This is a genomic window from Microbispora amethystogenes (genome assembly GCF_016863015.1).
In the GTDB taxonomy this organism is placed as follows: domain Bacteria; phylum Actinomycetota; class Actinomycetes; order Streptosporangiales; family Streptosporangiaceae; genus Microbispora; species Microbispora amethystogenes.
In genome coordinates this window covers 56,487-170,415 of sequence record NZ_BOOB01000027.1, presented here as the reverse complement: position 1 = coordinate 170,415, position 113,929 = coordinate 56,487, and the positions used below count along the sequence as shown (strand labels likewise).

Annotated in this window: 108 protein-coding genes and 3 pseudogenes (1 of these 111 running past the window's edge); 64 read left to right on the top strand and 47 right to left on the bottom strand. The window is 71.2% G+C overall.

Features of this window, described 5'->3' with window-relative positions; all coding sequences use genetic code 11:
- The 6 genes from speB to Mam01_RS19470 all read right to left on the bottom strand — a co-directional run.
- Positions 1–133, bottom strand: partial view of an agmatinase gene (speB, locus tag Mam01_RS19495; protein WP_239101438.1) — the start only. It extends 881 nt beyond the left edge of the window; the window shows 133 of its 1,014 coding nt (coding positions 1–133); the start codon lies at positions 131–133; its stop codon lies off the left edge, out of view.
- A 61-nt stretch (positions 134–194) separates the two neighbouring features.
- On the bottom strand, positions 195–1,865 hold the full coding sequence (locus tag Mam01_RS19490; protein ID WP_204286690.1) for a PH domain-containing protein: 1,671 nt from the start codon (positions 1,863–1,865) through the stop codon (positions 195–197).
- Positions 1,862–2,323, bottom strand: a complete 462-nt coding sequence (locus Mam01_RS19485) for a PH domain-containing protein (protein WP_239101437.1) — start codon at positions 2,321–2,323, stop codon at positions 1,862–1,864. The genes Mam01_RS19490 and Mam01_RS19485 overlap by 4 nt, the downstream gene beginning before the upstream one ends.
- Positions 2,324–2,414: 91 nt before the next feature.
- Positions 2,415–3,254: an LLM class flavin-dependent oxidoreductase gene (locus Mam01_RS19480; RefSeq protein ID WP_204286688.1), complete on the bottom strand. Its 840-nt coding sequence runs from the start codon at positions 3,252–3,254 to the stop codon at positions 2,415–2,417.
- 166 nt (positions 3,255–3,420) lie between these two features.
- Positions 3,421–4,860 carry an MFS transporter gene (locus Mam01_RS19475; RefSeq protein WP_204286687.1) on the bottom strand — a complete coding sequence of 480 codons (1,440 nt, stop codon included), beginning with the start codon at positions 4,858–4,860 and terminating at the stop codon, positions 3,421–3,423.
- Between the two features lie 61 nt (positions 4,861–4,921).
- Positions 4,922–5,365, bottom strand: coding sequence for an ATP-binding protein (locus Mam01_RS19470; RefSeq protein ID WP_150940213.1), 444 nt, complete (start codon positions 5,363–5,365; stop codon positions 4,922–4,924).
- 112 nt (positions 5,366–5,477) lie between these two features.
- Here Mam01_RS19470 and Mam01_RS37700 point away from each other — a divergent pair.
- The 7 genes and pseudogenes from Mam01_RS37700 to Mam01_RS19440 form a co-directional block, all read left to right on the top strand.
- Positions 5,478–5,573, top strand: a pseudogene (locus tag Mam01_RS37700) (Scr1 family TA system antitoxin-like transcriptional regulator); the annotation flags it as partial.
- Between the two features lie 44 nt (positions 5,574–5,617).
- Positions 5,618–5,719: a hypothetical protein gene (locus Mam01_RS37695; RefSeq protein WP_373868708.1), complete on the top strand. Its 102-nt coding sequence runs from the start codon at positions 5,618–5,620 to the stop codon at positions 5,717–5,719.
- Positions 5,719–6,039 carry a Scr1 family TA system antitoxin-like transcriptional regulator gene (locus Mam01_RS19460; protein ID WP_204286685.1) on the top strand — a complete coding sequence of 107 codons (321 nt, stop codon included), beginning with the start codon at positions 5,719–5,721 and terminating at the stop codon, positions 6,037–6,039. The genes Mam01_RS37695 and Mam01_RS19460 overlap by 1 nt, the downstream gene beginning before the upstream one ends.
- Positions 6,040–6,112: 73 nt before the next feature.
- Entirely contained in the window at positions 6,113–6,250 is a 138-nt protein-coding gene (locus Mam01_RS37545) for a DUF397 domain-containing protein (RefSeq protein WP_373868707.1), read from the top strand.
- A 64-nt stretch (positions 6,251–6,314) separates the two neighbouring features.
- The gene (locus Mam01_RS19450; RefSeq protein WP_204286684.1) at positions 6,315–6,464 is read left to right on the top strand and encodes a hypothetical protein; all 150 of its coding nucleotides are present in this window, start codon (positions 6,315–6,317) and stop codon (positions 6,462–6,464) included.
- An 11-nt stretch (positions 6,465–6,475) separates the two neighbouring features.
- Positions 6,476–6,703: a DUF6158 family protein gene (locus Mam01_RS19445; RefSeq protein WP_117408774.1), complete on the top strand. Its 228-nt coding sequence runs from the start codon at positions 6,476–6,478 to the stop codon at positions 6,701–6,703.
- Complete coding sequence (locus Mam01_RS19440) at positions 6,696–6,944, top strand: hypothetical protein (RefSeq protein ID WP_204286683.1); 249 nt, start codon at positions 6,696–6,698, stop codon at positions 6,942–6,944. Before Mam01_RS19445 ends, Mam01_RS19440 begins: the two co-directional genes overlap by 8 nt.
- A 917-nt stretch (positions 6,945–7,861) precedes the next feature.
- Here Mam01_RS19440 and Mam01_RS19435 read toward each other — a convergent pair.
- Both Mam01_RS19435 and Mam01_RS19430 read right to left on the bottom strand, forming a co-directional pair.
- Positions 7,862–8,211 (bottom strand): annotated as a pseudogene (locus Mam01_RS19435) (transposase family protein); the annotation flags it as partial.
- A gap of 328 nt (positions 8,212–8,539) precedes the next feature.
- Positions 8,540–8,869, bottom strand: coding sequence for a hypothetical protein (locus Mam01_RS19430; protein WP_204286682.1), 330 nt, complete (start codon positions 8,867–8,869; stop codon positions 8,540–8,542).
- A gap of 297 nt (positions 8,870–9,166) precedes the next feature.
- On the opposite strand from Mam01_RS19430, the gene Mam01_RS19425 reads away from it, so the two are divergent.
- The gene (locus Mam01_RS19425) at positions 9,167–9,745 is read left to right on the top strand and encodes an alpha-amylase family glycosyl hydrolase (protein ID WP_204286681.1); all 579 of its coding nucleotides are present in this window, start codon (positions 9,167–9,169) and stop codon (positions 9,743–9,745) included.
- On the opposite strand, the gene Mam01_RS19420 is transcribed toward Mam01_RS19425, so the two are convergent.
- The 8 genes from Mam01_RS19420 to Mam01_RS19385 all read right to left on the bottom strand — a co-directional run bounded on the left by Mam01_RS19420 (position 9,697) and on the right by Mam01_RS19385 (position 18,107).
- Complete coding sequence (locus Mam01_RS19420; RefSeq protein ID WP_239101436.1) at positions 9,697–10,941, bottom strand: alpha/beta hydrolase family protein; 1,245 nt, start codon at positions 10,939–10,941, stop codon at positions 9,697–9,699. The genes Mam01_RS19425 and Mam01_RS19420 overlap by 49 nt on opposite strands.
- 41 nt (positions 10,942–10,982) lie before the next feature.
- Positions 10,983–12,419, bottom strand: a complete 1,437-nt coding sequence (locus tag Mam01_RS19415; RefSeq protein ID WP_239101435.1) for a S41 family peptidase — start codon at positions 12,417–12,419, stop codon at positions 10,983–10,985.
- Entirely contained in the window at positions 12,416–13,474 is a 1,059-nt protein-coding gene (locus tag Mam01_RS19410) for an ABC-2 membrane transporter-related protein (protein ID WP_204286680.1), read from the bottom strand. Before Mam01_RS19410 ends, Mam01_RS19415 begins: the two co-directional genes overlap by 4 nt.
- Entirely contained in the window at positions 13,471–14,361 is an 891-nt protein-coding gene (locus tag Mam01_RS19405; protein ID WP_204286726.1) for an ABC transporter ATP-binding protein, read from the bottom strand. Before Mam01_RS19405 ends, Mam01_RS19410 begins: the two co-directional genes overlap by 4 nt.
- Positions 14,362–14,396: 35 nt before the next feature.
- Positions 14,397–14,792, bottom strand: a complete 396-nt coding sequence (locus Mam01_RS19400; protein ID WP_150940239.1) for a GntR family transcriptional regulator — start codon at positions 14,790–14,792, stop codon at positions 14,397–14,399.
- Between the two features lie 142 nt (positions 14,793–14,934).
- Complete coding sequence (gene mscL / locus Mam01_RS19395; protein WP_150940240.1) at positions 14,935–15,363, bottom strand: large conductance mechanosensitive channel protein MscL; 429 nt, start codon at positions 15,361–15,363, stop codon at positions 14,935–14,937.
- Positions 15,364–15,607: 244 nt separating this feature from the next.
- The gene (locus Mam01_RS19390) at positions 15,608–17,116 is read right to left on the bottom strand and encodes a serine/threonine-protein kinase (RefSeq protein ID WP_204286679.1); all 1,509 of its coding nucleotides are present in this window, start codon (positions 17,114–17,116) and stop codon (positions 15,608–15,610) included.
- Positions 17,103–18,107, bottom strand: coding sequence for a LacI family DNA-binding transcriptional regulator (locus Mam01_RS19385; protein WP_150940244.1), 1,005 nt, complete (start codon positions 18,105–18,107; stop codon positions 17,103–17,105). The genes Mam01_RS19390 and Mam01_RS19385 overlap by 14 nt, the downstream gene beginning before the upstream one ends.
- Positions 18,108–18,523: 416 nt before the next feature.
- Here Mam01_RS19385 and Mam01_RS19380 point away from each other — a divergent pair, with 416 nt between their 5' ends.
- Positions 18,524–19,192: a DUF305 domain-containing protein gene (locus Mam01_RS19380; RefSeq protein ID WP_204286678.1), complete on the top strand. Its 669-nt coding sequence runs from the start codon at positions 18,524–18,526 to the stop codon at positions 19,190–19,192.
- Positions 19,193–19,220: 28 nt separating this feature from the next.
- Here Mam01_RS19380 and Mam01_RS19375 read toward each other — a convergent pair whose 3' ends face one another.
- On the bottom strand, positions 19,221–19,847 hold the full coding sequence (locus tag Mam01_RS19375) for a hypothetical protein (RefSeq protein ID WP_204286677.1): 627 nt from the start codon (positions 19,845–19,847) through the stop codon (positions 19,221–19,223).
- A 157-nt stretch (positions 19,848–20,004) separates the two neighbouring features.
- On the opposite strand from Mam01_RS19375, the gene Mam01_RS19370 reads away from it, so the two are divergent.
- The 5 genes from Mam01_RS19370 to treZ all read left to right on the top strand — a co-directional run bounded on the left by Mam01_RS19370 (position 20,005) and on the right by treZ (position 28,767).
- Positions 20,005–20,688, top strand: coding sequence for a response regulator transcription factor (locus Mam01_RS19370; RefSeq protein ID WP_150940250.1), 684 nt, complete (start codon positions 20,005–20,007; stop codon positions 20,686–20,688).
- 39 nt (positions 20,689–20,727) lie between these two features.
- Positions 20,728–22,068, top strand: a complete 1,341-nt coding sequence (locus Mam01_RS19365; RefSeq protein ID WP_204286676.1) for a sensor histidine kinase — start codon at positions 20,728–20,730, stop codon at positions 22,066–22,068.
- A gap of 450 nt (positions 22,069–22,518) precedes the next feature.
- Positions 22,519–24,678, top strand: a complete 2,160-nt coding sequence (glgX, locus tag Mam01_RS19360) for a glycogen debranching protein GlgX (RefSeq protein ID WP_150940253.1) — start codon at positions 22,519–22,521, stop codon at positions 24,676–24,678.
- A gap of 114 nt (positions 24,679–24,792) precedes the next feature.
- Entirely contained in the window at positions 24,793–27,003 is a 2,211-nt protein-coding gene (gene treY, locus Mam01_RS19355; protein ID WP_239101434.1) for a malto-oligosyltrehalose synthase, read from the top strand.
- 66 nt (positions 27,004–27,069) lie between these two features.
- A complete protein-coding gene (gene treZ, locus Mam01_RS19350; RefSeq protein WP_204286675.1) occupies positions 27,070–28,767 on the top strand; it encodes a malto-oligosyltrehalose trehalohydrolase in 1,698 nt (565 codons plus the stop codon).
- 36 nt (positions 28,768–28,803) lie between these two features.
- Here treZ and Mam01_RS19345 read toward each other — a convergent pair whose 3' ends face one another.
- The 4 genes from Mam01_RS19345 to Mam01_RS19330 all read right to left on the bottom strand — a co-directional run bounded on the left by Mam01_RS19345 (position 28,804) and on the right by Mam01_RS19330 (position 32,477).
- On the bottom strand, positions 28,804–29,487 hold the full coding sequence (locus Mam01_RS19345; RefSeq protein WP_204286674.1) for an FkbM family methyltransferase: 684 nt from the start codon (positions 29,485–29,487) through the stop codon (positions 28,804–28,806).
- A 22-nt stretch (positions 29,488–29,509) separates the two neighbouring features.
- Entirely contained in the window at positions 29,510–30,778 is a 1,269-nt protein-coding gene (locus tag Mam01_RS19340) for a phytanoyl-CoA dioxygenase family protein (protein ID WP_204286673.1), read from the bottom strand.
- Complete coding sequence (locus tag Mam01_RS19335; RefSeq protein ID WP_204286672.1) at positions 30,775–31,827, bottom strand: hypothetical protein; 1,053 nt, start codon at positions 31,825–31,827, stop codon at positions 30,775–30,777. Before Mam01_RS19335 ends, Mam01_RS19340 begins: the two co-directional genes overlap by 4 nt.
- Before the next feature lie 158 nt (positions 31,828–31,985).
- Entirely contained in the window at positions 31,986–32,477 is a 492-nt protein-coding gene (locus tag Mam01_RS19330) for a hypothetical protein (protein WP_204286671.1), read from the bottom strand.
- Between the two features lie 147 nt (positions 32,478–32,624).
- Here Mam01_RS19330 and Mam01_RS19325 point away from each other — a divergent pair, with 147 nt between their 5' ends.
- On the top strand, positions 32,625–34,637 hold the full coding sequence (locus Mam01_RS19325) for an N-6 DNA methylase (RefSeq protein WP_239101433.1): 2,013 nt from the start codon (positions 32,625–32,627) through the stop codon (positions 34,635–34,637).
- An 88-nt stretch (positions 34,638–34,725) separates the two neighbouring features.
- Here Mam01_RS19325 and Mam01_RS19320 read toward each other — a convergent pair whose 3' ends face one another.
- Positions 34,726–35,151 (bottom strand): hypothetical protein, encoded by a 426-nt coding sequence (locus tag Mam01_RS19320; RefSeq protein ID WP_204286670.1) that lies wholly within the window; start codon positions 35,149–35,151, stop codon positions 34,726–34,728.
- A gap of 73 nt (positions 35,152–35,224) precedes the next feature.
- Between Mam01_RS19320 and Mam01_RS19315 the strand changes: the two genes are divergently transcribed.
- A complete protein-coding gene (locus tag Mam01_RS19315) occupies positions 35,225–35,374 on the top strand; it encodes a hypothetical protein (protein ID WP_204286669.1) in 150 nt (49 codons plus the stop codon).
- Positions 35,365–35,592, top strand: coding sequence for a DUF397 domain-containing protein (locus Mam01_RS19310; protein WP_204286668.1), 228 nt, complete (start codon positions 35,365–35,367; stop codon positions 35,590–35,592). Before Mam01_RS19315 ends, Mam01_RS19310 begins: the two co-directional genes overlap by 10 nt.
- A gap of 133 nt (positions 35,593–35,725) precedes the next feature.
- Here Mam01_RS19310 and katG read toward each other — a convergent pair whose 3' ends face one another.
- The gene (gene katG, locus Mam01_RS19305; RefSeq protein WP_373868710.1) at positions 35,726–37,966 is read right to left on the bottom strand and encodes a catalase/peroxidase HPI; all 2,241 of its coding nucleotides are present in this window, start codon (positions 37,964–37,966) and stop codon (positions 35,726–35,728) included.
- A 26-nt stretch (positions 37,967–37,992) separates the two neighbouring features.
- Positions 37,993–38,430: a Fur family transcriptional regulator gene (locus Mam01_RS19300; protein WP_204286666.1), complete on the bottom strand. Its 438-nt coding sequence runs from the start codon at positions 38,428–38,430 to the stop codon at positions 37,993–37,995.
- Positions 38,431–38,762: 332 nt separating this feature from the next.
- Between Mam01_RS19300 and erm the strand changes: the two genes are divergently transcribed.
- Both erm and Mam01_RS19290 read left to right on the top strand, forming a co-directional pair.
- Positions 38,763–39,554, top strand: coding sequence for a 23S ribosomal RNA methyltransferase Erm (erm, locus tag Mam01_RS19295; RefSeq protein ID WP_204286665.1), 792 nt, complete (start codon positions 38,763–38,765; stop codon positions 39,552–39,554).
- Positions 39,555–39,733: 179 nt separating this feature from the next.
- The gene (locus tag Mam01_RS19290; RefSeq protein WP_204286664.1) at positions 39,734–40,924 is read left to right on the top strand and encodes a hypothetical protein; all 1,191 of its coding nucleotides are present in this window, start codon (positions 39,734–39,736) and stop codon (positions 40,922–40,924) included.
- Positions 40,925–40,978: 54 nt separating this feature from the next.
- Here Mam01_RS19290 and Mam01_RS19285 read toward each other — a convergent pair whose 3' ends face one another.
- The gene (locus Mam01_RS19285; RefSeq protein ID WP_204286663.1) at positions 40,979–41,386 is read right to left on the bottom strand and encodes a winged helix-turn-helix transcriptional regulator; all 408 of its coding nucleotides are present in this window, start codon (positions 41,384–41,386) and stop codon (positions 40,979–40,981) included.
- 140 nt (positions 41,387–41,526) lie between these two features.
- Between Mam01_RS19285 and Mam01_RS19280 the strand changes: the two genes are divergently transcribed.
- The 3 genes from Mam01_RS19280 (at position 41,527) to Mam01_RS19270 (ending at position 44,158) form a co-directional block, all read left to right on the top strand.
- Complete coding sequence (locus Mam01_RS19280) at positions 41,527–42,459, top strand: NADP-dependent oxidoreductase (RefSeq protein ID WP_204286662.1); 933 nt, start codon at positions 41,527–41,529, stop codon at positions 42,457–42,459.
- A 137-nt stretch (positions 42,460–42,596) separates the two neighbouring features.
- Positions 42,597–43,466 (top strand): hypothetical protein, encoded by an 870-nt coding sequence (locus tag Mam01_RS19275; protein WP_204286661.1) that lies wholly within the window; start codon positions 42,597–42,599, stop codon positions 43,464–43,466.
- Positions 43,467–43,615: 149 nt separating this feature from the next.
- The gene (locus Mam01_RS19270) at positions 43,616–44,158 is read left to right on the top strand and encodes an MOSC domain-containing protein (protein ID WP_204286660.1); all 543 of its coding nucleotides are present in this window, start codon (positions 43,616–43,618) and stop codon (positions 44,156–44,158) included.
- Positions 44,159–44,247: 89 nt separating this feature from the next.
- On the opposite strand, the pseudogene Mam01_RS19265 reads toward Mam01_RS19270, so the two are convergent.
- The 7 genes and pseudogenes from Mam01_RS19265 to Mam01_RS19235 all read right to left on the bottom strand — a co-directional run.
- Positions 44,248–45,114: pseudogene (locus Mam01_RS19265) on the bottom strand (LLM class flavin-dependent oxidoreductase); the annotation flags it as partial.
- 139 nt (positions 45,115–45,253) lie between these two features.
- The gene (locus Mam01_RS19260) at positions 45,254–45,604 is read right to left on the bottom strand and encodes a hypothetical protein (protein ID WP_204286658.1); all 351 of its coding nucleotides are present in this window, start codon (positions 45,602–45,604) and stop codon (positions 45,254–45,256) included.
- A gap of 24 nt (positions 45,605–45,628) precedes the next feature.
- Positions 45,629–46,306 (bottom strand): uracil-DNA glycosylase, encoded by a 678-nt coding sequence (locus tag Mam01_RS19255; RefSeq protein WP_204286657.1) that lies wholly within the window; start codon positions 46,304–46,306, stop codon positions 45,629–45,631.
- Between the two features lie 188 nt (positions 46,307–46,494).
- Positions 46,495–47,394 (bottom strand): carbohydrate ABC transporter permease, encoded by a 900-nt coding sequence (locus Mam01_RS19250; protein ID WP_150939501.1) that lies wholly within the window; start codon positions 47,392–47,394, stop codon positions 46,495–46,497.
- The gene (locus tag Mam01_RS19245; RefSeq protein ID WP_204286722.1) at positions 47,391–48,641 is read right to left on the bottom strand and encodes an ABC transporter permease; all 1,251 of its coding nucleotides are present in this window, start codon (positions 48,639–48,641) and stop codon (positions 47,391–47,393) included. The genes Mam01_RS19250 and Mam01_RS19245 overlap by 4 nt, the downstream gene beginning before the upstream one ends.
- A gap of 259 nt (positions 48,642–48,900) precedes the next feature.
- Positions 48,901–50,241, bottom strand: coding sequence for an ABC transporter substrate-binding protein (locus tag Mam01_RS19240; protein WP_150939499.1), 1,341 nt, complete (start codon positions 50,239–50,241; stop codon positions 48,901–48,903).
- A 6-nt stretch (positions 50,242–50,247) separates the two neighbouring features.
- Entirely contained in the window at positions 50,248–51,510 is a 1,263-nt protein-coding gene (locus Mam01_RS19235) for an ABC transporter substrate-binding protein (protein ID WP_204286656.1), read from the bottom strand.
- Positions 51,511–51,644: 134 nt separating this feature from the next.
- Between Mam01_RS19235 and Mam01_RS19230 the strand changes: the two genes are divergently transcribed.
- From Mam01_RS19230 to Mam01_RS19220, 3 genes are read left to right on the top strand one after another with little or no spacing between them, the layout of a single operon-like run.
- Positions 51,645–52,160, top strand: a complete 516-nt coding sequence (locus Mam01_RS19230) for a PadR family transcriptional regulator (RefSeq protein ID WP_204286655.1) — start codon at positions 51,645–51,647, stop codon at positions 52,158–52,160.
- Between the two features lie 54 nt (positions 52,161–52,214).
- Positions 52,215–52,961: an ABC transporter ATP-binding protein gene (locus Mam01_RS19225; RefSeq protein WP_204286654.1), complete on the top strand. Its 747-nt coding sequence runs from the start codon at positions 52,215–52,217 to the stop codon at positions 52,959–52,961.
- Positions 52,962–53,012: 51 nt separating this feature from the next.
- Positions 53,013–55,280 carry an FtsX-like permease family protein gene (locus Mam01_RS19220; RefSeq protein ID WP_239101431.1) on the top strand — a complete coding sequence of 756 codons (2,268 nt, stop codon included), beginning with the start codon at positions 53,013–53,015 and terminating at the stop codon, positions 55,278–55,280.
- A 9-nt stretch (positions 55,281–55,289) separates the two neighbouring features.
- On the opposite strand, the gene treS is transcribed toward Mam01_RS19220, so the two are convergent.
- Both treS and Mam01_RS19210 read right to left on the bottom strand, forming a co-directional pair.
- Positions 55,290–57,032, bottom strand: a complete 1,743-nt coding sequence (gene treS, locus Mam01_RS19215) for a maltose alpha-D-glucosyltransferase (RefSeq protein ID WP_204286653.1) — start codon at positions 57,030–57,032, stop codon at positions 55,290–55,292.
- A gap of 256 nt (positions 57,033–57,288) precedes the next feature.
- Positions 57,289–58,986: an asparagine synthetase B family protein gene (locus tag Mam01_RS19210; protein WP_204286652.1), complete on the bottom strand. Its 1,698-nt coding sequence runs from the start codon at positions 58,984–58,986 to the stop codon at positions 57,289–57,291.
- Positions 58,987–59,201: 215 nt separating this feature from the next.
- Between Mam01_RS19210 and Mam01_RS19205 the strand changes: the two genes are divergently transcribed.
- Both Mam01_RS19205 and Mam01_RS19200 read left to right on the top strand, forming a co-directional pair.
- Complete coding sequence (locus Mam01_RS19205; protein WP_204286651.1) at positions 59,202–59,789, top strand: hypothetical protein; 588 nt, start codon at positions 59,202–59,204, stop codon at positions 59,787–59,789.
- Positions 59,790–59,869: 80 nt separating this feature from the next.
- Positions 59,870–60,340, top strand: coding sequence for a hypothetical protein (locus Mam01_RS19200; RefSeq protein WP_204286650.1), 471 nt, complete (start codon positions 59,870–59,872; stop codon positions 60,338–60,340).
- 196 nt (positions 60,341–60,536) lie between these two features.
- Here the strand turns inward: Mam01_RS19200 and Mam01_RS19195 are convergent, their stop codons facing one another.
- Together Mam01_RS19195 and Mam01_RS19190 are read right to left on the bottom strand one after the other, a co-directional pair.
- Positions 60,537–60,836, bottom strand: coding sequence for a helix-turn-helix domain-containing protein (locus Mam01_RS19195; RefSeq protein ID WP_204286649.1), 300 nt, complete (start codon positions 60,834–60,836; stop codon positions 60,537–60,539).
- 5 nt (positions 60,837–60,841) lie between these two features.
- The gene (locus Mam01_RS19190) at positions 60,842–61,186 is read right to left on the bottom strand and encodes a type II toxin-antitoxin system RelE/ParE family toxin (RefSeq protein WP_204286648.1); all 345 of its coding nucleotides are present in this window, start codon (positions 61,184–61,186) and stop codon (positions 60,842–60,844) included.
- Between the two features lie 208 nt (positions 61,187–61,394).
- Between Mam01_RS19190 and Mam01_RS19185 the strand changes: the two genes are divergently transcribed.
- From Mam01_RS19185 to Mam01_RS19170, 4 genes are all read left to right on the top strand, one after another.
- Positions 61,395–63,422, top strand: a complete 2,028-nt coding sequence (locus Mam01_RS19185; protein ID WP_204286647.1) for a glycosyltransferase family A protein — start codon at positions 61,395–61,397, stop codon at positions 63,420–63,422.
- A 97-nt stretch (positions 63,423–63,519) separates the two neighbouring features.
- Positions 63,520–64,236 carry a DALR anticodon-binding domain-containing protein gene (locus tag Mam01_RS19180; protein ID WP_204286646.1) on the top strand — a complete coding sequence of 239 codons (717 nt, stop codon included), beginning with the start codon at positions 63,520–63,522 and terminating at the stop codon, positions 64,234–64,236.
- A gap of 126 nt (positions 64,237–64,362) precedes the next feature.
- Positions 64,363–65,769 (top strand): diaminopimelate decarboxylase, encoded by a 1,407-nt coding sequence (gene lysA, locus Mam01_RS19175; RefSeq protein WP_373868706.1) that lies wholly within the window; start codon positions 64,363–64,365, stop codon positions 65,767–65,769.
- Between the two features lie 42 nt (positions 65,770–65,811).
- Positions 65,812–67,119, top strand: a complete 1,308-nt coding sequence (locus Mam01_RS19170) for a homoserine dehydrogenase (protein WP_150939475.1) — start codon at positions 65,812–65,814, stop codon at positions 67,117–67,119.
- A gap of 67 nt (positions 67,120–67,186) precedes the next feature.
- Here the strand turns inward: Mam01_RS19170 and Mam01_RS19165 are convergent, their stop codons facing one another.
- Together Mam01_RS19165 and Mam01_RS19160 are read right to left on the bottom strand one after the other, a co-directional pair.
- Positions 67,187–68,272, bottom strand: a complete 1,086-nt coding sequence (locus Mam01_RS19165; protein ID WP_204286644.1) for a Vgb family protein — start codon at positions 68,270–68,272, stop codon at positions 67,187–67,189.
- A gap of 176 nt (positions 68,273–68,448) precedes the next feature.
- Positions 68,449–69,063: a hypothetical protein gene (locus Mam01_RS19160; protein ID WP_204286643.1), complete on the bottom strand. Its 615-nt coding sequence runs from the start codon at positions 69,061–69,063 to the stop codon at positions 68,449–68,451.
- 282 nt (positions 69,064–69,345) lie between these two features.
- Between Mam01_RS19160 and Mam01_RS19155 the strand changes: the two genes are divergently transcribed.
- The 6 genes from Mam01_RS19155 (at position 69,346) to Mam01_RS19130 (ending at position 76,535) form a co-directional block, all read left to right on the top strand.
- Entirely contained in the window at positions 69,346–69,942 is a 597-nt protein-coding gene (locus Mam01_RS19155) for a hypothetical protein (RefSeq protein WP_239101430.1), read from the top strand.
- Positions 69,935–70,954 (top strand): peptidase, encoded by a 1,020-nt coding sequence (locus Mam01_RS19150; protein ID WP_204286642.1) that lies wholly within the window; start codon positions 69,935–69,937, stop codon positions 70,952–70,954. Before Mam01_RS19155 ends, Mam01_RS19150 begins: the two co-directional genes overlap by 8 nt.
- Before the next feature lie 164 nt (positions 70,955–71,118).
- On the top strand, positions 71,119–72,699 hold the full coding sequence (locus Mam01_RS19145; RefSeq protein ID WP_239101429.1) for a glycosyltransferase family 39 protein: 1,581 nt from the start codon (positions 71,119–71,121) through the stop codon (positions 72,697–72,699).
- 82 nt (positions 72,700–72,781) lie between these two features.
- Positions 72,782–73,672, top strand: a complete 891-nt coding sequence (locus Mam01_RS19140) for a polysaccharide deacetylase family protein (protein ID WP_204286641.1) — start codon at positions 72,782–72,784, stop codon at positions 73,670–73,672.
- A gap of 92 nt (positions 73,673–73,764) precedes the next feature.
- On the top strand, positions 73,765–74,880 hold the full coding sequence (locus Mam01_RS19135) for a glycosyltransferase family 2 protein (protein WP_239101428.1): 1,116 nt from the start codon (positions 73,765–73,767) through the stop codon (positions 74,878–74,880).
- Entirely contained in the window at positions 74,877–76,535 is a 1,659-nt protein-coding gene (locus Mam01_RS19130; RefSeq protein WP_204286640.1) for a glycosyltransferase family 2 protein, read from the top strand. Before Mam01_RS19135 ends, Mam01_RS19130 begins: the two co-directional genes overlap by 4 nt.
- 80 nt (positions 76,536–76,615) lie before the next feature.
- Here the strand turns inward: Mam01_RS19130 and Mam01_RS19125 are convergent, their stop codons facing one another.
- On the bottom strand, positions 76,616–78,205 hold the full coding sequence (locus tag Mam01_RS19125) for a glycosyltransferase family 2 protein (protein WP_239101427.1): 1,590 nt from the start codon (positions 78,203–78,205) through the stop codon (positions 76,616–76,618).
- A 186-nt stretch (positions 78,206–78,391) separates the two neighbouring features.
- On the opposite strand from Mam01_RS19125, the gene thrC reads away from it, so the two are divergent.
- The 3 genes from thrC (at position 78,392) to rho (ending at position 82,814) form a co-directional block, all read left to right on the top strand.
- Complete coding sequence (thrC, locus tag Mam01_RS19120; protein ID WP_150939469.1) at positions 78,392–79,450, top strand: threonine synthase; 1,059 nt, start codon at positions 78,392–78,394, stop codon at positions 79,448–79,450.
- Between the two features lie 38 nt (positions 79,451–79,488).
- On the top strand, positions 79,489–80,415 hold the full coding sequence (gene thrB, locus Mam01_RS19115; RefSeq protein WP_204286639.1) for a homoserine kinase: 927 nt from the start codon (positions 79,489–79,491) through the stop codon (positions 80,413–80,415).
- Positions 80,416–80,828: 413 nt separating this feature from the next.
- The gene (gene rho, locus Mam01_RS19110) at positions 80,829–82,814 is read left to right on the top strand and encodes a transcription termination factor Rho (RefSeq protein ID WP_204286638.1); all 1,986 of its coding nucleotides are present in this window, start codon (positions 80,829–80,831) and stop codon (positions 82,812–82,814) included.
- Between the two features lie 213 nt (positions 82,815–83,027).
- Here the strand turns inward: rho and Mam01_RS19105 are convergent, their stop codons facing one another.
- On the bottom strand, positions 83,028–83,996 hold the full coding sequence (locus tag Mam01_RS19105; protein WP_204286637.1) for a hypothetical protein: 969 nt from the start codon (positions 83,994–83,996) through the stop codon (positions 83,028–83,030).
- Between Mam01_RS19105 and Mam01_RS19100 the strand changes: the two genes are divergently transcribed.
- The 19 genes from Mam01_RS19100 (at position 83,986) to Mam01_RS19010 (ending at position 101,415) form a co-directional block, all read left to right on the top strand.
- A complete protein-coding gene (locus Mam01_RS19100; protein WP_204286636.1) occupies positions 83,986–84,294 on the top strand; it encodes a hypothetical protein in 309 nt (102 codons plus the stop codon). The genes Mam01_RS19105 and Mam01_RS19100 overlap by 11 nt on opposite strands.
- 150 nt (positions 84,295–84,444) lie before the next feature.
- On the top strand, positions 84,445–84,663 hold the full coding sequence (gene rpmE / locus Mam01_RS19095) for a 50S ribosomal protein L31 (protein WP_117409077.1): 219 nt from the start codon (positions 84,445–84,447) through the stop codon (positions 84,661–84,663).
- Positions 84,664–84,767: 104 nt separating this feature from the next.
- Positions 84,768–85,814, top strand: a complete 1,047-nt coding sequence (gene prfA / locus Mam01_RS19090; RefSeq protein ID WP_204286635.1) for a peptide chain release factor 1 — start codon at positions 84,768–84,770, stop codon at positions 85,812–85,814.
- A 172-nt stretch (positions 85,815–85,986) separates the two neighbouring features.
- Positions 85,987–86,841 carry a peptide chain release factor N(5)-glutamine methyltransferase gene (gene prmC, locus Mam01_RS19085; RefSeq protein WP_150939461.1) on the top strand — a complete coding sequence of 285 codons (855 nt, stop codon included), beginning with the start codon at positions 85,987–85,989 and terminating at the stop codon, positions 86,839–86,841.
- Between the two features lie 120 nt (positions 86,842–86,961).
- Positions 86,962–87,609, top strand: a complete 648-nt coding sequence (locus Mam01_RS19080; RefSeq protein WP_204286634.1) for an L-threonylcarbamoyladenylate synthase — start codon at positions 86,962–86,964, stop codon at positions 87,607–87,609.
- Between the two features lie 144 nt (positions 87,610–87,753).
- Positions 87,754–90,561 (top strand): hypothetical protein, encoded by a 2,808-nt coding sequence (locus tag Mam01_RS19075; protein ID WP_204286633.1) that lies wholly within the window; start codon positions 87,754–87,756, stop codon positions 90,559–90,561.
- A gap of 142 nt (positions 90,562–90,703) precedes the next feature.
- Positions 90,704–91,093 (top strand): hypothetical protein, encoded by a 390-nt coding sequence (locus tag Mam01_RS19070; protein WP_204286632.1) that lies wholly within the window; start codon positions 90,704–90,706, stop codon positions 91,091–91,093.
- Between the two features lie 378 nt (positions 91,094–91,471).
- On the top strand, positions 91,472–92,983 hold the full coding sequence (locus Mam01_RS19065; RefSeq protein ID WP_204286631.1) for an MraY family glycosyltransferase: 1,512 nt from the start codon (positions 91,472–91,474) through the stop codon (positions 92,981–92,983).
- Between the two features lie 146 nt (positions 92,984–93,129).
- On the top strand, positions 93,130–93,552 hold the full coding sequence (locus Mam01_RS19060) for a Cg1360 family ATP-synthase-associated protein (RefSeq protein WP_204286630.1): 423 nt from the start codon (positions 93,130–93,132) through the stop codon (positions 93,550–93,552).
- Positions 93,553–93,614: 62 nt separating this feature from the next.
- The gene (locus tag Mam01_RS19055) at positions 93,615–93,830 is read left to right on the top strand and encodes a hypothetical protein (protein ID WP_204286629.1); all 216 of its coding nucleotides are present in this window, start codon (positions 93,615–93,617) and stop codon (positions 93,828–93,830) included.
- 133 nt (positions 93,831–93,963) lie between these two features.
- The gene (gene atpB / locus Mam01_RS19050; protein WP_204286628.1) at positions 93,964–94,755 is read left to right on the top strand and encodes a F0F1 ATP synthase subunit A; all 792 of its coding nucleotides are present in this window, start codon (positions 93,964–93,966) and stop codon (positions 94,753–94,755) included.
- A 112-nt stretch (positions 94,756–94,867) separates the two neighbouring features.
- Positions 94,868–95,101, top strand: coding sequence for an ATP synthase F0 subunit C (atpE, locus tag Mam01_RS19045; RefSeq protein ID WP_036327412.1), 234 nt, complete (start codon positions 94,868–94,870; stop codon positions 95,099–95,101).
- A gap of 26 nt (positions 95,102–95,127) precedes the next feature.
- A complete protein-coding gene (locus Mam01_RS19040; protein WP_204286627.1) occupies positions 95,128–95,676 on the top strand; it encodes a F0F1 ATP synthase subunit B in 549 nt (182 codons plus the stop codon).
- A complete protein-coding gene (locus Mam01_RS19035; RefSeq protein ID WP_204286626.1) occupies positions 95,676–96,485 on the top strand; it encodes a F0F1 ATP synthase subunit delta in 810 nt (269 codons plus the stop codon). The genes Mam01_RS19040 and Mam01_RS19035 overlap by 1 nt, the downstream gene beginning before the upstream one ends.
- A gap of 24 nt (positions 96,486–96,509) precedes the next feature.
- Entirely contained in the window at positions 96,510–98,159 is a 1,650-nt protein-coding gene (gene atpA, locus Mam01_RS19030) for a F0F1 ATP synthase subunit alpha (RefSeq protein WP_204286625.1), read from the top strand.
- Positions 98,160–98,162: 3 nt separating this feature from the next.
- The gene (locus Mam01_RS19025; RefSeq protein WP_204286624.1) at positions 98,163–99,062 is read left to right on the top strand and encodes a F0F1 ATP synthase subunit gamma; all 900 of its coding nucleotides are present in this window, start codon (positions 98,163–98,165) and stop codon (positions 99,060–99,062) included.
- A 1-nt stretch (position 99,063) separates the two neighbouring features.
- Positions 99,064–100,491 (top strand): F0F1 ATP synthase subunit beta, encoded by a 1,428-nt coding sequence (gene atpD, locus Mam01_RS19020; protein WP_204286623.1) that lies wholly within the window; start codon positions 99,064–99,066, stop codon positions 100,489–100,491.
- A gap of 71 nt (positions 100,492–100,562) precedes the next feature.
- Positions 100,563–100,964: a F0F1 ATP synthase subunit epsilon gene (locus Mam01_RS19015; RefSeq protein ID WP_150939435.1), complete on the top strand. Its 402-nt coding sequence runs from the start codon at positions 100,563–100,565 to the stop codon at positions 100,962–100,964.
- Between the two features lie 19 nt (positions 100,965–100,983).
- Entirely contained in the window at positions 100,984–101,415 is a 432-nt protein-coding gene (locus Mam01_RS19010) for a DUF2550 family protein (protein WP_204286622.1), read from the top strand.
- Positions 101,416–101,567: 152 nt separating this feature from the next.
- On the opposite strand, the gene Mam01_RS19005 is transcribed toward Mam01_RS19010, so the two are convergent.
- From Mam01_RS19005 to nucS, 3 genes are all read right to left on the bottom strand, one after another.
- Positions 101,568–102,167 (bottom strand): cob(I)yrinic acid a,c-diamide adenosyltransferase, encoded by a 600-nt coding sequence (locus Mam01_RS19005; protein WP_204286621.1) that lies wholly within the window; start codon positions 102,165–102,167, stop codon positions 101,568–101,570.
- Between the two features lie 29 nt (positions 102,168–102,196).
- Positions 102,197–102,805 carry a TetR/AcrR family transcriptional regulator gene (locus tag Mam01_RS19000; protein ID WP_204286620.1) on the bottom strand — a complete coding sequence of 203 codons (609 nt, stop codon included), beginning with the start codon at positions 102,803–102,805 and terminating at the stop codon, positions 102,197–102,199.
- Positions 102,806–103,244: 439 nt separating this feature from the next.
- Entirely contained in the window at positions 103,245–103,919 is a 675-nt protein-coding gene (gene nucS, locus Mam01_RS18995; protein ID WP_204286619.1) for an endonuclease NucS, read from the bottom strand.
- Between the two features lie 205 nt (positions 103,920–104,124).
- On the opposite strand from nucS, the gene Mam01_RS18990 reads away from it, so the two are divergent.
- The 3 genes from Mam01_RS18990 (at position 104,125) to Mam01_RS18980 (ending at position 106,036) form a co-directional block, all read left to right on the top strand.
- The gene (locus tag Mam01_RS18990) at positions 104,125–104,442 is read left to right on the top strand and encodes an Rv1322 family protein (protein ID WP_191910433.1); all 318 of its coding nucleotides are present in this window, start codon (positions 104,125–104,127) and stop codon (positions 104,440–104,442) included.
- A gap of 21 nt (positions 104,443–104,463) precedes the next feature.
- The gene (locus tag Mam01_RS18985) at positions 104,464–105,168 is read left to right on the top strand and encodes an alpha/beta hydrolase (protein ID WP_150939427.1); all 705 of its coding nucleotides are present in this window, start codon (positions 104,464–104,466) and stop codon (positions 105,166–105,168) included.
- A 97-nt stretch (positions 105,169–105,265) separates the two neighbouring features.
- The gene (locus tag Mam01_RS18980) at positions 105,266–106,036 is read left to right on the top strand and encodes an alpha/beta fold hydrolase (protein WP_204286618.1); all 771 of its coding nucleotides are present in this window, start codon (positions 105,266–105,268) and stop codon (positions 106,034–106,036) included.
- 165 nt (positions 106,037–106,201) lie between these two features.
- Here the strand turns inward: Mam01_RS18980 and Mam01_RS18975 are convergent, their stop codons facing one another.
- Both Mam01_RS18975 and mce read right to left on the bottom strand, forming a co-directional pair.
- The gene (locus Mam01_RS18975) at positions 106,202–107,503 is read right to left on the bottom strand and encodes a DivIVA domain-containing protein (RefSeq protein ID WP_204286617.1); all 1,302 of its coding nucleotides are present in this window, start codon (positions 107,501–107,503) and stop codon (positions 106,202–106,204) included.
- Positions 107,504–107,687: 184 nt separating this feature from the next.
- Complete coding sequence (mce, locus tag Mam01_RS18970) at positions 107,688–108,110, bottom strand: methylmalonyl-CoA epimerase (RefSeq protein WP_150939422.1); 423 nt, start codon at positions 108,108–108,110, stop codon at positions 107,688–107,690.
- Between the two features lie 94 nt (positions 108,111–108,204).
- Between mce and Mam01_RS18965 the strand changes: the two genes are divergently transcribed.
- Positions 108,205–109,398, top strand: a complete 1,194-nt coding sequence (locus Mam01_RS18965) for an acetyl-CoA C-acetyltransferase (RefSeq protein ID WP_204286616.1) — start codon at positions 108,205–108,207, stop codon at positions 109,396–109,398.
- Between the two features lie 18 nt (positions 109,399–109,416).
- Entirely contained in the window at positions 109,417–110,448 is a 1,032-nt protein-coding gene (gene meaB / locus Mam01_RS18960) for a methylmalonyl Co-A mutase-associated GTPase MeaB (protein WP_204286615.1), read from the top strand.
- 17 nt (positions 110,449–110,465) lie between these two features.
- On the opposite strand, the gene Mam01_RS18955 is transcribed toward meaB, so the two are convergent.
- Both Mam01_RS18955 and Mam01_RS18950 read right to left on the bottom strand, forming a co-directional pair.
- Entirely contained in the window at positions 110,466–111,197 is a 732-nt protein-coding gene (locus Mam01_RS18955) for a DUF4230 domain-containing protein (RefSeq protein ID WP_239101426.1), read from the bottom strand.
- Positions 111,198–111,525: 328 nt separating this feature from the next.
- Complete coding sequence (locus tag Mam01_RS18950; RefSeq protein ID WP_204286614.1) at positions 111,526–113,490, bottom strand: hypothetical protein; 1,965 nt, start codon at positions 113,488–113,490, stop codon at positions 111,526–111,528.
- Between the last annotated feature and the right edge of the window lie 439 nt (positions 113,491–113,929).

The following is a 113,929-nucleotide window of genomic DNA, read 5'->3' as shown; positions in this document are numbered from 1 at the left end:
AGGTGCCGCCGTCGAACGGCGCGCCCAGGATCACGACGTCGGCGCCCGCGTAGCCGGCCGGGTCGTCGAGGTCGCACCGCTCGACCCCGAGGAAGGTGATGTCGGGGCCGAACATCTGGCCGTAGCGGCTCATCCCACTCCTGACGTCTTACCGGTCTTATCGGGTCATATCGGTCTTATTGCGACATCACATGCTATTGGCTGGCAGAACCGGCAGGTTCGAGGAACGGGTCGAGCAGGCCGGGGGTGCCCGCGGCGGCCAGGCGCAGCGCCTCGGCGAGGTCGACGTCGCGCACCTGGTAGCTCTGCGCGCCCGCCGCGGTGGTCGCCGTCAGCGTGGCGAGGCCCGCCCGCCGCTGGAAGAACGACCGCTCGACGGTCCAGCCGATCACGCCGTCGCACCGCAGCACGACCCGGCGGCGGACGAGCGAGCCCCATCGGGTCACCAGGTATCCCGAGGTCAGGGCGTGCCCGAGGGACCGGTAGCGGTCGGCGGCGAGCAGCGCCGTCACCGGCAACAGGGCGGCGGCCGTGAGCCAGGGCCACAAGGGCGGCTCGCCCAGCACCCACAACAGGAGCAGCGCGAGCAGGATCGGCGCGTGCACGCCGAACGCGCGGGTGAAGCGGCGGCGCAGCGCGGCCGGCCCGTGCGGGATGAGGGGCACGGTGAGAGGCGAGGTGAGAGGCGAGGTGAGAGGCCCAGTGTCAGGCCCAGTGACCGGCGAGGGGCCGCCGGTGGCGCCGGGCGTGTGGGACAGCACGAGCCCGGCCACCGCGACGGCCTCTGTGCGGGGAGCGGGCGGCAGCAGCGTCGAACCGCCGCGCTGGCCGCCCTCCTTCGAGCGCAGGCCGGTCGTCACGGCGGACAGCCGGGCGCCGCGTACGGCCCGCAGCAGCAGCGGCTCGTCGATCTCGACCCCCCGCAGCCGCCGTTCCTCGATGGTGGTGGCCCGCCTGGTCAGCAGGCCCCGGGTCACGTGGAGGGTGCCCTCGGCGTGCCGGGTCAGCCGGAAGTTCCCGTACGCCAGGACGTAACCGAGCGTGGACGCGACGCCCACGAACACCATGAGCGCGAGCAGCACCGTCGCGATCTCCAGCGCCAGCGACATCGCGCTGAACCACCGCCAGGTCTCCCGGACCGGCCCCACCCGGTCGAGGTCGATGTTCCCCTCCGAGACCAGGCGGGACACGAAACCGCCGATGACGCCCACGGTGACCAGCCCGGACATGGTAAACGGCCCGAACCTGACCCACCCGGGCCGCATCCGCGCGAGTTCGGTCTCCGCGGCCGGCGACACCGGAGACGTCGCGGGAGACTGTGCGGTAGGGGACTGTGCGGTGGGGGACTGGCCGGCGGGGGCTTGGGTGCCGGGGAACTGGCCGGCGGGGGAGCGGTGCAGCAGTTCCACGCGCAGGCGGGCGGCCTCGTCGGCGCTGAGCGCGTCGAGCTTGAGCCGGCTGTCGTGCCTGCGGTCGGAGGTGCCCGTCCCCACCTCCACCCGGGCGAGGCCGAGCACGCGGTGCAGCACGTGGGAGGTGACGTCGACCGTGCGGACCCGGTCGCGGGGCACGGTCAGCACCTTCCGGTTCAGCAGCCCGCGCCTGACCTGCACCTGCTCGGGGGAGATCCGGTACGTCGTGGTGAACCAGCGGAGCATGCCGAACAGGACCGTCAGGCCGACGCCCGCGGCGCTCCACAGGTGGCCCTTCCCGCCGCTGCTCGTTCCCGCGACCAGCAGGCCGAGCAGGGCCGGGGCGGCCCGTACGACCTCCTGGACGGGGTGGACCAGCAGCATCCGCGGGCTGAGCCGCCGCCAGCCGGTCTCGGCCGGGCCGCTCAGGGGACCGCCCCCGGGACCGCTCACGTCGCGTCGCCCGCCGTCGCCTGGGCGTTGGCGGTGAGTTCGGCGACCAGGCGCTGGGCCGTGTCCCGGTCGAGGCCGCCGACCTTGATGGGACCGGCGGCCGAGGCCGTGGTGACGGTGACGTTGGCGAGGCGGAAAAGCTGCTCCAGCGGGCCGCGCTCGCTGTCCACCGTCTGGATCCGCGAGACCGGGGCGATGCGCCACTCCTGCCGGAACCAGCCCGACTGCGTGAAGACCGCCGCCGGCGTGGCCTCCCAGCGGTGCACCCGGTAACGCCACTGCGGCATGACCGTGACGTGTGCCGCCGCGACGACGGCGGTCGCCACGAGGCCGGTCACGTGTACGGAGAGCGGCACGCCTGCCGTGTCGGCCACCAGCCAGATCACCTGGGCCGCGAGGAGGATGAGCCAGCCGAAGGCGGCCCGCGCGGCCCAGTACCAGATGGCGGTGCGGCTCACGCGGTGCCGAGGGGGTCGGAGGGTCGGGACGTCCACGCCTCAACTCTGCCCGATCGCCCGCGTCCCGGCGCAGCGCCCCCCGGCTCGCGGATCAGAGGGCGGACAGAAGCCTGTGAACGTGGAAGAGCGGGTCGGCGCCCACGGGACGGACGGCGACCGTGGTCACGCCCGCCTGCCACAATGCCCTGACGTGCGCGGACGCCTCCTGCGGGGAACCCACCGCCATCGCGACCTCCTCCGGCGCCACCCGCAGGAACGCCGCCTGCTGCTCCGCCGCGGGACGCATGATCTCGCGGGCGTCGTCGCCGACGCAGAGGTAGACGAACGCCACGACCTCGTGATCACCGGTCGCGCCGATGCGCTCGATGACCGGCGGCAGACGTTCCGGGCCGAGCCCCTCGGGGAGGATCGTGCCCTGGGCCACCCGCCCCGACAGGGCCAGCGAGCGGGGACTCACCACTCCGGCGAGGACGGGCGGCGGCTCGGCCGGCGGGTGGACGAGGCGCACGCCGTCCAGGCTCACCTCGCGCCCGTGCACGGTGACGGTCTCGCCGCGCAGCAGCGCCCGTACGGACGTGATCGTCTCCTCCAGCAGCGACAGCGGTGACGAGGCGGCGGCGCCCGCCTGACGCATCCACTCCTGCACTCCGTGCCCGATCCCGGCGGCCAGCCGCCCGGGATGGAGGCGGGCCAGGTTGGCCAGCTCCATCGCCAGCAGCATCGGATTGCGCAGGGGCGCCGGGGTGATGCCGATGCCCACGCGCAGGCGTGCGGTCGCGGCCAGCGCCGTCGCCGCCGAGGAGATCGCGCCCGTCCAGCCGAGGTCCTCCACCACCCACAGGTCGGAGACCGCGGTGCCGTCGAGTTCCCGGGCGAACCGGGGAAGCGACTCCGGCGGAAGGTCGCGGTCGAAGACGACTCCAAGCCTCACGGGCGGCCCTCCAGTGCGTGATATCGGCTCCACGGCCTCCCAAGTATCCAGGACGGAGGCGGCGTGAACGGAAACAGGCACCTGCCGTGAGACAGGTGCCTGTGCCGAAGAGCCGGAGCGTGCCTCCGGCGGACTCGAACCCGACGCCTCCGCGCCGGTCGGGCGGTCAGGCCATCTGGTGCTGCTCCGAGCTGAGGGGAGCGGCGATGTCCTCCAGCGAGCGCCGCGCGGCCTCCACGCCCATGAACCACTGCACCAGCCCCGCCGCGATCATCAGTACGGCGCCGATGACGTAGCCGACGACGACGTTGCCCACGCTCTCGCTCTCCACCAGGCGGCCGAACAGCACCGGCCCGATGATGCCGCCGAGCCCGGTGCCGACCGCGTAGAACAGCGCGATGGCGAGGGCCCTGGTCTCCATCGGGAAGATCTCCGAGACCGTCAGGTAGGCGCTGCTCGCCCCGGCCGAGGCGAAGAAGAACACCACCATCCAGCAGATCGTGAGGGTCACCGGAGAGAGCACCTGCGCGTCGAACAGCGCGGCGGTGCCGAGCAGGAGCAGGCCGGACAGCACGTAGCTGCCCGCGATCATCGTGCGGCGGCCGATGGTGTCGAAGAACCGGCCGAGCAGGACCGGGCCGAGGAAGTTCCCGATCGCGATCGGGATGAGATACCACGGCGTGCTGCCGTCCGGCACCTTGAAGAAGGTCGACAGCACCAGCGCGTACGTGAAGAAGATCGAGTTGTAGAGGAACGCCTGGCCGATGAACAGCGACAGGCCGACCGTCGTCCGCTTGGGGTAGCGCCGCAGCAGCGTCGCCGCGACCTCCGTCAGCGGGGTGCGCTCCCGCTGGGTGATCCTGATCTCCCCGTGCGCGGGTTCGAGCGTCTTCCCGCTCTCGTCGCGGACCTTCGTCTCGATCTCGCCGACGATCTCCTCGGCCTCCCGTTCCCGGCCGTGGATGAACAGCCAGCGTGGACTCTCCGGCACCGTACGGCGGACCAGCAGGATGGCCACGCCGAGGACGGCGCCCAGCCCGAACAGCAGACGCCAGCCGAGCCCCGCCGACAGCAGGCTCGTGTCGAGCGCCGGGATCGCGATGAGGGCGCCGAGCGCCGTGCCCAGCCAGAAGGAGCCGTTCACCACCAGGTCGACCGTGCCGCGCACGCGGGCCGGGATGAGTTCGTCGATCGCCGAGTTGATCGCGGCGTACTCGCCTCCGATGCCGGCGCCGGTGAAGAACCGGCACAGGTAGAAGTACCAGGCGTCGTGGGCGAACGCGGTGGCCACGGTGGCGGCGAGGTAGAGGGCGAGCGTCACCAGGAAGAGCTTCTTGCGCCCGAACCGGTCCGTCAGGTGGCCGAAGAAGAGTGCGCCCAGGCAGGCTCCCGCGACGTACACGCCGGCGGCGACGCCGACCTCGCTGTCGCTGAGCCCCAGCCCGCTGCTCGGGTCGGTGATGCGCGGGCCGATGACCCCGACGATCGTCACTTCGAGCCCGTCGAGAATCCAGACGGTGCCGAGGCCGATGAGCACGAGCCAGTGCCAGCGAGCCCAGGGGAGCCGATCCAGTCGCGCGGGAATGTCGGTGCTTATCTGCGCCATATCGTCCCCTTCTTCGGAAGATATGGCGCCCGACTACCCGATATCGGGCGGGAAATTCACCTCAGACCGTCCAGGCGCCTTCGTTTCCCACACCTCCGGGCGGGGGAACCACGCCGTCGTGCCCGAGCTCGAACCACACGCAGACTCCGGCGCGGCTGGCGGACACGCCCCAGTGCCGGGTGAACAGGTCCACCAGGTGGACGCCACGCCCGGGCGTGAGGTTGGGAGACGTCCAGCAGCCGCAGCCCTGAGTGGACAGCGTGACCCGGGCCGCTCCGGGAGTGGCCAGGACCGACACGCCGTAGCCCGGCGGCCGGCCGCAGGAGTCGGCGTGCCGCAGGGACTCGGCGATCAGCTCGCCGATCAGCTGCACCGCGTCGTCCCGGCAGGGGTGGCCGTCGCCGAGGCGGGCGGCCACGAACCTCCGGGCGGCCCGCACCCGGGAGGGGTCTCCCGAGAAGGGGCGTGAGATCGCGATTCTCCCCGAGAGGTTGAGAATTGTCATCCCGTGATAACTCCCTGTGCACCCGCCTGCCGTCGGGGAATCGAGGCCGATGTAAGACTGCGTTCATCCTGCACTTTGCAATTCGGCTCCGCAATATGGCGAATGCGATTGCATGGTCTCCTTTCGCGAGATAAGGGGGAGCGCGACGCTGCTGGTGCCCGGTCTGCTGCAGACCGAGGACTACGCCCGTGCGGTCATCGGCGCCGCCCTGGTCACGGACCGGCGGAGATCACGCGGCGGGCCGCCGCCCGCATGGAACGCCAGCAGCGCCTATCGGGTCCGGACGCCCTTGAGCTGTGGGGCGTGATCGACGAGCCGGCGCTGCACCGGCAGGTGAGTGGCACTCCCCGGTGATGGCCGAGCAGGTGCGGGGGCTGCGGGAGGCTGCGCGCCAGCCGAACGTCACCGTGCAGGGCCTGCACTTCGACGCTGGCGCCTGTCTCGGCGTGGGCAACGCGTCGGCGATCCTGGCCTTCCCCGACCCCGGCGACGCCGACGTGGTGCTGCTGTCAATCGGCCTGCCTACCAATTGGGGCGGCGAGCTCTACCTGGAGGACCCGGCGGAGATCTGCGGGTACGTCCGGGTCTTCGACCATCTTCGTGCCGCCGCGCTCGGCCCGGAGAAGTCCATGGAGATCATCATCTCGGTCGAGAAGGAGCTGGCAGGACGATGAGCGGACTTGTACCGGCGGACGACCCGGCGGTCTGGCGTAAGGCAGCGCGCTCGAACACCGTCGGCACCAGTGTGTGGAGGTGGCACGGCTGCGTGACGGCCTCGCCGTGCGCGACTCGAAGGAGCCAAGAGGGCCGCGGCTGATGTTCACCCCCCTGGAGTGTGAGGCGTTCGCCGAGGGGGTCAAGGGCGGGGAGTTCGACCTGTCCTGAGCCCGCCTGCGGCCTTTCCGGACGGGCCGGTATGGGAGTCGTCTCACTGGGCAGGAGACCTGGCATGCGAAGAGAAGATGGTCGCTATATCGATATCGACGCGGACGAGCCGGACGTCGCAGGCGAATGGATGCCGTCGGAGACGGATCCGCCGAACGCCGAGCCGGACGACGAGAAGCCGGATGAGCGCTGGGACAAGCCGACAGAGGTGTGAGGAGAACGGTGATGACGATGGGTGTCGACCCCCGGGACCTGGGCGACGAGGATCTGCTCCGCGAGCTGCGCCATCTGCACGAGACCCGGAGCGAGACGTTCTTCCACGGGTCGGACGATGCACTGGAGCGCCACACCTCCCGGACACAAGAGCTGGAGGGCGAGTACCTCGAACGCTACCCGGACCGGCAGGTCGATCCGGAGCGGTTGCGGGAGGGGGCGAGGCAGCGCAGTGCGTGAGGACGAGGAGAGCCTGGGCGACGCCCAGGAGATGTCGGGGACCGAGCTGACGGTCTACGAGGCCGTCGCCGCGCTGAACGTGGACGAGCGTTCCGCGACCGTCTCGGAGGTCGCCGAGATGACCGCGCTCGGCGAGGACGACGTACGGCGGTGCCTCGGCACCCTGGTCGAGGGCGGCAGGCTGGTCCCCAAGGGGGACGCCTACCTCCTCGGCGCGCACGACTGGGGACTCGAATACTGACAGATGGGTGTCCACTTAGGTCCACCAGTTTGCGCTGAGGGGGGCGGGTGACCGTCCCCGCCTGATCACCAGCGACGATGAGGTGCTCATTATCGCGACGGCCCGCACCCGCCCGGAGAAACCGGGCCGCCCGTTCACCCATTAGAGGCTGCGCAAGCTGGCCGCCCACCTTGACCGCAACTCACCCGCCGCGTACGCATCGGGCGAGAGCGGCTACGGCAGATCCTGCACCACCACAAGATTTCCTCTCAGCGGAGGAATTGCAAGCCGCCGCCGGGATGGCATGTCGGAGGGTCACGGCGTGCTCTCGCAGCAAGCCGGCGCATTACGTACGGAGTGTTACGTCGCAAGTAACGCCCGGATGCGCACCTTGGGCGGCGCATCCGGGCGTTACCTAATCTGGTCCGCTGTTTCGTCAGGGACGGATTTGTTCAGATTTCACGAATCACCTCGTATTGCCCGCCGCTCGGACCGACGCACTGCGCGTTGATCCCCTGGGCCGCCCACCAGCCCGCCCTGGCCCAGCAAGCCGCCGCAGCGGCCGCCTGCGTGGAGTAGGTTCCGCCGGGCCCGTATGTGTACGTTCTGTCGAGCGCCCATGAGAGTGGCCGGAGTGCAACGCTCCGCGTTGCTGCGGGGGCGCTCGAAGTAGCGGCATAACCGGGAGTGGTAGCGAACGCACCCAGAGCGAGTGCCGCAGAGACGGTGGCGAAGGCGATTGTGATCTTCTTCATTCTAGCTCCTTTGCTTGTTTTACCTTACCAAAAGCATATGAAGGCGCTCGCGGAGGATCAATACATATCCATGTAATCGATATTTCCTGATTGTTGCGTGTCCTTCTTCTCGCCTGTTGCGCGCCTAGCATTGGAGGCAGGTGATGCGTGGTTCCTGTCTGTCGAGCGTATTGAGCCTTTTCGCCCTGAGTAGCGGTCGTCTTCGGCGGCTTGCAGGACGAGGATGGCCTGCAGGTTCGCGGTGGCGCGTTCGCTGAGGGCTCGAATGCGGGCGTGGGCGCGGTTGACGTCCTTCTGCCCGCGTCACAGCCGTGGGCGGTGCCGGTGGCGTTTGAACGGGGTCCGGATGGTGCCGCCTGCGCCTTGATAGCCCTTGTCGGCGAAAGTCATCACAATGTTGCTGTCCAACGCCTCGATGAGGCCCGGCGGCGGTCAGGTCATGCACCCCCACCAGGAAGGGCAGGAGAGGTCCACACCAGGCGGCCGGTGGGGCCGACAAGCATTTGGACGTTCACGCCGTGACGTTTGTGCTTGACGAGTAGCGGTAATTCCGGTCGGCGAGGGCAGCGAGCAACTTGACAGACTGCTGTCTTACCGGGAACCTTAATTCTCCCTCAACTTTCGGGTTCCTCCGCCCATCCCGACCAGCAAGATCAGGATAAAAACTACTCATCGATGTACGCCCACGGTGGCGATATGTGGGCACGGCACGGTGCCTGCCTTCGAAGTCTACGGTTTTCTACTTGATCGTACTGGGAACTGATCATTCCGGTTGATTAAACGTCTTGAGGCCTGTGCGGTCTAAATGCCCTGCACATAGAAGGCGCCGATCATAGTGGCTATCGACTCGTTTTGGTGTGGTCAGCAGACGGCGACCGCGCCCACTGCGACTCTGCCGGGGTACTGATAACCGGCGGGGATCGAGGACGCGGTCCACGGATTCACGCAGTATGCCCACCCCGAACCATCGGAATACTGATTCAGATAAACACGCCTCTCGCAGGCGCTGTAAAGCCTGACCACGGGCTGGGGAGGGTTCACGTGGTATCCCGCGGCGCAGGAATAGGTGATGCTGATGGCGCTACTGCTGGTGCTGTAGTAGAGGATTACCTGCGTGGGCACGGCATTGGCACTCGGTGCTAGGAAGAAAGATAGAAGTAGGGTGGCGGCAATTGCTCCGATGCGCTTCATCAAGGTTGCTCCCTGTGCATCCGATTACCCTGCTTTGTGAGCTTAAACTGACCTTCCACGGATAATCAAGGGTATCGAGAGGAATTGCGGAGTGTTGCGCCATAATCGCGGAGCGGAGTCGATGCTTATGTGCACTGTGAACACAATTGTGACTCTTTGTCAATGGCGGCGGAGGCTTGGTGACATAGCCTCGACTGAGCTCGAATTGTCTGTTGTCGCGGTGCTGCCGACTTCCATGCGATGGTCTAACCGCGGCGGTCTCACGGCTACGCCGGACCGTCGCCTGCCCTGCTGGCCATGGCCCTGCCGGGCAGCGTCTACGTCTACCAGGGGGAGGAGCTCGGCCTGTGGGAGGTCGAGGATATTCCGGACGACTTGCGCGAGGACCTGATCTGGGCCCGGTCGGGTCACACCGACCCGGGACGCGACGGATGCCGCGTGCCGCTGCCGTGGTCGGGCACCGAACCTCCGTTCGGATACGGCACGGGCGAGCCGTGGCTGCCCCAGCCGGCCGGATGGCGCGACCTCACCGTCGAGGCCCAGCAGCGCGACCCCGGCTCCATGCTGTGCCTGTACCGCTCCGCCCTGCACCTGCGGCGTGAGCTGCTCGGGGAGGGCGCGATGACCTGGCTGCCGGCCGGGAACGACGTGATCGCCTTCCGTCGCGACTCCGGCCTGGTCTGCGTGGTGAACTTCGGCGCGGAGCCGGTGCCGTTCCCGGTCCGGGGCTCGGTGGTGCTGGCCAGCGCGACACCGCCGTCTGGATCACGGAGGAGGCCCTTTGAGAGAGCGGTTCCGGCTGGGGACGGAACCCGGGCCACATCCGCCTATTCGCAGGTCTTGCGTTCCGGGGCGCACAGCTCGGCCTCGGGGTAGCGGGACGAGGGCTTGTCCAGGAGAGGCCGCGGCTCGCCGCGCAGGTGCAGGTCGAGGAAGGCGCGGACGTACGCGCGGGTGATCTCGGCGCCGCGGGCCGCGGACACTGTCCCCGGGACGCCGAGGCCGAGAGCGCCCGCCAGGAGCGGAACGTCGGTGAAGGACTGGTGATCCGCGCCGGGGAGCACGACCCAGCGCTTCCATCCGGTCAGGAGTCTCCAGTCGCGGTCCCAGGAGTTGTCGCGGCCTCCGGGCGCGTGGCCCGCCGACCCCATGAACATGAACGGCCGCGACAGGCCGCGCTTCGGGATCCGGGCGTACGTGGTGCCGTCCATGTCGATCCCGCCGCGTATCCGGGGGTCCTTCAGCATGGCCGCCACGGCGCTCGCCCCGCCGATGGAGTGGCCGACCATCGCGATCCTGGACGCGTCGATCAGCGCGGAGCCCTCCCACCTGGCGCCCCGCCCGGTGAGCCGGTCGAGCACGAAGGACACGTCGGCCGCTCTGACCCCGACCGCTTTCGTGCCGAAACCGGGGTCGCCGTCGCTGTCGCAGGCGACGCACTCGGCGACCCGCCCGCCCGGGAAGGTCGTCGCGTAGTTCTCGTAGGCATGGTCGACGCCGGCCACCACGTACCCACCGGCGGCCAGCTCCTCGGCGAGCGCCGTGAGCGTGCCGCGGGGCATGGTGAAACCCGGGGAGAGCACGACCAGGGGCAGGCCCGCCCTGCGCCCCGCCGGTTCCGCGTCCTGGTAGGCGTTGGTGCGCGTCCTGCTCAGCAGGTCGTACGGCACGCCGGTCACCTTCTTGCCCCTCAGCGTGAGCTCCGACTCCTTCGCGGTCATGTACGGGGCCCGCCGGCCCCCGCTCGCCCGCGTCGGGTACCACAGGGTGACCATGAGCTCCCTGGCCTCCGCCTCCGGCACCCACGGGTCGGGGCGGGAGGCGTCCTTCAGATACAGGGTGGTGGTCCCGACGGGCCGCCCGCCGGCGGTCGGCGCGGGAATGACCGGGACACCGGTGGCGGACGGGCGGGCGGACGCGGCGGCCGGGACGGACCGGGGGAGGGCGGGCGTGGAGCAGCCGGTCAGGGACAAGGCGGTCAGGGAGAGAGCGGTCATGGAGAAGGCGACCAGTCCGGAGGCGGCCGGCAGGCCACCGCGCGGGACCGGCGCCGATCTGACGGCATGACTCATGAAGCATCCGTCCTTTCAGGACATGGCGGGAGACGAGCGCGTCACCCGTGCAGCAGGGCCAGGGCCTTGTCCAGAGCGGGGTCGCGCCCGGCGGCGGCGTCCGCGGGGGTCGGCGGCACGTGGTGGTCGGGTGCGACGCCGACCCGGTCGATCACCTCGCGGCCGGGGGCCAGGTGACGCGTCGCCGGGAACGACAGAATGGTGTTGTTCGCGAGGAGATACGCCCGCGCCGGGCCGGAGACGGCGCCGGCGGTCCGCGTCCCGACCAGCCGGCCGAGGCGCAGGTCCTTGACGGCGGAGCTGAAGTGCTCACAGGCCGAGGCGCAGCCGCGGTCGGTGAGCACCACCAGTGGCAGGCCGAGCAGCGCCACGCTGTCGTCGGTCCTCATGGACTCGCACCTGCCGTCCACCGCGCACTGGTACGCGGTGACCTTGCCGTGGGCGAACCCGCCCAGCAGCCTGTTCGCCTCGTCGGGACTGCCGCCGCCGTTGCCGCGTACGTCCAGCACGACACCGGTGAGCGGGTGACCGGCCCTCATCCTGGAGATCGTCCTGAACACCCGGTCCGCGACGTCGGGCGCGAAGGCGCTCAGCCGTACGTAGGCGACGCCGTTCCCCAGCAGTGCGGACGTCACCACCTGCGTCGTGGCCGGATCGGGCCGGAAGAGACCCGGCTTCAGCGTCACGGTCCAGCGCCGGCCGGTCTTCTGCCGCAGCAATCGGAGCCGTACCGGCCCGTCTTCGGGGTATCGCGGGTACAGCGCGGCGACGGCGGCCGGGGTGACCGTCTGGCCGACGAAGGGCGCCGATCCGTCGACGGCTTCGATGACGTCGCCCGGCCGGAGCCCGGCGGCCTTCGCCGGTCCGCCCAGGACGCCGGTCACGAACAGCGGGGGCAGGGCGGTCCCGGGGTTGACGCTCACCTGGGGGCCGGCGCTGGCCCGCATGCCCAGGCCGTACTGGTCGTCGTCGTAGGAGTCCGGCGGGCGCCGGCCTCCGTGCTCCCAGCGGGCGTGGTCGTCGCCCAGAGCGGTCACGATGGCCTGCAGCGTGGCCTCGGCCAACCTCTCCCTGAGGCGGGCGTCGTCCGGCAGCCGGTCGGTGACCCGCCGGTAGACCGCCTCGAACGCGGTCCAGTCGGCCTTGCGGTCACCCGTGAACGCCGGCACGCCGGCCTCGGGCGAGTCGCGCCCGCTGCGGTTGAGCTCCTGGACGAAGGCAGCGAATCCCGCGGTCAGCAGGGAGCGGTCGTCCAGCTTCGCCCCGCTGTAGTAGCCGGCGAGGACGCAGAAGTACGCCTGCTCGACGACGTCGATCGTGGTGGGCGTCTCCGGCGGCGGATTGCCCCGGGGCTCGGCGCATACGGCCGGACCACCGGTGGCCGTGGCGCCGGGCTCGGTGCGCGGCGGGGTCTGTGCCGCGCAGGCGACCGTCAGGAGGAGGAGCATGCCGGCCGCCAGCGCCCGGGCGGCCGTCACGGACGCCTCCTGATCCACTGGAAACAGAGCGCCGTGAGGGCGAGGGTGAGCAGGGCGTAGGCGCCGGTCTCGATCCACTGCAACGGCCAGAACCGCTCGAACGGCTGGTAGACCGCCAGTTGCCGGTAGCCGAGCCGGTTGAGCTCGGCGAGGCACGCGTCCATGCCCCCGGCTCCCTCCCGCGCCTGCGGGGACGGCGCGCACGGCCCGGAGGTCATGGACACGCGTACGGCGGCGGGGACGCCGTCGGGGGCGGTCACGCGCCCGGACGGGTCGGCGAGGCGGCTGGACAGCACCCAGGCGCCGGTGTGCCCGGGGAGCGCCGATTGCAGGACCACCCGGGGAAACTCCTCGTCGTTCGACTTGCCGAACGAGTCCACGTTCTCCGGGCCGAGCTGGAACGACGAGGTGACCGGAGGCAGGAGGTGGGGCCGGACCGTCAACGGCATGACGATCTGGACCACCGCGAAGACGGCCAGGGTGACGGCCATGGCGGGCAGGGTACGCCTGACGACCAGCCCGGCGGTCACGCCAAGGGCGAACGCGAATGCCGCGTAGGCCATGGGGACGACGCCGCGCGCGCCGAACACCAGGGGATCCATGAGCGTGAAGCCCGGCGCGGCGGACCTGTCCAGAGGAGCGGACCACCAGGTCACCGCGAGACTGCACAGCCCGGCCGCGGCCACGGCGGCCCCGCCGACGACCGTGAGTTTGACGGCCAGCCAGCGGGTGCGGGTGATGCTCTGGTTCCACACCAGCAGGTGGGTGCCGGCCTCCAGCTCGCGGGTGACCAGCGGCGCGCCCCAGAAGAGACCGATCAGGGCGGGAAGAACCAGCACGATGACGGTGGTGGCCTGGAAGGGAGCCTCGTAGTCGTCGAAGAACCGGTCGAAGAAGTGCGGGCAGCCGCCGTCCCGGACGCAGGCGGTGATGCCGGTGGAGTAGGCGGAGGCCATCCCCGGCCCGGTGAGCGCCAGGACGACGGCGAGCACGACGAGCGCGGCGGCGGTCGTCACGGCCGCGCCGCGCAACTGGCGCCAGGTCAGCCAGATCATCGCCGCACCTCCAGGACCGGGCGCCCCTTGGCGGGAGCCGGCCCTTCCATGTAGGCCAGGACGAGGTCCTCCAGGGTGAGCCGGCTGACGGTCCAGGCGGGGTCGTGGATCGGGTCCTCGGTGCGGATGACGAACGTGCTCTGCCGGTCGGTGTGGCTGGCGGAGACGACGTGCTGGCCGGCCGGGAGCCGGTCGGGGTCGCGTCGCGGGCCGGTGAGCCGGTGATGCGTGGCCAGCAGGTCGTCCACCTGTCCCGCGAGCTGGACGCGTGAGTCGACCAGCACGATCAGGTAGTCACATGTCCGTTCCAGGTCGGAGACGAGGTGGGAGGACAGCACCACGCTGAACTCGTGCTCGGCGACGGCCTCCATGAGGCCCTGCAGGAACTCGCGGCGGGCCAGGGGGTCCAGCGCGGCGACCGGCTCGTCCAGGATCAGCAGTTCGGGCCGCTTGGCCAGGCCCAGGGTGAGGGCGAGTTGGGCCCGCTGGCCTCCCGACAGCCTGCCCGCCCGGTGCGCGGGATCGAGGCCGAGCCGTTCGACGCGTTCTCGTGCGAGAGCGGCGTCCCAGCGGGGGTTGAGCCCAGCTCCCAGCCGCAGGTGGTCGGCGACGCTCAGCCCCGCGTAGACGGGGGTGTCCTGGGCGACGAACCCGATCCTGGCCAGCTGCGCCGCCCCGCCGGCCGGACGGCCGCCGAGCACGGTGATGTCTCCCGCGGTCGGCGGAAGCTGCCCGCCTGCCAGCTTCAGCAGCGTGGTCTTGCCCGCCCCGTTGGGGCCCACCAGCCCGACGACGTGCCCGCCCGGGATGTCGAGGGTGCAGTCTCTCAGCGCCCATCGCCTGCCGTACTTCCTGGCCAGTCCCCGGGCCCGCAGGACGGTGGTCATCGGCTCTTCCGAGACCGGACCGGCCAATCCCCTGATCATGCGACGTCCTCCTGAGAGGAGCTCCTGAAGGTGGTCATGAACAGGGCCTCGATGCTCTCGTCGTCGAGGCCGGCCAGACGCGCCGCGGCCAGCCAGCGCCGCAGGTCCTCACGCAGCCGGCCATGCGCGGCCAGGGAGGCGTCGGTCAGCGTCCTGGTGACGAACGTCCCGATCCCCGGCCGTGCGGCCACCAGGCCCTCGTGTTCGAGTTCCCGGTAGGCCTTGAGCACGGTGTTGGGGTTGAGCGCCAGCCGCGCCACGACGTCCTTGACGGTCGGAAGCCGGTCGCCTTCGTGTAGCAGGCCCAGCCGCAGCGCGTGCCGTACCTGCTGGACCAGCTGCAGGTAGGGCGAGACACCGGACCGGCCGTCCAAGTAGAACTCGATCACCATAGCTCCATTTATCTAGGTTCCTAGTACTTTAGACACCTAGATGTTAAGAGATCATAAGGATAGAGAAATCTCCCGCGCGCGAGCCGGAACGGACGCCGACCCCCGATGGAGACTCCATCGGGGGCCGGCAAGGGGGCGGAGGTCAGGCGGGGGGCTTGTCCGCCGCGGAGACGGTGGACAGCTCGACGGTGCAGAAGGCGCAGCGCCGGGCGGCGACGGGGATGTCCGACAGGCACTCGGGGCACTGCTTCTCGGTGGCCTCCTTCTTGGTCTCGAAGAGGGCCAGGAAGCGGCTCATCGGCAGGACGACCAGCCAGTAGACCACCGCGGCGACGATCAGGAACGACAGCAGGCTGTTGACGAAGTCGCCGTACTTGAACACCGCGCCGTTGACGGTGAACGTGTAGCCGGAGAAGTCGGGCTCCTTGCCTCCGGTTATCGCCGCGATCAGGGGCGTGATGAGGTCCTTGACGAGAGCCTGGATCAGCCCGCTGAACGTCGCGCCCACGACCACGGCGACGGCGAGCTCCACCAGGTTGCCCCGCATCAGGAACTTCTTGAATCCGCTCATGAGGAAACGAGGTATCCGGTTTTACCACCGCTATTCAAGGTCTTGACGCGGGTCCGGGGCGGTGCTAAACACTTTCGTCGCCAGGCCGGGCGGGGCGGCACCGCCCACGATTGGGCGGTGCCGCCCCGCCCGGCGGGTGAAAACAGACGATTATTTCGGTCCGAGTCAGGAGGCTTTACGGACGCGCCTCGACCCCCGGACTTGACAGCCGACAACAGAAAGTTGTTCTGGGAGCGCTCCCAAATCAGGTACCAGTAGAACGGGCGAGGGCCGCCTCGACACCGTCCAGCGCGTGGTGCAACTCCTGCTTCAGCACGAGCGGCAGCCGTCCCTCGCCGTAGCGGACCTCCAGTTTGGTCCGCACCTCGGTGAGTCCCTGTCCCGCCGCCACCGCGTTGCGCAGCACCTGCTTGAGGTCGAGCGCCACGTCGTCGTCGATGTCATGGGTGGCCTCGGCGCCGTCCACGAGCAGCGTGAACCGGCGCACCGCGGTCTCGACCGCCAGGTAGGGGGCGGGAGTGGCCAGGGGCAGCGTGGTCACACCGGGTTTGCGGGTGACCGTCGCGCGCGGCTGGGCGGAGTCGCCGCCGTGCCGGCTCTTGACCCTGGTCTTCGTCGCGGAGGGGGAGGGGGTGGGCCCGTGCGCGCGCGCGGGGTCGGCCACCGGCTTCGCGGTGTGCCGGGCGACCGGTCCCGCCGTGTGGCGGGCCTCGGTCAGAGGTTCGGTCATCGGTTCGGCCACGGGTTCACCCAGCGCGGCCGACGGCGTGGGGGTGGCCTGCGCCGGCTGCGCGATCGCCGGGTTGAGCACGACGGCGGCGCCGAGGCCCTGGCCCCCCGACTGGGAGACCCACAAAATGCCGCCGAGAGCCGCGGCTCCGACGGCGGCGGCGCCCCAGCCCGCGCCTCGCGGCCCCGGTGGTTTGCGCACTGCGGCCAGCGCCGCGGCGACCGCGCGGGCGCTCGGCCGGTCGACGGGATCGCCGGACAGGCAGCGCCGGCACAGGTCGGCGACCTCCTGCGGCAGGCCGGGCACCCCTTCGGGGACCGGCGGCGGGCCGTCCCGCCGCGCCGCCTCGATCGCCTCCCAGGTCTTCTCGGGATACGGCAGGTGGCCGGTCAGCATCTCGAAAAGCAGCACGCCGAGGGCGTAGACGTCCACCGCCGGATCGGCGGTCGTCCCCCTCAGCCGCTCGGGCGCGACGTAGGGAGGCGTGCCGAAGTCGGCCACCAGCTGGTCGTCGGTCTCGCCGATGAAGGCGGCGATGCCGAAGTCGAGCAGCTTGGGCCCGTCGGCGGCGAGCAGCACGTTCTCCGGGGTGACGTCACGGTGGACGATGCCCCGGTCGTGCGCCGCCGCCAGCACCTGCGCCAGCCCGGCGGCGATCTGCGTCGCCTCGGCCCAGGGCAGCGGGCCCTCCATGATCCGGTCGGCCAGCGACCGGCCCTCAAGCAACCGCATGACCACGAACGACGCCAGCCTGCCGCCGTTCGTGACCGTCTCCCCGTAGTCGTAGACCTCGATCGCGTCGGGATGGATCAGCCGGGCGGTGGCCCTGGCCTCCCTGCGCATGAGTTCCCGGCCGGGGTTTTCGTCGTCCAGCGAGCCGTCCAGCACCTTGATCGCGACCATGCGCTGCAGTGACTGGTCGAAGGCACGCCAGATGACCGACATCCCGCCCGTCGCCAACCGCTCCTGGAGCAGGTAACGACGGGTCAGGATGTCGCCTTCTCTAAGCTCAGGCCGATTCACGAACCACCAGTTCCGTGGGGAGCACCGGATTGCCCTTGGGATTCTCCCCGTCCCCGAGTGTCATGAGAAGCAGTCGTGCGGCGAGCGTGGCCATTTCCTCGACGGGCTGCCGGACCGTGGTCAGAGTCGGCGACGTGTGCCGGGCCACCGGCGCGTCGTCGTACCCGATCACGGCCACGTCGTCCGGCACCTTGCGCCCGGCGCGGCGCAGCGTCTGCATGGCCCCGGCCGCCATCACGTCCGACGCCGCGAAGACGGCGTCGAGGTGCGGCGCCCGTTGCAGCAGCCACTGCATGGCGTGCGCACCCGACGCGTGGGTGAAGTCGCCGTACGCCACGGGCATGTCGAGCACCCCCGCGTCGCGCAGCGTCTGCCGGAAGCCCTCCAGCCGGTCGCGCGCGGCCGGCAGGGTCGGCGGCCCGGCGATCGTGGCGATGTGCTTGCGGTTGTTGAGCAGCAGGTGCTCGGCCGCCTGCCGTCCGCCGTCACGGTTGTCCATGTCGACGAATGGCAGGTCGATGCCGTCTGGCGGCCGCCCGGCACAGCGCACCGGGACGCCAGACGCCGCCAGCGTTACCGCGAGGGGGTGCCGCGCACGCGCTCCGATGAGGAGCACGCCGTCGACGGCGCCCGCGACCAGCGGTGGCGCGGCGATGGAGGCGGTCGCCGGGGTCGCGGTCATCACGACCATCGGCACCCCGTGCGTCGCCAGCACCTCCTCGCACGCGGACAGGAGCCTGGCATAGAACGGCTCGGTGAATAGGCGTGGACTGTGCTCGCAGACGACCGCGGCGATGATCTGCTCGGCCCGCCTGCCCGCCGCACCCCGAGGGGCACGACGCCGGACATAGCCCAGACGCGACATCGCGTCATGGACCTGCCGACGGGTCGATGTGGTCACGCGTACCGAGCCGGTCAAGACCCGGGAAGCTGTTGCCGGGGAGACGCCGGCTGCGGCGGCTACCTCTGCGAGGGTGGGAAGATCGGCCATCCGGTCTCCTCGGCCCGAAGGTTCACACGGCTTGGGAGCGCTCCCAAGCGAAAGTATCACTGTTTCGCTCGTGTCAACAGAGGTTTCCTCGGTGTGAAACCTTTCGTAGAGTTTCGCTCCCGTTTGACATAGTTGGAGGCTAGAGCACAGGGGTTGCTTGGGGTAGTCAAAGTTCGGTTTGACCCTATATGTCCACCTTGTCCGTAAATCTGAGTAAATGTGCCGTAAAGCGGGCGGCTCAGTAGGGGGTGGACGCCCGTTACGGCGTGGTGACGGTGGCGGTATGGCGGTAGGGTCCTCCGCCAGGAACCAGGGCCGGTGTGGCGCAGGGTCCGCGGCGACCCGAGCCGGACGCCCCGCCCGGTCCCGGTGGCCGTGCCCGCCGTCCCCCAAGCCCCGACCGGAAAGGCCCCCCAGTGACGACCGCCCCCCGCCGTCCGCTCCCAGTCAACCCCGGCCTGACGGGCACGCTGACCGCCGTGCTCGCGATGGCCCTGCTCGCCGGCTGCGGCGGGGCGGACGGCGCCGCCCCCTCTCCGGCCCCCGCCCCGGCCTCGGCGGCCGCCGCCGAGCCCTCGGACGGCACGACCGTCACCGCCACGCCGGCCGACCCCGGCGGCGCGGAGACGCCGGCCGACCACAACGCCGCCGACGTGGCGTTCGCCGGCAAGATCATCCCGCACCACCTCCAGGCCGTCGACCTGGCCACGCTCGCCCAGACGCGGGCCGGCGACCCCTGGGTCAGGGACATGGCCTCCCGCATCCTCTCGGCCCGCGACACCGATATCCGCACGCTGAAGGGCTGGCTCGACATGTGGGGCGCCGAGCCGCTGCCGCGCGACCACAAGATGCCCGGCATGCAGACGAAGGCCGAGGTCGACGCCCTCGCCAAGCTGAGCGGCCCCGCCTTCGACAAGCGGTTCACGACCCTGATGATCAAGCATGACGGCGGGGCGATCGCGATCGCGGGCGCCGAGCAGGAGAAGGGAGTGTTCGAGGGCGGGAAGGCGCTGGCCACGGCCATCTCCACGGCCCTGTCCGCCGAGGTCAAGGAGCTGAAGGGCTACCTCGCCAAGCTGAAGTGACCCCCGGCCGCTCGTCCCGGGTCGCCGCTCAGCGCTCGTACGTGTCGAGCCTGGGCGGCAGGGCGTTCCACGCGCAGAACGCCGACGACTCGTGCACCTCCCGGAGGAAGGCGACGCGCAGCCACTGCTCCTCCTCCCAGACCTTGACCTGGTAGCCCTCGTTCGGCGTGGCCGTGACGACCCGGCAGTCCCGTGAGGTGACCGCGATCGTCGCCCGCCCGCCTTTCAGGGTGAACGTGTGCAGGGTCTCCTCCGCCGGGTCGCGGCGCGGCCGGGTGCTCGGCGGCGGCGGGGCCGACCCCGCCGCGTCGTCCGGACGGTCGGTGCGGGCGGTGGGAGAGGAGCGGGCCGTCCGCGACGGGGTGGCGGTCGCGTTCCGCCGTGCCGGGCGCGGCGTCGGTGACAGCGACCGTGACAGGGACGGCGGCGGGGACTCCGGGCCCGGGGTGGAGGCCGCGTCCGGATCGGTCCCCGGATCGGCGGACGGAAGCGCCGCGTAGGCGGTGACCGGGGCGGCGACGGCCACCACCGGGGCGAGGGGGGCGTCGTCCAGGACCGCACTGCGCAGCACGTCGCGCACGCCGAGCCAGGACACGCCGACGGCCAGTGCGGTGGCCCCGCACCAGGCGATCGTGTAACCGGTGGCCCGTCTCATGTGGCCGCTCACTCTATCTCGTGTCCGGATCCCGCGCCTTGACTGATTTCGGGTGATCTATAAGCACATAAGGGCGGGGCGAATCTCCCTTGATCCACACTTTCCGAGTCGCTCTTCGGCGGACGCGGCAGGGGTGAAGAGTGTACGTTTCTGCCCCATGGCGACCGTTCTGGTGGTGGAGGACGACGAGTTCGTCCGTTCCGCGATCATCCGCGACCTGACGGGGCGCAGCCACGCCGTCCGCAGCGCGGGCCGGGCGCTCGACGCGCTGCGGGAGATCGCCCACGTCGCCCCCGACGTGGTCATCCTCGACCTGGGGCTGCCCGACCTCGACGGCGCCGAGGCCCTGAAGATGCTCCGGGCGATCTCCGACGTGCCGGTCATCGTCGCCACCGCGCGTGACGACGAGGCCCAGATCGTCCGCCTGCTGCGCGACGGCGCGGACGACTACCTGGTCAAACCGTTCTCGGGCGACCACCTCAACGCCCGGCTGGAGGCCGTGCTGAGACGGGCGAGGCCGGGGACGCCGGCGTCGGTCGTCAAGGTCGGCGGCCTGGTCGTCGACGCCGACCGCAGGGAGGCACGGCTCGACGGCGTGCCGCTCGACCTCACCCGCAGGGAGTTCGACCTGCTCGCCTACCTCGCCGCCCGCCCCGACCGCGTGATCTCGCGCAGGCAGTTGCTGGCCGAGGTGTGGCGGCAGTCGTACGGCGACGACCAGACGATCGACGTGCACCTGTCGTGGCTGCGGCGCAAGCTCGGCGAGAGCGCCTCGCGGCCCCGCTACCTGCACACCGTGCGGGGCGTCGGCGTACGTCTCAGTCCTCCCGCAGAGGCCTGAGAGTCCGGCGGCGGGAGCGGCGGGAGCGGCGGGAGTACGGTGCGACGGAGCCTGGCCCTGGTGGCGGTCGCCGTGACGGCGATGGTCGCGCTGGCCTTCCTCATCCCGCTGGCCGTGGGGGTCATGGAGATCGCGGAGAGCCGGGCGCTGGCGGACGCCGAGCGGCAGGCCGCGACGATCGTGCCCGCCCTGGTGATCACCGACGACGTGGCCGCGCTCGAACGCGCGCTCGCCAGCACGCCGGCGGGGGTCTCGCGCCTGGCCGTCCACCTGTCCGGCGGGCGGACCGTCGGCCGCTCCCGGGTCGGCCCCGCCGACGTGGCGAACGCCGCGGAACGGGCCAGGACGGTGCCGGTCGCCAACGGATACGTCCTGCTCAGGCCCGTCGCGCTGGGCGGCGGCCGGAGCGCCGTCATCGAGGCGTACGCGCCCGAGGCGGACGCCAGGAAGGGCGTCTCCACGTCCTGGGCCGTGCTGACCGGCGTGGCCGTCACGCTGGTGGTGGGGTCGGTGGTGGTGGCCGACCGGCTCGGGGCCCGGGTGGTCCGGTCCGCCCGGCGGCTGGGGCAGGCCGCCGCCGCGCTCGGCGCGGGCGACCTGTCGGTCCGCATCATCCCCGACGGCCCGCCCGAGCTGGTGGCCGCCGGACGCGCCTTCAACGCGATGGCCGACCAGGTGGCGGTGCTGCTCGCGGCCGAGCGCGAGCTCGCCGCCGACCTGTCGCACCGGCTGCGCACCCCGCTCACCGCGCTGCGGCTCAACCTCGGCGGCAGCGGCCCGGAGGCCGAGCAGCAGCGCAGGCTCGCGATCGAGCGGCTCGAACACGCGGTCGACGAGATCATCGAGGCGTCCCGGCGGCCTGCGCGCCGGGCCGTGCCGGCGGGCTGCGACGCCGCGCTCGTGCTGTGCGAACGGCTCGCCTTCTGGTCGGCGCTGGCCGAGGACCAGGGGCGGCCGTGGCAACTCGTCGGCGCCGACGAGGCCACCCCCGTGCCGGTCGCCGCCGCCGACCTCGGCGCGGTGGTCGACGCGCTGCTCGGCAACGTCTTCCGGCACACCCCGCAGGGCACCGCCTTCCGCGTCACCCTGCACCGGGGGAGCGGCATCGTGGGCGTCCTCGTCGCGGACGCGGGCCCGGGCATCCCCGATCCCGAGAGGGCGCTGCGGCGGGGCAACAGCGGGGCGGGCTCCACCGGCCTCGGCCTCGACATCGCCCGCCGCCTCGCCGAGTCGACGGGCGGCGGGGTCCGCGTCGAGCCCTCGGCGCTCGGCGGCACCGGCGTCAACCTGTGGCTGCGCACCGACGGCCGCGCCGCCGCCCCCCGCCGCGGCCTGCTTCGCCGCGCCCGCGGGGGCGCGACCGGCTCGCCGGTCCGATGACCCGCCGGTTTCCGGTGTCCGTAACCCCGCCAGCGGGAAGGCACATCGGGAAGGACCGTTAATCGGCGGGTCGATCCAGGGCCGGTGAGAGCCGGTGAGGGGCGCGGTGACTGCGGTGGGTGACCGGCCGGAAGCCACGGTACGGACAGCGGACGGGTGAGGTGTCCCAGATTAGGCGCGTACGGCCAGCTCGCGGCGTTGATGCCCGAAACGGGCGGCGCTTTGCTCGCCGATGGCCGGTTCACCCCTTTGCCATACACGCAGTTAACGTGGCGCGACTGTCGGAGCCTTTTGCGGGCAGGCACGATGTCTTGTGAACGACACTCAGCATCACGATCGGGTGAGCGGCCGTCCCGGACGGGACCGGACCGGGAACGATCGCGACCATAGAGCCGGTGGACTCCGGGGGCTTCCCGGCAGGACCGCCGAGCCGGACGGCGAGGAGGTCCAGTGAGGGAGATCTGGCCGGGGGATTCCTATCCTCTCGGGGCGACGTACGACGGCGCGGGCACCAACTTCGCGCTCTTCAGCGAGGTGGCCGAGCGGGTCGAGCTGTGCCTGTTCGACGACGAGGGCAACGAGGAGCGCGTGTCGCTGGCCGAAGTGGACGGCTTCGTCTGGCACTGCTATCTCCCGGGCGTCGGCCCGGGCCAGCGGTACGGCTACCGCGTCCACGGGCCCTACTCGCCCGCCGAGGGACTGCGCTGCAACCCGAACAAGCTGCTGATCGACCCGTACGCCAAGGCGGTGGAGGGCTCGGTCAACTGGGACCAGGCGGTGTACGGCTACCGCTTCGGCGAGCCGGACAGCCGGGACGACAGCGACTCGGCGGCGTACGTGCCGCGGTCGGTGGTCGTCAACCCGTTCTTCGGGTGGGGGCACGACCGTCCCCCGGCCACGCCGTACCACGACACGGTGCTCTACGAGGCGCACGTGCGCGGCCTGACGATCACCCACCCCAAGATCCCGGACCGCATCCGCGGCACGTACGCCGCGCTCGGCCACCCGGAGATCATCGACCACCTGACCGCCCTCGGGGTCACCGCGATCGAGCTGATGCCGGTCCACCAGTTCGTGACCGACCACATGCTGGAGAAGCGGGGGCTGGCCAACTACTGGGGCTACAACACGATCGGCTTCTTCGCGCCGCACAACGCGTACTCGAGCTCCGGCCAGCGCGGCGGGCAGGTGCTGGAGTTCAAGGCGATGGTGAAGGCCCTGCACGAGGCCGGCATCGAGGTGATCCTCGACGTCGTCTACAACCACACCGCCGAGGGCAACCACCTGGGCCCGACCCTGTCCATGCGGGGCATCGACAACGCCAACTACTACCGGCTGGTCGAGGACGACCGCCGCTACTACATGGACACCACCGGCACCGGCAACAGCCTGCTCATGCGCAGCCCGCACGCGCTCCAGCTGATCATGGACTCGCTGCGCTACTGGGTGCGCGACATGCACGTGGACGGATTCCGCTTCGACCTCGCGGCGTCGCTGGCCCGTGAGCTGCACGAGGTCGACCGGCTGAGCGCGTTCTTCGACCTCGTCCAGCAGGACCCGGTGCTGTCGCAGGTCAAGCTCATCGCCGAGCCGTGGGACGTCGGCCCGGGGGGCTACCAGGTCGGCAACTTCCCGGCCCGCTGGACCGAGTGGAACGGCCGCTACCGCGACACGATCCGCGACCTGTGGCGGGGCGAGCCCGCCGCGCTGCCCGAGTTCGCCAGCCGCCTGACCGGGTCGAGCGACCTCTACCAGGACGACAGCCGCCGCCCCGCCGCGTCGATCAACTTCGTCACCTGCCACGACGGCTTCCCGCTGCAGGATCTCGTGTCGTACAACGGCAAGCACAACGAGGCCAACGGCGAGGACAACCGCGACGGCGCGGACGACAACAGGTCCTGGAACTGCGGCGTCGAGGGCCCGGCGACCGGCCCGGTCGCGCAGCTGCGCGAGCGGCAGAAGCGCAACTTCCTGGCCACGCTGTTCCTGTCGCAGGGCGTGCCGATGCTGTCGCACGGCGACGAGATCGGCCGCACCCAGCAGGGCAACAACAACGCCTACTGCCAGGACAACGAGATCAGCTGGGTCGACTGGGGCGCCGTGCTGGAGGCCGGGGCCACCGCCGAGGAGGACGCGGGGACGGTCGAGAGGCGGCAGCTCCTCGAGTTCACCCGGCGCCTCGCCCGGCTGCGCCGCGACCACCCCGTCTTCCGGCGCCGCCGCTTCTTCTACGGCCGTCCCGTGCGCGGCTCCCACGACGAGCTGAGCGACATCGCCTGGCTCACCCCGTCGGGCACCGAGATGACCGACGCCGACTGGACGAACGGCTACGCCAAGGCGCTGGCGGTCTTCCTCAACGGCGACGCGATCACCGAACCCGACAGCAGGGGCAGGCGGATCGCCGACGACTCGTTCCTGCTGCTGTTCAACGCCCACCACGAGATGCTCAAGTTCACCGTGCCGAAGAACTACGGCGAGCTGTGGTGCACCGAGCTGGACACCGCGATGCCCGGGCAGAGCGAGTCGCGGATGTGCCGGGCCGGTGAGGCGGTGCCGGTCACCGGCCGGTCGGTGCGGGTCCTGCGCCGGGTCCGCCACACGTCGTCCTGACCAGCGGGGACGGCCGGTTAGAGTGCCGTTGGTGTGAGCCGCCGGGCAGGCGGGCAAGTACGGTCACTGCCCGGCGGTTCTCCGCGTCGGGAACGTGTTTCGAAGGGCGGTCCAGTGAGTTCTACCTACCGCGTGCAGCTGACGCCTGACTTCGGCTTCGCGCAGGCCGCCGGCCTCGTCGGATATCTCCGGGAGCTGGGGGCCGGCCACCTCTACCTGTCGCCGATCCTGCAGGCGTGCCGCGAGTCCCTGCACGGCTACGACGTGACCGACCACACCCGCGTACGCGAGGAGTTCGGCGGCGAGGAGGGCCTGCGGGCGCTGGCGGCCGAGGGCATGCCGCTGGTGTCGGACATCGTGCCCAACCACATGACCGTGCCGGTGCCGGAGTCGGACAACGCGCGGCTGTGGGCGGCGCTGCGGGACGGGCCCGGGTCGCCGGCCTCCCGGTGGTTCGACTTCCAGTGGCCGGTGACCCTGCCGCTGCTGGGCGACGACGCGGACGAGGCGCTCAGAGTCGACAACGGCGTGGAGGGTGACGTGCTGCGTTACCACGACCACGCGTTCCCGATCAGGCCCGGCACCGGGCACCTGCCGCTGCCGGAGCTGCTGGAGGCCCAGAACTACCGGCTGGCCCACTGGCGGGAGAGCCCCGGCTACCGGCGGTTCTTCGACGTGTCGTCGCTGATGGGCCTGCGGGTGGAGGACCCCGAGGTCTTCCAGGAGACCCACGCCGTCACCTTCCGCCTCATCGAGGAGGGCGTGATCCACGGGCTGCGCGTCGACCACCCCGACGGACTGGCCGACCCCCGCGGCTACCTCCGGTGGCTGCGCCCGCACGTGCCGGGCCCGCTGTGGGTGGAGAAGATCCTCATCGACGGCGAGCGGCTGCCCGCCGACTGGCCCTGCGACGGCACCACCGGCTACGACGCGCTCAACATGGTCACCCGGCTGTTCGTGGACCCGGCGGGCCGCGACGCGCTGGTCGAGACCTTCGGCCGTCACACCGGCGTGCGCGACGACTACGAGACCGTGCGCCACGACGCCAAGAAGCACGTCATCGACCTGTTCTTCCGCGGCGAGGTCGACCGGCTGACCACCGACCTCGGCGACCCGGCGCTGCGCGAGGCCGTCGTGGAGCTGCTGGCCGCGATGCCCGTCTACCGGGCGTACGTGAACCCGGGTGAGCGGCCGTCCGCCGACGCGGAGGCGATCGTCGCGGAGGCGGCCCGGCTCGCGGCCGGCCGCACCGACCCCGACGCGGTGGCCAAGGCCGCCGACCTCGTCCTGTACGGCCCGCCGGACGCGGTGACCCGCTTCCAGCAGACCTGCGGGCCCGTCATGGCCAAGGGCGTGGAGGACACCGCGCTCTACCGGTGGTATCCGCTGGCCTGCCTCAACGAGGTGGGCGGGGAGCCCGACCGGTTCGGGGTCTCGCCGGCCGAGTTCCACGAGTTCTGCGCCGGGCTGCCGCCGCGGACCATGACCACGCTGTCCACCCACGACACCAAGCGGTCGGAGGACGTGCGGGCCCGTCTCGCGGTGCTGTCGGAGCTGCCCGAGGAGTGGACGATGGCGGTCGACTCGTGGTCGGCGGCCGTGTCGTTCGACCCCCGGCTCGACTACCTCGCCTGGCAGTCGCTGATGGCGGCCTGGCCGATCAGCCTGGACCGTTTCACCGACTACCTGCTCAAGGCGGCCAGGGAGGCCAAGACGGCCATCTCCTGGGTCGACCCCGACCCGGCGTACGAGGAGGGGATCAGGGCCTTCGCCCGGCGGGCGATCGACGCCTGCGGCTACTCGGTCGCTTCGTTCACCGAGGTCGTCGACCGGTACGCCCGGGTCAACTCGCTCGGGCAGAAGGCCGTCCAGCTCCTGATGCCGGGCATCCCGGACGTCTACCAGGGCACCGAGATCACCGACTTCTCGCTGGTGGACCCGGACAACCGGCGGCCGGTGGACTTCGAGCGCCGCCGCCGGCTGCTCGCCGAGCCCGACGACAGCTGGGACGGCGAGAAGATCCGGGTCACCGCCGCCGCGCTCGGGCTGCGGGGGCGGCTCGACCCCGAGGCGCCGTACGCGCCGATCGAGGCGGGGGAGCACGCGGTCGCGTTCACCAGGGGGGTTCCCGGGCGGGGAACGGCCGCGGTCGTGGTCGCGACCCGGCTGCCGGCCGGGCTGGAGCGCCGGGGCGGCTGGGGGAGTGAGACGATCACGCTGCCGCCGGGACGCTGGCGCGACCTGCTCACGGGAGCGGAGCACGCCGGGGAGGTGCGGATGGCCGACCTGCTGTCCGCCCATCCGGTCGCGATTCTCGAAGCGTGATTCAGCAGGGCTTGGTCGGTAGGGGCCTGGTCGGTGGGGCTTGGCTGGCAAGGGGAGAGGCGAGGCATGTTCGAGGTCTGGGCGCCGGGGGCGGCGCGGGTCGAGGTCGATTACGAGGGCGCCCGGCACGCGATGTCGCCGGGCGAGGGCGGCTGGTGGACCGCACCCGGCGACGAGCACGACCGCGACTACGCCTTCCACGTGGACGGCGAGGGCCCCTTCCCCGACCCCAGGACCCGGCGGCAGCCGTACGGCGTGAACGGCCCGAGCCGGGTCTACCACCACGACAAGTTCGCCTGGACCGACCAGGGCTGGCGCGGCCGGGACCTGCGCGGCGGGGTGATCTACGAGCTGCACGTCGGCACGTTCTCGCCCGAGGGCACCTTCCAGGGGGTGGCCGACCGGCTCGGCCACCTGGTGGACCTCGGCGTCGACTTCGTCGAGCTCATGCCGGTCCCGCCCGTCCCGGGCGCCCGCAACTGGGGATACGACGGCGTGGACCTCTACGCGGTCTTCGAGGAGTACGGCGGGCCGGACGGGTTGAAGCGCCTGGTGGACGCCTGCCACCGGGCCGGTCTCGGCGTGATCCTCGACGTCGTCTACAACCACCTCGGGCCGTCGGGCAACTACCTCGCCAGGTTCGGGCCGTACTTCCACGACGCGAAGGGGTCCTACTGGGGCGACGCGGTCAACCTGGACGGGTACGGCTCGGACGGGGTGCGGCGCTACTTCATCGACAACGCTCTCCAGTGGCTGCGCGACTATCACGTCGACGGGCTGCGCGTCGACGCCGTGCACGCGCTGCACGACAAGCGCGCCGTCCACTTCCTGGAGGAGTTGTCGGTGGAGGTCGACGCGCTGTCCGCCGCGGTGGGCCGCCCGCTCACGCTCGTCGCCGAGTCGGACCTCAACGACCCCCGCATGGTGACCCCGCGCGAGGCCGGCGGCCTCGGCATGCACGCGAGCTGGAACGACGACGTCCACCACGCCATTCACGCGAACGTCACCGGGGAGACGAACGCCTACTACGGCGACTTCGGCACGCTGTCGTCCCTGGCCAAGGTGCTCACCTCCGGATATTTCCATGACGGCACCTATTCGTCCTTCCGGGGCCGCTCGCACGGACGCCCGGCCGCCGGGATCCCCGGGCACCGGTTCGTCTGCTGCGCGCAGAACCACGACCAGATCGGCAACCGCCCCGAGGGCGACCGCATGCGGCCCGACCAGCTCCGTCTGGCCTCGGGTCTCCTGCTGACCTCGCCGTTCACGCCGATGCTGTTCATGGGCGAGGAGTGGGGCGCCACCACGCCGTTCTACTTCTTCACCGACCACTTCGAGCCGCACCTCGCCGAGGGCGAGGGCGAGCGGCGCAGGAAGGAGTTCGAGGGCTTCGGCTATGACTGGAAGGCCCCCGAACCGGGCGAGCAGGACACCTTCCTGCGGTCCAAGCTCGACTGGGAGGAGCTGTCGAAGGACGAGCACGCCTCCCTGCTGGGCTGGTACCGCGCCCTGATCGCCCTGCGCAGGTCACATCCCGACCTCACCGACCCCCGGATGGACCGGGTGCGGGTCGACGTGGACGAGGAGCGTCGGGTCGTGGTCATCGAGCGCGGCTCGCTGCGGGTCGCCGCCAACCTCGCCTTCGATCCGGTCTCCGTACGGCTCGCCGCGTCGCGCCTCCTGCTCGCCTCCGACGAGTCGGCCCGCCTGACCGATCACGCCCTCGACCTACCGGCGCGTTCCCTGGTCGTCGCGGAGACCTGAGAGCCGGGGCCGGGACAGGAGAGCCTGGTGTGGGGGTCAGGACGGGCGGCCGCGTCCGCGGGCCGACAACGCCTGTGATCGCCATGCCCCGCCCCGGGACACCACCGACCGGTGCGCGTAGACGTCGTCGCAGCCCAGCTCGGCGACGCGTACGAACCCGTGCCGGGCGAGCAGGTCGTGGACGGGACGGCGGTCGGGCCCCCAGTTGTGCTCGACGGTCAGCATCCGCAGCAGATAGCGGCCGAAGGGGAAGGTGCGGAGGATCGCCAGTTCGGATCCTTCAGTGTCCAGGCTCCAGTAGTCGATCACGCGAGGAGCGCCGAACTGCCGGAGCAGCGAGCCGACCGTACGGCACGGCACGACCGTCACGGGCATCGGCGCGTCGTCCGGCAGCTCCAGGGCCCGGCGCACGTGCGTGAGCATCTGCGGGGAGTACTCGCCGAGGATCCCGCCGATGGTGCCGGCCTCCACGAACTCCACCGTGCCGTCGTGGTCGTAGAGACAGCAGTTCACGCTGAAGCAGCGGCGGTTGGCCGTCAACTCCGCGTAGTAGTGCGGGTTGGGCTCGACGCAGATTCCCGTCCAGCCGTATTCCTGCTCCAGCAGCCTGGTGTTGCTGCTCCGGACGCCGTTGGAGGCGCCCGAATCCAGGAAGTAGCCCGCCCGCCGGTGCCCGAGGGCGGCGAGCACGTAGGCGTCCTGGCCATGTTGTGACGTCACGGTGCGACGTCACTTTGCGACGTCACCGTCCCGCTCGCCGCCGGGTCAGCGCGTTCGAACGCCAGGCCGGACGGTAGGGGATCTGGTTCGGCGTCGCCTGCCGCGACAGGCCGGGGTGGTGGACGTCGTCGGCCCGTTCGCCGTAGAGCATGGTGATGTTCACCCTGCGGTTCTCGTAACCGGGCCGGAAGCGGACCTCGGCCGTCGCGTGGAACAGGTCGGAGTTGAAGATGATCGCCCGGTTCGCGCGGTAGGGGATGGTCACCGACTCCGCCTTCCGCCGCGCCAGGAAGGGCTTGATCAGATCCTGGCGGCCGTTGTACATGTGGAAGTTCCAGTCGGGCGGCGCGTCGACCCCGTACACGATCAGCCCGCCGCTGCTCTCGTCCAGGTTGGCCTCCGTCGGCGTGATCCAGAAGTTCACGTTGACGGCGGCGAAGTCGGCGTGCGTCGTGGTGTCGCCGGGCAGGTAGTCCTTGTTCTTGAATCCCCACAGCTGGCGGAGCGGATAGGGGCCGAGCACGTCGGGCAACGTGCCGCGGAGTTCCTCGGCGACCTGCAGGAGCAGCGGGCAGTTGAAGCCGTCGTGGAAGAACGCGCCGAGCCGGCCGTTCGCGTAGCGGTTGCCGAACCAGACCGTCGACCCGGCGCAGAACCGCCGGACGGCGTCCAGCGCGGCCGGAGACAGGAAGTTGTCCACGACGACCAGCCCGGCGCGGCTGGCGAGGTAGCGTTCGGTGACCTCCTGCCCGTTCCACGAGTCCGACAGCGCCCGTGGCAGGCGCGGCGCCGGCTGGAGGGTGACGATGCGGTTGAAGACGTCCCCTATCGCCGCTTCCGCCTGCTCGTCGAACGGCACGTGCTGGTCGGGATCGACGCCGGCCGCCAGCAGGCGGTCGGCCGTCTCTGTGTAGGCCCGCACGACCGCCCTGAACTCGTCACCCAGATCCCCCGACTCCAGCAGGTAGGTGAACTGCTCGATGTCGTGCCGCAGCTTGTGGATCGTGATGAAGCGCTCGATCGGGCGGGCGGCGCCGTCCGCTCTCTTGGCGGGGAACCATCGGCTGCCCCGGCGGATGGACGCCAGCAGGTGCGCGAACTCGCCCGCGAGCGTGAGGTCCGTGGACCGCATCAGCTCGCCGGCCCGTTCGGACAGCCAGCCGAGATCGTCGTCGGAGAAGTCCGCGCCGGACCACAGCGCGAAGGCCTCGCTCCGGCGGCCGGCTTCCAGCAGCGCCGTGGTCGTCCGGCGCAGGGCCGGGATGCCGGCGGGGCTGTCGGTGGTGGTCATCCGCCGCCCCCGATCTCGTCGAGCACACCGGCATCGCGGAGTTGAACGGCGAAAGCCCGCAGGGAATCCAGGGTGATCTCTGCCGCGCCCGAGTCGAGGGCGTTGAGGTTGATGTGCCCGAACGTCCCGCCGAAGGTGCCCCCGAATGTCCCGCCGAATGTCCCGAACGTTCCCGGGGACGTTCCGCCGAATGTCCCGGGGGACGTACCCGGCGGCGTCAGCGTGGTGATTTGGGTGATTGACGTGATTTCGGTGGTATGGGTAATTGGAGGGAAAGTGTGCGTTTCGGTGCTTCCGAAGGTGAAAGTCACATCGGTGCCGGGAATCGTGACCGGAGGGCTTGTCTCGGTGCCGGTTCCCGTTCCCGTTTCTGTGCCCGTGCCGGTCCCTGTCCCTGTCCCTGTCCCTGTGCCGGTTCCCGTCACTCCTTCGGTGCCGGTGCCGGTGCTCATCTCCGTTCCGGTGCCTGTCCCGGTGCTCATCTCGGTTCCGGTGCCTGTCCCGGTGCTCATCTCGGTTCCGGTGCCGGTCCCCGTGCTCATCTCCGTGCCGGTCCCGGTGCCGGTGCTCATCTCGGTTCCGGTGAGCTGGATTCCGGTCCCGCCCTGGCCGATCCCGATGCCACCGAAGATCAGGTCCTTGATCGACCTGTCCAGGGGGAAGATCGGCTGCTGTTCGGTCGCCGCTCGCATCAGGGCGAGCGCCACGTGGTGGGCGTTCGTGTCGACCACCGCGCGGGCGAACTGTGTCGCGAGCTCGCCGTCCGACGGCGCGGTTCCGTTCCGCTCGCCGCGGTAACGGATGATCCACTGCATCAGCTCGTCGCTGGCCAGTACGGCGTAGACGAACTGGTTGATGACATCCGCCCGATGCCGGTCGAGGGGCGCGCTGTGGACATACTCCGAATAGATCTGCGCCGGATCGGTCACGAACTGTTCGCGGAACAGATGGTCGCCCGACATCGCGTCGAACAACGCCTGGGTGCGCCGTAGGGCCGACGCGGCTCTGAGATTGGATTGCGGGGAGGTGCCGGATGGCTCGACGTTCATGCGTCATCTCGCATTCCGTGCCCGGGAGCTCTACCGTGGGCGGCAGGCCCGGCAATATTCCCAGATTCGCCCCGCCCGTGGAACGCCTTTTGCGCATTCGCCGCCGAAATGTCTCCCGGACAGGCCGGCCGATGAATCCCCTCGAAATCGAAACGCGATCAGGCGGCCTGGGGGACCGGAAGTGAGAAGGTGACGGTGTCGGGGACCGCCGTGTAGAGCCGCCAGCTCAGGCGGTCGCGCTGGGAGGCGACGGTGACGTGCAGGCCGCATCCCGTCAGCCACCCGGCCAGGTCGGCGAAGTAACCGTCGCCCGACCCGATCACGACCCGCTCGAAGCGGAGGTCGACCCGGTCCGTACGGGCGGCCTCGTCGAGGGCCTGGTCGGCGCCGTCAGGGCCCGAGCGGACCAGCAGTTGCACGCCGCCGAGCGCGCGCCCCATCGCGACTCCGACCGGCACGAGCGCGCTGTGGTTGACCGCGACGATGAACTGGTCGAGCGGTCCTATCGGCACCGCGTGCCGGTAGGCGCCCATCGTCTGCCGCACGTCGTACGTCGTGGGCCTGGGGGACCCGGCGAGGTTCTCGATGTCCAGGAGATGGATCGCGCGTCCGCGGCGCAGCGACCGGAGGCGCGTGATGGGAGAGGTCACGATCCCTGGTCCCTTCTGTGACGGGGCTTGCCGTCCATTGAACCATGTGTTGACGCCATCAACCAGACTTTGACGCGACGTTGCCTGTGTCCCGGGTGTGGGTTATCGTCCCCTCTGTTCGTAGAACGGGGGGGAAGGACGGTGGACGTGCGCCGAGACGTACACGTCACCGCGGCCGACATCGCGCGCATGGCCGGTGTGGGCCGTGCGGCGGTGAGCAACTGGCGACGCCGCCACGACGACTTCCCCCAGCCTGTGGGTGGCACGTCCACCAGCCCCGCGTTCTCGCTCGCCGAAGTCCGTGACTGGCTGCGCGGGCACGCGGAGGGCAGGGAACTGACCCCGGACGAGTGGCTCTGGCAGGAACTGCGCACGACGGCCGACGACGACGAACTCGCCGACCTGATCGCCGACCTCGGGGCCTTCCTCGTCTACCTGCAGCACGAGGCGGACGACTGGGAGAGGCTCGCGTCCGGAGACGACGAGACGGTCGCGCGGGCGGTCCCGGACAGGGTCAGGGCCGCCTGCGCCAAGACCATCAGCGACCGGGCGTTCCCGGAGGCGCTCCCGCCGGCCCGGATGCCGCTGGTCAGGTCGATCGCCGCGCTGGCGGCGGAACGCGGCGCCCCCGCCACCTTCGAGTTCCTGCGCGAGCGGTATTTCGAGGTGCACACCCGGCGCGTCTACTCGACCCCGGTCGAGATCGTCATGCTCGCGCTCGACCTCGTGGGCGACGGCGTCGGCTCCATGCTCGACCCGGCCTGCGGCTCCGGGCGCATCCTCGGCCGCACGCTGGAGCGCTCGCCCGGGGCCCGCCTGTTCGGCCAGGACGTCGATCCCGCTTCGGCCCGGCTCACCGCCGTACGGCTCGCGCTGCGCAGCGACAACGTCCAGATCAGGGCGGGCGACTCCCTGCGCGCGGACGCCTTTCCCGGCGAGCTGGTGGACGCCGTGGTGTGCAACCCGCCGTTCAACGACCGCAACTGGGGCTACGAGGAGCTGACCGCCGATCCCCGGTGGGAGTACGGCCTGCCGCCGCGCGTGGAGCCTGAACTGGCCTGGGTGCAGCACGCCCTCGCCCACCTGGCGCCCGGCGGCGTGGCGGTCCTCCTGATGCCGCCGGCCGTCGCCGCGCGCAGATCCGGGCGGCGGATCAGGGCCCAGCTCCTGCGGCGCGGCGCGCTGCGCGCGGTCATCGCGCTCCCGCCGGGCGTCGTGCCCAACGTCGCGGTCGGGCTGACGCTGTGGATCCTCCGCCAGCCCGCGGAGGGCGGCACGCCGAGCCATGTCCTGATGGTCGACACCTCGGGCAGGCAGGACGACTACGCCAGGGTGGCCGTCGAAGCGTGGCGGGAGTTCGGCGAGGGGCGCGAGCTGGACGAGACGGAGGTGAGCCGGTCGGTCCCGCTCGTCGACCTGCTCGACGAGGACGTCGACCTCACCCCCGCCCGCTATCTGTCCACGGCCGCCGACGACGTGTCACAGGAACGCCTCACCGGAGCGCGTGACCGGCTGGGCGAGCTGATCGACCGGGTCTCCGGCCTCTTGCCCGGTGTCGCTGGGCCGCCGCAGGAGGACCTCGTGCTGGTCCCGCTGCCCGAGCTGGTGCGGCGGGGCATGCTCGCCCTCGGCCCCACGGGTCTGGCGGAGGGCCCGGAGCCGCCGTACGGGCTGCCCGTGCTCACCGCCGAGGACGTGCTGGAGGGACGCGCGGCGACCGGCGCGCGGCGGGCCGGGGAGAAGGCGGTCGTCACGCGACCCGGTGACGTCGTGGTGCCGCAGGTTGTCGCCGCCCCGGTCGCCCGGGTCCTGACGACCGGCGACGCCCTGCTCGGCCCGTACCTGTCCCTGCTGCGGCCCGACCCGGAGGCGCTCGACCCCTACTTCCTCGCCGGGTTCGTGTGCGCGTCCATCAACGTCCGGCACTACAGCACCATGTCCTCCCGCTACCGGGTGGACGTACGGCGCGCGGAGGTGCCGTTGCTCCCGATGGCCGAGCAACGCCGGTACGGCGAGGCGTTCCGGCGCCTGGCCGACTTCCGCGCGGCCCTGCGCGAGGCGGCGGCTCTCGGCGAGGACCTGGCCCGGCTGGTGGCCGACGGTCTCACCCACGGAGTGGTCGGGCCGGGCGAGCCCGCCGGCCGTGAGCGGCGAACTTGAGCACCTGGCCGCGCGACTTCGGAGGGTTCACGTTCCGTAGCCCGAAGTTGCGGTGCGGTCCCCAGGAATTACCCGGTGAATCGAAAACTCACCAGCATCGAACGTAGTGGATATGGGTGAGGTGAATCCAGCCGCTGGTGTACCAGACGGGGCCCGGGTCGGTGTAGAAGTTGCCGCCGCGCCAGTCGCCGTTGAACTGCGTGATGTTCACGAATCCATTCGAGCGCGTGTAGTCCTTGACCCCGGTACCCGTCCCTGCGCCGTTGTAGATAGGCATGCCGGAATCGGTGATGTACTGCCAGGTCGAGCACGCGGCGCGAGCGGGTTGTGCGGGTCCTGCCTTCGCCGCTGCGGCCGCCGGGGGCACCGTAGACACCGTGAGGCAGGCGGCGAGAACACCCAACAGGAGTTTTGACTTCCACACAGGCATCAACCTCTCCTTCTTCTTGAAGTCATGTTCTACTGTTAATCTATAAATCACATGATCGCCGTCTGTCAACGCCTCGGCTCGCACGGTAATTCACATCGACCGAAGCGCCGAGAGTCTCACCAAGGCGCGACCCAGGGCGAATTTGCACCATCTATTCGTGCCGGGCGGGATGCGTCCGGGGTTGCTCGGAGGGTTCGTCGTCGCGACTCTGGAGGGCGGAAGCGATGTGCTGTACGCGGAGACCGCCGTCCGAGGCATCACCACAAGTGGCGTCGAGGATGTGGCGATGGAGGACAAATGGACCTGAGTACCGCCCGCTGGCGCAAGTCGAGCTTCTCCGGCGACAACGGCGGCGACTGCGTCGAAGTGGCAGAGGTCGACGGAGGACCTGATCACAAGAGCGGCCGGTTGATCGCCGTACGCGACTCGAAGGACCCCGACGGGCCGATGTTGTTCTTCACCCCTGAGGAGTGGAAGGCATTCCTGCTCGGCGTACAGGCCGGCGAGTTCGAGCCGGCTCCCTGAGCCGAGGTCCTGAGGGCTCCGGACCCTGAAGCGTGGAACCTGAGGCCCTGGCCGGCATGGCTGCTCGGCTGGGTACTTGGACGGAAAAGCGTTCGGGCCGGCCCGAGTGGGGCCGGCCCGAATGGTCGTGATGTCAGCGCAGGTCGAACCGGTCGAGGTTCATGACCTTGTCCCACGCCTTGACGAAGTCGGTCACGAACTTCTCCTTGGCGTCATCGCTCGCGTAGACCTCCGCGACCGCGCGCAGCTCGGAGTTGGCTCCGAAGACGAGGTCGGCGCGGGTGCCGGTCCACCTGACCTCGCCCGTGGCGGCGTCGCGGCCCTCGAACGCGGTCTGGTCCTCGGAGGTCGACTTCCACTCCGTGCCCAGGTCGAGCAGGTTGACGAAGAAGTCGTTGGTCAGCACACCAGGGGTCTCGGTGAGGACGCCCAGCTTCGACTGCTGGTGGTTGGCGCCCAGGACCCGCAGGCCACCGACGAGGACCGTCATCTCCGGGGCGCTGAGGTTGAGCAGGTTCGCCCGGTCGATCAGCAGGTATTCGGCCGGCAGCCGGTTACCCTTCCCGTAGTAGTTGCGGAAGCCGTCCGAGCTCGGCTCGATCGCGGCGAACGACTCGACGTCCGTCTGCTCCTGCGAGGCGTCCACGCGGCCCGGCGTGAAGGGCACCGTGACGTCGTATCCGGCGTCCTTGGCGGCCTTCTCGACGGCGGCGCATCCGGCCAGCACGATCAGGTCGGCCAGCGAGACCTGCTTGCCACCGCTCTGGGCGGCGTTGAACTCCTGCTGGACGCCCTCCAGAGCGCTCAGCACCGTCGCGAGCTGGTCGGGGTCGTTGACCTCCCACCCGCTCTGCGGCTGGAGGCGGATGCGGCCGCCGTTGGCGCCGCCGCGCTTGTCGCTGCCGCGGAAGGACGAGGCCGCCGCCCAGGCGGTGTAGACCAGCTGCGACACCGGCAGGCCGGTGGCGAGGATCCGCTCCTTGAGGGAGGCGATGTCCGCGGCCTCGACCAGCTCGTACGTCCGCTCGGGCAGCGGGTCCTGCCACAGCAGCACCTCGGACGGAACCTCCGGGCCGAGGTAACGCACGACCGGGCCCATGTCGCGGTGGGTCAGCTTGTACCACGCCCGGGCGAAGGCGTCCGCGAACTCGTCGGGGTTCTCCAGGAAGCGCCGCGAGATCTGCTCGTAGATCGGGTCGAACCGGAGCGCGAGGTCGGTCGTGAGCATCTTCGGGGCCTGGCGCTTCGACGGGTCGTGGGCGTCGGGGACGGTGCCCTCGCCGGCGCCGTCCTTCGGCTTCCACTGGTTGGCGCCGGCGGGGCTCTTGGTCAGCTCCCACTCGTAGCCGAACAGCACCTCGAAGAAGCTGTTGTCCCAGGTGGTCGGGGTGGGCGTCCAGGTGACCTCGAGGCCGCTGGTGATCGTGTCGCCACCCTTGCCGGTGCCATACGTGTTCTTCCAGCCGAGACCCTGCTGCTCGATCGGGGCCGCCTCGGGGTCGGCCTCGACGGCGTCGGCCGGGCCGGCGCCGTGGGTCTTGCCGAAGGTGTGGCCTCCCGCGATCAGCGCGACCGTCTCCTCGTCGTTCATCGCCATCCGGCGGAACGTCTCACGGATGTCGCGGGCCGAGGCGAGCGGGTCGGGGTTGCCGTTCGGGCCCTCCGGGTTGACGTAGATGAGGCCCATCTGCACCGCGGCGAGGGGGTTTTCGAGCTCCCTGTCGCCGGTGTAGCGCTCGTCGCCGAGCCAGGTGGTCTCGGGACCCCAGTAGACGTCCTCCTCGGACTCCCAGACGTCCGCACGGCCGCCCGCGTAGCCGAAGGTCTTGAAGCCCATCGACTCAAGCGCGACGTTGCCGGCGAGGATCATGAGGTCGGCCCACGAGATGTTCTTGCCGTACTTCTTCTTGACCGGCCACAGCAGGCGGCGGGCCTTGTCGAGGTTGGCGTTGTCGGGCCAGCTGTTGAGCGGGGCGAAACGCTGCTGACCCGCGCCGGCGCCACCGCGGCCGTCGCTGATGCGGTAGGTGCCCGCGCTGTGCCAGGCCATCCGGATGATGAGCGGGCCGTAGTGCCCGAAGTCGGCCGGCCACCAGTCCTGCGAGGTCGTCAGCACCTCGGCGATGTCCCGCTTCACAGCCGGGAGGTCGAGGCTGTTGAACGCCGCCGCGTAGTCGAACTCCTCGCCGAGGGGGTTGGCCACGGCGGGGTTCTTGGCGAGGATCTTCAGGTTGAGCCGCTCCGGCCACCACTGGCGGTTTCCGCCGCCCTGGGTGGGGTGCAGGGCACGCCCGTGCGCGACCGGGCAGCCGCCGCCCTCGCCCTCCGTCTTCGGGTCGGTGACGATCGCGTCATGGTTCTCAGTCATGGAAATCCTTCTGAATCAGCGGATCATGGGGCTCAGGAGCTGCGGGCGCTGGAACAGCCGGGGCACAGGCCCCAGTAGATGACCTCGGCCTCGTCGATGGCGAAGCCGTGGTCGTCGGAAGAGGTCAGGCAGGGGGCCTCGCCGACCGCGCAGTCGACGTCCGCGACCACACCGCAGGACCGGCACACGATGTGGTGATGGTTGTCCCCGACGCGGCCCTCGAACCGGGCTGGGCTCCCGGCCGGCTCGATGCGGCGGATGAGGCCCGCCGCGGTGAGCGCGTGGAGGGCCTCGTACACGGCCTGGAGAGAGATGTGGCCCACGCGATCACGTACCCCCGACGCGATCGTCTCGACGTCGAGGTGGTCGCCGTGCCGGACGGTCTCCAGCAGTGCGACACGGGCGGCCGTCACCCGCAGGCCGGCACCGCGCAGCTCCTCGGCGGTGGTCGGAGTCCTGGGTGCGGTCATGACGCCAACCTATCGCCCTAAACATGAACAGTTCAAGTCATCGAATCGTCCAAGTTTGTGACATTAAGGGTAACGACAGCCCCTGAACGCCTGACGGCCGGGACGCGTGTGCCGTAGGGACGCGCGGGTGGAAAACGTCGTGCGACTCTTCGCGCGGCCTCGCTAGGGTGACGCTCATGCTCGCCTTCTCGTGCTTCATGCGGATCCGCCGCTCCTAGCGGCGGACCGGCCCGGCACCTTCCTCTGCTCGGCTCCGCCGCCATCGGTGTCCCACGCCGGTGCGGCGCTTCGTGCTGCCCGGCTCCGATCGCGTGATTCGCGGAGCGACTTTCATGGTTCATCAGGGCGGACGACAGGAACTCGGGCAGAACTTCCTCGTCGACGATGCGGTCATCGCCCATATCGGCGATCTCGTCGCGGAGACGCCCGGGCCGATCGTCGAGCTCGGCGCGGGAGACGGGGCGCTCACGCTGCCCCTGAGCCGGTACGGCAGGCCGGTGACGGCGGTGGAGATCGATCCCCGGCGGGCGGGCCGCCTGGCCCGCCACGTCCCGCCGAACGTCGAGGTCGTCAACGCCGACATCCTCCGGTTCCGGTTCCCCCGCCATCCTCATGTGGTCGTCGGGAACGTGCCGTTCCATCTGACGACGTCGATCATGCGACGGCTTCTCGCCGCGAACGGCTGGCAGGCGGCGGTCCTGCTGGTCCAGTGGGAGGTCGCCAGGCGGCGGGCCGGAGTCGGCGGAGCCAGCATGCTCACGGCCGTCTGGTGGCCCTGGTACGAGTTCGAGGTGCGTTCGAGGGTGCCCGCGCGGGCGTTCCGGCCGGCTCCCTCCGTCGACGGCGGCCTGCTCAGGATGAGGCGGAGGCCGGTGCCACTGGTCGACGAAAAGGGGCCGTACCAGGACTTCGTGCGGCGGGTCTTCACCGGGCGCGGGCGCGGTCTCCTGGAGATCGTCGAACGCGCGGGGCGGGCGGACCGCCGGACCGTACGGGACTGGGCACGCGCGGCGCGCGTGAAGCCATACGCGCTGCCGAAGGACCTCAGCGCCGAGCAGTGGGCCTCCCTGTGGCGTGACACGATGCCGGCCTGTGGACGAGCCCGGCCCTGGCCGTCTCGATGAGCCGGTTATCCACAGAGCGGCGTTCGGGTGGGACGCGGGCGAAGGAAATGGCGCAGGCTGTGCACGCGGCGATGGAGGAGCGACTGGCGCGGTGTGCGGCCGTTCCTCCGGCACTTCCCGCGGCGGATCGCGCGGCCGTTCCGGCGGTCCGCGTACGCAGCACCCTTCGAGGAGGAGCCATGCGTATCACCTATCCCGTGCCCGCGCAGACCTCGTCGGTCTTCGTCGTGGTCACCGACCGTACGCCGGCCGACCTTTCGTCGGTCGTGCCCTGGCGGATGCGCCCGGCCCATCGGCGGGGCGCGAGGGAGGCGCTCGGAACGCCCCGGCTGGCGCTGGAGGCGTTCCGCTCGGCCCGGTCTCCCTGGCGGCGGATGGACCTGGGCCGCGACGACCTGAAACAGGTGCGACGTGCTCGTCACCATGTGGTGGTGACGAGCACGGCACCTGTAGAGGAGCAACCCGAGGCCGCACAGGTCGCCCGGGCGGCCGCGCGGGCGGTCGCGGAGGCCTGCCACGGCACGCTGTACGACCCGCTTGTCGGCGGGGTGGTCTACCACTGCGCCGAGTGCCCGGGGGAGCGCGAGGACTTCGATCTCGGCGACGACTGGCTGGGCTGGAGGTTGTCGTGCGCGGACCCCGAGGCCGGATGCGCGCGCGGCGCCGCCCCCGGCGACGGGTTCGGCGACGGGTTTGGCACTGTCCCCGGTGACGGCACGAGTGACGGCAGGAGCGGCGGCCCTGGTGTGGGCACGGGTGACGGCGTCTGTCCCCGTGCCGGGGGTGTCGAGGGCGCTGTGGGCGCGGGCCCGGGCGGGTGCGCCTGTCTCGTCGCGCGGTCGCGGGGGCTGCGGCGCTTCGGGCTTCCGGAGATCACGCTGACCGGGCTCGCCTGTGTGCACAGCCTCTGCGCGGTCACCGCGCTGCGGACCGCCGCCGAAGCCCTGCTGGAGGGCCACCTCACGTGGCTCTCGACGAGCCCCCAGGCGCCCTTCCGCAGCATCGACCACCGCCTGCGCGTGGCCGGGGCCGAATACGCCGTGGTCTCGAGCGGGTGGGGGGAAGGCGGTCGGCTACATGCGGCGGGGGCGGATGCGGTCGTCTCGGGCGCGTGGGGCGAGGCCGAAGAGCGGCTGTATGTGGCCGGGGCCGAATACGCCGTGGTCTCGGGCGGGCAGGAGGAAGGCGAGCGGCTACGCGCGGCCGAGGCCGAGTCCGACACCTTACTTGGTTGGCCGGGCCTGGGGGACCTTCGGGTGCGGCTCATTCCGGAGGCCGCCGCTTGTTCCTGCCTCAGGCCCGGCCGGTCGAGCGGCCAGGACGGCGGAAACCGCCATCCTCACCACACGCCCGGCCTGCTGGTGGCCTGACCCGCGGAGCGCGCCCCGGCCGGCCGGGGCGGGGGCACCGTCACGTGGGCGCGGTCAGCCGGGCCGGACCGGTTGCGGTTCCTCCGCCGCCCGGCTGTCGAAGGCCGCCCGCGCGGCCTCGATCTCGCCGACGTGCGTCTCCGACCACATGCGGATGCCCTCCATCAGCACGACCAGGCTGTGCCCGAGGTCGCTCAGTTCGTACTCCACGCGGGGAGGAATCGTGGGATACATGGTCCGGACGACCATCCCGTCGCGCTCCATCGCGCGCAGCGTCTGGGTGAGGCTTTTCTGGGTGATCCCGTCGAGCCTGCGCCGCAGCGCGCCGAATCTGACCGGGCCGTCGCGCAGGGCGTCCACGAGCAGGCAGGTCCACTTGTTCGCGATGCTGTCCAGCACTTTACGGGAGGCGCAGTCGCGCAGATACGCGTCTGCCGCGCCCCGGGGACGCAGCCGTGACATGGTTTCCACAAGGTACCTATATACCGGAAAGGTGCCTTCTTTCGTTCGGATACGGAGTCGTCCACGCTTGATCGCGATGAGGGGGCCGCCGGGCACGCCGGACGGCGCCCCCGGCCAGTGTGGCAAGTGAGGAGAATGCGATGAGAGCAGTCACGCAGTCGGCCTTCGGAGAGCCGTCCGTCCTCCGGGTGACCGAGGTGGACCGGCCTGAGCCGGGGCCGGGACAGGTCCTGGTCAGGGTGGAGGCGGCGGCGTACAACCCCGTCGACGCCGCGGTCCGGGCGGGAGCCTTCCCGTTGCTCGGCGACCCGCCGTTCACCGTGGGGTGGGACGTGTCGGGAGTGGCGGAGGAGGCCGGGCCGGGGGTGTCCGCCTTCGCTCCGGGAGACGAGGTGCTCGGGCTGCTCGGCTTCCCCGCGGCCGGCAACGCGTACGCGGAGTACGTGCTCGCCTCGCCGAACGAGATCGTCCGCAGGCCGGTCGGCCTGACGGCACAGCAGGCGGCGGGGCTGCCGCTGGCCGGCCTCACCGCGTGGCAGGCACTGGTCGGCATCGCCCGGGTCCAGGAAGGCGACCGGGTGCTCGTCCACCGCGCCGCCGGGGGTGTGGGGCACCTGGCGGTGCAGATCGCCAAGGCGCGCGGGGCGTACGTCGTCGGCACCGCCCGGGCGGACAAGCACGAGTTCCTGCGTGGTCTGGGCGCCGACGCCCTGATCGACTACACCAAGGAGGACTTCGTCACGGCCGCTGGGCCGGTGGACGTCGTCTTCGACCTGGTGGGTGGTGAGTACGGACAGCGCTCGGCGGCGGCACTGCGGCCGGGGGGCCTGCTGGTCTCGGCACTGGGCGGAAACCCGGGCATCACCCCAGAGGAGGCGGCCGCGCTCGGCGTCCGGCTGCAGGTCGTCTCCGTGCGTCCATCGGCGCACGATCTGGCAGAGCTGACCTCGCTCGTCGAGGCGGGACGGCTCACGGTTCACGTGGATCTGACCGTGCCCCTGGCGGAGGCGGCGAAGGCCCACGAGCAGGGGCAGGCCGGCCGGACCACCGGGAAGATCGTGCTGGTCCCCTGACCGATCGACGGGAGCGCGGCGACTGGGGTGGGAACATCAGGATGGTTTTCGGACGTCTGTGAGATGTGACTGCTTTTGGTGCGATCGATGACGAGATCCGTGACGCGAGGGATCGCGCCCGCCGCCGGGACCAGCTCATGCGGCAGCGTGCGACCCTTCTCAACCAGATCGAGGAGGTCCGTGGTGTGCTGGTGGACCTGGAACGGCAGCTCGCCAAGGAGGACCGGGACGTCGCCAAACTGGAGCAGGGCGGCTTCGCCGCCTTCCTGGCCGGTCTGACCGGGAACAAGGAGGAGCGCCTCGCCCGGGAACGGGCCGAGGCGGTGGCGGCCCGCCAGCGGGTCGGCGGACAGCGGTCCCGCCTGGAGTGGCTGAGTGGCGACCTGCGCACCGCCGACCAGTCGCTCGCGGAGCTCGGCAACCCCCACTACGAGCTGGAGGTTCTGCTCGCGCGGAAGGAACGGATGCTGGTCGAGTCGGGCGATCCGCGCGGGCGGGAGCTCTCCGACATCGCCGCCCGGCTCGCGGACGTGACCGCCGACCTGCGCGAGCACGACGAGGCGCGGCAGGCGGGGGCCGCCGCGGGCCAGGCGGTCGGCTACGTCCTGCGGCACCTCGGGAGCGCGCGGGGTGCCTCGACCTGGGACATGTTCAGCGGCGGCGGCTTCGCCGACATGGTCGAGCACGGGCACCTGCGGCAGGCCGACGAGGCGGCCTGGCACGCGCAGGGCGCGCTCGACCGGTTCTCGCGGGAGCTCGCCGACGTCGGCGTGACCGCCGCGCCCCAGCTGCCGAAGGTCGACACCCGCTGGTTCGCCGACGTCTTCTTCGACAACATCATCACCGACGCCATCAAGCACCAGCGGATCGCCCGTACGGGGGAGGCGGTGCGCGAGGTCGCCGAATGGGTGGGGGGAATGGTCGGCGAACTGTCCGCCCGCTGCGGTCACCTGGCCCGGGAGCAGGAGTCCCTCGCCCGCCGCCGCGAGGAGCTCCTCAGCTCCTGAGCTCCTGCCCCCCCCCGGCCCGCCGGCTCCCGACCTCCCGCCCGGGACGACCGGTGCCTACCGGCGAACGGGCACGGGGGAGGAGCGGCGGCCTTTCCGGGCTCGCACCCGGATGCGAGCATGCTCGGGTGAGCGGAGGAGGAACGGAGATGGCCGGCAGTGTCACGGCGGTGAGCCGGAGCGCGACCCACACCTTCAGCAAGGCGCCCCTGGAGTTGGTCAGGCTGCTGCCCGGCCTGGGAGTGGAGGGGGACGCCCACTCTGGGGCGACGGTCAAACATCGGTCGCGGGTCGCCCGCGATCCGAGCCGGCCCAACCTCCGCCAGGTGCATCTGGTCCCCGCCGAACTGCACGACGAGTTGCGTGACGCGGGCTTCGCCGTACGGGCGGGGGACATGGGGGAGAACGTCACGACCAGGGGCGTCGACCTGCTCGGGCTGCCCACCGGGACGCGGCTGCACCTCGGCGAGTCGGCCGTCGTGGAGGTGACCGGCCTGCGCAACCCCTGCGGTCAGCTCAACGGCCTCCAGGACGGGCTGATGAAGGCCGTGCTGGGCCGGGACGAGGACGGCAACCTGGTGCGCAAGGCGGGGATCATGGGCGTGGTCGTGACGGGCGGCGAGGTCCGGCCGGGCGACCCGATCCGCGTCGAGTTGCCCGCCGGGCCCCACCACCCCCTGCAGCCGGTCTGACGCCCTTCAAGGATCGCGTCCGGCCGGCCCGGCACCCTGCGGGCTCACGCCCGGCCGCCGGGCCTCACCACAAAGCGGCGGAGGGCTGTTCAGAGGATGTCGGCGAAGCGGCCGACCTGGTCCGGGTCGCGCCCGTGGCAGTACAGCATGACCTCGTCGGCGCCGAGGTCCTCGAACCGCGCGATCGCCTCGCGGATCTCGGCCGGGGTGGTGCGCATCCCGGCGACCATGTGGTCCGCGGCCTCCGTGAACCGGTAGTAGGCGGCCATGGCCCGGCGCGCCTCCTCGATCACGTCCTCGGGCCCGAGCGCGGCGTTGACCTGGGCGACCATGCGCGGGGCGCCGTCCCGCCCGTGCTCCCGCCACGCCGTACGGACGGTGTCGAACAGCGGACCGGCCCAGGAGGGCGCGGCGGCGCAGAGGAAGCCGTCACCCCATCGGGCGACCCGCCGGAGCGCGGCGGGCTTGAATCCGCCGAAGAGGACCTCCGGGCCGCCCGGACGGGCGGGCGCCGGGCCGATGGGACCGGCCCCCTCCCCGTACGGCTCGCCGGCCCAGACACGGCGCAGGACCGCCATCTGCGCGTCGAGACGGCGGCCCCGCGTGCGGATGTCGGTGCCCGCGGCGTGGTGGTCGTCCTCGCGGCCGCCGACGCCCAGCCCGAGGACCAGACGTCCGCCGGAGAGGCGGTCGAGGGTCGCGGCCTGCTTGGCGAGCAGGGCGGTCTCGCGCAGCGGCGCGAGGAGCACCTCGGTCTGCACCCGGACGCGTGAGGTGGCGCCGGCGAGCACGGCGAGGGCGACCAGCGGTTCGGGATTGCCGTAGACCAGACGGTCCAGCAGGCCGAGGGTGGTGAAGGGACCGGCGTCGGCGCGCCGGGCCCAGTCGAGCAGGGATTCGGGATCGGTGACGGGCAGGCCGAGACCCACGTTCAACACAGTTGCCTCCGAGAGGGCATGCGGACAGAACGTGCCGCCCCCTCAGGGCCTTCGCGATACGCTCCCCGTTCTGCGGCGTACTTCTGGGGGAGTGCCCGGTTCAGAGTGGCCCGACTTTACGACCTGCGCGGTCCGCCGGGCAAGCTCGTTCCGCCGGTCAGTGGCCGTGCTCGTCGTGGTCGTGATCGTGGTCGTGGTCGTCCTCGTCTTCCAGCATGCCGTCCGACGGCTCGACCCCGAGCATCGCCTCCCGCGGTTCGACCTCGGTGACGTGCTCGACCAGGCCGAGCACGTGGTCGGGCTCGATCAGCCACTGCAGGGCCGCCGCGCCCGTCTCGTCGGAGTTGACCAGTTCGATCTGCTCCTGCCGCTCGGCGTCGTCCAGTTCGGCCTGGGGGTCGCGGATCTCGGCGAGCGCCGCCGCCTGCAGCGCGTCCACGTCGAGGACCTCGACCACCAGGTCGACGGTGAGCCGCAGATAGCGACCGGTGTCCGTTCCATCGCTCATGGTGGTGATCCTATCGGTGGGCCGTCACGGCAGCTTCCAGTCCACCGGAGTTCCGCCCTGCTGCTCCAGAAGGGCGTTGGCCCGGCTGAACGGGCGGGAGCCGAAGAAGCCGCTGCGGGCCGACAGCGGGCTCGGGTGGGCCGACTCGACGCACGGCACCTGCCCGAGCATGGGGCGCAGGTTGCGGGCGTCCCGGCCCCACAGGATCGCGACGAGTGGGCCGCCGCGCTCGACCAGGGCGGTGATGGCCCGCTCGGTCACCTCTTCCCAGCCCTTGCCCCGGTGGCTGGCGGGCTTGCCCGGCATCACGGTCAGCACCCTGTTGAGCAGGAGCACGCCCTGCTCGGTCCACGGGGTGAGGTCGCCGTTCGACGGCAGGGGATGGCCGAGGTCGGCCGTGTACTCCTTGTAGATGTTGACCAGGCTGCCCGGCAGCGGCCGCACGTCCGGGGCCACGGAGAAGCTCAGGCCGACGGGGTGGCCGGGGGTGGGGTAGGGGTCCTGGCCGACGATCAGCACCCGGACCTCGCTCAGCGGCTGCCGGAAGGCGCGGAGGACGTTGTCCCCCGCCGGGAGATACTGCCTGCCCTCCGCGATCTCCTGCCTGAGGAAGTCGCCCATGGCGGCGATGCGCCCGGCCACGGGTGCGAGAGCCTCGGCCCATCCGGTTTCCACGAGTTCCTGCAACGGACGTCCTGACATGTCCGCGGACTCTATCGGCTTTTCCGGCCCCGTACGGCCCGGCGGCGGAAAGATCGGATGCCCGCCTACCCCCGTGAAGCGGGCATCCGACGTTCTTCTCGTACAGCCTGCCACAGATGGGACGTTTCCCCGGTATGCCGACCTGATGCGGAGGTTCCGGAGGCCCCCGAGGGGGCCTCCGGCCGGCCCTATTTGACCGAACCCGCGAGCATGCCTTGCACGAAGTACCGCTGGAAGGCGAAGAACAGCACCAGCGGGACGAGGAGCGACAGGAACGCGCCCGGCGCGAGGATGTCCACGTTCGTGCCGAACTGCCGCATCTGGGATTGCAGTGCCTTCGTCATCGGCTGGTTGTCGGTGTCGGCGAACACCAGCGCGACGAGCAGGTCGTTCCACACCCACAGGAACTGGAAGATGCCGAGCGACGCGATCGCGGGCTTGGCCAGCGGGAACACCACAGTGACGAAGATCCGCCACTCCGGCGCGCCGTCCATCCGCGCCGCCTCAAGCAGTTCGCGCGGGATGCCCGCGAAGAAGTTGCGCAGCAGGAAGATGGCGAACGGCAGGCCGAACGCCACGTGGAACAGCACGACCCCGAGGATCGAGCCGAAGATCCCCAGGAGGCCGTACAACTTGGCGATGGGGATCAGCGCGATCTGCACGGGGACGACCAGCAGGGCGATGACCACGAGGAAGACCGTGTCCCTGCCGGGGAACTCGATCCAGGCGAACGCGTACGCCGCCATGGCGGCGATGCCGATCACCAGCAGGGTCGCGGGCACCGTGATCAGCACGGTGTTCCAGAACGACGCGCCGAAGCCCGACGCGAGCAGGTTCGAGTAGTTCTCGAAGGTGAGCTGCGCCGGCTTGGTGAACAGCGTCCACCAGCCCGACGAGTTGTTGTCGGTCTCGCCGCGCAGCGACACGACGAGCAGGCCCAGGGTCGGGAGCAGCCAGAACAACGCGATCAGGATCAGGAAGACCTGGACCAGGCCGCCGCCCAGGCGGTCGGCGATCCGGGACACCGCTCCCCGGCGGATCGCGGAGGCGGGGTTCGGCTCGATGGCCGGCTCGGCCACGGTCGTCATCGCTCGTCCCTCCTGAACCGGCGGATGTTGAAGATCATGAAGGGCACCACCAGCAGGAGCAGGAAGATCGACAGCGCGCTTCCCATGCCCTGGTTGCCGCCGCCGCCGAACGAGACGCGCCACATCTCCAGCGCGATCACGTTGGCCTGTGGCTGCACCGAGCCGGGAGCGATGATGAACACCAGGTCGAAGACCTTCAGCACGTTGATGATCATCGTCACGAAGACGACCAGTAGGACCGGCGCGAGCAGGGGGACGGTGATCCTGCGGAACACCTGCCACTCGGTCGCGCCGTCGATGCGGGCCGCCTCCAGGGCGTCGCGCGGGATCGCCGAGAGGCCCGCGGCGATGAGCACCATCGCGAAACCGGCCCACACCCAGATGTACGCGCCGATGATCGCGGGAGTGATCAGCGACGGCCCCAGCCAGGTGATGCCGTTGAAGGGCGCGGCGAAGTTCGACTGCGGCAGCCGTACGTCGTAGGACCCGGCGGGCAGGCCGGCGAAGCGGAACGTGCCGTCGGCGGCCGTCTCGGTCGTCGCCTTGACCACCCCGCCGGAGACCGCCTCGACCGTCACGCCGGCGAGGCCCTTCTCCTGCGGGTCGACCTGGTTGAGCGTGCCCCCGCCGCCGCGCACGACGTCGAGCCACACGGTGCCGCTCAGGCCGTCCCCGCCGGTGGCGGCCTTGGCGGGCGCGGCGTCCTTGACCGCGTCCTGGTTCAGGCCGACGAGTGGGATCAGCACCGGTGTCCCCGCCTGCGCGGGCTGCCGGGTCACCACCGCGCCGCCCTTCGCGACCGCCGGGGCCTGGTCGTTGTCCCGGGGCCGGGCGCCGGGATAGCCGGCGCTGGAGGAGAACGCGTCGTGGACGGTGGTGATGATGGCGTTGGCGACGCCCTTGTCCGGGTCCTGCTCGTAGACGAGGCGGAAGATGACGCCCGCCGCGAGCAGGGAGACGGCCATCGGCATGAACAGCACGAGCTTGAACGCCGTCGACCACCGGATGCGCTCGGTGAGCACCGCGAAGATCAGGCCGAGCACCGTGACGATGACGGGGGCCACCACGACCCAGATGATGTTGTTCCTGATCGTGGTGAGCGTCCCGGAGTCGGTGAAGATCGAGATGTAGTTGCGCAGCCCGACGAAGGTGCCGCCGGTCGCGTCGAACAGGCTGCGCCAGATCGAGTAGACCAGCGGATAGATCATCCACGCGGCGAGCAGCAGCACCGCGGGCAGCAGGAACATCACCGCCAGCTTCGGCGACGGCCCCAGCCGCGCGGGCGGGGACGTCGCCGTGCCCGCCGTGGCGACGGCGCCGGGCGGGGCGGGGGTCGGGAAGCCCGCCGCCGCGGGGCCCGCGGGCGGCTCCGCCGGGGCCGGGTCGACGGAGCCCTGGGTGGGCTCCGCGGGGGTGTCGTGCGGTCCGGAGGAGGCCCCGGCGGCGGAGTCGTCGCCGCCGGCGGCCTGCGGGCCGTCCAACCGTTCGGTCACGGCCGTCCCCCCTCTACTTCTTGAAGGCCTTGGCGGCGTCGGCCTCGAGCTTCTCCTGCGCACCCTTCACGTCGGAGGGGTTGCGGAGGAAGTCCTGCAGGTCCTTCCACTCGCCCTTGCCGTCGGTGCCGCCGAAGGCGCTGGGGGCGAGGTCGGACATGTCGTACCGCACCGACTCACCGGCCGAGATGATCGTCTGGGCGAGCTGCTTGGTGAGGTCGTCGGGGTAGTTGTCGGGGGAGACGTTACGGTTGGGGGAGAGGTAACCGGGCTGCTTGGCCCAGACCTCGCCGCCCTCCTTGCTGGCCAGGAACTCCAGCAGCGCCATCGCGCCCTTGGTGTCCTTCATCGCCACGCCGACGTCGCCGCCGAGCACGACGGGGGCGGTGTCGCCCGCCTTGGGGAACGGCATGATCTTGGCGTCCTCGCCGACCTTCGCGCCCGACTGCCCGACGGAGGCGGCGACGAAGTCGGCCTCGATGACCATCGCGGCCTTCTTCTGGCCGTACACCTGGGTGACGCAGGTCGGGAAGTCGGTCTGCAGTGCGCCGGACGAGCCGCCGAGCATGAACTCCTTCTTGCCGAAGATCTGCGCCATCTTCTCCAGGGCCGTCTTGACCGAGGCGTCGGTCCACGGGATCTCGTGCTTGGCCAGCTTGTCGTAGTTCTCCGGGCCGGCGGACGAGAGGTAGACGTTCTCGAACAGGTCGGTGAGCGTCCAGCCGGAGGCCCCGCACAGGGCGAACGGCGCGACGCCGGAGTCGCTCAGCGTCTGGGCGTTCTTGATCAGGTCGTCCCAGGTGGACGCGGGCTGCGCCCCGGCGTCGTCGAAGGCGCCCTGGCGGTACCAGATGAGCGACTTGTGCGCCGCCTTGACGAGCACGCCGTAGACCTGGCCCTTGGCCGAGCCGAGATCCTTCCAGTACGGCGTGTAGTTCTGGTCGATCTGCGCCTGCACCTCGGGGCTCAGCGGCTTCAGCGCGTTCTCGTCGGCGTACTGCTGCACGAGGCCGGGCTGGGGCAGGATCGCGACGTCCGGAGGGTTGCCGCCCTCGATGCGGGGGCCGAGGTAGGCGCCGGTGTCCTCACCGGTGGAGGCGTAGGTGACGGTGGCGCCGGTCTTCTCCTCGAACGCCTTCAGCACCTTCTCGAAGTTGGCCTGCTCGTCGCCGGTCCACTTCGCGGCGATCTCGATCTTCTCTCCCTCCAGGGGCTTGGCGCCCCCGGCGGCCGGCGCGCTGCCCGAGGCGGCCGGGGCGTTGCCGGAGCCGGTGTCGCCGCCGGAGTCGCTGCCACACGCGGCGGCGGCGGCGAGAGCGAGGCACGCGACCATGATGGGGGGAAGTTTCCGCATATCTATCTATCCTCCGGGCTGGATGACCTCGCCGAGCCCCTGTTTCAGGTCGGCGACGGTCTCGTCTACGGGTTTGGCGAGTGCGAGCGCGCCGGACACGGCGCTGGAGATGACCAGGCTGACCTGGTTGTAGTCGGCGGTGACCGGCCTCGGCCGTGCCGAGAGGATGGCCTCCTTGAGCACGGGCAGGTAGGGGAACCGCCTGATGAGCTCCGGGTCGTCGTACAGATCCGCCCAGACCGGGGGGAACGACCCCTCGGTGAGGACGAGCCGTTCGTTGTCCCGGCCGGTGAAGTAGCGGATGAAGTCGAGGGCCGACTTCTGCCGCTTGGAGAAGGCGCTGACGGCGAGGTTGTAGCCGCCGAGCGAGCTGGACCCGGGCCCGTCCAGGCCGGGCAGCCGGGTGACCGCGAACTTCCCGGCGAGCCGGGAGTGCGTGGCCGGGCCGTACGCGTGGGGCCAGTTGCGGGCGAACAGCAGCCGCCCCTCCTGGAAGGCGAGCCGCGACTCCTCTTCCTTGTACGTCAGCGCCTCGCGGGGGATCCACCCCTCCGTGACGCCGCCGACGAGGAAGCCGAGCGCGGCCCGCGCGCTGCCGAGGTCCATCGTGACCGTGCGGGCGTCCGGGCTGAGGATGGACCCGCCCGCCGACTGCACGGCCTCGGCGAAGTTGACGGTCAGTCCCTCGTACGGCAGGAACTGCCCGGCGTATCCCCCGATGTGATACTTCGCGCCCAGGCGCCTGGCCTGGTCGCGCAGTTCCGCCCAGGTTCTGGGCGGCTTGAGGTGCTCCTTCTTCAGGATGTCGGACCGGTAGTAGAGCAACCCGGCGTTGCTCGTGTACGGCGCCGCCCACAGCCGGTCGCGGTAGATCGCGGTGTCCGCGACCCCCCCGAGCAGCTTGTCGAGGGGGAACAGGCTGCGGTCGAGCGGCACGATCCACCCGGCGTCGGCGAACTCGGCCGTCCACATCACGTCGAGCGCGAGCACGTCGTACACGTCGTTGCGGGCCTGCAGGTTCGCCACCATCTGGGCGCGCTGCTCGTCGGACGCCTCGGGCAGTTCGAGCAGCGTGACCCGCTCGTCCGGGTGGCCCTGGTTCCACCGGTCCAGCAACGGGCGGAGGTAGGCGGTGGTGTCCCGGCCGATCGCGAGCGTGATCGGCCCGGTGCCCCCGGTGCCGGTCGTGGGGCCGGCGCCGGTGTCCGTGAGCCCCGCGCATCCGGCCACCAGGAAGGCGGCCAGGACGGCGACGGCTCGGCGAACCATATGGCCTCCGCGTGAAAAACCGGTTACATACGTGTTAGGTAGGTGCATGCATGTTATGCATAGCGATAATGTGACCGTCAACGGATGGGCGGGTAACGCTCCGGTAACTGCTCCGACGGTCTGGGGGTGGGCGCGTGCGGCAGGCGCTGCTGGCGCTCCTGGCGAAGGAACCTGCCCATGGTTACGAGCTCAAACAGGCTCTTGAGTCGATTTTCGGCATCGCCTATCCCTCGCCCAACATCGGCCAGATCTACGTGACGCTGGGCCGGCTGGAGAAGGACGGGTACGTCCGCGCGGTCGACGTGGAGCAGGCCAACCGGCCGAACAAGAAGGTCTACTACATCACCGCGGCCGGGCGGGAGGCGCTGGAGACCTGGGTGGACGAGCCCACCGAGGGTCCCCGGGTCCGCGACGAGTTCTTCATGAAGCTCGTGCTCGCCCCGCTGACCGGCCTGGCCGACCGCATGGCCCTGGTGAACCGGCAGCGCCGGCACTACCTTTCGCTCATGAGAGACCTGGGTGAGCTGGCCGAGGCGGCCGAGCGGACCGATCCGGCCAACCGCGCGTCCCTCCTGCTCATCGAGGGCGCGATGCTCCACCTGCAGGCCGACCTCGACTGGCTGGAGCGCTGCCAGGAGGAGCTGCAGTGACCCCGCGGCGGCACGCGGGCGAGGCGGCGGCGCGACGCGGTTAGGGTGAGCGGTATGTCGGACACACCCGTCGTCCGGGTGGTCAACCTGGTCAAGATCTATCAGACCGGCGGGCTGCCCGTGCCGGCCGTACGCGGGGTCGACCTGACGGTCGAGGCGGGGGAGTTCGTCGCGATCACCGGGCCGTCCGGGTCGGGCAAGTCCACCCTGGTCCACATGATCGGCGGCCTGGACACGCGGTCGAGCGGTGAGATCTGGCTGGAGGGCAGGCGGGCCGACACGCTGTCGGAGAGCGGCTGGGCGGTCCTGCGCCGGGAGCAGATCGGGTTCGTGTTCCAGTTCTTCAACCTCGTGGGCAACATGACCGTGGCCGACAATGTCGAGCTTCCCGCGCTGCTCGGCGGCGCCTCGCCCCGGCACGCCCGCGAGCGGCGCGAGTACCTCCTCGGCGAGCTGGGCCTGGCCGACCGGGCGGACGCCGCGCCCGCGCAGCTCAGCGGGGGCGAGCAGCAGCGGGTGGCGCTGGCCCGCGCGCTCGCCAACCAGCCCCGGCTGCTGCTCGCCGACGAGCCCACCGGCAACCTCGACAGCCGCAACACCCGTGACGTGCTGCGCCTGCTCGGCCGGGTGCACCGCCAGGGGCAGACGATCGTGCTGGTCACCCACGACGCCCGCGTCGCGAGCATGGCCGACCGCGTCGTCAGCCTGCTCGACGGCCAGATCGTCGACGACGGCGCCATCCCCCGCGTGCGCCGCCGGCCCGCCGGCGGGGCCGGGGACGTCGTCGAACTCCGGAGCTGAACCGGATGCGCTTCGGCAGCCACGAGACGACCGCGAGGGGGTGACCTGACCGTGCCGAGGAGCGCGGAGCTGCGCTGGATCCGCGCGGACCTGCGGGCCCGCCGGGGCCAGGCGGGCCTCACGGTGCTCGCGGTCGCGGGCATCGTCACCGCACTGATCGTCGCGGCCACGCTGCTGGAGGGCGGCACCAACCCCTGGCGGGGCCTGTTCGAGCGCGGCCACGGCGCGCACATCTGGATCCACAGCAAGGACGTCCCCGACGTGTCGGCCCTGCGCGGCCTGCCCGGTGTGACCGACGTGGCCGGGCCGTACCGCAGCGCGCCCGCCACGCTCGCCACCGGCGGCCGGCGCGTGCCGATCACCCTGCGGGAGACGCCGGCCGCCTTCACCTCCGTGGCGCGCCCGCTGCCGCGCGAGGGACGCTGGCTCGACCCGCGCGCCCCGGACGGCGTGGTCGTCGAGCGGTCGTTCGCCCGCGCCCTCGGCCTGCGGCCCGGCAGCCCGTTCACCGTCACCGGCCTGAACGGCGCGACCCACCGGCTGACCGTCGCCGGGCTGGCCGAGAGTGGCGACCAGGGCTTCTACCCCGAGTGGACCCCCGGCCTGGCCTGGACGCTCGGCCAGACCCTCGACGTCGTGGAGCCCGCGCCCGGCCGTACGGAGGCCGTGACCGGGCTGCGCCTCGCCGACCCCGCCGACACCGACCTCGTCGTCCAGCGGGCCGTCTTCACGCTGCGCAACCAGGTGCAGCGGGTGACGACCTGGCGCGAGGTGCGCGCCTCGATGGAGCTGGACGACCGGCTGCTCGGCCTGCTGCTCGCGCTGTTCGGCGTCGCCGGCCTGGTCGCCGCCGCGCTGGCGCTCGCCAATGCGGCCGGCGGCCGGGTGCTGACCCAGCTGCGCGACATCGCCACACTCAAGTCGCTCGGGTTCACCCGGGGCCAGGTCGTCCGGATGCTCCTCGCCGAGCACGGCACGCTGGGGCTGCTCGGCATCGCCCTCGGCGTGCTCGCCGCCCGGCTGGTCACGGCGTACGCGATGGGGGAGACGGTCGCGGTGCCGCTGTCGGCCGGGCCCCTCGCGGCGATCGTCGCGGGGACCGCGCTGGCGGTGCTGGTGGCGGTCCTGGTCCCGGCCTGGCGCGGCGGGCGCGTCCCGCCGCTCCCGGCCGCCCCCGCCGCGCCGCCGCGCGGGCGCCTGTCCCGGCTGGCCCGGGTCGCCCTGCTCGTACGGCTGCCGCCCGCGCTCGTCCTCGGCGCCAGGGACGCCTTCACGCGCAGGACGCCCGCCGCGCTCACGGCCTGCGGGGTGGCCCTGCCGATGATGCTCATCACGATCGGGCTCGGCTGCTGGGCGACGCTGGACGACTTCGGCCGCCACCCGGAGAGCGTGGGACAGGCCGCGGCGCTGAGCATCCGGCCGGGCGACATGACCGCCGAGGAGGCCCGGCAGCGGGTGATGGCCGACCCCGACGTGGTCGCGGCGTATCCGGGGGCCGAACTCGACGCGCTCGTGCCCTGGCAGACGAGGACCGTGCGGACCCGCGCCCTCGGCCTCTCCTCCGACCCGTACCCCTTCCCGGTGGTGGAGGGCCGCATGTTCGCCGACCGGGGCGAGGCGGTGGCCGGCCAGGGACTGCTCGACCTGCTCGGCGTACGGGTCGGCGACCGGGTCCGGATGACGATCGGCGGCACGCCGCTGATCGTGCGGATCGTGGGCCGGGTGATCGAGCCCGAGCAGGACGGCGAGGTGTTGTCGTTCGGGCTGGACAGCCTGGCGGCCAAGGACGCGCTGCCACCCGGGTTCTACGCCCTGGTGCTGCGGCCGGGCGCCGACGCGGCGCAGGTGCGGGCCCGGCTGCAGGAGCAGGGGCTGGAGGTGACCCGGGCGGTGAACCCGGCCGAGCGGCTGGCGGTCGTCCGGGTGATCATCGTCGCGCTGGTCGTCGTGCTGGCCCTGATCGGGCTGGCCAACCTGCTCACGGCCAGCGCCCTCGGCCTACGCGACCACGTCCTCGACCTCGCGGTGCTCAAGGCCATGGGCCTCACCCCCCGCCAGGTCACGGCCACCCTGGTCACCGCCGCCGGCCTGCCGGCCGCGGTGGGGGTCGTGGCCGGGGCCGCGGCGGGGGCGTTCTGGTCGCGGGCGCTGATCGACCTGGAGGGCCGTGGCAGCGGCGTCGGGGCGGGCATCGGCCGCGCGCCCACCCCCGGGATGCTCGCCGCCGCCCTCCTGATCGCGATCGGCGCCGCGTCGCTGGTGGCGCTGATCCCCGCCCGCCGGGCGGCGCGGGCCCGGGTGCCCGTCACCGCCCGCTGAGCGTACGGCTCAGGCCTCCAAGATCCCGGTGCCGGGGGCCCGGCGCAGCGACAGCCAGTAGAAGCCGTACCCCGGCAGCGTGAGCAGGTAGGGCAGGTCGCCGATCGTGGGGAAGGCGACCCCGCCGCGGCACTCGACCGGGACGACCCCCGCGAAGCGCCGCAGGTCGAGCTCGACCGGCTGGGCGAAGCGCGACAGGTTGTTGACGCACAGGACCACGTCGTCGCCCTCCTCCCGCAGGAAGGCCAGCACACTCGGGTTCGGCGACCACAGCTCGGTGTAGGCGCCGGTGCCGAAGATCGGGTGCTCACGCCGGATCTGCAGCATCCGCCGGGTGAAGTGGAGGAGCGACGACTCGCTCTTGATCTGGGCCTCCACGTTGACCGCCTGGTAGCCGTACACCGGGTCCATGACCACGGGCAGGTACAGCCGTCCGGGGTCGGCCTCGGAGAACCCGGCGTTGCGGTCGGGGGTCCACTGCATCGGCGTGCGGACCGCGTCGCGGTCCTCCAGCCAGATGTTGTCGCCCATGCCGATCTCGTCGCCGTAGTACATGACCGGCGAGCCCGGCATGCTGAGCAGCAGCGCGGTGAACAGCTCGATCTGGTCCCTGTCGTTGTCCAGCAGGGGGGCCAGGCGCCGCCGGATACCCAGGTACGCGCGCATGCGCGGGTCCTTGGCGTACTCGGCGTGCATGTAGTCGCGCTCCTCCTCCGTCACGGTTTCGAGCGTCAGCTCGTCGTGGTTGCGGAGGAAGATGCCCCACTGGGCGCTTTCCGGCAGCTTGGGGGTCCGCGACATGATCTCGGAGATCGGCTCGCGGCTCTGCCGGCGTACGGCCATGAAGATCCGCGGCATCAGCGGGAAGTGGAAGGCCATGTGGCACTCGTCGCCGCCGCGGGTGGGGTCGCCGAAGTACTCGACCACGTCCTCGGGCCAGCCGTTGGCCTCGGCCAGCAGCACCCGGTCGGGGTAGATCCGGTCCACCTCGGCGCGGATGCTCTTGAGGTAGGCGTGCGTCTCCGGCAGTCCGGCGCAGGAGGTGCCCTCGCGCTCGAACAGGTACGGCACCGCGTCCAGCCGGAACCCGTCCACGCCGAGGTCGAGCCAGAAGCGGATGACCTCCATCATCGCCGCCTGGACGGCCGGGTTGTCGTAGTTCAGGTCGGGCTGGTGGTGGAAGAACCGGTGCCAGTAGTACTGCTTGCGCACCGGGTCGTACGTCCAGTTCGACTCCTCGGTGCCCACGAAGACGATCGGGACGCCGGAGTACTTGGTGGGATCGTCCGACCAGACGTAGAAGTCGCCGTACGGGCCGTCGGGGTCGGTGCGGGACGCCTGGAACCACGGGTGCTGGTCGCTGGTGTGGTTCATGACGAGGTCGGTGATGACCCGCAGGCCCCGCTCGTGGGCCGCCTCGATCAGCTTCACGAAGTCGCCGAGGTCGCCGAACTCCGGAAGGAGCTTGAGGTAGTCGGCGATGTCGTATCCGCCGTCCCTGAGCGGGGACTGGTAGAGCGGGAGCAGCCAGAGGCAGTCGACGCCCAGCCAGGAGAGGTAGTCGAGCTTCTCGGTCAGTCCGCGCAGGTCGCCGGTGCCGTCGCCGTTGGAGTCCTTGAAGCCGCGTACGAGCACCTCGTAGAAGACCGCGCGCTTGTACCAGCGGGGGTCCTGCGAGGCGAAGTCGGTGATCTCCGGGAGATCGCCGGACGACCCGGGAACCGGGTCAGGGCAGGGCGCAGCAGCGTTCATCAGGTTCTCGCTTGAGGAAAGAAGGGCGCGTGGTCAGGTCACACCCGAGCTTTTAAGCTCACGCCGTGTTGTTTGGCTGTAGTTGGCCAAAACTACCATCGGCCTAGACCTGACTGGAAAGCCTGACACCCCCCTAACATGCGGTTTTTACCTGCTTACGGGTGATCACGGACGGCGATCACAACCCGTCTTTCCGAACTGTGCGGAGCCGTAACCCCTACGAGGGCGGGCCCCTATTGCGGGGTGGGGACGGTTGTCACGGGGCGGGGACGGCGGCCGCGGGCCGGAGGCTCCAGGGCGGCGTGAGGTCGCCGAGCAGGTCCTCGTAGTCGGCGAGCCACGCTCCGAACGCCACCAGCGCCCGCAGCCAGAACCGCGAGTTCCACGAGCCGAAAGCGGTCAGCGCGTCCGGCCCGGCGGCGACCGCCTCCAGCATCTGGGGCGACATCAGGCCCGGGATTTCCGTGGCTTTGACCAGCATTCGGTGGTTCCACTCGCGAGCGGCCGGGCCGTTCGAGCGCAGCGGCACCCGGCGGTTCGGCAGCAGCGGCGTGTTCGTGGACGGCAGCGCGGCCACCCGGGGGTTGGCGGCCCGCAGGACCTCCCGGTAGAACTTCCCGCCCTCCTTGGCCGCGACCGGCACCGACAGCGCCGCGTCGAAGAACTCCGGGTGCAGGAACGGGAAGACCGGGGTGGCCTCGGGGCCGACGAGGTTGACGGGGGAGCGGGCGATGCCCCGCACGGTGCGGGTGTGGAGCACGCTCAGCGGCAGTTCGGCCCGGTGGCCGTGCAGCATCGAGGTCGCCCGGGTGAAAGCCGCGCCCACCCGGTCGTCCATCCACGCGGCGGCCTGCTCGCCCAGCACGGGGATGTGGGCGTCGCCGGTCGCCAGCGCCTTCAGCAGCGCCGCGCGGCGGGACGCGCCGGTCCCCGCGCCGACGGCGTCCGCCGTGATCAGGAAGTTCTTCATCAGCGGGCCGCCCGCGAGGCCGTCCACCAGCGCCCGGCCCGCCCCGTGCACCTCCCTGGCAAAGGGGGAGTACCAGGCGTGGTGGCTGGTGAGGTACTCCAGGCGGCGGGCCGCCCACAGCGCCTCCTCGGGATACCTCTCCGGGAACTGCGGGACGATCCGGTGGGGGATGCCCAGCTCACGGGTGATGTAGCGGGCGAAGTCGATGTCGTGGTCCAGGCCGTCGTCGGGGCTGGTGGTCCACGACTCGACGTCCATCTTCCGGGCCATCGCCACGCTGGCCAGCAGCCGCGAGTCGTACCCGCCGCTCACCGGCACCAGCACCCGCTCGTACGGCGCGAGCGCGTCGTGCAGCAAGGTGACCAGGTCGCCGGCCGTCACACCGCGGTCGACCGGCTCCTCCCGCACCCAGCGCGGCGCGCGCCGGTCGACGCGCAGCGTGCGCTCCCGCCGCGACCAGGCCAGCGCGGTCGCGCCGGGCAGGCGCCGGATCTGGCGGTACGGCGTGTCCTCCAGCAGCGGATAGGTCAGCCGGAGGATCGCCGCCCACGCGTCCCAGTTCACCTCGTACGGCCGCCGGGCCAGCGCGAGGAGAGGCTCGATGAGCGAGGAGAAGTAGACCGCGTCCCCGTCCGCGAGGTAGTAGACGTCGATCAGGCCCAGCCCGCCGGTGTGCAGGACCACCGTCTCCGGGCCGTCCACCAGCCCCGGGGTCTCGTACGTCTCCGCGACCCGCAGCCACGCGTTCGCGCCCGGCGCGGCCTCCGGCCGCCGGCCCTCCCAGGCGTACGCGGTCGCCTCGGGGCCCGACGCGTACGGCGCCAGGGGGGCGGAGGCGAGCAGCGCGGCCTCGGGTGCGGCGTGCACGGCCTGGACGGCGGGCCCCGACCGTGCCAGCAGGTCCAGCCTGGCCTGCTCGTAGGGCCCGACGGCCCCGCAGACGTACGGCCTGGCCTGGAATCGTGGCCACTCACCCTTGCGCACGGTTTGCCCTCCCTTGAACCGCAGCCGAGTCTACGGACCTCCCGGCCCCGGGGCACCGGAACCCATCCCACCGGCGCCAGGCCCGCCGGCAGGGGAGAGCGCCGACGATTTCGGATGCGCCAATCCGAAAATGCAAGTATCGGAGATGCGGGCGATTCGCGCTCGTGACCCGATCGCATCACGGAGCGTGCTATTCCAAATGTGCTGCCGCATCTATGGTGGACACGGCAAACAAGTGCAAATCACTGTCGAGAACTGAGCCGGCGTTTGCGGAAGGGCGGTGTCGCTTCCCTGTGAAAGTTCTTGCCGCCGGGGCCATCGCGGCCGGGTCCATGGGCATGGCGGTCCTCGGACTCGGCTTCTCGCGAGGATGGTTCATCCAGGGTGGGGGAGGTTTCTGTTCCTCTCCCGGCAGGTTGACTCCGGCGCCGGTCGCGGAGCAGCTGCTTTCCACACATCCGGAGGGGGTCAGGGAGAAGGAGAGCGAGTACAGCGGCTGTGACGGCGACGATGAGTACGTCTACGTCGGGCGTAGCTATGTTCTGACCGATGACGGGGCGGACGTCCTCTCCTTCTATCGGGAGGTCTCTTCGCGGGACGGATGGCGCACCGTCGATGTGGGGGAAGGCTCGTCGACATCGGATGGGCAGAGTCTGTGCCTGACCAAGGCGATAACGGGCGGTGCGGCTTTCGCCTCCATCAAGTCGCCCGATGTCGCTGGAAACAGAGCAGGCAGCGAATATGACGTGACGGTCTCGGCAGTCCGTGGAGAATGGTCGGCAGACGGGGGTGTGCTGTGCTGAGGATGAGGTGAGGTGAGGTTCTGGGCCGACGGATTCGCAGGCGTACGACCCTGGCGAGGGCAGCGCTCAGCGGGGTTCTGATGGCGGGCATGCTGGGCTGTTCACCGTGGGTGGACGGGAAAGCGGGGATCGGCGTCGACGAGGCGGGGAACCTCCTCCTGGTCCTCGCGTGGTGCGGAACCGGGCCGAACGTGGCGGTCGTCTATCACAAGCGCGAGTCCGGAGAGACTGTGGACGACGCTCGTTACGAGGCATCGAAGCCGCAAGGCCGATATGCGGCCTTCCGCCTCGACGCACCCTCGGGAGGGTGGAAGGCCACTCAGGGACCGCTGGAACTCGACCCGGCGATCACCTATACGGCTGCCGGAGGCAATGGGGACACCGTCACCACGACCGGCTCTGTGGACTTCGGAGTCGGTGACGCGGCCAAGCTCAAGCCCGGCCTGGTCCTGGTCCAGCAGTACGACGACCATAAGGAGCAGGTCGTGGACGTGGTCATTCCCGTGGAACAGTTCCAGCGATCCGCCCAGCGCCCCGAGAACTGTAAGTGACCTTCATGGAGAGGTCCTGGCTTGGACCGGCCGTCAGATCTGCCACAGGGCGCTGACCGGCACCGCGCGGATGCGAGAACCGAAGGGGAGGGTCTGCGTGCCGGTGTAGAGGACTACGCCAGCCACGGAAGTCGTCGGCGCTTACGGTCGAGGACGCCTGACCTCGACGCCGACGACGCGACTCTTCCGGTGCCGTTCAACTTGCCTTTTGGAAGGGCTGGAACTGCACGCTGAGCCGTACTTCGAGTGCTTCGGCGAGGCGTTCCAAGAGGGGAATGGTCGGCATGGTGCCACCGGCCTCGAAGCGGGCGACCGCAGGTTGTTTGAGTCCTGCCCGATCTGCCAGCTCCGTCTGTGTCAGGCCGAGCTCCTCGCGACGTCGCCGCACCGCGTCGCCGAGTTCGTAGCGGAGGCGAGCGGCCTCGTAGGCGGCTCCGGCACCGGGGCGATTCATGATCTCTGCGCGCTTGTCCGACCATGCCGTGCGCTCACCCATGTCGATCACTCCTCGTCTGCTGTGTGAGCTTCCGCGATACAACGCCGCATGGCCCGTACAGCTCGCTCGATCTCGGCTGTCTCCCGCATCCGCTGCTTACGGAAGACCGTGAGCAGGATGATGCGTCTTCCCGGAGCGATCCAGTAGGTAACGCGAACCGCGTCTCGGGAGAGATGGAATCGAAGTTCTCTCAGCTTGCCGCACAACTGCCGGGTGTACGGCTCGTCGAGAAGCACGCCCCGCTCGGCCAGGAGATCGACATAGAAGACGGCGGTCTCCTGGTCGTCCTGGTTGAGGGAGTCGAACCACTCGTCGACTTCGGGTTCCAGTTCCACCTCTCCCCACTTCATAACATGGACGTTATAAGGCAGGCAAGCGTCGTGTCTCTTGGTTGGTCAAGCAGGTCAAGATCCTTTTCTGTTCGACTGGTCGCCGGCACGGTGGGTGGAGCGGCAAGGTGCCGGGATCGGCGGGGTCGCGCCTCCGGCTGAGAATGATCAGGGGGTTCTGCGAATATTGTGACTTGCGTCCTGATGGCCTACCGCGGAGTCACCCCTTATGAGCGAGCTGAGCGAACCGGCAGCCGGACAGCCTGAGCGGAGCGACCCGGCGGTGCTGCGGCGGGCGCTGGCGGAGGCGGTGGAACAGGCGGCCAACGCGGCGGAGCTCACCCGGCTGATCGGCGACTACCAGCGGCGGCTGGAGGAGGTGGCGCGCGCGGAGGCCGAGGCCGTGACCAAGACGCGCGAGGCCGAGGCGCGGCTGAAGACGGCGGAGCGGCAGAACCGGCAACTTGCCAAGCAACTCGCCGAGCAGCGCTACCAGACCGAGGTCGCCAACTGGAAGCTCGCCTCGCTCCAGGACAGCCGGTGGAGCAAGCTCGGCGACGCGATCCACAGCAAGAACCCCGGCTCGGTGGCCAAGACGCTGAAGACGCCGATCAGGAAGCGCCCGGCGCCCAGGCGCTCGGACTTCAAGCCGGAGATCCCCGTCGTCGAGGAGGCGAAGGCCATCCCGGCCGAGCCCCAGCCGAAGCCCCCGCAGGTCTCTACGCCGCTCGCCGAGCACTTCGTGGTCCCCAAGGGGCCGACGGCACGGCCGTACATGACGGTCGCCGCGATCGTCGACCGGCAGACCGAGGCGCTGCTGCGGTACGAGTGGCGGCTGGTGACCAACTTCGGCCCGGACAACTGGGAGGCCATGCTCGACCAGCAGCGGCCGCACGTGCTGTTCGTCGAGTCCGTACGGCCCGGCCCGCGGCAGGGCAACGGCGGACGCTGGCTGGAGGCGCTGGCCGGCGAGACGCGGGCGCTGCGCGATCTGGTGGCGGCCTGCCGCAAGCGGGGGATCAAGACGGTCTTCTGGCACTCCGGAGGCGCGGTGTCGCGGGGGGTCCCGGCGGCCGAGCACTTCGAGTGGGTGCTGACCACCACCGAGGCCCGGGCCCGCGAGTGGCGCGCGGCGCTGCGGCACGACCGGGTCGGCGTGCTCCCGCACGCGATCCAGCCCCGGGTGCACAACCCCATCCCCGCCGAGGGCGGCCGAACGGGGGAGATCGTCACCCTCGGCACCGTCACCCCTCCCGCCGACGGATCGGCCGCTTGGAGGCCGCTGGCCGGCCAGGGCGACGACGAGACGGCGTACGACGACGTGCTGACGGCCTACCGGCAGCCGGCCCTGGTGATCGCGGGCGCCGACGCCGAGCCGCGGACGATAGGAGAGGTCACGGCCTGCGGCACCCCGGTGCTCCAGGTGCGGGCCGGGGCCAAGGGCGAGGAGATCGTCGCGGCGGCCGAGATGTTCATGGCCGACACCGAGCGGCTGGCCAGGGAGGCGCACCTCGCCTGGCGGGCCGGCGCCGGCGTGACGCCGCTGCTCGACCCGATCCTCGACACGCTCGGCGTGCCCAGCGTGCGGGGCAGCGGCGTGATCACGGCGGTCGCCGCGGTCGCCGGTCAGGCCGAGCTCGACCACCTGCTCGCCCAGGTGGCCCGCCAGATCGACCGGCCCGGCCAGATCGTGATCGTCGCGGAGGGCTTGGACGCCGGGCTGGTGGACAAGACCGTCCGCCAGGTGTGCCCCGGCCTCGACGTCGTGGTCCGCGTCACCGAGGAGCCGATCACCCGGGGCGCCGCCCTCGACCGCGCGGTCCGGCTGGCCGACGGCGACCACGTGGCGGTGCTCGACCCCAGAGACCTGTACGGCGAGCACTACCTGGCCGACCTCGTCCGGCACTTCGCCTCCACCGACGCCGAGGTGCTCGGGAAGGCGTCCTTCTACGCGCACGTGCCCGCCACTGGGGCGACGCTGCTGCGCCAGCCGGGGGCCGAGCACCGGTTCCTGCCGGAGGTCGCCGGGGGCACCGTCCTGGCCCGCCGCCAGACCCTCACCGACCTCGGCCTCGCCGACGTCTCGGAGGAGTGGGGCGAGGTCCTGATGCGGCAGTGCCGTACGGACGGGGTGCGGGTCTACTCGGCCGACCGCTACTCCTACGTCTGCGTCCGCGACTCGGCGGAGGGCGCGCTGCTCTCCTCGGCGCGCATGGAGGGGTACGTCCCGGCCGAGCCCCTCGCCCTCCTGCTCTGATCACACCCGAACCCGGCGTTAGGCTGGCCGCGATGACCACCGCGAGCCCTGCAGAACGGGACCACGGGCGCCGGACGCCGCCCGTGGAGGACGGCGAGTGATCGTCGGGGCGCTGACCGCCGTCCTCGGCTCGCCGCCCGTTCCCCAGGGCTCGTGGGAACGGGAGGCGACGTTCGCCTCGGCGGCGGCGCTGCGCGGGACCGGCGAACCCCCCAAAGAGACGCCGAAAGAGACGCCGAAAGAGACGGCGGAGCGGCTGGCCGGACGGCTGCGGGCCGTCCCGGGGGTCGGGCGGGTGGACGTCCGGCCGAACGGCTTCCTCGTGATCGCCGTCACCGAACCGGAGGACGTCCTCACCGACGTCCCGCCCACCGCACCCCTGGAACCCTCACGGCCGTCGAAAGGCGAGGGGCCGTGGCCGGACTTCCCCCGTACGTGGGACAACCCCGGCTTCGCCGTCAGGTACGCGTACGCGCGGGCCGAGGCCGTACGGCGCTGGGCGCGCGATCTCGGCGTCGCGACCGGCGCAGGCGCGCGCCCCGGACGGCTGGACGGCCCGTACGACCGGGCGGTGCTGCGGGTCCTGGCGGAGCTGCCGAGCAGGCGGGAGAGCCGCGATCCGGGCTGGCCGGCGTATCTCGAACGGCTGGCCGCGGCCTACCACGACGCCTTCGAGCACGCCGCGCCGATTCCCCGGGGCGATGAGGAGCCCTCGGACGTCCACGCCGCGCGGGTGCGGCTGGGTGAGGCGGTGCGCGCGGTGCTCGCCACGGGCCTGTGGGAACTCGGCGTCACCCCGCCCCGCAAAATCTGAGCAAAAGCAGAAACCGGCCGGAAACAGTACGCAGGATGACCTGCGATGCAGAATATCTTCCACACGTTGTCTCGCAGGGTGAGCAGCGGGCGCGGGAGAATCGCCGGGTCGGCTAGCCTCGTGCGGGTGAGTCGATTCGCCCACCCAGCCGGCGACCTGCACGCCGCCTCCACGATCGTCGCCGTGACCGCCGGACCGCCCGAGGAGCGTCCGCCGCACACGCCCGCCGACCTCAACACGCTCGAACCGGCCGTCTGGCCGCGAACGTCGGGCCGGACCGGCGGAGCCGTCACCATCGGCGGCATCGACGTACGCGACCTGGCGAAGGAGTTCGGCACACCGCTGTACGTCGTCGACGAGGAGGACTTCCGCTCCCGCTGCCGCGAATACCGGTCGGCCTTCCACGACGGAGAGGTCCACTACGCGGCCAAGGCCTTCCTGTGCCGGGAGGTCGCCCGCTGGATCGACCAGGAGGGGCTCGGCCTCGACGTGTGCAGCGCGGGCGAGCTCGCCGTCGCGCTCAGCGTGGGCTTCCCGCCCGCGCGGATCACGTTGCACGGCAACAACAAGTCGCTCGCCGAGCTGGAGAAGGCCGTCCAGACCGGCGTCGGCCACATCGTGGTCGACTCGTTCGAGGAGATCGCCCGTCTCGGCTTCCTCGCCGAGAAGCACGGCGTACGGCCCAAGGTCATGATCCGGGTGACCGTCGGGGTCGAGGCGCACACCCACGAGTTCATCGCGACCGCCCACGACGACCAGAAGTTCGGCCTGTCGCTGAGCGGCGGCGCCGCCGCCGAGGCGGTGCGGCGCATCCTCGCGCTGCCGCAGCTCGAACTGACCGGCCTGCACTCGCACATCGGCTCGCAGATCACCGACGTCGGCGGCTTCGAGGTCGCCGCCCGCCGTCTGGCCACCCTGCTGGTCGAGATCAAGGAGGAGCACGGCGTGGTGCTCCCCGAGCTGGACCTCGGCGGCGGATACGGCATCCCGTACGTCACGGGCGACGAGTCCCTGGACGTCAAGGTCATCGCGGACGGCCTCCGGGAGATCGTCACCAAGGTGTGCGAGGCGGCCGGGCTGCCGGTGCCGCGCCTCACGGTCGAGCCGGGCCGCTCGATCGCGGGCCTTTCCGGTGTGACCCTGTACGAGGCCGGTACCGTCAAGAACGTGGAGGGCCTGCGCACCTACGTGAGCGTCGACGGCGGCATGAGCGACAACGTCCGCACCGCGCTGTACGGCGCGGAGTACACGGCGGTGCTCGCCTCCCGCGAGAGTCAGGCGGGGCCGATGCTGTCGCGCCTGGTCGGCAAGCACTGCGAGAGCGGCGACATGGTCGTGCGCGACCTGTACCTGCCGGGCGACCTGGCCCCGGGTGACCTGATCGCCGTCGCCGGCACCGGCGCCTACTGCCGGTCCCTGGCCAGCAACTACAACTATCTGCCCAAGCCCGCCGTCGTCGCGGTGTCCAACGGCCAGGCGCGAGTGATCATCCGCCGGGAGACCGAGGACGACCTGCTCAGGGGGCAGCTGTGACCAGCCGCCGCCGGCGGTCCGGCGGCGAAGCGAGGAGGGGTCGTGAGTAACGCCAAACCGGCGCTCGGGGTCGCGCTGCTGGGCTGCGGCGTCGTCGGGTCGCAGGTCGTGCGCCTGCTCGGCGAGCAGGCCGACGATCTCGCCGCCCGTGTCGGAGCGCCGCTGAGGCTGGCCGGCGTCGCCGTGCGCAGGCTGGGCCGCAAGCGGGACGCCGAGGTCGACCCCGCGCTGCTCACGACCGACGCCGAGGCCCTCGTCACCCGTGACGACGTCGACATCGTCGTCGAGGTGATCGGCGGGATCGAGCCCGCCCGTTCGCTGATCCTCGCCGCCATGGCGCGGGGCAAGTCCGTGGTCAGCGCCAACAAGGCGCTGCTGGCCGAGGACGGCGCGACGATCCACCGCGCCGCCCGGGAGAACGGCGCCGACCTCTACTTCGAGGCGAGCGTGGCCGGGGCCATCCCGCTGCTGCGGCCGCTCCGCGAGTCGATGGCCGGTGACCGGGTGCGCCGCGTGCTGGGCATCGTCAACGGCACGACCAACTACATCCTCGACAAGATGGACTCCACCGGCGCCTCGTTCACCGACGCCCTGGAGGAGGCCCAGGCGCTGGGATACGCCGAGGCGGACCCGACGGCCGACGTCGAGGGCTTCGACGCGGCGGCCAAGGCCGCGATCCTCGCGGGCATCGCCTTCCACAGCCGGGTGACGGCCGCCGACGTCTACCGTGAGGGCATCACGGACATCACCGCGGCCGACGTCGCCTCCGCCAAGGGCATGGGCTACGTCATCAAGCTGCTGGCCATCTGCGCCCGCTCCGACGACGGCCGGTCGGCCGGCGTCCGCGTGCACCCCGCCATGATCCCGAGGTCCCACCCCCTCGCGGGGGTCCGGGAGGCGTACAACGCCGTCTTCGTGGAGGCCGAGTCGGCCGGGCGGCTGATGTTCTACGGCGCGGGCGCGGGCGGCGCGCCGACCGCCAGCGCCGTGCTGGGCGACATCGTCGCGGTGGCGCGCAACCGCCTCGCCGGCACCCGCGGCCCGGAGGAGTCGACGTACGCCGACCTCAAGGTCCACCCGATGGGCGACAGCGTCACCCGCTACCACGTGTCGCTGGACGTGGCGGACAAGCCCGGCGTGCTCGCCCGGGTGGCCGACACCTTCGCCCGGCGCGACGTGTCGATCCAGACGGTGCGGCAGGAGGGGCGGGGCGACGACGCCCGGCTCGTGCTGGTCACCCACCGGGCCAGCGACGCGGCCCTGTCCGGCACGATCGAGGACCTGCGCGAACTGGACATCGTCCGGGCGGTCGCCAGCGTGATGCGCGTGGAGGGCGACGAGGCCCCCTGAGCGATCGTGGGACCGTGGGGCCCGCCGCCGGGAGCGGCGGCGGCCCCCACGGGACCGGGTCGGACGATCAGAGGGTCACCTTGGCGATCTGGTCGACGTAGTCCTCGGTGAGCCAGACGTTGCCGTCGGGTCCGCTCGTGATGTCGAACGGCCCGGCGAGGACGGTCGGCATGTTGTACTCGATGATGATCCCCGAGGTGGTGACGCTGGCGGCCGCGTTGCCGAGTTGTTCGGCCACCCACAGCCTGCCGTCGGATCCGCTGGTGATGCCCCATGGGAAGGCGTTGGGGTCGTCCAGCGGATACTCGGTGAAGTCGCCCCCGGTGGTGACGGTGCCGACCTTCCCGTTGGCGTCGGTGTACCACAGGTTGCCGTCGGGCCCGGTGACGATCCCGATGGGCGTCGCCCCTGAGGAGGGGACGGCGTACTCGGTGATGGTCCCGGACGTGGTGATCTGGCCGATCTTCCCGGTGAACGACTCGGTGAACCACAGGTCGCCGTCCGGCCCCGTGGTGATCCGCACCGGGAAGGCGTCACTCGTCGGCAGGGCGTACTCGGTGATGGTCCCCGACGTGGTGATGCGGCCGATCTTGTCGCCGGTCATCTCGACGAACCACAGGGCGCCGTCGGGGCCGGCGGTGATGCCCCAGGGGAAGGACCCCGTGTTGGGCAGGGCGTACTCCGTGACGACTCCGGAGGTGGTGATGCGGCCGATCTTGTCGGCGGCCGACTCGGTGAACCACAGGGCGCCGTCCGAGCCGGTGGTGATGTGGGCGGGCTCGGCGTCGTCGGTCGGCACGGCGTACTCCGTGAAGTCGCCGTCCGTGGTGACGCGGCCGATCTGCCCGGCGTAGTTCTCGGCGAACCACAGCGCGTCGTCCGGCCCCGAGGTGATGCCGACAGGGCCCGCGGTGCTGGTCGGGATGTCCATCTCGGTCACGGTCGGAGTCCGCGCGACGTCGCCGGACCGGAACGGCCGGACGGGCGGGCGCGGCCGCTGGACGGGACATCGCATGTGCCGGTGCTCCGGCATCCGCTTCAGCTTCTTGCAGATCAGCACCCACGGGGGCAGCGGCTTGGGACGCTCGTCCGGGGCGGCGGCGGCGGGTGGGCCACTGGACAACGGCGCGGCCGTCACCAGAGCCAGCGCCATCGCCGCGAGTGGACGGCGGAGGTGTCGTGAGAAGCGGGGCATGGCATCCCTTCGGCTGAGCGGAGACATGAGGGGCCGGGCGAGGCCTCACTCTGTCCGACCCTCCTCGTCGGAGGTCGCTCCGCCGCGTCCGTGGCGGGTCACGGGACGCCCAACTCCTGGACGGACCGGGCCGGTCAGGCCACTGAGTGGGTGACGGTCCCGGTGTAGACGCCGGCGGCGGCGCCGGACGGGATGGTGATGACCAGAGTCGGCTGCCAGCTCGTCGACATCGGCGGCACCTGTTTGCGTCCGCTGAAGGCGACGACCGGCGAGGTGAGGGGCACCCGGTCGGTGGCGGTGGGCTGTCCCGGGAAGCGCGTCCCGGCGCCTGACGACGCGGTGACCGGCCCGGACCAGTAGGCGACGTTCGCGGTCGTGATGGTCTGCGCGGGCGTGCCGCTGCCGGTGGTGAAGTTCGTCGCGGAGACGGTCGCCGTCCAGGGAGGGATCCCGTTGCGCTGGTCGGTCACGGTCACCGTGCCCATGGAGGCGCTGATGGTGCCGCCCTGGCCTCCGCTGCCGAGATTGGCCGAGCCCGGCACGGTGATCGTCAAAGGGTCGGCCCGCACGGCGACCAGCTCGGCTCCGCTCACGCCGTCTCGTCCCGCCTGCCGTGCGCCCGGCCCGGCGGCCAGCGCGAGCGGAGACGTGAACGGCGTGATCGGCGGTGCGATCGGCAGTGCGATCGGCAGCGCGATCGACGCGGCCAGCGCCGCGACGACCAGGGCATCCGCACGGACCTTGCGCATCTGGCCTTCCTCGTCGCCCTGCCGCACGAGTCGCCCTCGTGCGGCTGATCCTCGCCGTGAACGATCTACGGCAGGCTAGGTCATCGGCGCGGCCCGCGGCTGTCGCCACGCCGTTACGTGGCGTGACCGCGGACTTCGGGCCATGCGTCCCCGCCGCTCGTCATTTGATCACAAAGGGTTTCCAGAGACCGCTGAGTGTGATCTCGCCGCGAGCCGCCGACCGGCCACGATGTCACCGACCGCGGCCCGGAAGGGGCGGCGTACTCACGGAGGAGATCGGCTGTGTGCAAGAGGAGTGTCGCCGCGCCGTCGGCGGGTGTGGCAGTGCTGGCGCTGACGGCGGCGCTGTCCGTGGCGACGACCGCGTCACCCGCCGCGGCGGCCACGTGTCCGGCGTCCACCACCTGTCCCACGACCGTCACCTTCACCGTCACCGCGCCGGACGGGTTGACGATCACCGTTCCCGACGGGCCGGTGAACGTCGGCAGCGGCGCGCCGGGAGGTCAGATCAGCGGCGCGCTGGGCCCGGTCACGGTGTCCGACCAGCGTGCCGCGCTCACCGCGACATGGGTGGCCACGGTGTCGGCCGCCGCGGGGGGCTTCACCACCGGCGGCGGCACCGCCGCCGAGACCGTTCCCAACAGCGCGGTCCTTTACTGGTCCGGCGCGGCGACGGCCACGACCGGCTCCGGCACGTTCGTGCCGGGGCAGGCGAACGCGGCGGCCGCCCAGTCGCTCGACGTGCCGCGCACCGCGTTCAGCAAGACGAGCGGCTCCGGCGACAACTCCGCCACCTGGGACCCGACCATCGTCGTCAACGTCCCCGCCCAGGCCGTCGCGGGCACCTACACCGGAACGGTGAACCACTCCGTTGCCTAGCAGATCGGTCCGGGGGCTCGCCGCCGCCGGCCTGCTCGTGACCGCGATGCTCGCGCCGGTGGCCGCCGCGGCGGCCACCGGCGACGACGCCCATCGGCACGGCCAGGGGAGGTTCGGGATCCGGCTGCTGGAGATTCCCGAGAACCGCCTGGACGACCCCCGCTCGCACGCGTTCATCGTCGACCACGTCAATCCCGGCACGACCTTCACCAGGCGCCTGGAGGTGTTCAGCACCTCCTCCTCAAGGCAGCACGTGGATCTCTACGCCGCGGCGGCACAGGTGGGCGACGCCGGATTCAGGTTCGCCCCCGCGCGCACGCCCAACGAGCTGACCTCCTGGATCAGGCTCGACCGCACCGCCGTGGACCTGCCGCCGCACGGCCATGTCCCGGTGACGGCCACCGTCGCGGTGCCGCCGTCGGCTTCCAAGGGCGAGCGCTACGCCGTCCTCTGGGCGGAGATCTCCTCGGCCTCGCCGGGCCCGTCGGGCAACGTCGCGCTCGTCAACCGGGTGGGCGTCCGCACCTACCTCGACGTGGGCCCGGGCGGCGAACCGCCGACGAGCTTCCGGATCGGAGAAGTGACCGCCGAGCGCACCGGCGACGCGCAGCCACGGCTGGTGGCCGAGGTCGGCAACACGGGGGAGCGCGCCGTGGACCTGGAGGGCGAGGTGCGGCTGTCGGAGGGGCCGAGCGCGCTCAGCGCCGGGCCGTTCCGCAGCGCCCGCGCCACCACCCTGCCTCCCGGCGGACACGGCCGGGTGACCGTGCCGCTGGGCCACGACCTGCCCGCCGGGCCCTGGAGGTTCCGGCTCACCCTGCGCAGCGGCCGTGTCAGCCGTACGGCCACCGGCACGATCACCTTCCCCGCGGCCGGTGAGCGGGCGGCAGCGTACGGCGGTCCCTCGGTGCCGGTTCTCGCGGCCTGCGGTGCGGCCGTCGCCGCGGCGGGACTCCTGGTCGCCGGCCTGCGCCGGTTCCGCCGCCGTCCCGTGAACGGCGAAGCGGCCTGACCCGGCGCGGCGCGCCCGCGGCCGTACCCGGCAGGGCCGAGGGCGGGCCTGGAATACGCACGGTGGGTGCCCGCAGGGGACGGCCCCGGAGGGAGGACTCGATCCGGTAACGGCCTTATGGGTCTTCGCGCCGGTGGAAACGGGATGTCCCTAACCTCGTAGAAGTGATCACTTCAGCGGGGGAGAGCGTGGTTACGGGCGAGGCGGCCCGTACGGCCGGTGACGGCGCGGCCAGGGCCGCGGCGGGACCGCCCGGCCGGTCCCGGCGAACGCGGGGAACGCGGGGAACGCGGGGAACGCGGGGAACAGGGTGGACACGGCGCTCGCGGTGGACGCCGCTCGTCGCGGGCCTCGTGACCACCGGCGTCGCCGTGTCCGGCGGCACGGCGTCGCTGTCGGGCGACGAGGTGGCGACCTACAGCGCCGCGGTGGCCCGGCCGCTGAGCGGCCTGTGGGCGCTCGTCCAGCACGTCGACGGCCACTTCCTGCCCTACTACCTGCTCATCCACCTCTGGTCCCTCCTCGGGGAGGCCGAGTGGTGGCTGCGCCTGCCGTCGGCCCTGGCGGCGGGCGTCGCGGCCGGCTTTTTGGCCGACCTCGGCCGCAGGCTCGCCGGCCCGCGTGCCGGAATGGCGGCCGCCGCGCTGTTCGCGGTGCTGCCGTCGGTGTCCTTCCACGGGGCGAACGCCCGGCCGTACGCCTTCGCGGCCGCGGCGGCCGTCGTCTCGGCCTGGGCGCTGCACCGGGTGGCGGAGTCGCCCACCTGGGGCCGGGTGGGCGCGTACGCGGCCGCGGTGGCCCTGCTCGGCTGCACGCACCTGTTCTCGGTCCTGGTGCTCCCGGCGCAGTTCCTGGCCGCCCTGCTCGCGCTGCCCCCCCGTACGGTGTCGGCCAGGGTCGTCCCCGCGATGGCCGCGGGGTGCGTCCCCGTCGCGATCCTCGGGCTGGTGGGATGGGGCGAGCGCGCCGCGATCAGCTGGATCGAGCCGCACGGACCCGAGGTGCTGCTGAAGGTGCCAAAGCACGTCGCGGGCTCCGATCTCGCCGGGCCGGCGCTGTTCGCCCTCGCCGTGGCGGGGGTGGTGATCCTGCTGCGCGCGTCCGTCCCCTGGGGCGTGCTCATCGGCGGCTGGCTCGTCCTCCCGCCGCTGCTGCTGCTCGCGGTCGACGCGCTGGTGACCCCCGCCTATGTGGACCGCTACGTGTTCGTCGCCGCGCCCGCGCTGGCGCTGGCGGGCGGCGTGGCCCTCGCCTCCGTCCGCCCGTCTTCCGCCCGCACCACCGCGCTGGTGGCCGTGCCGTCCGTCCTGGCCGTCGCCGTGCTGGGGCTGCCCGCGCAGGCCGACTACCGGCGGCGGAACGGCCACTACGAGGACTTCCCCGGAGCGGTGGACGTGATCAGGGCGCAGGAGCGCCCCGGCGACGCCATCGTGTACGGCCAGAGCAGGCTGCGCACCGGCTTCGGCTACTACGGCCGCGACGGGCTCCCGGACGACGTGCTCTTCGCCGGGCGCGGCCCGGCCTTCGAGTACGCGGAGAAACCCGGCCTCGCGGACGCCCTGGCCGGGCGCCGCCGGGTCTGGGTCGTCTGGCGGGGGACCAAACAGGCCGGCCTGGAGGGGACGAAGATCCGGCGGGTGGCGGCCGTCCGCGCGGCGGGATTCCGCCTGTCCACCGCCTGGCACTCCGCCGAACTGCCCGGGCTGACCGTCGCGCTGTTCGAACGCGGGCGGGGCGGAAAGTGACCATCTCGGCGATACCCGATCGCCGAGGTGACGGCAAAGTGATTGCCTGATGCAAGTAAAGTCTTCCCCTATGCGACTTACGGTGAAGAGACTCGTACCGGCCTGTCTCGTCGCCGCGGCGTCGGTCGCGGGGCTCCAGCAGGCCCCCGCCGGGGCGGCCGGCGTTCCCTCCTCGGGGCAGGCGGCCGTGCACGCCGCCCGGCAGGCGTCCGCCCCCGCTCACGGCACACGGCAGGCGGCCAGGAGCGGGGTGCCCACCGTGGCGCTCACGTTCGACGACGGGACGGCCGACCACCTGGCCGTGGCGAAGATGCTGGCCAGGCGCGGCCTGAAGGGCACCTTCTACGTCAACAGCGCGCGCCTCGGCAGCTCCGGCAGATACCTGAGCGTGCCGGCCCTGCGCGCCATCGCGCGGGCCGGGCACGAGATCGGCGGCCACACCCTCCGTCATCCGCACCTTTCGGACGAGTCCGAGGCGGTGCAGCAGAGCGAGATCTGCGACGACAGGCGGGCGCTGCTGAAGATGGGCTTCGCCGCCCGCTCGTTCGCCTATCCCTTCGGCGACTACGACGAGACCACCAAGCAGCTCTCCATGCGCTGCGGCTACACCACCGCACGCGGGATCAACGGCCTGTACCGGTCCGACAGCTGCCGTGCGTGCCCGGTCGCCGAGAAGCTGCCGCCGGTGGACCTCGCCGCCGTGCGCGCCACCAGCCAGACCCGCCTGCCGCGTACGGCCCGCACGCTGGAGGGCTTCGTCACCCGGGCCCAGCAGGAGGGCGGCCCGGGCCTGGTCACCTTCGTCTTCCACGAGATCAAGAACAACCCGAGGGACCAGTACGCGACGGCGCCGAAGGAGTTCGCGGCCTTCGTCGACTGGGTGGCGCGGCAGCGGAAGGCCGGGAAGATCCAGGTGAAGGCGCTGGGCGACCTCGTCGGCGGAAAGGTCTGGCCGGTCCCCGACGACATGTGAGAGACGGTCCGGGCACTCAAAGTCACAGGTTCTTACCAGTTTCTGATGATATAAGTCCACAAACCTCGTAAAGAGACGAGCGGGAGGGACACGTGACGGTCGCGACGGAGATGTGCTCGCCGTACGGCTTCACCCGGAGTCCCACCCAGGAGACCGCCACGCTGTCCTGGAGCGGCGGCGGCTGGACGGCGGGGGACCGCCCGCTGCCCGGCCCGCCGCGGCCCGCCGACGTCGAGGAACTCCGGCCGCTGCGCGGGCTGACGGTCGAGTGGCCCGCGCGGCCCGTCGCCGGGGCGCTCGATCCGGTGGCCGCGCTCGCCGCCGCGGGAGTGCCGCTGACCTGCCCGGATCCACCCGCATGGGTGCGCGAGGCCGATCCGGTCCTCGCCCGGCTCGCCGCGGCCTGGACGCCCGAGCCCGGCGACGGCACCCCGGCGTCGGTCGCCGACCTTCGCCGGGAGGAGCACAGCGTGCGCCTGCGCAGGCACGCGCTGCGCGCCCGGGGAGTCGCCGCGAACCCGGCACCGGTCACCGTCGTCATGGCCACGCGGCGGCCACAGTACGTCGGCGACGCGCTGCGGCAGATGGCCCGCCAGCGCGGGGTGGACTTCGAGGTGGTCGTCGCGCTGCACGGCTTCCCCGCGGCGCGGGTGCGGCAGGCGGTCGAGGAGTTCCCGCGTCCCGTCACCGTGGTCGAGGCCGCCGAGCGGGCGCCGCTCGGAACGGTCCTCAACGAGGCGGCCGCGCGAGCGTCCACCGGCATCGTCACCAAGTGGGACGACGACGACTGGTACGGCCCCGAGCACCTGTCGGACCTGCTGCTGGCCATGACCTACTCGGGCGCCGACCTGGTCGGGACCGCTCCCGAGTTCTTCTACCTCCAGCCTCTGGACGCCACGATCCGCCGCACCGACTACAACAGCGAGGTGTGGACCGACCACGTCGCGGGAGGCACGATCCTGCTCGGCCGCGACCTGCTGGAGGAGGTCGGCGGCTTCGGGCCGCAGGACCGGGGAGAGGACGCCCACCTGCGGCGCTCCGTCGAGGAGGCGGGCGGGCGGATCTACCGCACGCACGGCCTCGGCTACGTCCTGCGGCGGTCGCTCAGCGCCGACCACACCTGGAACCTTCCCCTTGCCCACTTCCTGCGAGTCGCGACGAACCAATGGCGCGGTTTTCGCCCGAGTCTGCTTCTGGACACGCCATGACGCCACGCATCCGGGGAAACGACTACACCGTGCTGGAGCCGCCCGCGCTGGGATCGGCGTGGACGCCGAGCCTGCGGGCGAGCGTCGTCATCCCGGCGTACGGAGCCCAGGAGAAGCTCGACCTCACGCTCGCCGGGCTGGCCGCGCAGACGTACCCGGCCGACCTGCTCGAAGTGATCGTCGTCGACAACGGCAGCGACCCGCCGCTGCGCCTGCCGGAGATCCGGCCGCGCGGCACGCGGCTGCTGGTGTGCGAGGCGCCGGGCCGGGCCAGGGCGCGCAACGCCGGCCTGGCCGCCGCCACGGGAGACGTCATCCACTGGATGGACTCCGACGTCGTGCCGGAGCGTGCGGAGGTGGAGGCCCACATGCGCTGGCACCACCTCGCGCCCTACCTGTCGGTCACCTCCTATCTGCGCTTCAGCACCGCGCCGCTGCCCGATCCCGAGGAGGTCGCGGGCACGGACGACCTGGCCACGCTGTTCGAGCCCGCCGAGCCGCACGCCTGGATCGAGGACCTGGTCGCGCGGTCGCAGGGGCTGACCCGCTCGCCGCGGCCGTTCAGCATCCACATCGGCGGCGCGTCGTCGGCGAACGTCAGGCTGTTCGAGCGGGCCGGGGCGATGGACCCCGACATGATCCTCGGCCAGGACACCGAGATGGGCTACCGGCTGGCGCAGGCGGGGGCGGTCTTCGTCCCGGACCCGCAGGCCAGGGCGTACCACCTCGGGCCGTCCATGCGCATGCGCGACAGCGAGCGGATCAACCGCGTCAGCCACGCCCTGGTGACCGACCGCGTCCCCGGCTACCGGTGGCTGCGCACCCATCCCTCGCGCCAGTGGAAGGTCCCGCAGGTCGAGGCCGTCGTCGACGCGACGGCGGGGTCGTACGACGAGGTCCGGGCGACCGTGGACGGCGTGCTGGCCGGCACCGTGACCGACCTCGCCGTCGTGCTGACCGGCCCGTGGGACGAACTCGCGCCGGAACAGCGCGCCCCGCTCAAGGACCCGCGCCTTGACCTGGTGCTGCTGCGCGCGCACTACGCGCACGAGGGCCGCGTACGGCTGGCCGCGGCGCCGCCCGACACCCTGTCGCCGTACCGCCTGCGCGTCCCGCCGGGCTGGTCGCCGGGAGAGGACGGCGTCGGAGCGCTGCTCGCGACGGCGCGCGAGCGGGAACTCGGGCTGGTCAGCGTGCTCCTGGCCGAGGACGCCGAGGGGATCGTCACGGCCCGCCTGGAGCGCACCGAGGCCTTCGCCCGCGCCGCCCTGATCGCGGCCGAGGGCGAGAACGCCGACGACCTCGTGGACGAGATGTTCGGCACCTACTGGGCCGACGGAGAGACGCTCGGCTTCCGGCCCTTCGGCGAGGCCGCGCCCTACCTGAACCCCCGTGCGGCCTACCGGGCCCGGGTGTCGGCGCAGGCCGAGGTCGAGCGGCTCACCAAGGAGGTCGAGCGACTGCGCGGCCAGGTCGCCAAGTGGCGCGACGAGGCGGGGCGGTGGCGCAAGTCGGCCGTCGAGTTCCGCCGGGAGATCGGCGCCCTGCGCAAGCAGATCTCGGCCCTGCGCCGCACCCAGGGCCAGAGCCAGAGCCAGGGCCTGCGCGGCATCGCCCGGGGCCTCACCCGGCCCTTCACCTTCAAGAAGTCCTGACCGCGGCCCTGCCGCGCTGACCGTCGCCCACTGAGCCGTCGCGCGTCAAGGCGCGAGGGGATATGCCGGCGGCTCGGCGGTCAGGAGCGGCGGAAGAGCCCCCGGCGCGACCGCGGCGCCCGGTCCTCCGGTCGTGCCGTGGCGTTCCCATCCGCAGCCCCGCCGCCGCCCGGCGTGCCGGCCCCGGCCTGCGTCGTCCGGACGGGCTGGGCGGGCTGCGCCGACTGGGTGGACTCGACGGGCTGGGCGGCCGGTTCGCGGCCGGTCGTCGAAACCTTGTCGAACTCGTCCGGCGTGGCGTGCCGTACGCCGTGGGTCTGGGCGATGACGTCGGCGATCGCCTCTCCGGGTGCGGCGAGGAGGCGGGCGCGGGCGACGGCCTCGGTCCGCTCCAGCGTGGCCGTCCGGCCGCCGGGCGCCTCCAGCACCAGCAGGCCGACGCGTTCCTCCAGCATCGCCTTGACCGCCCGCTCCAGCAGCGCCGGAGAGGGCGGCGCGTCGATCGGCGCGGTGTAGCGGAAGGGGACGGGCGCGGCCGTCGGCGCCGCGCTCTCGGCGAACCGCACCCGCGCGTCGTGCCCGAACGCCGCCCGGACCAGGGCGAGGTCGAAGGCCTCGGTCCCCGGCGCCCACCTGCGGCCCCCGTCGAGCAGCGTCCAAGGGCCGGTCAGCGTCACCGCGACGTCCGTGAGCGTGCCGCGCAGCACCGCGTCGACCGCCGCGACGATCCGCGGCTCGTCCGCCCCGGTCACGTCGAAGACGACCTCCACGTACGGCACGCGCCACCGTCGGCCGGGCTCCTTGCGCAGGTCGCGGCGGAGCGGCACCCGGTGCGCCAGGTGAGCCTCGACCAGCCGGACGATCGCCCTGCCGTGCTCGCCACGCTGCGCGGGCAGGCCGAGGTGGACCGCGCGGGCGTCCGGGTCGGGGACGAAGACGGCCCCCGCCTGGGCGAGCCGGTAGGCGAACTCGGTGTCCTGGCCGCGCACGACCTCGGGATCGAAGCCCCGGACCTCGTCCAGCAGGGCCCGCCGCAGGGAGACCGTCGGCCCGGTGCAGACCTGGTAGGGGTTCTTGCTGGCCCGCAGGCCGTCAAGGCGGCGGATGGTCTCCTCGGTCGAACTGGACACCAGCGCCGACGGGTCGAACAGGTCCTCCGGCGAGCCGTGCCGTACGGCGTCGTGGACCTGGCCGGGCGTGAGCGCGGGCTCCTCGGCGAACCTCTTGCCGCCGATGGTGACGAGGTAGTCGGTGAGGTGGTGCCAGCGGAACAGCGCCTCCAGGTGCTCGCGCGAGATCACCATGTCGGCGTCGAGGCGCTGCACGATCTCTCCCTCGGCCGCCGCGATGCCGGCGTTCATCGCGTGCCCGGCGCCCCACCCGCCGTCCGGCACAGGGACGATTCTCGTGTTCTCCGGCCGCAGATCGGGCAGGCGCAGCGGGGGATCGCTGCGGTCGTCCACCACGATCACCTCGATGAGATGCGCGGGATAGGTCTGCGCGGCCAGCGCGGCCAGTGTCAGGTCGAGGCGGTGCTGCCCGCCGTGCGCGGGGATCACGACGCTCGCGCCGAGCGTGGGACTCCAGCCGCCGAGCGGTGGCGGCGTGAGCGGAGAGTAGTCGTTGTGGCGAATCCTCGGCCGGGGCTCCACGCCCGTCAGGTGGGCCAATCCTCGTCCTTCACAGCGGTGGTCAAAGGGCTGGCCCAGACTAGCGAAAGCGACTGACGGTTCCCTAAGGTGACGCCCAATATGTCCAGTCGGTGGACAACGGAGTCCGCACGTCAAACGGTTGGCCGTAGACTCGGTGACCGATACCCCTGGTTACACGCGTCCGCACGCGTGGGAGGAGCAACCATGTTCAGGGCTTGGCGTGGCCTTATCGAGGAGTACCGCGACCGTCTGCCGGTCTCCGCGACGACGCCCGTGGTGACCCTGCTGGAAGGCGGCACGCCGCTCGTCCCCGCCAGGCGGGTGTCCGAGATCACGGGATGTGACGTCCATCTGAAGGTCGAGGGTCTCAACCCCACCGGCAGCTTCAAGGACCGCGGCATGACCCTCGCGATCAGCAAGGCCGTCGAGGAGGGCGCCCAGGCGGTCATCTGCGCCTCCACCGGCAACACCAGCGCCTCGGCCGCCGCCTACGCCGTACGGGCCGGGCTGACCTGCGCCGTCCTCGTGCCGCGCGGGAAGATCGCGATGGGCAAGCTGGCCCAGGCGCTGGTCCACGGCGCGAAGCTGCTCCAGGTCGAGGGCTCCTTCGACGACTGCCTGGAGATGACCAGGAAGCTCGCGGAGACGTACCCGATCGCGCTGGTCAACTCTGTCAACCCGCACCGCCTGCAGGGCCAGAAGACGGCGGCCTTCGAGATCGTCGACGCGCTCGGCGACGCGCCGGACGTCCACTGCATCCCGGTCGGCAACGCCGGCAACATCTCGGCCTACTGGATGGGCTACAAGGAGTACGCCGAGGACGGCGTGGCCACCAAGCGTCCCCGCATGCTGGGATTCCAGGCCAGCGGCGCGGCGCCGATCGTCGGCGGCTCCCCGGTCACCCATCCGCAGACGATCGCCACGGCGATCAGGATCGGCAACCCCGCCTCGTGGCGGCTCGCCGAGGCCGCGCGCGACGAGTCCGGCGGCGACATCCAGGCCGTGACCGACCGCCAGATCGCCGCGGCGTACAAGCTGCTCGCGCAGGAGGAGGGCGTGTTCGTCGAGCTCGCCTCGGCCGCGAGCGTCGCCGGCCTGCTGCAGGCCCACGAGCAGGGCCTGCTCACGGCCGGACAGCGGGTCGTCTGCACCGTGACCGGCAACGGCCTGAAGGACCCGGACTGGGCCATCTCCGGCGCTCCCGCCCCGGTGACGATCCCGACCGACGCCTACGCGGCCGCGGCGGCGCTGGGACTCGCCTGACCCGCTCTCTGACACTCAGCACATCTCCAGGTGACGAATTGACCGACAGTCACGGCGTCGTCGTACGCGTGCCCGCGACCAGCGCCAACCTCGGCCCGGGCTTCGACAGCCTCGGCCTCGCCCTCGACCTGTACGACGAGGTGGAGGCGGCGATCTCCGATTCGCCCGGCGTTCGGATCGAGGTGGAGGGCCACGGCGCCGGCGAACTCGACGACGGCGAGGGCCACCTCGTCGTCAGGACCATGCGCGCGACCTTCGACCGCATGGGGTTCGCCCAGCCGGCCGGCGTCGAACTGCGGTGCCGCAACCGGATTCCGCACGCGCGTGGGCTCGGCTCCTCGTCCGCCGCGATCTGCGCGGGCATCCTCGCCGCCCGCGCCCTCGCTCGGAGGCGCGGCGCGGAAGATCTCCCGGATGCGGACGTGTTCGCGCTGGCCACCGAGCTGGAAGGGCATCCCGACAACGTGGCGCCGTGCCTCGCGGGCGGACTCACCATCGCCTGGACCGACCAGTCGGGGGTGGCGAGTATGGTGAAACTGACTCCGCACGAGGACGTCCGGCCGGTGGCGCTGATCCCGGATTTCCGGTTGTCCACGGAGGAGGCACGGGGGCTGCTGCCGAAGGACGTACCGCACTCGGACGCGGCGGCCAACGCGGGACGGGCGGCTCTGCTCGTCGCGGCGCTCACGGGGAGACCGGAACCCGGCCTTCTGCTCGCCGCCACCGAGGACCGCCTGCACCAGAAGTACCGAGCGCCGGCGATGCCGCGCACCGCCGACCTGGTGCGACGGCTCCGTACGGCGGGGGTGCCCGCCGTGGTCTCGGGGGCAGGTCCGACGGTGCTCGCGTTGACGACAACGGGAACCAAGGATTTGATCGCGGCAGAAGTGGGTAATGACTGGCACATCCAGCCAATGAACGTCGACCCGTCTGGTGCGTTCGTTCGGTTTCCCGAGACACGCTGATGTTTCTTCGACCTTCAGGGAATAGCTGTGCGCGCTGGTGATGTTAGGCTGATAGCCGCACCAGGTGCCCCCGTGTTGGGTGCGTGCTTGTCATTCGTTCATCGCTGCACTTCGTCTCGCGTCCCGCGACGCGGGCAAGGCGATTTCCCCGAAACCGTTTCCTCCAGTCGGCACACCCTCGGGTGGCAGGGCCGGAGGCGGCGCTCTCGGAGACATGCGCGTTCGAACCACCAAGACATCTGGTCGGTGGCGGCAATCCGGGGGATCGCCCCCGGGCACCTACCGCTCGCGAATCCCGAGGGTCACCGACACATGAGATTCGCGAAGCCCGACCCGGTCTGTCCCGCCGGGTCGCATCACCGGGACGCCTGGACGCACGATTCTGGCGCCCGACCCCTGGGAAGGACCCTTAGTTGAGCGACACCACCGAACTCCTCTCCGACGGCCAGGCCGCCGGCGACACCCCCACTTCCGCCCCGGCCCGTCCGCGACGTCGCTCCGGCACGGGCCTGGCAGGCATGGTGCTCCCCGAGCTTCAGGCCCTGGCGACCAGCCTCGGCATCACGGGGACCGGACGGATGCGCAAGAGCCAGCTCATCTCGGCCATCCAGGAGAAGCAGGGCGGAACGGGAGAGGCCGCGGCCGAGCCGAAGGCCGCCGCGGAGGCGGCGCCCGCCGTCGCGGAGCGCCCCGCCCGTACCCGCAGGGAACGTTCCCGCTCGGCCGCGCCCGTGGCGGCGCCCGCCGAGCCCGTGACCGCCGCCGAGCCCGTCGTCGCGCCGCGCGAGGAGCGCCCCGCGATCGAGCACGCGCCCGCCGTGGTCGCCGAGCCCGCGCAGAACGGATCCGCCGCCGTGGTCTCCGAGCCGCAGGCCGAGTCCGCGCCGTCCGACGTGCGTGGCGAGCGGCCCGAGCGCGGCGAGCGCCGGGAGCGCCGCACGCGCGGCGAGCGGAGCCGGGAGCGCGGAGACCGCGACGGCCGCGAGAGCCGTGAGAGCCGTGGCGACCAGCGTGGCGACCAGCGGGGTGAGCAGCGCGTCGCCGACGGTGGCGACGGCCCGGGCCGCCGCGACCAGCAGACCCGTGGCGACAGCCGTGGCGACAGTCGTGGCGACGGCCGCCAGGACAACCGTCAGGACAACCGCTCCGACGGCAAGGGCGACCAGGGCGACGACAGCCGCGGGCGTCGTGGCCGCTTCCGGGAGCGCGGACGCCGCGGGCGCGACCGCTTCGAGGGCAACGAGCCGGTGATCAGTGAGGACGACGTCCTGATCCCGATCGCCGGAATCCTCGACATCCTCGACAACTACGCCTTCGTGCGCACCAGCGGCTACCTGCCCGGCGCGAACGACGTGTACGTCTCGCTCGCCCAGATCCGCCGCAACGGCCTGCGCAAGGGCGACGTCGTCACCGGCGCCGTCCGGCAGCCGAGGGACGGCGAGCGGCGCGAGAAGTTCAACGCGCTCGTCCGCCTCGACACCGTCAACGGCATGGACCCGGAGCAGGCCCGCCAGCGCCCCGACTTCAACAAGCTCACGCCGCTCTACCCGCAGGAGCGGCTGCGCCTGGAGACCGAGCCGAACGTCCTGACCACCCGGATCATCGACCTCGTGGCGCCGATCGGCAAGGGTCAGCGCGGGCTCATCGTGTCGCCGCCCGAGGCCGGCAAGACGATGGTGCTCCAGGCGATCGCCAACGCGATCACCCGCAACAACCCGGAGTGCCACCTGATGGTCGTCCTCGTGGACGAGCGTCCGGAAGAGGTCACCGACATGCAGCGGTCGGTCAAGGGCGAGGTCATCCACTCGACCTTCGACCGCCCGGCCGAGGACCACACCACCGTCGCGGAACTCGCCATCGAGCGGGCCAAGCGGCTGGTGGAGCTGGGGCACGACGTCGTCGTCCTGCTCGACTCGATCACCCGCCTCGGGCGCGCCTACAACCTCGCGGCGCCCGCGAGCGGCCGGATCCTGTCCGGTGGTGTCGACTCGACCGCGCTCTACCCGCCGAAGCGGTTCTTCGGCGCCGCCCGCAACATCGAGAACGGCGGCTCGCTGACGATCCTCGCCACGGCCCTCGTCGAGACCGGGTCCAAGATGGACGAGGTCATCTTCGAGGAGTTCAAGGGCACCGGCAACGCGGAGCTCAAGCTCAACCGCTCCCTGGCCGACAAGCGGATCTTCCCCGCGGTCGACGTGGACGCCTCCGGCACCCGCAAGGAGGAGATCCTGATGGGCAAGGAGGAGCTGGCCATCGTCTGGAAGCTCCGCCGCGTGCTCCACGCCCTCGACATGCAGCAGGCGCTTGAGCTCCTTCTGGAGAAGATGAAGGAGACCAAGTCGAACGCGGAGTTCCTGCTCCAGGTGCAGAAGACCACGGTCAGCAACGACCGCGACTGACACCGGCACGGCACTCGCCGACGCCCCGGACGGCCCGCCGTCCGGGGCGTCCGCGTCTCCGGGCACGGCGTCTCCGGGTACGCATCCGCGCCCGGACGCGGAAAGGCCCGCGCGGACCGGTCCGCACGGGCCTTCGACGATCTGTGCCGCGTCACCGCGGTGTGCTGTACGGCCGGCGCCAGGGGTTGGTGGGGCGAGCCGTACAGCCGGGCGCTACTTCACGTCCACGAACTTGATGTTCGACAGGGAGCCGGAGGTCAGGCTGGTGGCGGCCGCCGTGGTCCGCCAGTAGCCGTCGTACTTCGGCTTGACGCTCTTGGTGTACTTACCCGTGGAGGTCGCGCCGACGTAGCCGACGAACTTCCACTTCGAAGTGCCCTTCTTCTTGAAGTAGAGCTTCAGGATCTTCTTGCTCCACGCCTTCGAGCCGCGGTAGACCTTGCCGTAGAGCTTGGTCGCCTTGCCCTTCTTCACCTTGCTGGGGGAGGCGTACAGCGTGATCTTCGACTTGGCCTTCGAGCTGCCGCTCTTCTTGACCTGGAAGGCCTTGGTGAAGGAGTACTTCTTGGTGGCCCGGCTGATGCTGATCCGCAGCTGCCAGCTGCCCGTGGACGTGCTGTAGTCCATCGACGTGGAGTCGTGGTAGGAGTCGTCCGCCTCGAGGCCCGTGGACAGCGAGTAGTAGTCGTCCGAGTCCTTCGACTCCAGCCGGACATCGGTGATCTTCTCGTCGCCGAACTTCTCCAGGTGGAAGCCCGCGTAGACGTCGACCTCCTTGCCCGACTTCAGATACACCGGGTCCGGGTCCACGTTCGCGCTGGTCACCCGCGTCGCGGCCTTGACCTCGAAGGTCGCCGTGTCGCTGCTGACGGCGGTGGTGCTGCCATCGGGGTAGGCGGACACCTTCAGGGTCCACTTGCCCGTGGAGGTGGTCGGCTTGTCGCTGGAGGAGACCGGGATGCTGCCCTTGACCTCCACCGAGCTCGCCGGCGTCGGAGCCGGAGTCGTGTTCGCCAGGTCGCTCAGGGCGGTCACCGACGCGGCGTGCCCCGCGCTGGTGGTCGCCTCCCCTTCCTTCCAGAACTCGGCCTTGATGTCCGGAGCCTTGGAACCGGTGTAGGGGCTGTTGACCTTGACGGTGAACGGAATCGAGTCACTTCCGCTGGGCGGAATGAAGCTCACCGTGGTGTCGATTTTGATGTCTGCGATCGCCGCAGCGGCGTACGCGGGGGTGACTGTCGTGATGGCCGCTCCTGCGGCGAGAACAGCTGCCCCCGTTGCGGTCGCCAAGGCGATCCGCAAGCCCTTCCTCATGGTTACCCCTTACATTGGTAAAATTGAGGGAAAAGTCGGGTTTGGACACGGGAGCCTAGTGGTACAGATGTGGCTCGTCCACACGACTGATAACCCCGGTCATGTTTCACCGCGTTTCTGTCAGACCGGTGACGCCGCCCGGCGGCCCTCGCGCGCGGGGGAATAGCGCATGGCCTGGGATGGTTGCAGGATCTGGCACACTGGTAGCCGACCGCAGCGGTACCGGTTCCCGCGCAGCGCATCGAGGTGTGCCCGACGCGCGCAGCCCCGACAGGCAGAGCGACCCGGCGACCGCACCTAGCGTTAGGACTGAGACATGAAGGCCGACATCCACCCGGAATACGTGGTCACCCAGGTGACCTGCAGCTGCGGGAACTCCTTCACCACCCGTAGCACCGCCAAGAACGGCGTCATCCACGCCGACGTCTGCTCCGCCTGCCACCCCTTCTACACGGGCAAGCAGAAGATCCTCGACACCGGTGGCCGGGTGGCGCGCTTCGAGGCGCGCTTCGGCAAGAAGGCCCAGGGCAAGTAGCTCCTCCAACACGCCGGCTCGGGGCGCCCTCTTTCGGGGCGCCACCGGGTCGGCGTTCTTGGTGATTGCGGCCTTTACCGAGGACAGAGCGTAAGGAGCGTGCGGTGAACCTCGACGAGATCATGAGCGAATACGCGGACCTGGAACTGCGGCTCGCCGACCCCGCCGTGCACGCCGACCAGAGCAAGGCGAGGACGTACGGCAAGCGGTACGCGGAGCTCACGCCGATCGTCGTGACGTATCGGGAGCTCGAAGGCGTACGGGAGGATCTCACGGCGGCGCGCGAACTCGCCGCCGAGGACCAGGCGTTCGCGGACGAGGCGACCGAGCTGGAGGGCCGCATCCCGGTGCTGGAGGAGAAGCTCACCCGTCTCCTCGTGCCGCGCGACCCGAACGACGACAAGGACGTCATCATGGAGATCAAGGCGGGTGAGGGCGGCCAGGAGTCGGCCCTGTTCGCCGGGGACCTCCTGAGGATGTACCTGAGGTACGCCGAGCGGGCCGGCTACAAGACCGAGGTCATCGACGCCCAGCACTCCGACCTCGGCGGCTACAAGGACGTCACCGTCGCCATCAAGGGGCGGGAGGGCGTCTGGTCGCGGCTGAAGTTCGAGGGCGGCGTGCACCGCGTCCAGCGCGTGCCGGTGACCGAGTCGCAGGGCCGCATCCACACGTCCGCCGCGGGCGTGCTGGTGTACCCCGAGGCGGAGGACGTGGACGTCCAGATCGACCCCAACGACCTGCGGATCGACGTCTTCCGCTCCAGCGGGCCCGGCGGGCAGAGCGTCAACACCACCGACTCGGCCGTACGGATCACGCACCTGCCGACCGGCGTGGTCGTCTCCTGCCAGAACGAGAAGAGCCAGCTCCAGAACAAGGAGTCGGCGCTGCGCATCCTGCGCGCCCGGCTGCTCGCGATGGCGCAGGAGGAGGCCGACGCCGCGGCGATGGCCGAGCGCAAGTCGCAGGTGCGCACCGTCGACCGCTCCGAGCGGGTCCGCACCTACAACTTCCCGGAGAACCGCATCTCCGACCACCGTGTGGGCTTCAAGGCCTACAACCTGGACCAAGTCCTGGACGGCGATCTCGACGCGGTGATACAGGCATTGCTCGACGCCGAACTCGCGGAGAAGCTGGCCGCCCGTACGTGAGAGAGCGGTGGGTGAGGTAGCGGTGGGGGTCGATGGGAGACCGTGGAGGACCTGGGAGATGATGCGTGAGACCCGGAGCCCCGGCGACCCCGCCACGGGCCACCCCGCCGGCCCGTGCTCCGCGAACCGGAGACCGCCACGCCCAGCCGCGAACCCCGTGCCGTAAGAGATCATGACCTTTCTGCTCGACGAAATCGCCCTCGCCACCGCCCGGCTCGCCGAGGCGGGAGTGCCGTCACCGCGAACGGACGCCGAGGAGATCGCGGCCTTCGTCCACGGCGTGCCGCGCGGCATGCTGCACACGGTCAAGGACGCCGACTTCGACGCGCGCTTCTGGGAGGGGGTCGCCCGGCGCGAGGCACGCGAGCCGCTGCAGCACATCACCGGGCGGGCCTACTTCCGCTACCTGTCCCTTGAGGTCGGCCCCGGGGTCTTCGTGCCCCGCCCGGAGACCGAGGTCGTCGCGGGCTGGGCGATCGACCGGCTCCAGGAGATGGACGTCGCCTCCCCTGTCGTGGTCGACCTCGGCACCGGTTCGGGGGCGATCGCGCTCTCGATCGCGCAGGAGGTCGCGCTGGCCCAGGTGCACGCCGTCGAGATCGACCCCGTGGCGTACGGCTGGGCGAGGCGCAACGTCCTCGAACACGGCCAGGGGCGCACGACCCTGCACCCGGAGGACCTCACCGACTGCCTGCCCGAGCTGAACGGCCAGGTGGACCTGGTCGTCTCCAACCCTCCGTACATCCCGCCCGGAGCGGTCCCCAGGGACCCCGAGGTGCGCGACTACGATCCCTCCCGGGCGTTGTACGGCTCGGGCGAGGACGGGCTGGACGAGGTCAGGGCCGTCGAGCGCACGGCCCGCAGGCTGCTGCGGCCGGGCGGGTTCGTCGTGGTCGAGCACGCCGACCTCCAGGGCAACGCGGTGTACTGGCTGTTCTCGGAGGAGAAGGGCTGGCGCGACGTGCGGTTGCGGCAGGACCTGACCGGCCGGGACCGGTTCGTCACCGCGCGGCTGACCCAGGACTGATCCAGACTGGTTCGGGACTGGTTCGGGACTGGTTCAGGACTGATTCGGGACTGACTGCGATCGGCTCGGTGAGCCGGTCACGACGGCGGGGCCGGGCGGAAGACGTGGAAGGATGGCTTCGTGAGCCGACGGTATGACTGTGCGAACCAGGACGAGCGAACCGGTGGTCTGACCGATGCCGCCTCTGCCGTACGCAAGGGCGAACTCGTGGTGCTTCCCACCGACACGGTCTACGGGATCGGCGCCGACGCCTTCACCGCCTCCGCGGTCAACATGCTGATGGAGGCGAAGGGGCGGGGCAGGGACACGCCCCTCCCTGTTCTCGTGGGCACCGTGCGGGCCGCCAACGCGCTCGTGGAGAGTCTCGGGACGTACGGGCAGGACCTGGTGGACACCTTCTGGCCCGGGCCGCTCACGCTCATCCTGAGGGCCAACCGGTCGCTGTCGTGGGACCTCGGCGACAGCAAGGGGACGGTCGCCGTCCGCATGCCGCTCCATCCGGTCGCGCTGGACCTCCTCAAGGAGACCGGTCCGATGGCGGTCTCCAGCGCCAACCGGACCGGCAATCCTCCCGCCAAGACGGTGGACCAGGCCCAGGAGCAGCTTGGGGAGTCGGTGGCCGTCTACCTGGACGGCGGCGCCTGCGACGACAACGTCCCCTCCACGATCGTCGACCTGACCACCGCCGTGCCCCGGGTGCTGCGCACGGGCGCGATCCCCACGGACAAGATCCGGAACCTGGTGGGGTATCTCGCGACGGAGGAGTGACCGCGCTCCGGTTATACGTCTCACGATGTGAGATGTGATCGCGGCTCTGAGCAGGACGATCAATGCCGTCTGGCTATCGGTCTTCTTTACTGAAGTCACCCCGGCTACCGTGAAGTGCGCCGATATCTCTGTGGAGGCGCGTCCATGGCCAAGCTTGACGGGATGGATCCGAAGCTCGTCCGTGAGCTGCTGTCGCAAGTTCAGCACGCAGCGAACCAGATGGGCACCATCGAGGCCCGCGTCACCCAGCTGACGCGCAACGCGGGCGTGTCCGTGCACGTGACGCACCGGCCGTCACAGGTCGCCGACGCCTGCTCAACCCTCGTCAAGGACGTCACCGGCCGGCTTGAGCTGCTGGAGAAGAAGGAGAAGCAGAGCACCGGCAAGGCGCCCACGGTCAACGGCGCCGCCTACACGCAGGAGAAGGACATCACCGCGCCGGCGGACGACCCGGCGCCGAAGTCCGACTCGCACGGAGACAAGGCCGATCACAAGGCCGATCACAAGGCCGACCACAAGACTGAGCACAAGGCCGACCAGAAGGCCGACCACAAACCCGCCGCGAAGCACGGGACGGCGGCCGGCGGGGCGGAGAGCACGGCCACGCAGCCCGGGGACAAGCAGGTCCACGAGAAGGAGCACCCGGTCCGCACCTCGCCGAGCGGCCACGGCTCGGGAGACTCCGGCGGGTCGGCGAAGGGCGAGAGCTCTCACCAGGTGCACAGCGCGTCCGACGGAGCGCATCGCTCCGCCACGGAAGGCAGCGGCTCGGCCGGGGCGAAGCCCGCGGAGAAGACGCACGGCACGGCGACGGGCGAGCTTCCCCAGATGCGGCCCGCACAGGACGCGGCCCAGGTAATCCATCCCGTCCGGCCCGTCGACGTCACCGACACGGGCGACTCCGGTCTCGGAGAGCCGGCCGGCGTCGGCCAGCCCCAGGGCCAGGGTCATGCGCAGGGGGTGCCGGAGGCGTCGAAGCCGGTGACCGAGCAGCCCGCGGGTGTCGGCCAGACCCAGGGCCAGGGTCATGCGCAGGGAACGCCGGACGCGTCGAAGCCGGTGGCCGAGCAGCCGGCCGGCGTCCGCGACGACTCGCAGATCATCGACACCCCGGGCAAGGACCATCCGGACGACATCGACCAGAGGGCCGGCCGGCAGGAGATGACGGTCGACGGGGTCAGGGTCGTCGCCACCCCCCTGAACCAGCCCGACGCGGGGAGCGCGGCAACCCACGCCCAGCAGACGGCGAACGGGACCGGTCCGCACCCGAACGGGGCGCCCGGGTACGTCAATCCGCTCGAACCGAGCAACCAGACGGCGAACCAGGCCTCGCACACCGGGCTCGCGCCCGGTGATCCCGAGGGCGACTATGTCGGGACACCTGCCGACAATGCCACGGAGGATCCGTACGCGGCGGGCACCGCGACCTCGGTTCCGGGGACTCCCGACAGTCACGGCGCGGTGACGACCCACACCGCGAGCACGGGCCAGACGGCGAACCAGGCGTCGCACACCGGGCTCGCGCCCGGTGATCCCGAGGGCGACTATGTCGGGACACCTGCCGACAATGCCACGGAGGATCCGTACGCGGCGGGCACCGCGACCTCGGTTCCGGGGACCCCCGACAGCCACGGCACGGTGTCGACCCACACCGCGAGCACGGGCCAGCCTGTGACGTACAACGCGGCCACCAGCTACGCCGACACCAGTTACGCCGACACCGGTAGCGGGGCGACGAACGGCACGACGGCGAGCCTCGAGATGAACAGGCTCGAGATGAACAGGCCGGACAACGGTCCGGCAGGCGCCGGCACCGGTACCGCGACCGGCACGGCCGGTGGCACGGGCACAGGCACCGGCGGCCTGACCGATCATTCGGGCACCGGTACCGCGACCGGCACGGCCAGTGGCACGGGCACAGGCACAGGCGGCTTGGCCGATCACCCGAGCACGGGCAGCGGTCATACGGGCACGGGCAACGGTCATACGGGCAGCGGTCATGCGAGCACCGGCAGCGGTGGGACGCACGGCACGACGTCCAGTGTCGCGATGGACGGTGTGGAGAGGGGTCACACGGGCACGGGCGGCGCCGCGCACGGCACGGCCAGTGGCACGGGCACAGGCACGGGCGGTCTGGCCGATCACCCGGGCAAAGGCACGGCCACGGGCGGCCTGGCCGATCACCCGGGCAGGGGCGGCGGTGCGGTGACGGTTGACGTGACGCGGCCGGTGGACACAGCCCCTTCCGCCGGGACCTCGGACACGACCCACGGCATGTCCTGCACCTGCGGCGCGGCGCCTGGGGGCGCCATCGGCGGGCCGGGCTGCACCTGCGGCGCGATGCATGCCGGCGCGGGCGGGCATGGCGTGACGGCCGGCCACGGTGTCACCGGCTGGACCGGCGGCGGCGGCCAGGGCGAGACGGGTGGTCACGGCTCGGCGAGTGGTCACGGAAACGGTCACGGAACGCACGGTGCGGGTGATCAGGGCACGGCGGGTGGCCAAGGAGCGGGGGACTGCGGTCCGGCGGATCGTCATGGGGCCGGCGGCCGGGGAGCGGGGGACCACGGAGCGGCGGGTGGCCAGGGATGGGGCGGACACGGGCCGGGCGGGGGAGACGGCAGCGGGACGGGCGTGACCGGTAACGGCCGGGACGACACGGGCGCCGGGGCCAGGGAGGGCGACGGCTCCTCGTGGGCCGATCCGCGGACGGTCGCCTCCACGCAGCCCGGCGAGGTGCTCACCTATCCGGCGCGTCACCTGCACGACGACGCGGCGCTGCAGATGCTGGCCGACCATCACCGCGACATCGCTCCCCACGACATGCCGGACGTCAGAGTTCCGGAGGGGGAGTGGGGCGAGGGCGACTGGGCGGCGAGGAAGATCCAGCCCGACGGGCCTCCCGGAGGCGTCGAGGCCGTCGACCCCGGTCCGCCGACCCCGGAGAACTGACCGTGCGAGCACTAACGACGCTGTCGCCGGGCGGGGGGACCGCGGCCTGGTCCCCTGCCCGGAACCGTATCGGGCACCGTGCCGCAGGGCATGCGATCACCATCGCCGGCGTTCCCGCCGGCCCCGCACAGGAGGCGCGATCGTGAGCTACGCCGACCCCCCGGCGCCGACCCCGCTGCAGCCCGGCGAGACCCCGCCGGCGCCGTCGAGCACCGACCTGCTCTCGCCCGGCGGGCAGCCGACGCACTGGGTGTTCAACCCGGAGTACCAGAAGCTCGTGGACCTGTGGCTGCAGGTGGTCCCGCTGCTGGACCAGCTCACCAAGTCCCTCGACAAGCCGTACGAGATGGCGCGCAGCAGGGACGTCTGGGACGCGCCCGTCGCCGGCCGGTACGTCCAGGACGTCGCGGAGTGGCGCAGCAGGCTGGGCATGTACCGCCAGGCGGTGCTCACGGCGATCAGCGACCAGGCGGCGGACACGCCGCGCTGGATTCCCGGCAAGACCAGCGCGCCGCACGCGTTCACGTCCTGACGCCCGCCGGTGCCTCCGGGCACCCGCCGGCACCCGTCACGTGGCCGGGCGGCCCGCGGACCGCCGCACCGGCCAGGGCCGTACGCCTGGAACCGTGACCGCGCCCCCTGGTGCCTCCCGGTGCCCACAGGGCGCCCCCGGGCGCCCTTCGGGACAGGGTCCGGCTGCCTCTCACGCGGCGCCGAAGGCATGGGCGCGTCCGGAATGGAGGAGATCGGGTCTCTCGTCGTCCGGGCCATTGGGCGGCTGGGTGCGATACCGTCAGTTCTCGAACGGGTAAAGGGGCTGACCGCGGCGCATCCGGCATATCCCCAGGGATAGGGCGATCTGCGTCTTTTGCCCGTCACAACTGAACCGCCTATCCAGGAAACTAGGTCCGTGCGGGAATATCTCCTCTTGGCACTCGTGGCGGCAGCGGTGACGTATCTGCTCGTGCCGCCGGTCCGGGTGTTCGCGTTGCGCATCGGCGCCGCACCCGAGGTGCGGGAGCGGGACGTGCACAAGGTGCCCACCCCACGACTGGGCGGCCTGGCGATGTTCGGCGGGATGGCGGCGGCGCTGCTGGTGGCGACCAACCTCCCGTACGTCGGCGGCGCGTTCGACAGCGGTCAGACGGGCAACACGGTGCTCGCCCTCCTGGCGGCCGGCGGCCTGATCGTCGTCACCGGCTTCCTGGACGACTGGCTCGGCATGGACGCGCTGGTCAAGTTCGGCGGCCAGGTCGCGGCCGGAGCCGTGCTCGTCAAGTTCGGCATGTATCTCCAGTGGCTCCCGCTGCCGCAGTTCATGGGCGGGTCGCAGGCGCTCGACACCACCCTGTACACGATCCTCACGATCATGATCGTGGTCGTCGTGATCAACGCGGTGAACTTCGTCGACGGCCTCGACGGCCTGGCGGCGGGCATCGTCGGGATCGCGGCCGCGGCGACCTTCGCCTACTCGATCGTGCTCCAGCAGACCGCGAGCGGTTCGCGGATCAACGGAACGGCCGCCATCGCGGCGATCCTCATCGGGATGTGCGCCGGTTTCCTGCCGCACAACTTCCACCCCGCCAAGATCTTCATGGGTGACACCGGGGCGATGCTGATCGGCCTGCTGCTGGCCACCTCGATGATCACGATCCTGTCGTCGGTCGAGCCGGACGCGATCGCCGGAAAGATCAACAAGTTCCCGGTGATCCTTCCGCTCGTGCTGCCGATCGCCGTCGTGGTCCTGCCCCTCGCCGACCTGATAATGGCGGTCGTCCGCCGCACGTCGGCAGGGCTGTCGCCGTTCGCCCCCGACCGCGGCCACCTGCACCACCGGATGCTCGACATCGGCCACTCCCACCGGCGCAGCGTCCTGATCATGTACGCGTGGACGTTCCTGTTCGCCTTCACGATCGTCGGCCTGTCGATCGTCGGCGTGGGGGTCGTCGTGTTCCCGCTGACGATCGTGTTCGCGGTGGCGGTGCTGGTCATCATGGGCCTGCCGCGGTGGCGGTCGCGCCGCACCCTGGCGCGCGACCAGAAGGCCGGCGCGCACGCGGCCGCCGCCGCGGCCAGCCCCACCGGCCCGGTTAGCCCTCCACGCCCCGCCCGCCCCATGACCTCCGAGCACGACACGCTCGTCTACCCCGTCGTCCCACCGCCGGCTCCGCCCCTGACTCCCGGGCGGCACGCGTCCGGCGCGCCCGGGCAGACCGCTCCCGCCGGCCCGAACCAGGCCAGCCCGAACCAGGGCGGAGCAGGTCAGGTGGCCCCGGGCCAGGCGTCCCCCGTCGTGCCGGGGCAGGCCGCGCCCGGGAGGCTTCCGGCGAACGGCCGGAATCCCTACCCCGGACAGGGCCCCTCGGGCGCCGGAGCCATCCCGCCCACGACCTCCCGCACGGACGCGCAAACCTTCCGCTGAGCCAGGCCCGGCGCGCCCGCACCAGCAGAAACGCCAGGTAAAGGTGGCACTCCGAGGCTTGTGATAGCTTTCACTAGCAAGGGGCCAGGCACACGACGCCCCGGCAGGTAGCAATCGCTCGTTTGACAACCGATCCTGGAGTTCCGATGCAGGCCAACGACGTGCGCGTGCTCAAGGGCGCCGCCGTGCCGACCTTGATCGTCGGTCTCGTCGCCGTCGTCGTCGCGGCGGTCGCGACCGGTGCGCAGGGTGCTCTGGGCGCCGGCATCGGTCTCGTCCTCGTCGCCGCCTTCTTCACCGTCGGCCTGGTCGTCGTCTCCTGGGCCGGCCGGGTCTCGCCCATGGCGATGATGACGGCAGCAGTGGTGGGCTACGTCGTCAAGATCCTCGCGGTCATGGCCCTGATGTTCGCCTTCGACGGCGTCACCGCGTTCGACTCCCGCCTGTTCGCGCTGAGCGTCATCTGCTGCACGCTCGCGTGGACCGCCGGTGAGATGCGCGGATTCATGAAACTCAAGATGCTTTACGTGGAGCCTGAGACCAAGGTTCCCGGGCAGGGTCGCGGATGACCATGCGTACGGGGCAGCCCGATATGACTAGTCCGCATGGCTCCTGCTATCGTCGTGGCGCGATGAGCGAACAGGAGCGCAGGCCCGAGACCGACGGCCGCGACTTCGCCGACGCCGCCTGGTCCGTCCCGAGCTATCTGCTGTCCGGGATTCTGGTGTGGGGCGGCCTCGGCTGGTTGCTGAGCCGGTGGACCGGCGTTTACGCGTTCATCCCCATAGGCGTCATTGTTGGGGTCGTACTCGCGGGCTACCTCGTCTATTGGAAGCACTGCCGCTGAGAACCGGCCCGGTTCCCACGCTCTTCTGTCGATCGATCACTCTGAAGGGAACGCCCGTGCGCGAGCGTAGCGAACGGACGAACAAGCACATGCTTCGGGCATTCGGCCCCAAGCGGGTAGGCGAGGTGACCAGGTGACCCCCCTTGTGCTCGTCGCCGAGGACAACTTCCAGGCGCCGGGGCCGTCCATCTTTGATTTCCCGCCGCTGTACGACGGCGCGCCGGCCTGGCTGACCAAGCCTGTGGTGTTCGCCCTGATCGGCGCCATCCTGGTCTGCGCGCTCGCGTGGAGCGCCTTCGCCAATCCCAAGCTCGTGCCCCGGGGAATGCAGAACGTCGGCGAGATGGGCTACCAGTTCGTTCGTGACCAGGTCGCCCGCCCCTTCCTCGGCAAGGACGCCGAGCGGTGGATGCCGATGCTCCTCAGCATGTTCTTCCTCATCCTGTTGTGGAACCTCTTCGGCGTCGTCCCGCTGATCCAGGTCCCGGTGCCCTCGCACATCGCGTTCGCGATCGTGTTCGCGGTCGTGGTCTACGTGATCAAGATCTACCTCGGCATCAAGCACCAGGGCCTGGGCGGCTACTTCAAGAACATGATGTTCCCGCCGGGACTGCCGAAGCCGATTTACTTGCTGTTGTCCCCGCTCGAGCTCGTGTCGAACCTGATCCTGGCGCCGTTCACGCACGCCGTCCGACTCTTCGCGAACATGTTCGCGGGCCACATGATCCTGGCGTTCTTCAGCGCCGTCGGTTTCTGGTTCCTCTTTGAGAAGCTGACGCCTCTCGGCGCGGGACTCGGCCTGGTCGGCGTGATCATGGCGATCGTGATGACCGGCTTCGAGATGTTCATCCAGTTCCTGCAGGCGTTCCTCTTCACGCTGCTCGCCGCCATGTACATCGGCGGCTCGCTGCACCCCGAGCACTGAGCACCACAGAGCGCTGGGCACCAGGCAGCGCGCATCCCAGAACATCGAGTCCCCACTGACGTAGACCAGACCGGTGAACCACTCACCGGCCGACCAGTAAAGGAATCAAGCAATGAGCGTTCTCGCTGAGGTCTCCGGCAACGTCACCGCCATCGGTTACGGCCTTGCCGCCATCGGCCCCGGCATCGGCGTGGGCATCATCTTCGGTCAGGGCGTGCAGGCCATCGCGCGCCAGCCGGAGGCGTACGGACTCATCCGCCAGAACATGCTCCTCGGCTTCGTCCTCACCGAGGCGCTGGCTCTCATCGGCCTCGTCGCGCCGTTCATCTTCCAGGGCATCAAGTAAGACGACCATAAGGAAGGCTGCACCCCATGACTCTGGCAGCTACGGTCCTCGCGGCCGAGGGAGCGGAGAATCCGCTCATCCCGCACGCCTACGAACTGGTCGTCGGCAGCTTCGCCTTCCTCGTCGTCTTCATTGTCGTCGGAAAGATCCTCACCCCGCGCATCCAGAAGACGCTGGCCGAGCGGACCGAGGCTATCGAGGGCGGCATCAAGAAGGCCGAGGACGCCCAGGCCGAAGCCCAGCGCACTCTGGAGCAGTACCGGGCCCAGCTCGCGGAGGCCCGCCAGGAGGCGGCCCGCCTGCGCGAGGAGGCCCGCGAGCAGGGCGCCGCGATCAAGGCGGAGCTCCGCGAGGAGGCCCAGACCGAGGCGCGGCGCATCATCGAGACCGCCCACGCGCAGATCGAGGCCGACCGCCAGCAGGCGCTGACCCAGCTGCGCGGTGAGATCGGGCGCCTGTCCACCGAGCTGGCGAGCCGGATCGTCGGCGAGTCGCTGGAGGACGAGGCCCGCCAGCGCCGCGTCGTCGACCGGTTCCTCGAGGAGATCGAGGCGCGTCCGGAGGCGGTCCGCTGATGCGCGGCCTCAGCAGGACCGCCCTCGCGGAGGTCGAGGAGCGGTTCAACACCGCCGCCGCGGCCGCCGACCTCGGTGCCCTCGCCGAGGAGCTGTTCGCCGTCGCCGACCTGTTCGACCGTGAGCACGGGCTGCGGCGGGGGCTCTCGGACGCCTCCCGTCCGGCTGGGCAGAAGGAGAGCGTGCTGCGCTCCCTGCTGGCGGGCAAGGTCGGCGACGCCACCGCGGAGATCGCGGCGGCCGCCGTCAGCGCCAGGTGGTCCAGGGCCGGCGACCTGCCGGACGCCCTGGAGCGCGTCGGCGTGATGTCCGCCGCAGCCGAGGCCGAGTCGGAGCGCCGCCTCGACGACGTCGAGGACGAGCTGTTCCGCTTCGGCCGCATCCTCGCCGCCAACCCGCAGCTGCGCCGCGCGCTCAGCGACCCGGCCATCCCGGCCGAGCGCAAGAGCGGACTGCTCGCCACGCTGCTCGGCGGAAAGGCCGCGCCCTCCACCGTACGGCTCGTCACGCAGGCGGTTGTGCACCCGCGAGGACGTAGCCTGGAGACGGCGCTGGAGCAGTTCGGCTGGATCGTCGCGCGGTCGCGCGAGCGCCTCGTCGGCGTGGTCCGCAGCGCGGTCCCGCTCACGCAGCAGCAGAAGCAGCGGCTCGCGGCCTGGCTGCGAGTCACCTACGGGCGAGACGTCCACCTGAACGTCGAGGTGGACCCGAAGGTGCTCGGTGGGTTCTCCGTGAGGGTCGGAGACGACTACATCGACACCACGATCGCCGGACGTATCGAAGAAGTCCGCCGCCGGTTGGCCGGCTGAGGCGAATAGGGAGACAAGAAAGAGATGGCGGAGCTTACGATCCGGCCGGACGAGATCCGGGACGCCCTTGAGCGCTTCGTCCAGGCGTACGAGCCGGAAGGTGCAGCGCGCGAGGAGATCGGGACCGTCGTCGACGCCGGCGACGGCATCGCCCATGTCTCCGGTCTGCCCTCGGCGATGGCGAACGAGCTGCTGGAGTTCGAGAACGGCACCCGCGGCCTGGCGCTGAACCTCGACGTGCGCGAGATCGGCGCGGTCGTCCTGGGCGACTTCAGCGGCATCGAGGAGGGCCAGCAGGTCCGGCGGACCGGCGAGGTCCTGTCGGTGCCGGTGGGCGACGACTTCCTCGGCCGGGTGGTCGACCCCCTGGGCAACCCTCTCGACGGCAAGGGCGCGATCCAGGCCGAGGCGCGCCGCGCCCTGGAGCTGCAGGCCCCCTCGGTCGTCCAGCGCCAGCCGGTGAAGGAGCCGCTGCAGACCGGCCTCAAGGCGATCGACGCCATGACGCCGATCGGCCGCGGCCAGCGCCAGCTGATCATCGGCGACCGCGGCACCGGCAAGACCGCGATCGCGGTCGACACGATCCTCAACCAGAAGGAGAACTGGCTCTCCGGCGACCCGAACCGCCAGGTTCGCTGCATCTACGTCGCCGTCGGCCAGAAGGGCTCCACGATCGCCCAGGTCCGCGGGCGTCTGGAGGAGGCGGGCGCGATGGAGTACACCACCATCGTCGCCGCTCCCGCGTCCGACCCGGCGGGCTACAAGTACATCGCCCCGTACACCGGTTCGGCCCTCGGCCAGCACTGGATGTACCAGGGCAAGCACGTGCTGATCGTCTTCGACGACCTGACCAAGCAGGCCGACGCCTACCGCGCCGTGTCGCTGCTGCTGCGCCGTCCGCCGGGCCGTGAGGCGTTCCCCGGCGACGTCTTCTACCTCCACTCGCGTCTGCTGGAGCGCTGCGCCAAGCTCTCGGCCGACATGGGCGGCGGCTCGATGACCGGTCTGCCGATCATCGAGACCAAGGGCAACGACGTGTCGGCGTTCATCCCGACCAACGTCATCTCCATCACCGACGGCCAGTGCTTCCTGGAGACCGACCTGTTCAACGCCGGTGTCCGCCCGGCGATCAACGTCGGTGTCTCGGTCTCCCGAGTCGGCGGCTCCGCCCAGGTCAAGGCGATGCGCAAGGTGGCCGGCACGCTCCGCCTGTCGCTGTCGCAGTACCGCGACCTGGAGGCCTTCGCGGCCTTCGCCTCCGACCTGGACGCGGCCTCCCGCGCCCAGCTGGAGCGTGGCGCCCGCCTGGTCGAGCTGCTGAAGCAGCCGCAGTACAGCCCGTTCCCGGTCGAGAAGCAGGTCGTCTCGGTCTGGGCCGGCACCACCGGCGAGCTCGACGACGTGCCGATCGAGGACGTCCGGCGCTTCGAGGCCGAGTTCCTCGACTACCTCGGGTCCGCCCAGAAGGGCGTCTTCGACAGCATCCGGGAGACCCGGGAGCTGGCGGACGACACGGTGACCGCTCTCAAGGACGCCATCACGGAGTTCAAGAAGGGCTTCACCACCTCCAGTGGCGAGCTGCTCGTCCGGGATGAGCCGGTGGAGGCGCTGGACGCCAGCCAGGTCGGCCAGGAGAAGGTCGTCAGGCACGTCCGCAAGGCCGAGGCGAAGTAGCCCATGGGTGCCCAGCTGAGACTGCTGCGGCGGCGGATCAGGTCGGTCAAGTCCACCGCGAAGATCACCCGCGCGCAGGAGCTGATCGCCTCGTCGCGCATCGTCAAGGCGCAGCAGCGGATGCAGGCGGCCGTGCCGTACGAGCGGGAGATCACTCACGCGGTGTCGGCGGTCCTGACGCACACCGCGGGCGTCGACCACCCGCTCACGGTGGCCAAGGAGCGGCCCGCCAGCGCGGGCGTCCTGATCGTCACCAGCGACCGCGGCTTCGCGGGCGGCTACAACGCCAACATCCTCCGTGAGGCCGAGGCGCTGAAGGGCCACCTGACCGGCCGCGGCCTGACCGTGAAGCCGTACGTCGTGGGCCGCAAGGGCCTCACCTGGCACCGCTTCCGCAGCCGGGAGATGTTCGGCGAGTGGGACGGCTTCTCCGACAAACCGTCGTACGCCGACGCCAAGGAGATCGCCGACGCGCTCATCGAGTCGTTCAAGGTGGAGGACGGGATCGACGAGATCCACGTCGTCTACACCGGGTTCGTCTCGATGTTGACGCAGAACGTGATCGTCAAGCGGATCCTGCCGCTCGAGGTCGAGGAGACGGAGACGCCCTCGGAGGGCATCCCGCCGTACTACGAGTTCGAGCCGACGGCCGGTGATGTGCTCGACACGCTGCTGCCGCGGTACATCGAGTCGCGTATCTACAACGCGCTGCTCCAGTCGGCCGCGTCCGAGCACGCCGCCCGGCGCCGTGCGATGAAGTCGGCCACCGACAACGCCAACGAACTCATCCGCGTGTTCACCCAGCAGATGAACCAGGCGCGCCAGGCCGAGATCACCCAGGAAATCAGCGAGATCGTCGGTGGCGCGAACGCGCTGGCTGACGCCGCAGCGGGGAAAGAGTGAAATGACCGCACAGACTGTTGAGACCACCGTGGGCCGTGTCGCCCGCGTCACCGGTCCGGTCGTCGACGTGGAGTTCCCCGTCGAGGCCATGCCGGACATCTACAACGCCCTCACCGTCGACGTCGCTCTCGCCGGCGAGACCAAGACCCTGACGATGGAGGTCGCCCAGCACCTCGGCGACAACATCGTCCGGGCCATCTCCATGCAGCCCACCGACGGCCTGGTCCGCGGCGCGGCGGTCACCGACACGGGCGTCGCCATCTCGGTGCCCGTCGGCGATTCCGTCAAGGGCCACGTGTGGAACGCCCTCGGCGAGCCGCTCGACGCGGACAAGGCCTCCATCCAGGTCAGCGAGCGGTGGCCGATCCACCGTCCGGCCCCGGCCTTCGACCAGCTCGAGGCCCGTACGGAGATGCTGCCCACCGGCATCAAGGTCATCGACCTGCTCACGCCGTACGTGAAGGGCGGCAAGATCGGTCTGTTCGGCGGCGCGGGCGTCGGCAAGACCGTTCTGATCCAGGAGATGATCCGCCGCGTCGCGCTGAAGTTCTCGGGCACCTCGGTGTTCGCGGGCGTCGGCGAGCGCACCCGTGAGGGCAACGACCTGTGGCTGGAGATGGAGGAGGCGGACGTCCTCAAGGACACCGCCCTCGTCTTCGGCCAGATGGACGAGCCCCCGGGCACCCGTCTGCGGGTGGCGCTGTCGGCTCTGACCATGGCGGAGTACTTCCGCGACGTGCAGAAGCAGGACGTGCTGCTGTTCATCGACAACATCTTCCGCTTCACCCAGGCGGGCTCGGAGGTCTCCACGCTGCTCGGCCGTATGCCGTCCGCCGTGGGTTACCAGCCGACCCTCGCCGACGAGATGGGCGTGCTCCAGGAGCGCATCACCTCCACCCGCGGTCACTCGATCACCTCCATGCAGGCGATCTACGTGCCCGCGGACGACATCACCGACCCGGCCCCGCACAACGCGTTCGCGCACCTCGACGCGCAGACCGTTCTGTCCCGGCCGATCTCGGAGAAGGGCATCTACCCCGCGGTGGACCCGCTCGACTCCTCCTCGCGGATCCTCGACCCGCAGATCATCGGTGACGAGCACTACGCGGTCGCCCAGGAGACCAAGCGGATCCTGCAGAAGTACAAGGAACTGCAGGACATCATCGCCATCCTGGGCATCGACGAACTTTCCGAAGAGGACAGGGTCACCGTTCAGCGGGCGCGCCGCATCGAGCGGTTCCTGTCCCACCCGATGTACGCCGCCGAGGCGTTCACCGGCCAGCCGGGCGAGTTCGTCCCGCTGGACGAGACCATCGCCTCCTTCAAGGGGCTGTGCGCCGGCGAGTACGACCACCTGCCCGAGCAGGCCTTCTTCATGGTCGGTGGCATCGAGCAGGCCATCGCCAAGGCGAAGGAACTCGAGCGCTAGGACACCTTCGGCGCCTGCACGGCCCGGCTTCCGCCGGGCCGTGCGGGCGTCCGTCGAAAGGGAGCTGAGAAGTGGCAAAGCTTCGCGTGGGCGTCGTCTCGCCGGAACGTGAGCTCTGGACGGGCGAGGCCGACATGGTCATTGCCAAGACCGTGGACGGCGAGATCGGTATTATGCCGGAACACGCTCCTGTGCTCGGTGTCCTCGTCGAGGGCGGGGTGCTGCGCGTCAAGCGTGACGGCGGCGCCGACCTCGTCGCGGCGGTGCACGGCGGGTTCATCTCCGTCGCCAACAACGACGTGTCGATCCTGGCGGAGAAGGCCGAGCTCGGCTCCGAGGTCGACGTCGCACGGGCCAAGGACGCGTTGCAGCGTGCGCAGGCCTCGATCGAGGCCGACCAGGAGGACGCGGACGCGCGGCACAAGGCCAGGCGCGCGGCTGCCCGGCTGCGGGCGGCCGGCGAAGAGGTCTGATACGGCAGAGGAGGCGGCAGTGGCGGCGCTTGAGGTTCTCACGGGCGTTGTCGCCGTGCTCGCACTCCTCGTCCTCCGGGGCTTCGCCCTGGCCCGGGCCCGGGGCACGATCGTGTGCCGGGTACGCGACCGCCGGGGAGGCTGGAAAAGCGGGGTCGCCCGCTACGTAGGGGGAGAACTGCACTGGATCCCGTTCCTGGGACTCGGCCTGAGGCCGCGCCACGCGATCGCGAGGCGCGGCCTCACAGTTTCCAGCCGGAGGATGCTCGGCTCGGGTGAGGGGCCCGCCGGCTACTGGACCGTCGTCTGCTCGGCGGACCGCTCGGCCGCCAGCGCCACCCGGCCCGTCATGGCCGGCCCGCTGTGCCTGGCGATGAGCGAGGACGCCCTGACCGGCTTCCTCGCCTGGCTCGAATCCGCCCCGCCCAGCGCCCACCTCGACGCCGCGTAGAATTGCGGTGCCTTCGGCACCGCGCTCGGGGCGCTCACACCCGCCGGGTCGTGCCGAAGGCGCGCCAGCAGGGACAGCCCTCGTCGCCGCTTGGTCGCTTCGCTCCCGCGCGGCTCCTCAGTCCAGATCGGCGGCGCGCCCCTCGATTGTTCTCAGCGGGTGGCGCCGGGCTTCCAGAGGACGTCGTCGCCGGCGGAGGCCACCCGGCACAGGATGAACATCAGGTCCGACAGGCGGTTCAGATACTTGGCGGTCAGGGGATTGACGTCGTCGTGCGCCTCCAGCGCCGCCCAGGCCATCCGCTCGGCCCGGCGGACGACCGTGCGGGCGAGGTGGAGGAAGGCCGTGGCGGGGGCCCCGCCGGGCAGGATGAAGCTGCGCAGCGGCTTGAGGGTCGCGTTGAACCGGTCGCACTGCTCTTCGAGCCAGGCGATGTAGGACTCCTCCACCCGCAGCGGAACGTACTCGATCCCCGCGGGATCATCCGCGACGGGATTGCACAGGTCCGCGCCCACGTCGAACAACTCGTTCTGCACCCTGCCCAGCACCGCCACCACGTCCTGCGGCAGGCCGCCGGTGGACAGGGCGACCCCGATCGCCGCGTTGGCCTCCTCGACGTCGGCGTACGCGGCCAGGCGGGCATCGGTCTTGCGGGTGCGGCTCATGTCGCCGAGGGAGGTCGTGCCGTCGTCTCCCGTACGGGTGTAGATCTTGGACAGGACGACCGGACTGTCGTTGTCGGCTCGGGTCATGCCGCTCAGCGTAGCCGCCGTCCGCCGCCTCAGTAAGCGGAGGCCGTCTGGGTTCCGTCCGCCGCGAAGGTGCGGCGGAAGATGAACACGCAGGCCTCCACGAGCTCGTCGGTGGGCGGGGCGGGGTCGCTCAGCACCCACTCGATCAGCAACTCGGTGATCGCGCCGATCAGCCCGAGCGCCAGCAGGTGGAGGTCCAGGGGAGGCGTGCGGCCCGCGCCCCGCGCCGAGCTCTCGATGATTTTGGTGAAGGCGGCCACGGCCTGCTGCCGGGCCCCGCTCAGCACGTTGCCGGCCCGCCGTACCTCCAGGTGCATCACCCGGGCGCGCCGCGTGTCCGCGGTGACGAAGCGGACATACTCGGCGATGCCCGCGACGATGCGGTCGTCGAGCGTGGGCGGGGCCTTCTCGATGGCCTCGCCCACCGAGGCCAGAGTCTCCTCGATGCACCGGTCATAAACCGCCCGCATCAGGTCCTCGCGGCTGGAGAAGCATTCGTAGAAGGCGCGGTTGGAGATACGCGCGGTCGCGCAGAGCCGCTCGATGGTGGTGGAGTGGAAGCCGGGGTGAGCGAACAAGGAGTAGGCGGCTGTTATGAGCCGTTCCCGCCTGTCTGCCAGCCTTTCGGCAGCCGACATCCCCCGATAGTCCCGTCCCGCCACTCTTCACCTCGCGCTCTCATAGTCCCCCAGAACTCCCCATTATGAACGCAAGATCCTTTTAGTGGAAGTGCTGGGAATTAGCTGATTTAGGAACATGCTAAACCGGCCGAATGGCTTGACATAAGCATCAATCATCACGACTATTAGCAATAGGTGTGAACCGGTACAGATGCAATTGCATCTGCGATTTCGGGCCGCGCAGGGGCGAGGCGGTCGTCAGCACGGCGGCGAGCGGCGGCCGAGGCCCGCCGCGTGCCGTGCGGGGATGCGTTCCGAGACCGGGCCCTTCGCGCGCCCTCCACCCCTCCTACCTGGGGCGACCAGGCCCGGGGCGAGCCGGGGTGTGGGCGCGGAGGATCCTGGCACCGGTCTCCCCGGTTCGCTGGAAAGGGTCTAGGGAGGCTCTAGAAAGAGTCTAGAAAAGCGTGGGGTTCTCCGGCTCGATGCCGCGCAGGCCGTCGTAGTCGAGCGTGACGCAGTCGATGCCGCGGTCGGCGGCGAGCACGCGCGCCTGCGGCTTGATCTCCTGGGCGGCGAAGATTCCCTTCACGGGCGCCAGGCGAGGGTCGCGGTTGAGCAGTTCGAGATAGCGGGTGAGCTGCTCCACGCCGTCGATGTCGCCGCGCCGCTTGATCTCCACCGCCACCGCACCGCCGAGATGGTCGCGGCAGAGGATGTCCACCGGCCCGATGGCGGTCATGTACTCCCGGCGCACCAGCGTCCAGCCGTCCCCGAGCGTGGTGATGTGCTCGGCCAGCAGCTCCTGCAGGTGCGCCTCGACGCCGTCCTTGCGCAGCCCCGGATCGACGCCGAGCTCGTGGCTGGAGTCGTGCATGACCTCCTCGATGGTCAGCACCAGCTTCTCGCCGGTCTTGCCGTGCACCACCGACCAGGTGAGGACGCCGTCGATCGTCTCCTCGCGGACCTTGCAGGGCGGGTTCATCCAGTTCAGTGGCTTGAACGCCCGGTCGTCGGCGTGGATGGACACGCTGCCGTCCGCCTTCATCAGGATGAGCCGGGGCGCCATGGGAAGGTGAGCCGTCAGCCGTCCCACGTAATCGACGCTGCACCGCGCGATGACCAGCCGCATGAGCGTCAACCCTATCGGGCTTCCGGAGAGCCGGAGCCGTTCTGCGGCACTGTCCACCGGAGCGCGACGTGTTCGCGTGACCGCCCCGCCGCCGGGCCTGACCGGTGTGACGAGCATCCCGGCGTACGAAGGCGAACCGGTGCTGGAAGAATGGGGCGGGATCTCCCGTTCCGCCTGACATGAACTCCCCGGAAGGACGCCCGTCGTGAGCCCCCGCCGTGCCCGCCGCCGCGGCCCGTTCGAACGCCCGGACGGCCGTGCGGCACGCCCGGTCGGCGCTTCGGTCTCGGGCGTGGACCGCGTGGAGAGCGCGCCGGACGGGGAATGGGTTGTGCGCAACGTCTCCGGGGCCACCCAGGGCAAGGCGTACCGGTGCCCGGGCTGCGAGCAGGAGATCACGCCGGGGCTGCCGCACGTGGTGAGCTGGCCGGCGTGGTCCGGGGGAGAGGACGAGCGGCGGCACTGGCACACCGCGTGCTGGCGCAACCGGGTCAACCGGGGCCCGGGCCGCAGCCGCTACTGACACGACGTATACGAGGTGGGAATGGACATCAGGGCCTCCACGGTGCTGCCTGCCCGGCGCGAGGACATCGAGCTGCACACGGCGGACGGGCTGACCCTCGTCGGCGAGCTGGCGCTGCCCGAGACCGGGCCGCCCGCGGCCACGCTGGTCTGCCTGCACCCCCTGCCCACCCACGGCGGCATGATGGACAGCCACGTGCTGCGCAAGGCGTCGTACCGGCTGCCCGCGCTCGCCGGCATCGCCGTGCTGCGCTTCAACACGCGCGGCACGACCTCCGACCGGGGCACCTCGCAGGGGGCGTTCGACGAGGGCGAGGGGGAGCGGTGGGACGTGGCCGCCGCCCTGGAGTACGCCGACTTTCACGACCTGCCGAACCCGTGGCTGCTCGGCTGGTCGTTCGGCACCGAACTCGCGTTGCGGTGGGGCCGCGACCCGCTCGTACGGGGCGCGATCCTGCTGTCGCCGCCGCTGAAGCGGGCCGGGGACGAGGACGTCGCCGCCTGGGGCGAGTTCGGCCGCCCGCTGGTGGCCCTGGTTCCCGAGCTGGACGACTACCTGCGCCCCGAGGAGGCCGCACGGCGGTTCGCCGCGGCGCCGCAGGCAGAGGTCATCGGCGTCGAGGGGGCCAAGCACCTGTGGGTCGGCGAGCCGTACGTGCGCGTCGTGCTCGACGAGGTCGTCAAGCGCCTGAACCCCGCCGCCGCGCCGCTGCCCACCACCGTGTGACCCGCCGCCCGCGCGTGCGCCGCGGCGTGTGGTCGCGCCAGGTCGCGAATCGGTGACGAAGGGCGGCCGGAGGTGTGCCGCGCGTTACCGTGAGCTGATGCAGCTCTACTCGCGATCCGCAGGAAGCGGCCTGCCTGTCGTCCTGCTCCACGCGTTTCCGCTGTCCTCGGCGATGTGGCTCGCCCAGCGGGAGGGACTCGCGCCCTTCTGCCGCGTGATCACTCCTGACCTGCGCGGCTTCGGCGGCACGCTCCTCGGCGACGACGAGCCCTCGGTCGACGCGATGGCCGACGACGTCGTGCGGCTGCTCGACGAGGAGGGCGTCGACCGCGCGGTGGTCGGCGGCCAGTCGATGGGCGGCTACGTGACCATGGCGCTGTGCCGCCGCCATCCCGAGCGGGTGCTCGGGGTGATCCTCGCCGACACCAAGGCGCAGGCCGACCCGGAGCCGGTGCGGGCCAACCGGGAGCGGATCGCCGCGGCCGTCCTGGCGGGCGACACCGGCGTCCTGCTCGACGGGCTGCCCACGCTGGTCGGCGCGACCACCAGGGAGCGCAGGGGAATGGTCCTCGGGAGGGTCCGCGGGCTCATGCAGGCGGCGCCCCCCGCGGCGGTCGCCTGGGCCCAGCGGGCGATGGCCGCCCGGCCCGACGCGTTCGGCACGCTCCGGTCCCTGACGGTGCCCGCGCTGGTGGTCGTGGGCGACGAGGACGAGATCTCGCCGCTCGCGGACGCGCGGGCGATGGCGGAGGCCGTCCCTGAGGCGCGGCTCGCCGTCATCGAGAAGGCGGGCCACCTGTCCGCCATCGAGCAGCCCGAGGCGTTCAACCGCGTCGTCGCCGAGTTCGTCAAATCCCTCGCGCCCTGATCGCCGTCCGCTCGGGTGAGAGCCCGGCCCGCGCGTGACTCCCATCGCGTGACGCCCTGGTGACGCGGAACGGGGCCCGGCGATGATCGCCGGGCCCCGCTCCTAGCCGTCACTGTCGCCCGGCCGTCGTACGGCCTCGGCGGACTCCCCGAATGTGCCGGTGATCTACTCCTGCCACCACTCCGAGTCGTCGTCGCGCTTGGTCGAGCTGATCGGCTCCGCCGGCGCGGCGGACACGACCGGCTTGTCCGCGATGGGCGGAGCGGCCGACAGGGCGGGCTTCGCCGGGGCCGCGGTGACCGGGGCCGGCTCGGCCTCCATGCCCGGCAGCGGGGCGCCGCCGAGCAGCTGACGGAGCTGGGCGAGGTGGCTCGTGATGCTGTCGCGCTGGCGGGTGAGCTCGTCCACCTGGCGCTGCATCGCCGTTCGGGTGCGCTCGGCCTCGTTCTTGGCGTCGGTCACTATCGTGTCGGCGCTGGTCTTGGCCTCCGCCACGAGCTGGTCGGCGTTCTTGCGCGCGTTGGCCAGCAGCTGCTTGGCGTGGGTGTCGGCCTCGCGGCGGGTCTGCTCGGCCTGCTGCGTGGCCTTTGCGGCCCGCTGCTCGGCGGTGGCGGCGCGCTGCTCGGCCTCGGCGACCAGCTTCTGGGTGTTGGCTTGGGCGGTGGCGTGCCGCTCGGCCTCCTGGCGCTCGGCGTCCTCGCGCCGGGCGGCGAGCTGGATCTCGAACTCCGCCTCGTCCTGGGCCCGCTTGGCCTCCGACTCCTCGAGGATCCGCTGCGCCTGTGCCCGCATCTCGTCCGCCTGGCGCTTGGCCGTGGTGAGCACCTCGTCGCGCTCGCGCTTGGTCGACGCCCGCAGCTGGGCGACCTCGCGCTCGGTCGTGGTGCGCAGCTTGGCGATCTCCCGCTCGGCGTCGGCCCGCTTCTCGGCGACCTCGTGGTCGGCGGTGGCGCGGATCTTGGCGACCTCGCGCTCGGTCGTCGCGGTCAGCTCGTCGGACTCGCGCCGCGCGGTGGAGCGGATCTCCTCGGCGTCGCGGTCGGCGGTGCTGCGCATCTCCTCGACCTCGCGAGTGGCCAGCGCCCGCTTCTCCGCCGCCTCGTTCTCCGCCGCCGCCCGCAGGTCTGCGGCGTCCACCTTGGCGGCGGCGCGGATCTCGTTCGCCTCCGACCTGGCCGCCTGCACCAGCTCGGTGGCCTGCTCCTCCGCCAGCCGCAGCAGCTGCTCGATGCGGGCGCCGAGACCCGAGTAGGTGGGGCGCTCCTGCTCCTGGAGCTGGCGCTGGGAGTCGGAGAGCTCCCGCTGAAGCCCGCTGACCTGCTCCTTGGCCTGACGCAGTTCGGTGTCGAGCGTCTTCAGGTGGTCGTGGACCTGGTGCCGGTCATAACCCCGGAGCACCACGTCGAATTCGCGGGAAGGGGCATCCTCGAAGAAGTTGTTGAGCTGGGCGTCGATGTCGGACTGCATGAGGCTCGATCCTGGTTGTCGAGACGGCTACAGGGGCCGGACGGGGGGGTCGGTTCCGAGGCGAGGAGCCGGCATTGGCATCCACGTCCGGTGATGAACGCCAGCGTACTCCGGTACTGCCGCGTTGGCGGCCCCCTCCGACTTTCTGCGCGACTTGTTACGTATGAACGTTTCTTGCGTTTACTTAACGCTTGGACGACTCGACAAGCTCGGTGAGAACCCCTCCCACGTCCTTGGGATGCAGAAACGCGATCGAAGCTCCCATCGAGCCGTGCCTGGGCCGCTCGTCGACCAGGCGTACGCCCTTCGCTCCGATTTCCTCCAGGGCTTTGGTGACGTCCGCCACGCCGTACCCGATATGATGCACGCCCTCGCCCCGCTTGGCGAGGAACTTGCCCACGGCTGTGTCGGGGTGCAGCGGTTCGAGGAGCTGGACGTACGACGCGCCCTGGTCGCCGTCGGCGACGTGCAGCATCGCCTCCCGGACGCCCTGCTCCTCGTTCACCTCCCGGCTGACGACGGTCAGCCCGAAGACCGACTCGTAGAACTCGATCTTCTCTTCGAGGTTGTGGCAGGCCACGCCCACGTGGTCGATTCGCAGGAGCATCGCAGGTCCCTTCGCCGCGCCCGCATCCGGGCGACCCAACTACTCCTGGGTATGGTGACACCGTTGCCCTGATCTCGCAGTGGAGGGTCTCGAAATGTCTGGTTCCGTCATCGTCGCCGGAGCACGCACGCCCATCGGACGCCTTCTCGGCTCACTGTCCGGCCTGTCGGCCGTCGAGCTGGGCGGAATCGCGATAAAAGCGGCGCTGGAGCGGGCGGGCGTCTCCCCGGACCAGGTCCAGTACGTGATCATGGGTCAGGTGCTCCAGGCGGGCTCCGGGCAGCTCCCCTCCCGCCAGGCCGCGGTGAAGGCCGGAATCCCCATGACCGTGCCCTCCCTCACCATCAACAAGGTCTGCCTCTCGGGGCTGGACGCGATCGCGCTGGCCGACCAGCTCATCCGCGCGGGCGAGTTCGACGTCGTGGTCGCGGGCGGCATGGAGTCGATGACGAACGCGCCGCACCTGCTGCCCGGCCTGCGCAAGGGCGTGAAGTACGGCGGCGCCGGGATCCTGGACTCGACGGCGTACGACGGCCTGACCGACGCGTTCGACCAGGTCGCGATGGGGGAGTCCACCGAGCGCCACAACGCGAGGCTCGGCCTGACCCGTGAGGAGCAGGACGCCTTCTCCGCGCGCTCACACCAGCGCGCCGCCGAGGCCACCGAGAAGGGCCTGTTCGACGACGAGATCGTCCCGGTGACGCTGCCGCAGAAAAGGGGGGAGCCGGTCCTGTTCTCGGCCGACGAGGGCATCCGCGGGGACACCACGGCGGAGTCCCTGGCGAAGCTGCGGCCGGCGTTCACCGAGGACGGCACGATCACGGCCGGGTCCGCCTCGCAGATCTCCGACGGCGCCGTCGCCGTCGTCGTGATGTCGCGGGCCAAAGCCGAGGAGCTGGGCCTCGAGTGGCTGGCCGAGATCGGCGCGCACGGCAACGTGGCCGGGCCGGACAACTCGCTCCAGTCGCAGCCCGCCAACGCGATCGGCCAGGCGCTGGCCAAGCAGGGGATCGGCGTGGACGACCTCGACCTGCTGGAGATCAACGAGGCGTTCGCCCAGGTCGTGCTGCAGTCGGTGAAGGAGCTCGGCGTCCCGCTCGACAAGGTCAACGTCAACGGCGGCGGCATCGCGCTCGGCCACCCGATCGGCGCGTCCGGCGCCCGCATCGTGCTGACCCTGGCCCACGAGCTGCGCAGGCGCGGCGGCGGCCTCGGCGCGGCCGGGCTGTGCGGCGGCGGCGGCCAGGGCGACGCGCTGATCATCCGGGTCCCCGCGCCCACGGCCTGACCGGGGAACGGAGCGAACGTGGACGTCCGGGAGCTGGCCGCCCAGGTGCGGCTGGGACGGCCGAGGGCGGTGGCCCGGCTGATCTCGCTCGTCGAGAACGCCGCGGAGAACATCGCGGAGTACTCCACAGGGAACGCCGCAGGGAACGCCGCGCGTGCCGGTGGTGAAGGCGGGGCGGAACCGCCGGGAGCGAACCGTGTCCTGCGCGAGGTCATGGCCGACCTCGCCACCGGCGCGGCCCGGCCGTACACCGCCCGGGTGATCGGCCTGACCGGCGCCCCCGGCGTCGGCAAGTCGACCTCGACCGGCATGCTCATCCGGGCGTTCCGCAGACGGGGCAGCAGGGTGGGGGTGCTGGCGGTCGATCCGTCCAGCCCGTTCACCGGCGGCGCGCTGCTCGGCGACCGCGTGCGGATGCAGGAGCACGCGACCGATCCGGAGGTCTTCATCCGCAGCATGTCCAGCCGGGGCCACCTGGGCGGGCTCGCGTGGGCCACGCCGCAGGCGCTGCGGGTGCTGGAGGCCGCCGGCTGCGACGTGATCCTCGTCGAGACGGTCGGCGTCGGTCAGGCCGAGGTGGACGTCGCCCGGCTGGCGGACACCACCGTCGTCATCCTCGCCCCCGGCATGGGTGACGGCGTGCAGGCGGCGAAGGCGGGCATCCTGGAGGTCGCCGACGTGCTGGTGGTGAACAAGGCCGACCGGGACGGCGTCCAGGCGACGGTGCGCGAGCTGCGGAACATGACGGGGCTCGCCGAGCCGCCGTGGCGTCCCCCGATCGTCACGACGGTCGCGTCCAGGGAGGAGGGCGTCGACGATCTGACGGCCGCGCTCGACAAGCACCAGGCGTACCTGGACGAGTCGGGCGAGGGGCGCAGGCGGCGGCTGGCCCGTGCCCGCGACGAGATCGAGGCCATCGCGCTCGCCAGGCTCCGCTCCCGCTTCGCCGGGCTGCACGGCGACCGCCTCGACGCGCTGGCCACGCGGCTGCTCGACGCGGGGACCGACCCTTACACCGCCGCCGACGACCTTCTCGCCGCGCTGCGCTGACAGGCGGGCCGTACGGGTCAGGGCTCGCCGGTGTACTTGATCGTGACGGTGGTGAAGCCGAGCGACTTCAGCATGCCCTCCAGCATGGCCTTGGTGTTCTGGTCGGCCCTGGAGCGCAGGTCGCTGGCGGCGGCGGCGTCGCCGATCTTGCGTTCGGCCAGGACGTACAGCTCCTGCTGGTTCTGCGGCGACGACGACAGCAGGTCGGAGATGCGGTCGAAGATGCCCCGCTCCTGCGCGAACACGTACGACCGCTTGTTGTCGAGGTTCGGCTTCTCCAACTCGGCGTGCGGCAGCCGTACGGTCACCGCCGTGCGGTCGGGAGAGACCGTGAGCGCGTCCTTCGGCAGGCCCGAGAACTCTACGTACGCGTCGACGCTGCCGGCACCGACGAACAGCGTCCGGCTGCCCTTGATGGCGTCGGGCAGGAACTTCGCGTCCTTCTCCAGGTCGACGATGACCTGGAACTCACCGGTCGCGGCCTCGAAGCGGCTCAGGTTCTGCACCGACCGCAGCAGGGCGGGCCCGCTCCTGTCGATGGTCTGGTCGCCCAGCGGGTCGATCCAGGACCAGGTCAGGCGGGCGCCGACGACGAGCAGGGCGATCACGACGAGCAGACCGGCGAGCACCCGCCAGCCGCGCCCCCGGCGGCGGGCGGGTGTCCCGGCGCCCGTCATGGCGTCGGTCGCGGCGTCTGCACCGGGGCCGGTGTCGGCCGGCGCGAAGGAGGGACGTGTCTGTCGGTCCACGGGTGGAATCTTCCCGGTATTTCGGCGATCTCACGCCCGGCAAGATCGATTCCTGTTTTCGCCGTTCTTCGGCTCTCTGAAACCCCGTCTTCGGCCCGCCCCAACCAGAACGAGCCGCCTGACCGTGTGGCGGTCGGGCGGCTTCGTCCAGGAGCCAGGCCGGACCCGGACCCGGACCCGGGCCGGGAGCCGGGCCGGGACCGGGGTCAAGACCAGAGCCAGGAGCAGAGTCAGGGCCGGAGCCGGGCCGGAGCCGGGCCGGACGCGGGCGCGGCCAGACTCAGGCCGGACTCAGGCCGGACCCTGACGGGGCCCGACCCAGCCTGACTCAGGAGGGTGCGAGGAGGGCGGCGGGCACGTCCGTCACCTGGGGAGCGTCCTGCCCGGTGTCGTGACTGCCGGTGTCGTGACTGCCGGTGTCACGGGTGCCGGTGCCGCCGCGGCCGGAGTCGTCGCCCGTGCGCCGGTCGTCACGGCCGGGGCCGGGGACGTGTTCCACCACGCCGCGTCGCTCGGCGTGCCCTGGAGCGCGGTCCGGCGCGTCACCCGTTCCGTGTCCGCCTCCTCCCTGTCCGCTTGCTCCCTGCCCACTTGCTCCCGGACCGCCGGTTCCGCGTCCGCCGGTACCGCCTACGTCGGCTCGCCGCCCGCCGGGACCCCTCTCGTTCCGTATCCCGTCATGCGTCCGGCCCTGCCGCCCGGAGGCGGTGTCCCCTGGGAGGCCTGGTTGCGCGCCTTCGGTGGCGGAGCCTCCGTTCCAGGGGCCGGGCCGCAGGCGGGGGGATCCGGCGGTGCCGGGCGGAGGGCCTTCACCGGGGCCGGCGGGCGCGCCGGGCCGCACCTGCCCGCCGGGACCGCCATCACCAGCGGCACCGCCCGGACCCGCCGAACCGGGACCGCCCCGGCCGGCGCCGTCCGCAGAGCCCGCACCAACCGGGCCTGTGCCAGGGGTTCCTGGTTCGCCGGTGGGGACGGGCGCGCCGGCGGACGGCGTCGCCCCGGGGCGCCCGGCCGGATCCGCCGGGGTGGGATTGACGGGATAAGGAGTCACCGCGGGGTTCACGGGCCGGGTGCCCCCACCGAAGTGCCTGGCCTGCAGGCCGCAGGAGACGAAGTCGGAGTAGAACAGCCGCAGCCAGTCGTGCCGCTGCGCGTCGGTCAGTTCCGAGAACCACAGGGCGGCGGCGTGCTGCTCCGGAATCGCTCCGGGAGGCAGCGGATCGTTGCGCAGCCAGGCGACGACGATCGCCCGGTAGCCCTCCGCGGCCACCCCGGAGCAGGGGCGGGCCAGCCCGTCGAGGAACTCGGTGGCGGCCCGCTGGGCGTACCCTGCGCCGAGATCGCCCAGGTGGACGACCACGACCCCCGGAGCCACCGGCCCGCCCTCGCCGGGCGCGCGCTGCTCGACCCGTTTGAAGGCGGCCGGGGTCCCGGCCAGCCGCGCCGCGAGCATGGTGAACATGCCCGCGAGGTCGGTCAGCCCCGCGCGCAGCGCCGGACGCACGCACACGGTGATGGGCCACTCCTGGCAGGCGTAGCGCTCGCTCGCCAGCGTGGTCCGCGGCTCGCTCACCAGCCGGGCCGCGCCCGTCCCCGCCGCCAGGACGGCGATCGCCGCGGCGGCCAGCGCCAGCGTCCGTCCGGTAACCAGGGCGACCCACCCGAGGAACAGCGCGGCGCTGAGCCCCACCAGCCAGAGCGCCTGGTCCGCGTAGGAGGTCGCGCCGACCGTGAGCAGCTCGTACGGCTGCCGGGCGGCGGGGATGAGCCGGCCGGCCCAGTTGGGCCCGGTCGCCAGCAGGGTGAAGACGCCGTACGTGCCCGCTCCCGCGAGCAGCGGGACGACGGTGACCGGCAGGAGCCAGCCCAGTATCCAGCCGACCATCACGTACAACCCCAGGCCCGCGACGGACATGGCGAGGCCGCCGGGCAGCAGTGCGCCGCCCTGCCCGGTCAGCGCGGCGCGCAGGCCGAGCAGCAGGACGGTCGCCCCGAAGGACCCGGTCACGACCGCGATGATCGACAACGGCGCCCTGGCGGCCCGCCAGGGCGTCAGGACACGGCCGCGCTCGGCGCGGCGCCTGCGCAGCGCCACCCACGCCGCGAACGCGGCGCCGACCGGCCCTGTCAGCCGCAGCGAGCCGATGACGGCCGCCACTATCTCGTCCCAGTCCATGAAACCGGGAATCAGGACGCTCCACGCGGCGACGAGCCCGAGCACGAGCAGCACGGTCCCCGCGACCAGCGCGCCGTGTTTCAGCTCTCCGCGTGAACCGCCCCTGTGCTCACCCACAGCCGGGCGCGGCCACCGGCCACGCCGTCGAAGTCCGGCGCGCATGCGGCGCCGGGACAGCAGTGCTGCCCATTGAGAATCTCCCCCGTGTCTGCGTGAGCGGTGTGCGAACCCGCGCCGTTCCCCGTGGCGCTGGTCCTCCGGCCGGCCTCGCCTCGCCTGCTCCGTGCGGGTGTCCCCGGATCCCGTCGTCCGCCGCGGCCGGCCGACGGCCGGCCGCTTCCCCTGCGGCGAGATCCTGTGACACCCGGTAGCAGACGGGGTTCCCCGTGCCGCCGGGTTTGCCGCCGCCTCACCTTTCGACGATGGCAACCATAACGGAGCGTGACCCTGCCGGGGGGAGTTCTGGGGTCAAGGACTCGATCCGGTTACGCTGGGTGCCCCGGACGATCATGGCCGGAGCCGCGCTACCGTATATCGCTGTGTCCGTTCCGCCCAG

Coding starts and splice junctions, on each gene's coding strand:
- Mam01_RS19425 (WP_204286681.1), top strand. CDS start 9,167: ATGGCCCTGCCGGGCAGCGTCTACGTCTACCAGGGGGAGGAGCTCGGC.
- Mam01_RS19445 (WP_117408774.1), top strand. CDS start 6,476: ATGACGATGGGTGTCGACCCCCGGGACCTGGGCGACGAGGATCTGCTC.
- Mam01_RS19200 (WP_204286650.1), top strand. CDS start 59,870: ATGGCGGGCATGCTGGGCTGTTCACCGTGGGTGGACGGGAAAGCGGGG.
- Mam01_RS19450 (WP_204286684.1), top strand. CDS start 6,315: ATGCGAAGAGAAGATGGTCGCTATATCGATATCGACGCGGACGAGCCG.
- atpD (WP_204286623.1), top strand. CDS start 99,064: ATGACCGCACAGACTGTTGAGACCACCGTGGGCCGTGTCGCCCGCGTC.
- Mam01_RS19000 (WP_204286620.1), bottom strand. CDS start 102,805: ATGTCGGCTGCCGAAAGGCTGGCAGACAGGCGGGAACGGCTCATAACA.
- Mam01_RS19430 (WP_204286682.1), bottom strand. CDS start 8,869: ATGAAGCGCATCGGAGCAATTGCCGCCACCCTACTTCTATCTTTCTTC.
- Mam01_RS19160 (WP_204286643.1), bottom strand. CDS start 69,063: ATGCGCAAGGTCCGTGCGGATGCCCTGGTCGTCGCGGCGCTGGCCGCG.
- Mam01_RS18975 (WP_204286617.1), bottom strand. CDS start 107,503: ATGCAGTCCGACATCGACGCCCAGCTCAACAACTTCTTCGAGGATGCC.
- Mam01_RS19475 (WP_204286687.1), bottom strand. CDS start 4,860: ATGGCGCAGATAAGCACCGACATTCCCGCGCGACTGGATCGGCTCCCC.
- Mam01_RS19310 (WP_204286668.1), top strand. CDS start 35,365: ATGGACCTGAGTACCGCCCGCTGGCGCAAGTCGAGCTTCTCCGGCGAC.
- Mam01_RS19260 (WP_204286658.1), bottom strand. CDS start 45,604: ATGAGCGATGGAACGGACACCGGTCGCTATCTGCGGCTCACCGTCGAC.
- Mam01_RS19040 (WP_204286627.1), top strand. CDS start 95,128: ATGACTCTGGCAGCTACGGTCCTCGCGGCCGAGGGAGCGGAGAATCCG.
- Mam01_RS19130 (WP_204286640.1), top strand. CDS start 74,877: ATGACGCCACGCATCCGGGGAAACGACTACACCGTGCTGGAGCCGCCC.
- treS (WP_204286653.1), bottom strand. CDS start 57,032: ATGAACGCTGCTGCGCCCTGCCCTGACCCGGTTCCCGGGTCGTCCGGC.
- Mam01_RS19025 (WP_204286624.1), top strand. CDS start 98,163: ATGGGTGCCCAGCTGAGACTGCTGCGGCGGCGGATCAGGTCGGTCAAG.
- mce (WP_150939422.1), bottom strand. CDS start 108,110: ATGCTCCTGCGAATCGACCACGTGGGCGTGGCCTGCCACAACCTCGAA.
- Mam01_RS37695 (WP_373868708.1), top strand. CDS start 5,618: ATGGAACGCCAGCAGCGCCTATCGGGTCCGGACGCCCTTGAGCTGTGG.
- Mam01_RS19250 (WP_150939501.1), bottom strand. CDS start 47,394: ATGACGACCGTGGCCGAGCCGGCCATCGAGCCGAACCCCGCCTCCGCG.
- Mam01_RS19165 (WP_204286644.1), bottom strand. CDS start 68,272: ATGGCGCTGGCTCTGGTGACGGCCGCGCCGTTGTCCAGTGGCCCACCC.
- Mam01_RS19100 (WP_204286636.1), top strand. CDS start 83,986: ATGAAGCTCACCGTGGTGTCGATTTTGATGTCTGCGATCGCCGCAGCG.
- Mam01_RS19280 (WP_204286662.1), top strand. CDS start 41,527: ATGAGAGCAGTCACGCAGTCGGCCTTCGGAGAGCCGTCCGTCCTCCGG.
- Mam01_RS18980 (WP_204286618.1), top strand. CDS start 105,266: ATGCAGCTCTACTCGCGATCCGCAGGAAGCGGCCTGCCTGTCGTCCTG.
- prmC (WP_150939461.1), top strand. CDS start 85,987: ATGACCTTTCTGCTCGACGAAATCGCCCTCGCCACCGCCCGGCTCGCC.
- Mam01_RS19225 (WP_204286654.1), top strand. CDS start 52,215: ATGTCGGACACACCCGTCGTCCGGGTGGTCAACCTGGTCAAGATCTAT.
- Mam01_RS18985 (WP_150939427.1), top strand. CDS start 104,464: ATGGACATCAGGGCCTCCACGGTGCTGCCTGCCCGGCGCGAGGACATC.
- Mam01_RS19370 (WP_150940250.1), top strand. CDS start 20,005: ATGGCGACCGTTCTGGTGGTGGAGGACGACGAGTTCGTCCGTTCCGCG.
- Mam01_RS19375 (WP_204286677.1), bottom strand. CDS start 19,847: ATGAGACGGGCCACCGGTTACACGATCGCCTGGTGCGGGGCCACCGCA.
- Mam01_RS19235 (WP_204286656.1), bottom strand. CDS start 51,510: ATGGTTCGCCGAGCCGTCGCCGTCCTGGCCGCCTTCCTGGTGGCCGGA.
- Mam01_RS19240 (WP_150939499.1), bottom strand. CDS start 50,241: ATGCGGAAACTTCCCCCCATCATGGTCGCGTGCCTCGCTCTCGCCGCC.
- atpA (WP_204286625.1), top strand. CDS start 96,510: ATGGCGGAGCTTACGATCCGGCCGGACGAGATCCGGGACGCCCTTGAG.
- Mam01_RS19195 (WP_204286649.1), bottom strand. CDS start 60,836: ATGGGTGAGCGCACGGCATGGTCGGACAAGCGCGCAGAGATCATGAAT.
- Mam01_RS19410 (WP_204286680.1), bottom strand. CDS start 13,474: ATGATCTGGCTGACCTGGCGCCAGTTGCGCGGCGCGGCCGTGACGACC.
- treZ (WP_204286675.1), top strand. CDS start 27,070: ATGTTCGAGGTCTGGGCGCCGGGGGCGGCGCGGGTCGAGGTCGATTAC.
- mscL (WP_150940240.1), bottom strand. CDS start 15,363: ATGAGCGGATTCAAGAAGTTCCTGATGCGGGGCAACCTGGTGGAGCTC.
- Mam01_RS18965 (WP_204286616.1), top strand. CDS start 108,205: ATGTCTGGTTCCGTCATCGTCGCCGGAGCACGCACGCCCATCGGACGC.
- Mam01_RS19340 (WP_204286673.1), bottom strand. CDS start 30,778: ATGACCACCACCGACAGCCCCGCCGGCATCCCGGCCCTGCGCCGGACG.
- Mam01_RS19285 (WP_204286663.1), bottom strand. CDS start 41,386: ATGTCACGGCTGCGTCCCCGGGGCGCGGCAGACGCGTATCTGCGCGAC.
- Mam01_RS19055 (WP_204286629.1), top strand. CDS start 93,615: ATGAGCGAACAGGAGCGCAGGCCCGAGACCGACGGCCGCGACTTCGCC.
- Mam01_RS19270 (WP_204286660.1), top strand. CDS start 43,616: ATGGCCGGCAGTGTCACGGCGGTGAGCCGGAGCGCGACCCACACCTTC.
- thrC (WP_150939469.1), top strand. CDS start 78,392: ATGTTCAGGGCTTGGCGTGGCCTTATCGAGGAGTACCGCGACCGTCTG.
- Mam01_RS19400 (WP_150940239.1), bottom strand. CDS start 14,792: ATGGTGATCGAGTTCTACTTGGACGGCCGGTCCGGTGTCTCGCCCTAC.
- Mam01_RS19255 (WP_204286657.1), bottom strand. CDS start 46,306: ATGTCAGGACGTCCGTTGCAGGAACTCGTGGAAACCGGATGGGCCGAG.
- Mam01_RS19460 (WP_204286685.1), top strand. CDS start 5,719: ATGGCCGAGCAGGTGCGGGGGCTGCGGGAGGCTGCGCGCCAGCCGAAC.
- erm (WP_204286665.1), top strand. CDS start 38,763: ATGGTTCATCAGGGCGGACGACAGGAACTCGGGCAGAACTTCCTCGTC.
- Mam01_RS19300 (WP_204286666.1), bottom strand. CDS start 38,430: ATGACCGCACCCAGGACTCCGACCACCGCCGAGGAGCTGCGCGGTGCC.
- Mam01_RS19185 (WP_204286647.1), top strand. CDS start 61,395: ATGAGCGAGCTGAGCGAACCGGCAGCCGGACAGCCTGAGCGGAGCGAC.
- Mam01_RS19290 (WP_204286664.1), top strand. CDS start 39,734: ATGCGTATCACCTATCCCGTGCCCGCGCAGACCTCGTCGGTCTTCGTC.
- Mam01_RS19405 (WP_204286726.1), bottom strand. CDS start 14,361: ATGACCACCGTCCTGCGGGCCCGGGGACTGGCCAGGAAGTACGGCAGG.
- nucS (WP_204286619.1), bottom strand. CDS start 103,919: ATGCGGCTGGTCATCGCGCGGTGCAGCGTCGATTACGTGGGACGGCTG.
- Mam01_RS19275 (WP_204286661.1), top strand. CDS start 42,597: ATGCGGCAGCGTGCGACCCTTCTCAACCAGATCGAGGAGGTCCGTGGT.
- Mam01_RS19060 (WP_204286630.1), top strand. CDS start 93,130: ATGCAGGCCAACGACGTGCGCGTGCTCAAGGGCGCCGCCGTGCCGACC.
- Mam01_RS19245 (WP_204286722.1), bottom strand. CDS start 48,641: ATGTTCCTGCTGCCCGCGGTGCTGCTGCTCGCCGCGTGGATGATCTAT.
- rpmE (WP_117409077.1), top strand. CDS start 84,445: ATGAAGGCCGACATCCACCCGGAATACGTGGTCACCCAGGTGACCTGC.
- Mam01_RS19075 (WP_204286633.1), top strand. CDS start 87,754: ATGGCCAAGCTTGACGGGATGGATCCGAAGCTCGTCCGTGAGCTGCTG.
- Mam01_RS19205 (WP_204286651.1), top strand. CDS start 59,202: ATGGTGGACACGGCAAACAAGTGCAAATCACTGTCGAGAACTGAGCCG.
- Mam01_RS19420 (WP_239101436.1), bottom strand. CDS start 10,941: ATGAGTCATGCCGTCAGATCGGCGCCGGTCCCGCGCGGTGGCCTGCCG.
- atpE (WP_036327412.1), top strand. CDS start 94,868: ATGAGCGTTCTCGCTGAGGTCTCCGGCAACGTCACCGCCATCGGTTAC.
- Mam01_RS19005 (WP_204286621.1), bottom strand. CDS start 102,167: ATGACCCGAGCCGACAACGACAGTCCGGTCGTCCTGTCCAAGATCTAC.
- Mam01_RS19035 (WP_204286626.1), top strand. CDS start 95,676: ATGCGCGGCCTCAGCAGGACCGCCCTCGCGGAGGTCGAGGAGCGGTTC.
- Mam01_RS19470 (WP_150940213.1), bottom strand. CDS start 5,365: ATGACAATTCTCAACCTCTCGGGGAGAATCGCGATCTCACGCCCCTTC.
- Mam01_RS19385 (WP_150940244.1), bottom strand. CDS start 18,107: ATGGCCGATCTTCCCACCCTCGCAGAGGTAGCCGCCGCAGCCGGCGTC.
- Mam01_RS19190 (WP_204286648.1), bottom strand. CDS start 61,186: ATGAAGTGGGGAGAGGTGGAACTGGAACCCGAAGTCGACGAGTGGTTC.
- Mam01_RS19335 (WP_204286672.1), bottom strand. CDS start 31,827: ATGAACGTCGAGCCATCCGGCACCTCCCCGCAATCCAATCTCAGAGCC.